Origin of the sequence: Pseudoalteromonas sp. Of7M-16 (genome assembly GCF_022347805.1) — a bacterium.
In the GTDB taxonomy this organism is placed as follows: domain Bacteria; phylum Pseudomonadota; class Gammaproteobacteria; order Enterobacterales; family Alteromonadaceae; genus Pseudoalteromonas; species Pseudoalteromonas luteoviolacea_F.
Map to the genome: position 1 here is coordinate 173,015 of NZ_JAKRFY010000003.1, position 115,343 is coordinate 288,357.

At 41.8% G+C, this 115,343-nt stretch carries 105 protein-coding genes, 1 tRNA gene and 1 other RNA gene (2 of these 107 running past the window's edge); 23 read left to right on the forward strand and 84 right to left on the reverse strand.

Annotation, left to right across the window (positions count from 1 at the left end):
• The 42 genes from MHN81_RS04505 to MHN81_RS04710 form a co-directional block, all read right to left on the reverse strand.
• Positions 1-703, reverse strand: the 5' portion of a protein-coding gene (locus MHN81_RS04505; RefSeq protein WP_023397375.1) for a mannose-1-phosphate guanylyltransferase/mannose-6-phosphate isomerase. The gene continues 704 nt to the left of window position 1, outside the view; 703 of the gene's 1,407 nt are visible here — the first part of the coding sequence; the start codon lies at positions 701-703; its stop codon lies beyond the left edge, outside the window.
• Positions 704-706: 3 nt separating this feature from the next.
• Positions 707-1,180 (reverse strand): GDP-mannose mannosyl hydrolase, encoded by a 474-nt coding sequence (locus tag MHN81_RS04510; RefSeq protein ID WP_023397374.1) that lies wholly within the window; start codon positions 1,178-1,180, stop codon positions 707-709.
• Between the two features lie 11 nt (positions 1,181-1,191).
• Positions 1,192-2,157 carry a GDP-L-fucose synthase gene (locus MHN81_RS04515; protein WP_023397373.1) on the reverse strand — a complete coding sequence of 322 codons (966 nt, stop codon included), beginning with the start codon at positions 2,155-2,157 and terminating at the stop codon, positions 1,192-1,194.
• A 65-nt stretch (positions 2,158-2,222) separates the two neighbouring features.
• Positions 2,223-3,344 carry a GDP-mannose 4,6-dehydratase gene (gmd, locus tag MHN81_RS04520; RefSeq protein ID WP_023397372.1) on the reverse strand — a complete coding sequence of 374 codons (1,122 nt, stop codon included), beginning with the start codon at positions 3,342-3,344 and terminating at the stop codon, positions 2,223-2,225.
• An 8-nt stretch (positions 3,345-3,352) separates the two neighbouring features.
• Positions 3,353-4,585, reverse strand: coding sequence for a glycosyltransferase (locus tag MHN81_RS04525; protein WP_172642395.1), 1,233 nt, complete (start codon positions 4,583-4,585; stop codon positions 3,353-3,355).
• A gap of 1 nt (position 4,586) precedes the next feature.
• On the reverse strand, positions 4,587-5,714 hold the full coding sequence (locus MHN81_RS04530) for a glycosyltransferase family 4 protein (RefSeq protein WP_023397370.1): 1,128 nt from the start codon (positions 5,712-5,714) through the stop codon (positions 4,587-4,589).
• Positions 5,714-6,877: a hypothetical protein gene (locus MHN81_RS04535; protein ID WP_023397369.1), complete on the reverse strand. Its 1,164-nt coding sequence runs from the start codon at positions 6,875-6,877 to the stop codon at positions 5,714-5,716. Before MHN81_RS04535 ends, MHN81_RS04530 begins: the two co-directional genes overlap by 1 nt.
• Positions 6,874-7,977 (reverse strand): glycosyltransferase, encoded by a 1,104-nt coding sequence (locus tag MHN81_RS04540; RefSeq protein WP_239425109.1) that lies wholly within the window; start codon positions 7,975-7,977, stop codon positions 6,874-6,876. Before MHN81_RS04540 ends, MHN81_RS04535 begins: the two co-directional genes overlap by 4 nt.
• Entirely contained in the window at positions 7,978-9,306 is a 1,329-nt protein-coding gene (locus tag MHN81_RS04545; RefSeq protein ID WP_239425111.1) for a hypothetical protein, read from the reverse strand. It lies immediately after the preceding gene.
• Complete coding sequence (locus tag MHN81_RS04550) at positions 9,296-10,552, reverse strand: glycosyltransferase (protein WP_023397366.1); 1,257 nt, start codon at positions 10,550-10,552, stop codon at positions 9,296-9,298. Before MHN81_RS04550 ends, MHN81_RS04545 begins: the two co-directional genes overlap by 11 nt.
• Complete coding sequence (gene rffA / locus MHN81_RS04555) at positions 10,552-11,679, reverse strand: dTDP-4-amino-4,6-dideoxygalactose transaminase (protein ID WP_239425112.1); 1,128 nt, start codon at positions 11,677-11,679, stop codon at positions 10,552-10,554. The genes MHN81_RS04550 and rffA overlap by 1 nt, the downstream gene beginning before the upstream one ends.
• A complete protein-coding gene (locus MHN81_RS04560; protein WP_023397364.1) occupies positions 11,679-12,542 on the reverse strand; it encodes a formyltransferase family protein in 864 nt (287 codons plus the stop codon). Before MHN81_RS04560 ends, rffA begins: the two co-directional genes overlap by 1 nt.
• Positions 12,543-12,548: 6 nt before the next feature.
• Positions 12,549-13,604, reverse strand: a complete 1,056-nt coding sequence (locus MHN81_RS04565) for a TDP-N-acetylfucosamine:lipid II N-acetylfucosaminyltransferase (protein WP_239425114.1) — start codon at positions 13,602-13,604, stop codon at positions 12,549-12,551.
• A 6-nt stretch (positions 13,605-13,610) separates the two neighbouring features.
• Entirely contained in the window at positions 13,611-14,480 is an 870-nt protein-coding gene (rfbA, locus tag MHN81_RS04570) for a glucose-1-phosphate thymidylyltransferase RfbA (RefSeq protein ID WP_023397362.1), read from the reverse strand.
• Positions 14,481-14,492: 12 nt separating this feature from the next.
• Entirely contained in the window at positions 14,493-15,560 is a 1,068-nt protein-coding gene (gene rfbB / locus MHN81_RS04575; RefSeq protein WP_239425116.1) for a dTDP-glucose 4,6-dehydratase, read from the reverse strand.
• Entirely contained in the window at positions 15,561-16,820 is a 1,260-nt protein-coding gene (gene wecC, locus MHN81_RS04580; RefSeq protein ID WP_239425117.1) for a UDP-N-acetyl-D-mannosamine dehydrogenase, read from the reverse strand. It abuts the gene before it with no gap.
• A 71-nt stretch (positions 16,821-16,891) separates the two neighbouring features.
• Complete coding sequence (wecB, locus tag MHN81_RS04585) at positions 16,892-18,010, reverse strand: UDP-N-acetylglucosamine 2-epimerase (non-hydrolyzing) (protein ID WP_023397359.1); 1,119 nt, start codon at positions 18,008-18,010, stop codon at positions 16,892-16,894.
• A 79-nt stretch (positions 18,011-18,089) separates the two neighbouring features.
• Positions 18,090-20,327: a polysaccharide biosynthesis tyrosine autokinase gene (locus tag MHN81_RS04590; RefSeq protein ID WP_023397358.1), complete on the reverse strand. Its 2,238-nt coding sequence runs from the start codon at positions 20,325-20,327 to the stop codon at positions 18,090-18,092.
• A 14-nt stretch (positions 20,328-20,341) separates the two neighbouring features.
• Positions 20,342-20,776, reverse strand: a complete 435-nt coding sequence (locus tag MHN81_RS04595) for a low molecular weight protein-tyrosine-phosphatase (protein WP_023397357.1) — start codon at positions 20,774-20,776, stop codon at positions 20,342-20,344.
• A 15-nt stretch (positions 20,777-20,791) separates the two neighbouring features.
• The gene (locus MHN81_RS04600; RefSeq protein WP_239425119.1) at positions 20,792-21,916 is read right to left on the reverse strand and encodes a polysaccharide export protein; all 1,125 of its coding nucleotides are present in this window, start codon (positions 21,914-21,916) and stop codon (positions 20,792-20,794) included.
• 772 nt (positions 21,917-22,688) lie between these two features.
• Positions 22,689-23,855, reverse strand: a complete 1,167-nt coding sequence (locus MHN81_RS04605) for a nucleotide sugar dehydrogenase (RefSeq protein ID WP_239425125.1) — start codon at positions 23,853-23,855, stop codon at positions 22,689-22,691.
• Between the two features lie 656 nt (positions 23,856-24,511).
• Positions 24,512-25,951, reverse strand: a complete 1,440-nt coding sequence (locus MHN81_RS04610; RefSeq protein WP_239425127.1) for a phosphomannomutase — start codon at positions 25,949-25,951, stop codon at positions 24,512-24,514.
• A complete protein-coding gene (locus tag MHN81_RS04615; protein WP_239425131.1) occupies positions 25,951-27,357 on the reverse strand; it encodes a mannose-1-phosphate guanylyltransferase/mannose-6-phosphate isomerase in 1,407 nt (468 codons plus the stop codon). The genes MHN81_RS04610 and MHN81_RS04615 overlap by 1 nt, the downstream gene beginning before the upstream one ends.
• 312 nt (positions 27,358-27,669) lie before the next feature.
• A complete protein-coding gene (locus MHN81_RS04620; RefSeq protein WP_023397352.1) occupies positions 27,670-28,383 on the reverse strand; it encodes a WecB/TagA/CpsF family glycosyltransferase in 714 nt (237 codons plus the stop codon).
• 21 nt (positions 28,384-28,404) lie between these two features.
• The gene (locus tag MHN81_RS04625; protein ID WP_239425132.1) at positions 28,405-29,571 is read right to left on the reverse strand and encodes a glycosyltransferase family 4 protein; all 1,167 of its coding nucleotides are present in this window, start codon (positions 29,569-29,571) and stop codon (positions 28,405-28,407) included.
• A gap of 95 nt (positions 29,572-29,666) precedes the next feature.
• Positions 29,667-30,905, reverse strand: a complete 1,239-nt coding sequence (locus tag MHN81_RS04630) for an oligosaccharide flippase family protein (RefSeq protein WP_239425133.1) — start codon at positions 30,903-30,905, stop codon at positions 29,667-29,669.
• Positions 30,902-32,212 (reverse strand): glycosyltransferase, encoded by a 1,311-nt coding sequence (locus tag MHN81_RS04635; protein ID WP_239425134.1) that lies wholly within the window; start codon positions 32,210-32,212, stop codon positions 30,902-30,904. The genes MHN81_RS04630 and MHN81_RS04635 overlap by 4 nt, the downstream gene beginning before the upstream one ends.
• Positions 32,205-33,512 (reverse strand): hypothetical protein, encoded by a 1,308-nt coding sequence (locus tag MHN81_RS04640; protein ID WP_239425135.1) that lies wholly within the window; start codon positions 33,510-33,512, stop codon positions 32,205-32,207. Before MHN81_RS04640 ends, MHN81_RS04635 begins: the two co-directional genes overlap by 8 nt.
• A 113-nt stretch (positions 33,513-33,625) precedes the next feature.
• A complete protein-coding gene (locus MHN81_RS04645) occupies positions 33,626-34,318 on the reverse strand; it encodes an acylneuraminate cytidylyltransferase family protein (protein ID WP_239425136.1) in 693 nt (230 codons plus the stop codon).
• 1 nt (position 34,319) lies between these two features.
• Complete coding sequence (locus tag MHN81_RS04650) at positions 34,320-35,381, reverse strand: nucleotidyltransferase family protein (RefSeq protein ID WP_239425137.1); 1,062 nt, start codon at positions 35,379-35,381, stop codon at positions 34,320-34,322.
• Complete coding sequence (locus MHN81_RS04655; RefSeq protein ID WP_239425138.1) at positions 35,378-36,031, reverse strand: NeuD/PglB/VioB family sugar acetyltransferase; 654 nt, start codon at positions 36,029-36,031, stop codon at positions 35,378-35,380. Before MHN81_RS04655 ends, MHN81_RS04650 begins: the two co-directional genes overlap by 4 nt.
• Complete coding sequence (neuB, locus tag MHN81_RS04660) at positions 36,021-37,091, reverse strand: N-acetylneuraminate synthase (protein WP_239425139.1); 1,071 nt, start codon at positions 37,089-37,091, stop codon at positions 36,021-36,023. The genes MHN81_RS04655 and neuB overlap by 11 nt, the downstream gene beginning before the upstream one ends.
• Positions 37,088-37,756 (reverse strand): PIG-L family deacetylase, encoded by a 669-nt coding sequence (locus tag MHN81_RS04665; RefSeq protein WP_239425140.1) that lies wholly within the window; start codon positions 37,754-37,756, stop codon positions 37,088-37,090. Before MHN81_RS04665 ends, neuB begins: the two co-directional genes overlap by 4 nt.
• Positions 37,753-38,640, reverse strand: coding sequence for a formyltransferase family protein (locus MHN81_RS04670; RefSeq protein WP_239425142.1), 888 nt, complete (start codon positions 38,638-38,640; stop codon positions 37,753-37,755). Before MHN81_RS04670 ends, MHN81_RS04665 begins: the two co-directional genes overlap by 4 nt.
• A gap of 7 nt (positions 38,641-38,647) precedes the next feature.
• Positions 38,648-39,808: a UDP-N-acetylglucosamine 2-epimerase gene (gene neuC, locus MHN81_RS04675; protein ID WP_239425144.1), complete on the reverse strand. Its 1,161-nt coding sequence runs from the start codon at positions 39,806-39,808 to the stop codon at positions 38,648-38,650.
• Positions 39,805-40,959 carry a LegC family aminotransferase gene (locus MHN81_RS04680; protein ID WP_239425146.1) on the reverse strand — a complete coding sequence of 385 codons (1,155 nt, stop codon included), beginning with the start codon at positions 40,957-40,959 and terminating at the stop codon, positions 39,805-39,807. The genes neuC and MHN81_RS04680 overlap by 4 nt, the downstream gene beginning before the upstream one ends.
• A gap of 12 nt (positions 40,960-40,971) precedes the next feature.
• A complete protein-coding gene (locus MHN81_RS04685; RefSeq protein ID WP_239425148.1) occupies positions 40,972-42,162 on the reverse strand; it encodes a UDP-N-acetylglucosamine 4,6-dehydratase in 1,191 nt (396 codons plus the stop codon).
• Between the two features lie 25 nt (positions 42,163-42,187).
• Positions 42,188-43,264, reverse strand: coding sequence for a UDP-N-acetylglucosamine--undecaprenyl-phosphate N-acetylglucosaminephosphotransferase (gene wecA, locus MHN81_RS04690; protein ID WP_239425149.1), 1,077 nt, complete (start codon positions 43,262-43,264; stop codon positions 42,188-42,190).
• A 46-nt stretch (positions 43,265-43,310) separates the two neighbouring features.
• Entirely contained in the window at positions 43,311-44,264 is a 954-nt protein-coding gene (locus MHN81_RS04695) for a Wzz/FepE/Etk N-terminal domain-containing protein (RefSeq protein ID WP_239425150.1), read from the reverse strand.
• Positions 44,265-44,333: 69 nt separating this feature from the next.
• On the reverse strand, positions 44,334-46,955 hold the full coding sequence (locus MHN81_RS04700) for an SLBB domain-containing protein (protein ID WP_239425151.1): 2,622 nt from the start codon (positions 46,953-46,955) through the stop codon (positions 44,334-44,336).
• 126 nt (positions 46,956-47,081) lie between these two features.
• A complete protein-coding gene (locus MHN81_RS04705; RefSeq protein WP_239425152.1) occupies positions 47,082-47,882 on the reverse strand; it encodes a DUF481 domain-containing protein in 801 nt (266 codons plus the stop codon).
• 19 nt (positions 47,883-47,901) lie between these two features.
• Positions 47,902-48,717, reverse strand: a complete 816-nt coding sequence (locus MHN81_RS04710; RefSeq protein WP_239425153.1) for a mechanosensitive ion channel domain-containing protein — start codon at positions 48,715-48,717, stop codon at positions 47,902-47,904.
• A gap of 182 nt (positions 48,718-48,899) precedes the next feature.
• Here MHN81_RS04710 and MHN81_RS04715 point away from each other — a divergent pair.
• Positions 48,900-48,975: transfer RNA gene (locus MHN81_RS04715), tRNA-His, on the forward strand.
• Positions 48,976-49,400: 425 nt separating this feature from the next.
• Here the strand turns inward: MHN81_RS04715 and MHN81_RS04720 are convergent.
• From MHN81_RS04720 to secA, 5 genes are all read right to left on the reverse strand, one after another.
• Positions 49,401-50,702 (reverse strand): MFS transporter, encoded by a 1,302-nt coding sequence (locus tag MHN81_RS04720; RefSeq protein ID WP_211011916.1) that lies wholly within the window; start codon positions 50,700-50,702, stop codon positions 49,401-49,403.
• A gap of 278 nt (positions 50,703-50,980) precedes the next feature.
• Positions 50,981-53,548: a family 20 glycosylhydrolase gene (locus MHN81_RS04725; protein WP_239425192.1), complete on the reverse strand. Its 2,568-nt coding sequence runs from the start codon at positions 53,546-53,548 to the stop codon at positions 50,981-50,983.
• A 302-nt stretch (positions 53,549-53,850) separates the two neighbouring features.
• Positions 53,851-55,914: a M13-type metalloendopeptidase gene (locus MHN81_RS04730; RefSeq protein WP_023397331.1), complete on the reverse strand. Its 2,064-nt coding sequence runs from the start codon at positions 55,912-55,914 to the stop codon at positions 53,851-53,853.
• An 88-nt stretch (positions 55,915-56,002) separates the two neighbouring features.
• Positions 56,003-56,398, reverse strand: a complete 396-nt coding sequence (mutT, locus tag MHN81_RS04735; protein ID WP_239425154.1) for an 8-oxo-dGTP diphosphatase MutT — start codon at positions 56,396-56,398, stop codon at positions 56,003-56,005.
• A 60-nt stretch (positions 56,399-56,458) separates the two neighbouring features.
• Entirely contained in the window at positions 56,459-59,167 is a 2,709-nt protein-coding gene (gene secA, locus MHN81_RS04740; protein WP_023397329.1) for a preprotein translocase subunit SecA, read from the reverse strand.
• A 482-nt stretch (positions 59,168-59,649) separates the two neighbouring features.
• Here secA and MHN81_RS04745 point away from each other — a divergent pair, with 482 nt between their 5' ends.
• A complete protein-coding gene (locus tag MHN81_RS04745; RefSeq protein WP_239425155.1) occupies positions 59,650-60,123 on the forward strand; it encodes a DUF721 domain-containing protein in 474 nt (157 codons plus the stop codon).
• Positions 60,124-60,167: 44 nt separating this feature from the next.
• On the opposite strand, the gene lpxC is transcribed toward MHN81_RS04745, so the two are convergent.
• The 16 genes from lpxC to mraZ form a co-directional block, all read right to left on the reverse strand.
• Complete coding sequence (gene lpxC, locus MHN81_RS04750; RefSeq protein WP_023397195.1) at positions 60,168-61,091, reverse strand: UDP-3-O-acyl-N-acetylglucosamine deacetylase; 924 nt, start codon at positions 61,089-61,091, stop codon at positions 60,168-60,170.
• A 78-nt stretch (positions 61,092-61,169) separates the two neighbouring features.
• Positions 61,170-62,426 carry a cell division protein FtsZ gene (gene ftsZ, locus MHN81_RS04755; RefSeq protein ID WP_023397196.1) on the reverse strand — a complete coding sequence of 419 codons (1,257 nt, stop codon included), beginning with the start codon at positions 62,424-62,426 and terminating at the stop codon, positions 61,170-61,172.
• Positions 62,427-62,447: 21 nt separating this feature from the next.
• The gene (ftsA, locus tag MHN81_RS04760) at positions 62,448-63,680 is read right to left on the reverse strand and encodes a cell division protein FtsA (protein ID WP_239425156.1); all 1,233 of its coding nucleotides are present in this window, start codon (positions 63,678-63,680) and stop codon (positions 62,448-62,450) included.
• Positions 63,677-64,456, reverse strand: a complete 780-nt coding sequence (locus tag MHN81_RS04765) for a cell division protein FtsQ/DivIB (RefSeq protein WP_239425157.1) — start codon at positions 64,454-64,456, stop codon at positions 63,677-63,679. Before MHN81_RS04765 ends, ftsA begins: the two co-directional genes overlap by 4 nt.
• A gap of 1 nt (position 64,457) precedes the next feature.
• A complete protein-coding gene (locus MHN81_RS04770) occupies positions 64,458-65,366 on the reverse strand; it encodes a D-alanine--D-alanine ligase (RefSeq protein ID WP_023397199.1) in 909 nt (302 codons plus the stop codon).
• Positions 65,366-66,772, reverse strand: a complete 1,407-nt coding sequence (gene murC / locus MHN81_RS04775; protein WP_239425193.1) for a UDP-N-acetylmuramate--L-alanine ligase — start codon at positions 66,770-66,772, stop codon at positions 65,366-65,368. The genes MHN81_RS04770 and murC overlap by 1 nt, the downstream gene beginning before the upstream one ends.
• 13 nt (positions 66,773-66,785) lie before the next feature.
• The gene (gene murG / locus MHN81_RS04780) at positions 66,786-67,874 is read right to left on the reverse strand and encodes an undecaprenyldiphospho-muramoylpentapeptide beta-N-acetylglucosaminyltransferase (RefSeq protein ID WP_239425158.1); all 1,089 of its coding nucleotides are present in this window, start codon (positions 67,872-67,874) and stop codon (positions 66,786-66,788) included.
• A complete protein-coding gene (ftsW, locus tag MHN81_RS04785; protein ID WP_023397202.1) occupies positions 67,871-69,046 on the reverse strand; it encodes a cell division protein FtsW in 1,176 nt (391 codons plus the stop codon). Before ftsW ends, murG begins: the two co-directional genes overlap by 4 nt.
• Positions 69,047-70,366 carry a UDP-N-acetylmuramoyl-L-alanine--D-glutamate ligase gene (gene murD / locus MHN81_RS04790; RefSeq protein ID WP_023397203.1) on the reverse strand — a complete coding sequence of 440 codons (1,320 nt, stop codon included), beginning with the start codon at positions 70,364-70,366 and terminating at the stop codon, positions 69,047-69,049.
• Complete coding sequence (gene mraY, locus MHN81_RS04795) at positions 70,366-71,448, reverse strand: phospho-N-acetylmuramoyl-pentapeptide-transferase (protein WP_023397204.1); 1,083 nt, start codon at positions 71,446-71,448, stop codon at positions 70,366-70,368. Before mraY ends, murD begins: the two co-directional genes overlap by 1 nt.
• Positions 71,442-72,830 carry a UDP-N-acetylmuramoyl-tripeptide--D-alanyl-D-alanine ligase gene (gene murF / locus MHN81_RS04800; RefSeq protein WP_239425159.1) on the reverse strand — a complete coding sequence of 463 codons (1,389 nt, stop codon included), beginning with the start codon at positions 72,828-72,830 and terminating at the stop codon, positions 71,442-71,444. Before murF ends, mraY begins: the two co-directional genes overlap by 7 nt.
• Positions 72,827-74,290, reverse strand: a complete 1,464-nt coding sequence (murE, locus tag MHN81_RS04805; RefSeq protein ID WP_239425160.1) for a UDP-N-acetylmuramoyl-L-alanyl-D-glutamate--2,6-diaminopimelate ligase — start codon at positions 74,288-74,290, stop codon at positions 72,827-72,829. Before murE ends, murF begins: the two co-directional genes overlap by 4 nt.
• A complete protein-coding gene (locus MHN81_RS04810) occupies positions 74,283-76,097 on the reverse strand; it encodes a penicillin-binding transpeptidase domain-containing protein (RefSeq protein ID WP_023397207.1) in 1,815 nt (604 codons plus the stop codon). Before MHN81_RS04810 ends, murE begins: the two co-directional genes overlap by 8 nt.
• A complete protein-coding gene (gene ftsL / locus MHN81_RS04815) occupies positions 76,094-76,417 on the reverse strand; it encodes a cell division protein FtsL (RefSeq protein ID WP_023397208.1) in 324 nt (107 codons plus the stop codon). The genes MHN81_RS04810 and ftsL overlap by 4 nt, the downstream gene beginning before the upstream one ends.
• On the reverse strand, positions 76,418-77,353 hold the full coding sequence (gene rsmH / locus MHN81_RS04820; RefSeq protein ID WP_023397209.1) for a 16S rRNA (cytosine(1402)-N(4))-methyltransferase RsmH: 936 nt from the start codon (positions 77,351-77,353) through the stop codon (positions 76,418-76,420). It abuts the gene before it with no gap.
• Positions 77,354-77,375: 22 nt separating this feature from the next.
• Positions 77,376-77,834, reverse strand: a complete 459-nt coding sequence (gene mraZ / locus MHN81_RS04825) for a division/cell wall cluster transcriptional repressor MraZ (protein WP_023397210.1) — start codon at positions 77,832-77,834, stop codon at positions 77,376-77,378.
• A 440-nt stretch (positions 77,835-78,274) separates the two neighbouring features.
• Between mraZ and MHN81_RS04830 the strand changes: the two genes are divergently transcribed.
• Positions 78,275-81,277 carry an EAL domain-containing protein gene (locus tag MHN81_RS04830; protein WP_239425161.1) on the forward strand — a complete coding sequence of 1,001 codons (3,003 nt, stop codon included), beginning with the start codon at positions 78,275-78,277 and terminating at the stop codon, positions 81,275-81,277.
• Between the two features lie 45 nt (positions 81,278-81,322).
• Here MHN81_RS04830 and MHN81_RS04835 read toward each other — a convergent pair whose 3' ends face one another.
• The 3 genes from MHN81_RS04835 to rsmI form a co-directional block, all read right to left on the reverse strand.
• Positions 81,323-83,050 (reverse strand): alkaline phosphatase, encoded by a 1,728-nt coding sequence (locus MHN81_RS04835; RefSeq protein WP_023397212.1) that lies wholly within the window; start codon positions 83,048-83,050, stop codon positions 81,323-81,325.
• Between the two features lie 305 nt (positions 83,051-83,355).
• An RNA gene (gene rnpB, locus MHN81_RS04840) (RNase P RNA component class A) lies at positions 83,356-83,716 on the reverse strand.
• Positions 83,717-83,759: 43 nt separating this feature from the next.
• A complete protein-coding gene (gene rsmI / locus MHN81_RS04845) occupies positions 83,760-84,623 on the reverse strand; it encodes a 16S rRNA (cytidine(1402)-2'-O)-methyltransferase (RefSeq protein ID WP_023397213.1) in 864 nt (287 codons plus the stop codon).
• A 62-nt stretch (positions 84,624-84,685) separates the two neighbouring features.
• Here rsmI and MHN81_RS04850 point away from each other — a divergent pair, with 62 nt between their 5' ends.
• The 4 genes from MHN81_RS04850 to dolP are packed head-to-tail and all read left to right on the forward strand — an operon-like array spanning position 84,686 to position 88,134.
• On the forward strand, positions 84,686-86,557 hold the full coding sequence (locus tag MHN81_RS04850) for a penicillin-binding protein activator (protein WP_239425162.1): 1,872 nt from the start codon (positions 84,686-84,688) through the stop codon (positions 86,555-86,557).
• Between the two features lie 56 nt (positions 86,558-86,613).
• Positions 86,614-86,979 carry a YraN family protein gene (locus MHN81_RS04855; protein ID WP_023397215.1) on the forward strand — a complete coding sequence of 122 codons (366 nt, stop codon included), beginning with the start codon at positions 86,614-86,616 and terminating at the stop codon, positions 86,977-86,979.
• A gap of 1 nt (position 86,980) precedes the next feature.
• Complete coding sequence (locus tag MHN81_RS04860) at positions 86,981-87,565, forward strand: SIS domain-containing protein (protein WP_239425163.1); 585 nt, start codon at positions 86,981-86,983, stop codon at positions 87,563-87,565.
• A gap of 2 nt (positions 87,566-87,567) precedes the next feature.
• Positions 87,568-88,134, forward strand: coding sequence for a division/outer membrane stress-associated lipid-binding lipoprotein (gene dolP, locus MHN81_RS04865; protein WP_023397217.1), 567 nt, complete (start codon positions 87,568-87,570; stop codon positions 88,132-88,134).
• A gap of 40 nt (positions 88,135-88,174) precedes the next feature.
• Here the strand turns inward: dolP and MHN81_RS04870 are convergent, their stop codons facing one another.
• From MHN81_RS04870 to zapE, 9 genes are all read right to left on the reverse strand, one after another.
• Positions 88,175-88,627 carry a ClpXP protease specificity-enhancing factor gene (locus MHN81_RS04870; RefSeq protein ID WP_239425164.1) on the reverse strand — a complete coding sequence of 151 codons (453 nt, stop codon included), beginning with the start codon at positions 88,625-88,627 and terminating at the stop codon, positions 88,175-88,177.
• Positions 88,627-89,250 carry a stringent starvation protein SspA gene (gene sspA / locus MHN81_RS04875; protein WP_023397219.1) on the reverse strand — a complete coding sequence of 208 codons (624 nt, stop codon included), beginning with the start codon at positions 89,248-89,250 and terminating at the stop codon, positions 88,627-88,629. The genes MHN81_RS04870 and sspA overlap by 1 nt, the downstream gene beginning before the upstream one ends.
• A gap of 98 nt (positions 89,251-89,348) precedes the next feature.
• Complete coding sequence (locus MHN81_RS04880) at positions 89,349-90,086, reverse strand: cytochrome c1 (RefSeq protein WP_023397220.1); 738 nt, start codon at positions 90,084-90,086, stop codon at positions 89,349-89,351.
• Positions 90,083-91,306, reverse strand: coding sequence for a cytochrome b N-terminal domain-containing protein (locus MHN81_RS04885; protein ID WP_052027326.1), 1,224 nt, complete (start codon positions 91,304-91,306; stop codon positions 90,083-90,085). Before MHN81_RS04885 ends, MHN81_RS04880 begins: the two co-directional genes overlap by 4 nt.
• A 107-nt stretch (positions 91,307-91,413) precedes the next feature.
• Complete coding sequence (petA, locus tag MHN81_RS04890) at positions 91,414-92,004, reverse strand: ubiquinol-cytochrome c reductase iron-sulfur subunit (RefSeq protein ID WP_023397222.1); 591 nt, start codon at positions 92,002-92,004, stop codon at positions 91,414-91,416.
• A 442-nt stretch (positions 92,005-92,446) separates the two neighbouring features.
• On the reverse strand, positions 92,447-92,752 hold the full coding sequence (locus MHN81_RS04895) for a hypothetical protein (RefSeq protein WP_023397223.1): 306 nt from the start codon (positions 92,750-92,752) through the stop codon (positions 92,447-92,449).
• 254 nt (positions 92,753-93,006) lie between these two features.
• Positions 93,007-93,399: a 30S ribosomal protein S9 gene (rpsI, locus tag MHN81_RS04900; protein WP_145925054.1), complete on the reverse strand. Its 393-nt coding sequence runs from the start codon at positions 93,397-93,399 to the stop codon at positions 93,007-93,009.
• Positions 93,400-93,407: 8 nt separating this feature from the next.
• Positions 93,408-93,836, reverse strand: coding sequence for a 50S ribosomal protein L13 (rplM, locus tag MHN81_RS04905; protein ID WP_023397225.1), 429 nt, complete (start codon positions 93,834-93,836; stop codon positions 93,408-93,410).
• Positions 93,837-94,058: 222 nt separating this feature from the next.
• A complete protein-coding gene (gene zapE, locus MHN81_RS04910) occupies positions 94,059-95,147 on the reverse strand; it encodes a cell division protein ZapE (RefSeq protein ID WP_036974892.1) in 1,089 nt (362 codons plus the stop codon).
• 138 nt (positions 95,148-95,285) lie between these two features.
• Here zapE and MHN81_RS04915 point away from each other — a divergent pair, with 138 nt between their 5' ends.
• The 3 genes from MHN81_RS04915 to MHN81_RS04925 all read left to right on the forward strand — a co-directional run bounded on the left by MHN81_RS04915 (position 95,286) and on the right by MHN81_RS04925 (position 98,446).
• Positions 95,286-95,741 carry a DUF1043 family protein gene (locus MHN81_RS04915; protein ID WP_023397227.1) on the forward strand — a complete coding sequence of 152 codons (456 nt, stop codon included), beginning with the start codon at positions 95,286-95,288 and terminating at the stop codon, positions 95,739-95,741.
• A gap of 175 nt (positions 95,742-95,916) precedes the next feature.
• The gene (locus MHN81_RS04920; RefSeq protein ID WP_023397228.1) at positions 95,917-97,269 is read left to right on the forward strand and encodes a DegQ family serine endoprotease; all 1,353 of its coding nucleotides are present in this window, start codon (positions 95,917-95,919) and stop codon (positions 97,267-97,269) included.
• 103 nt (positions 97,270-97,372) lie between these two features.
• The gene (locus MHN81_RS04925) at positions 97,373-98,446 is read left to right on the forward strand and encodes a trypsin-like peptidase domain-containing protein (RefSeq protein WP_023397229.1); all 1,074 of its coding nucleotides are present in this window, start codon (positions 97,373-97,375) and stop codon (positions 98,444-98,446) included.
• Positions 98,447-98,533: 87 nt separating this feature from the next.
• Here the strand turns inward: MHN81_RS04925 and murA are convergent, their stop codons facing one another.
• The 7 genes from murA to MHN81_RS04960 are packed head-to-tail and all read right to left on the reverse strand — an operon-like array spanning position 98,534 to position 103,203.
• Positions 98,534-99,799, reverse strand: coding sequence for a UDP-N-acetylglucosamine 1-carboxyvinyltransferase (murA, locus tag MHN81_RS04930; protein WP_023397230.1), 1,266 nt, complete (start codon positions 99,797-99,799; stop codon positions 98,534-98,536).
• Positions 99,800-99,811: 12 nt separating this feature from the next.
• Positions 99,812-100,069 (reverse strand): BolA family protein, encoded by a 258-nt coding sequence (locus MHN81_RS04935; RefSeq protein ID WP_023397231.1) that lies wholly within the window; start codon positions 100,067-100,069, stop codon positions 99,812-99,814.
• Between the two features lie 5 nt (positions 100,070-100,074).
• A complete protein-coding gene (locus MHN81_RS04940; protein WP_036974894.1) occupies positions 100,075-100,368 on the reverse strand; it encodes an STAS domain-containing protein in 294 nt (97 codons plus the stop codon).
• On the reverse strand, positions 100,361-101,044 hold the full coding sequence (locus tag MHN81_RS04945; protein WP_023397233.1) for an ABC transporter substrate-binding protein: 684 nt from the start codon (positions 101,042-101,044) through the stop codon (positions 100,361-100,363). The genes MHN81_RS04940 and MHN81_RS04945 overlap by 8 nt, the downstream gene beginning before the upstream one ends.
• 6 nt (positions 101,045-101,050) lie before the next feature.
• Positions 101,051-101,596, reverse strand: coding sequence for an outer membrane lipid asymmetry maintenance protein MlaD (gene mlaD, locus MHN81_RS04950; RefSeq protein WP_023397234.1), 546 nt, complete (start codon positions 101,594-101,596; stop codon positions 101,051-101,053).
• Between the two features lie 12 nt (positions 101,597-101,608).
• On the reverse strand, positions 101,609-102,385 hold the full coding sequence (gene mlaE / locus MHN81_RS04955) for a lipid asymmetry maintenance ABC transporter permease subunit MlaE (RefSeq protein ID WP_023397235.1): 777 nt from the start codon (positions 102,383-102,385) through the stop codon (positions 101,609-101,611).
• A gap of 2 nt (positions 102,386-102,387) precedes the next feature.
• Positions 102,388-103,203 (reverse strand): ATP-binding cassette domain-containing protein, encoded by an 816-nt coding sequence (locus MHN81_RS04960; RefSeq protein ID WP_036974877.1) that lies wholly within the window; start codon positions 103,201-103,203, stop codon positions 102,388-102,390.
• 234 nt (positions 103,204-103,437) lie between these two features.
• Here MHN81_RS04960 and MHN81_RS04965 point away from each other — a divergent pair, with 234 nt between their 5' ends.
• The 12 genes from MHN81_RS04965 (at position 103,438) to mgtE (ending at position 112,861) form a co-directional block, all read left to right on the forward strand.
• Entirely contained in the window at positions 103,438-104,400 is a 963-nt protein-coding gene (locus MHN81_RS04965) for a calcium/sodium antiporter (protein WP_023397237.1), read from the forward strand.
• Between the two features lie 8 nt (positions 104,401-104,408).
• Positions 104,409-105,380, forward strand: coding sequence for a KpsF/GutQ family sugar-phosphate isomerase (locus MHN81_RS04970; protein ID WP_239425165.1), 972 nt, complete (start codon positions 104,409-104,411; stop codon positions 105,378-105,380).
• 1 nt (position 105,381) lies between these two features.
• Positions 105,382-105,933, forward strand: coding sequence for a 3-deoxy-manno-octulosonate-8-phosphatase KdsC (gene kdsC, locus MHN81_RS04975; protein WP_239425166.1), 552 nt, complete (start codon positions 105,382-105,384; stop codon positions 105,931-105,933).
• Positions 105,930-106,484, forward strand: coding sequence for an LPS export ABC transporter periplasmic protein LptC (gene lptC, locus MHN81_RS04980; RefSeq protein WP_023397240.1), 555 nt, complete (start codon positions 105,930-105,932; stop codon positions 106,482-106,484). Before kdsC ends, lptC begins: the two co-directional genes overlap by 4 nt.
• Positions 106,474-107,004, forward strand: a complete 531-nt coding sequence (gene lptA / locus MHN81_RS04985; protein WP_036974896.1) for a lipopolysaccharide transport periplasmic protein LptA — start codon at positions 106,474-106,476, stop codon at positions 107,002-107,004. Before lptC ends, lptA begins: the two co-directional genes overlap by 11 nt.
• Positions 107,001-107,726, forward strand: a complete 726-nt coding sequence (lptB, locus tag MHN81_RS04990; protein ID WP_023397242.1) for an LPS export ABC transporter ATP-binding protein — start codon at positions 107,001-107,003, stop codon at positions 107,724-107,726. The genes lptA and lptB overlap by 4 nt, the downstream gene beginning before the upstream one ends.
• A 41-nt stretch (positions 107,727-107,767) precedes the next feature.
• A complete protein-coding gene (locus tag MHN81_RS04995; RefSeq protein WP_023397243.1) occupies positions 107,768-109,279 on the forward strand; it encodes an RNA polymerase factor sigma-54 in 1,512 nt (503 codons plus the stop codon).
• 26 nt (positions 109,280-109,305) lie between these two features.
• Positions 109,306-109,593 (forward strand): ribosome hibernation promoting factor, encoded by a 288-nt coding sequence (hpf, locus tag MHN81_RS05000; RefSeq protein ID WP_023397244.1) that lies wholly within the window; start codon positions 109,306-109,308, stop codon positions 109,591-109,593.
• A 3-nt stretch (positions 109,594-109,596) separates the two neighbouring features.
• Positions 109,597-110,052, forward strand: a complete 456-nt coding sequence (gene ptsN, locus MHN81_RS05005) for a PTS IIA-like nitrogen regulatory protein PtsN (protein ID WP_023397245.1) — start codon at positions 109,597-109,599, stop codon at positions 110,050-110,052.
• Between the two features lie 12 nt (positions 110,053-110,064).
• Positions 110,065-110,907 (forward strand): RNase adapter RapZ, encoded by an 843-nt coding sequence (gene rapZ / locus MHN81_RS05010; protein ID WP_023397246.1) that lies wholly within the window; start codon positions 110,065-110,067, stop codon positions 110,905-110,907.
• Positions 110,907-111,185, forward strand: coding sequence for an HPr family phosphocarrier protein (locus MHN81_RS05015; protein ID WP_023397247.1), 279 nt, complete (start codon positions 110,907-110,909; stop codon positions 111,183-111,185). The genes rapZ and MHN81_RS05015 overlap by 1 nt, the downstream gene beginning before the upstream one ends.
• Positions 111,186-111,502: 317 nt before the next feature.
• Complete coding sequence (mgtE, locus tag MHN81_RS05020) at positions 111,503-112,861, forward strand: magnesium transporter (protein ID WP_023397248.1); 1,359 nt, start codon at positions 111,503-111,505, stop codon at positions 112,859-112,861.
• Positions 112,862-112,899: 38 nt separating this feature from the next.
• Here mgtE and pmbA read toward each other — a convergent pair whose 3' ends face one another.
• Complete coding sequence (pmbA, locus tag MHN81_RS05025) at positions 112,900-114,249, reverse strand: metalloprotease PmbA (RefSeq protein WP_036974897.1); 1,350 nt, start codon at positions 114,247-114,249, stop codon at positions 112,900-112,902.
• Between the two features lie 151 nt (positions 114,250-114,400).
• On the opposite strand from pmbA, the gene yjgA reads away from it, so the two are divergent.
• Entirely contained in the window at positions 114,401-114,925 is a 525-nt protein-coding gene (gene yjgA, locus MHN81_RS05030; protein ID WP_023397250.1) for a ribosome biogenesis factor YjgA, read from the forward strand.
• Positions 114,926-114,964: 39 nt separating this feature from the next.
• On the opposite strand, the gene tldD is transcribed toward yjgA, so the two are convergent.
• Positions 114,965-115,343, reverse strand: partial view of a metalloprotease TldD gene (gene tldD / locus MHN81_RS05035; RefSeq protein ID WP_023397251.1) — the end only. It continues 1,061 nt past the right edge of the window; 379 of the gene's 1,440 nt are visible here — the last part of the coding sequence; its start codon lies off the right edge, out of view — the gene reads right to left on this strand; it ends in the stop codon at positions 114,965-114,967.

The window sequence follows — 115,343 nt, forward strand, 5'->3', positions numbered from 1 at the left end:
TATCAACACGTACAAAGTCCATATCATTATTTTGCACCTGTACAGCTTGCTCACAGGCTGCATATATATCCGGGCGATACGTCTTCAGCTCATTTAAATAACGGCTCGCTTTAAATAAAAACATACCGCTATTCCAGTAATAATTGCCACTTTCTACGTATTGTTTAGCAGTAGCCAAATCTGGCTTTTCGACAAACTTATCCACCACGAAGCCACTGTCAAACGCATCACCGCGTTTGATATAGCCATAACCCGTCTCAGGTGTGTTACCAACAATGCCAAAGGTTACTAATTTACCTTTTTCAGCTAGTAACTTAGCTTGATTTACACTGTCTTGAAATGCAGCTTGATCTTCTATGACATGGTCGGCGGCTAGAACCAGTAACATCGGATCTTCACCGTTTTCTACAGCTTTGAACGCGGCCAAAGCAATAGCGGGAGCCGTGTTACGGCCAACAGGCTCCAAGAATATGCCACTGTGCTCGGCATTGAGCTGCCTAACTTGCTCTGCTGCAATGAAGCGATGCTCCTCGTTACAAATTAACATCACAGGAGAGTGCTCTAGTCCGTTCAGTCGAGCAACGGTCTCTTGCAACATAGTATTATCACCATGAAGCTTTAAAAACTGTTTTGGGTAATTCCCACGAGAAAGAGGCCAAAGACGAGTACCAGAGCCTCCTGCCATAATTACTGGAAGTATCATTTTTTATTCCTGTGTGTTCTGTAACTTTTCAAAGTACCATTTGGTATGTTTATGTACTTTAGGGTCCATCAAAAGCTGTTCTACATTAAACCATTGATATTTACCGTGTTGAACATCCACTGGCAGCTTTTCAAGCTGTTTGTTCAATCTAAGTACATATGCAATCGCAACGTAATGCGTGCTGAAGTCTTGGCCAAAAACGTTGTCATGATAGAAGTGGTCATAGGGACCTAGCAGTTCCGACTCGGTGATAGAAAACTGCTCACCCAACTCTTCTAACGTTAGCCTTTCAAAGGCATTGGCCAACGACTCATCCTTTTGGATACGTCCTCCTGGAACAAACCAGTTGCCTTGAGCAGGGCGATTTAGCCTCTGCCCCAACAAAGCTTCTCCATGCTGATTTAAAATCACTAAATCAATAGAAACTAAAGGCGTACTCTCAATAACAGTTGAAAATGTATTTTTATCAAGAAACATGGCAAAACCAATTACTTTCTGAAGTTATCTTGATTTGCCAAAAACCATTCGTAAGTTGCTTTGAGACCTTCTTCCAACGAAATCGAATACTCCCAACCTAAAGACTTAAGGCGAGAAACATCCATTAATTTACGAGGTGTTCCGTCAGGTTTCGAAGTATCAAACTCAACCGCGCCTTCAAAGCCAACAACTTTTGCAACTGTTTCAACTAGCTCTCTGATCGTACAGTCGACACCTGTACCAACGTTAATATGACTTAACATTTCTTGCGTGTTTGCGTGGTAAGTTTCTGAGTCTAGGTTCATCACATGAATTGACGCGGCAGCCATATCATCAACGTGTAAAAACTCACGCATTGGTTTGCCACTACCCCAAGCCGTTACCTTGTCGTCACCCGCCAACTTGGCTTCGTGAAAACGACGGATCAGCGCAGGGATAACGTGCGAATTTTCAGGGTGGAAATTGTCATTCTCACCATATAAATTTGTTGGCATAACAGAACGGTAGTTACGACCATATTGGCGGTTGTATGACTCACATAACTTGATACCCGCAATCTTAGCGATGGCATATGGTTCGTTTGTCGGTTCCAATGTACCAGTGAGCAGAGCACTTTCTGCCATAGGTTGCTCAGCAAACTTCGGATAGATGCAGCTCGAGCCTAAAAATAGTAGGTCATTGACACCTGATAAATGCGCACCATGAATAATATTATTCTGGATAGTCAGGTTTTCATAGATAAATTCTGCAGGGTAAGTGTTATTTGCAACAATTCCACCCACTTTAGCCGCGGCTAAATATACTTGATCAATATCATTTTCTTGGAAAAAGCTAAAAACCGCTTCTTTGTCCAACAAATTCAATTCGGCGCGACTGCGGGTGATCACCTCTATATTTTGGGCTTCCTTTAGCTTCCTAACAATAGCACTACCAACCATGCCATTATGCCCTGCGACAAAAACAGTTTTATTTTTCATCTTCTTTCCATTATAAAACCCAGCAGGTGCTGGGTTATTAAACACTCAATGATAAAAATGAGGTGTTATTCCACCGATACACTTACATCATAACCATGTGATTTCAATATTGCATGCTGCTTAGCTTTCGCTAAGTCGTGCTGCACCATTTCAGCACACATTTCTTCAACAGTGATCTCTGGTACCCAACCTAGTTTTTCTTTCGCTTTTGTTGGATCACCTAATAGTGTTTCAACTTCAGCTGGGCGGAAGTAACGCGGGTCAACACGTACGATAACATCGCCAACTTTCAATGCTGATGCATTGTCACCTTCAATCGCTACAATTGTTGCGATTTCATCAACGCCTTTACCGCTAAATTCAAGTCTAATACCTAGCTCTTTTGCAGATAAGGTGACAAACTCACGTACAGAAATTTGCTTACCTGTTGCGATAACAAAATCTTCAGGTTGATCTTGCTGTAACATCATCCATTGCATGCGTACATAGTCTTTTGCGTGACCCCAGTCACGTAAAGCATCCATGTTACCTAGATATAGACACTTTTCTAAACCTTGAGAGATATTGGCTAGGCCACGTGTAATTTTACGTGTTACAAACGTTTCGCCACGGCGAGGTGATTCATGGTTAAATAAAATACCGTTACAAGCATACATACCATAAGATTCACGGTAGTTTACCGCAATCCAATATGCGTACATTTTAGCTACTGCATAAGGTGAACGAGGGTGGAAAGGAGTAGTCTCTTTCTGTGGTATTTCTCGTACTTCACCGTATAACTCTGAAGTTGATGCTTGATAGAATTTTGTTTTCTTTTCTAATCCAAGGAAGCGGATCGCTTCAAGCAAACGCAGAGTACCTATTGCATCTACATCAGCAGTATATTCTGGCGCTTCAAATGAAACAGCTACGTGGCTTTGTGCACCTAAATTGTATACTTCATCTGGCTCTACCTCTTTTAGAATACGAGTCAAGTTAGAAGTATCTGTTAGGTCACCATAGTGCAAGAAAAAATTAGGGCTTTCTTCATGTCTGTCTTGGTAAATGTGGTCTACGCGTTCAGTATTGAAGCTCGAAGCACGGCGCTTTATTCCATGTACTTCATAACCTTTTTCTAATAAAAATTCAGCTAAGTAAGAGCCATCCTGACCCGTCACACCAGTGATTAAAGCTACTTTTTTACTCATTATTCACCCTAAATTATATTCAATATTTTTAAAAAGCTCTCGCTGTGCTTTTTAACGTCCATTTTTTCTATTACAGAATTTCGAGCACACAGGCTCATATCCCTCTTCTCTTGAGGTGTCAAGTTTAAGTAGGTTATTAAGTTTTCTGCAACACTTTTAGAATCACCAATGGGAGAGCAATAGCCATTGTCTCCCTCTGATATAACATCCTTCGCGATACCTGTTGAAAATGACAAAACAGGTAAACCACTCATCAATGCCTCTACAACCATCATCGGCCCACTGTCTTCAAGCGATGTGCTTACAAAGATATGGGCCTGAGAATAAATATTACTGAGCTCTTCGTCAGAATTAGCATACTCTATAAATTCACAATCGAACTTAAAAAGGCGTCTAATCTCTTCACTTACGCCAGGTATGAGAACTTTAACATGTTCAGCCATGGATTCAAACGGCACTTGTTCGCTTAAATAATCAATGGCTTTAATAAATTCCTGCAATCCTTTTCGCTTATTTTTAAAATTAGCAGCACCAAAAAGTATTACAATCTCTTTATCAAATTCTCTCGTTTGATTAACAGAAAACACATTAGAATCAATTGGTAAATAACAAGTATGTATATCTGAAAAACCCAGTGCGCTCAGCTTTGCTTGCGACTCAACAAACCTGTTGGGCACAATTAAATCAATATCACATTTTTGAATAATTTGTGCTTTTTCTGCAAAATAGTTTGATACAAGCTTCGATGCCAGAATATTTGTCGTTGCAGGGCACTGTTTGCAGCTACTGCCATATCCCTCGCAACCCCAAGAATAGTGGCAACCACCTGTAAACGGCGCCATATCCATGGAAAACCAAAATATCTTTTTAGCAGTGCTATGATTACTCAGCCATTCAATGTGTTTGTGCGAAATAAATCCTGATACCCAGTGCAGCACTATTATGTCAGGTTCAAAATCCAAGGAGTTGTAAAACTCGTAGAAGTTGTCCACAGCAGGATCACTGACTTCATAAGCACAGTATTTATCCTTAAAGTGCAGTTTACGCTTAACAACGCTTAAACCTTTACTCAAAAAACTATATGAATCCGACATTGCAAATACGTCACTGCCCTCGCTCGGAGCTCCGTATCTGACCAGCATTTTTGACTCTATGCCACTCTTTCTCATTAAGTCGTGTATCCTGAATGTCGCTTTACCTGCACCGCCATTCAGATTGGTACTAATATGAAGTATCTTCATTTTATTTGTTGCTGACATTACTATGGCTGCGTAAAAACTTTTCCATTGCCTCTACCATCAGGTTAATATTTACTTTGTTTTTTATAACCGAACGCGAAGCTGCACCCATTTCTTCAAATGAGTCTTTTTTCAGAGCTTTGAGCAGTACCTGTCTTAAATCATCAAAATTCTCAGACTCAAATATGTAGCCATTTACATCATCTGTCACCAGATCACGCTCTGTACCATCACCTTGAGACACGATACAAGGAAGCTCGAAGCTCATCGCATGATTAATTGCCAGCCCGCCTAAAGAAGGCAGCACAAACATCTCCGCCAAATGCATCACTTCAGCTAACTCGACCCCTGATTTATGGCCTACGAAAAGAATATCAACATTATTGTTTTGCGCTAGGCGACGAATACTCTCGACGTAATCCTCAGCTCCGCCTCCCACAACAATCAACTGTACATTCTCAACATTAGCAAGCGATTCAACCAACTTGTCTAACCGCTTTGAAGGGATGATCCGACCAAGATACACCAGCCTGCGCTTTGACATATCGACGCCTAGTGCCTCTGTAATTTCAGATAGCTTGTCTTCATCGTAGCTTTTTACAACGTCCAAATCCTCAATAGCCTTGTTGGTATCAATTGAGTTGTGCGCCACTGTAAGGGAATTAACACCAAGAGATTGGTAGTAAGACTTAGCGGTTGACGAGTAACACGCTACACCATCAAGTTGAGCGACTAATGTACGCTGGATCTTGGCATGAAGATCTCGCTTAAAACCAGCTCGATTTGGCATCTCCCCCATCCCCCAACCAATCACAGGGATCCCTTTCTTTTTACAATGCTTAATCAGCAAATAATTACTCAGCATTCTTGGCGTAGGTGTGATCACAACCACATCAGGTTCGATGTCTTCAACAAATTTCTTCCAATTGCTGTCGTAACTGACCCGATCACCTAAGTGGTAATTTATTTCTGATTTGAGGTGCTTCTTTATCGATACTTCCTCAAAACACTTCATGTTTTCATTTTCGCTGGGCGTACCTGTCGCCAAGAAAACATCTATTTTGGTATTTAGTTGCTCAAAGAATTCCTTGCGAAAAAGGGCAGGAACACGTTGAAAGAAAAGCACCTTCATCACTGACTCTCAATATTTTTATTTGTCTCAATATTCATTGATGCTCTTACTATAAGAACAACAAACATGCTATATGACACTACATATATAAAATCACGCTGCAGCAGTAACATACCAAAGCCGACGACTGCCAGATATTTAGCGCCTTTTCTGACAGTGCTAAACAAAATAAGCAACACGGTGTAGTACACACATGAAAGAAGTAAACCCATTCTCACTAGCTGACTCAAAGGGTTTGAACCTATTTCTGGCAAGCCACTCGATCTCATATATTCTACAGAATTAAGATAAGAATCTGGTGACAAGCCCCAAATAATGACTTTACTATTGTTCATAAGTATTTCTATTGCAGCAAAAATAGACTCACTTCGGTTGTCTCCCTTCATCATGCCGTCATCCCCTATTTGGAATCGATTTAAGAAGACCTGCTGAAAGAGTTCAAACGAACTACTATTTTTAATCAATAAAAATGACAAAAACAGTATTAAAAACATCACGAGTATGCGCCGAGTATCAGGGCGTTCACTCAAAAAGTAAAAGATGACAAATACAACATGAGCTATGCTCAATGTACACATCCCCAGTACAAGTAAAGCCCAGCTAATATTATTACTTTTGTTATATATCTTTCTCAGTGTCACAACAGCGCAAATGAAAAAGCTAAATGCGCCTGGCTCATCAAAAATACCACTTGGCCGTATCAAGCCACTCCAATAGCTATTCGTCATCGTGCCAAAAAACACATAGTTTAAGCGTCCATCCGGGTTCGGGAAGGTGAATATCGGACCACCACCTAAAACCACATAAAACATGGACAAAACAGCCCCTATACAGAGAAAGAGCATGAAATAGCTGGCTAGATCAACAAAATCACTGACATCATCCCTAGTACAGACAGATCCCAGCAGCAGTGCTACGTAAAAATAAATTGGTACACTGACTACTCGCATATCCTGCCAGTAAAGAGCTGATACACTAAATAGTAGAAAAACAGCTAGCATAGGATAAAAGCCAGCATAAATATTTATCTTTCTCAGTCCAAAAACTAAGTAAACAATCGTGACCAATGCAATAAAGAGCGTAGGCAGCTTTGCTCCCCCTAAGTAGTATGCACAAATAGGGGAGATAAATATTAATGAGTTAAAAAAGAGTGCATACTTCATTTAACCCCCAAAGCTGCAAATGCTTTTAAAAACCTCTTTTGCCAACTGTGCTCTGAGGCAGCTCTCTCTCTGGCCGCATGTTTAATTTGTTCGCGCAATGCCGCGTTGTCATCTCGCAGGTAAAAACGACTCTTCTCTACAAACTCATCCATTGAATCATATAAAACAATTTCTTTATCTTCTTCAAAATAATCTTGGATCTCATCGGTACGAGAAGCGATTTGCAATCCACCACTCATTGGAATTTCAAACGTACGCAAATGCAGCTTATGAATAGGTTTAGCCAATAAATAAGTGTTCCAAAGCTCTGTAATATTCAGAGACATCTTACTGCGGCTGTATGTTTTCGCGACCTCTTCAAATGACAGGCTAGAGCGGTTCTTTATCAATACTTGTAACGAGTCAGAGATCTCAAATTTCTTAGTCGACTTGATCGCGGCCGCTTTAAGCGCCTGTCTACCAATTGGAAATGAAGACAGTCGATAAACATTGTCTAAACTAGAAGAAAGGTTCGCGAGTAAATTCTTTGCAGGATTTTCCCCCTCTGCTGAAGGAGAGTTGCCACCATACAACCTAACGTCAATATCGCGCTTTAGAATTTCTTCGACTTTATTTATGCGACCCCCGTAAACTGTGCCCACAAACGCCATCCCAGATAACTCTTCACCGCTCGTAGGCTGATAAGTGAATGGGTTAGCCGCATACGGCATAAACATGGTGTTTGCGCCCCACTTATCAAACAAATATTTAGTCTCATGTGAAGTGAGCCAGACAAGATCAAAGTAGGTGCTGCATTTTTTATGTTTAAACGGGACTGATAAGTTATCAAAACAAATGAGCAGGCTCGGTACACCTTTTTTCTTCATGGCATCGCGAACGTCACTTGTCATAACTTGGTCGTCACAAGCTGAAATAAAGATATCAAAATCACTACCAAGTAATGTAGATGAAATTAGCTCGGCTGACCCCTCTTTGTCGGAGTAGTTAACTTCTAGGTATTCTATTTCATAACCAGCACGCTGCCATTCGTCAATGTAATTGACGGCCTGCCACTGAGTCATGTTTCCTGAGCCTTTATAGCGATTATATAATATTTTCATTTACTTAGCCCAAACTCCTTTAGCTTGAGTGTTCAGGAGCTTTGATACCTGCACACTAAAAACAATTACTGACGGTACGTTTACAATTATTGATATCATTAGCGCGTGCTCAACGGTTCCGTTCATGACTTTTAGAACCCACACAGTGGCTACTATATTTACGACAGCTGCAAAACTGGCAAATATAAGCTGGACAAAGACCGCGCCATATCCATTGAGAAAAGATGATAACAATTGCAAATAAATTAAAATCCCGGTGTACACGGCCATAAGCAGGATACTATTACTTTGAAAGGAAACCGTATCGCCTAGCCATATGGGAGCTACATATTGGAAGCTGAAATACAGCACCAGTAGCATCAGAAATATGCCCGAGAATAACTTTAACAGTTTTTGATAAAAGCGCCTCAACTCACTCAAGTCACCACTATTTTTTAGGGATGTGATCGCCGACCAAACTGGCGCGACTAGAATACTCGAGGCAAATACGGCAATTCCAAAATACTTTTGTAAAACCGCATACTGCGTCGCAGAAATTGCCGCATCATATTTATTAAGCAGAAATATATCAGTCGAATACAAACATACAGCGCAAATTTGTATTAAGAAAATTTTTCCACCTAGGTTGAATACAGACTTAAGCTTGTCAAAATGGAAGCACTTTAAACTTGGCTTCAACTCCGGAGCCAATGAAATAAAAACATACAAGTTAAAGAGCACTAGCACTAAAAAGTTAGCTGCATTTATCACAAAACCATATACGATAAAGGCTTCGAAACCGCTTTCTCCGTGATAGTTGAATGTAAACACAACTATCAATCCCAATAACTGCTGGGCAAGGAAAACATAAGTTGAGTGTTGAGACTTGTGATAGCTAAACGATACGTTAACGCAAAGTTTGAAAAACAACGTAGTTAAAAACGTCACTATCGTTAATTGGATAATTGCCACAGAATCATCAACACTGACCAAATTTGGATCCAGCGAAAACACACTTTCCCAATTTATAAACTGAGAAAAAACAACAAAAGCAACAATGAGCCCCGAGCAAATAGCCGCTAAAGAAATATACGCAGTTGAGACATATTCTTTTGCTTTTTGATAATCCTTTTCGGCAAGGGACTCGGAAAGCTTATTTCGCAACCCACCGCCAATACCAAAATCCAGCATCGAAAACCAGGTTACGAATGTGTACAAACTCATCCATAACCCATATTTTTCACCACCTAAAAACCGGATGGACACAGACACCAACAAAAAGCCAACCAGTGCTGAAAAGACTTTTGCGACACCGCCACTGATTATCTGCTGAAGAAAGTTAATTTTCATTTGCTGTCTCAGAAGCGCCGATTTTTCTTAAGTTTTCAACGTTACCATTGAAAAGATTGTAATATTCCCTCACATTCACCGATATTGCGCTTCTTTGGGCGCAACTTTTTTGCGACTTAATCGCGGCAAAAATCTTTTCTGCCATTTTGCCTGCATCACTCGGCGCAACAACTTCACCATTGTCTGGAAACATTTGTGCGATTTCACTGGCGACACCAACTTCTGTGGCGACAAATGGCACACCACACATCTGCGACTCCAAAACCATCATTGGACCTGAATCATCCAAAGAGGTATTAAACAGCAGATCTGCGCTGTTGTATAAAGCAATTAATTGCTCATCGTTTTTTGCAAAGCTAAAAATCTTAAGCGTAATATTCTTAAAGCTTTGAAAATCAGCTTCAAAGTCAGCGCTCGGGACCAGCACCTCGACTTTTTGATCTATTTCATTCAAAAATGAATCTAGTATTGCCAATGCTCTTAGAGCATCTCGATACCCTTTGCGCTCATCAGAACGCTTATAGGCCCCCATTAGAACCTTAAAACTCCCAGAGCTCTGCGCCTTGGGACGATATTCAAATTTTTTACTAATTGGTGGACGTGTCATGAGGTAGTCTGCAAATTGAAGCGCAGAATCCTTAGCTTGATCTAGTAAAAACTTGCTTGATGCCATGGCATAAGGCGCCAATCGAATGCTATACCTGACTTGTTTAAAGTGGTGTTCCGCTATTTTAACCCGATACTGCTCATTGCTTGTCTCGGGACAGTTTGCACAAATTTTTTTGTATTGTTCACAACCGTGACTAAAATGACAACCGCCAGTCAACATGGCCATATCCATAAGATAGTAAACTATCTTTACATCCATTTCTCTACACACATTCTCAATCAGTGAGATATCAATGAAGCCAGCTATCCAATGCAGCACAACAATATTGGTGTCTTGTGTAATGACCTCTCTGAGCGCGGTTTCATCCAGTACATTGCCGTTGCCAACTAAAGAATAAAAAGAGTTTCTGTTCTTCAGAAATAAAGACTTCTTAAAGTTGTCATACCGGTTTATTGGCGCATTAAAAATTCGCTTAATTTTGGATGACTTTGAATAGACATGGCTTGACGTACTTCTTTTATTTAAAACATACAGCTTTGAATTAAAGTCAGCAGAAAGGCATTCTTCATGGACTCTGAGGGCAGCGAGTCCTGCGCCCCCAAAGTCATTCGTAGAAAAGTGAATAATATTTAACATTACAAACTCTTTAAATAAAATTCCTTAATCGTAGCAATTACTTTTTCCACTTCTGAGTTATCTAGATCTGGATATAACGGGAGTCTGACTAACACATCCGTATAGCGATCGGAGTTTGGTAATTCGCGCCCATCATGTTTCGCACTAAAGTAATCACTTTTATGTAAAGAAGAATAGTGGAATACGATTTTAACCCCGTTTGATTTACAAAACGCAATCAAGTTATCACGCTCTTCCAACGAGTTACATAATAGATAAAACATGTGCGCATTATTGGTCGCATAACTCGGCAAGTATGGCAGCCCAACAACACCCTGTTCACCTAGACTGTTAAAGCCTTCTTGGTACTTTTCCCAAATTTCAATTCTGCGCGCCTGAATCGTGTCCAACTCTTCCAGCTGAGAAAATAGCAATGCCGCATTCAATTCAGACGGTAAAAATGATGAGCCGATATCAACCCAACCATATTTATCTACTTCGCCTTTAAAGAACTGCTTTCTATTGGTTCCTTTCTCGCGGATGATTTCAGAGCGGTCTGAATACTCATCATCATTTACCAGTAACAGTCCACCTTCGCCACTAATAATATTTTTAGTTTCGTGGAACGAATAGGTACCGAATACACCAAGAGTACCTAGCAGTTTACCATTGTGATATGAGTCAATTGCTTGAGCCGCATCTTCTACAACCGGAATGCCATCGGCCACAGATAAGATCTCATCCATATCACAGGCGATACCCGCATAGTGTACGATCACGATAGCCTTGGTTTTTTCAGTAATTGCAGACGCAATGCTCTTAGGGCAAATGTTTGGGTTTTCCGCGCTACTATCGGCAAAAACCAGTTTTGCACCACGTAATGCAAATGCATTCGCTGTGGAAACAAAAGTATATGAAGGCACAATAACTTCATCACCAGGCTGAATATTCAGAAGTATAGCCGCCATCTCTAATGAGTCGGTGCATGACGTTGTCAATAGGCTTTTATTAATACCATAATGGTTTTCAAAAAATGATGAACAGGCGTGTGTGTAATAACCGTCACCGCTTAACTTTTTTCTTTTTAATGTATCTAACTGATACTCGCCCGCTTTAGGGCCGACGTAAGGGATATTAAATTCAATCACTATTTAAACCTACTTCTAAATTTATTTACTCTAATCGCTTGGCCCTGACTATCGCGCATCGATAGAATTTTTATTAAGCCTTTACCACAAACTATTGTCGCAATTTGATCTTTCAAAAAGATAACCTTGCCGATAGCTCTGTTTTCTATATGCACGTCTTCAACAACTTCTACTTCATCAATAAAGACATGTTCGTCGTTTAGATACGCTTGCGCTCCCATATACGGCGCACCAACAGAGTTGACATGTCTCTGTATCTGTTCTGCACTCAAAGAGAAATCGATAAAGTAATCTTCATTGTCGCGCCACAGGCTGTAGGTTGCTTTTGATTCATCCTGTACCGAAGTAGTCAATTTACCATCGGCAATTGCATTTGCGACTTTAACCGACAGGCTTTTATATAAGCCAGAAACCAGCTCAATGGCGTTAGATATTTTAATCGGGTAAGAAACATCCGCAATTTCCTGAGCCACGATGGGCCCGGTATCATAAGTTTCCTCTGCAATTATCGCCGTTACTCCAACTTGTTCATCACCGTTTAGTAGCGCAGATACAAGTGGGTTAAATCCACGATATCTCGGTAAGATTGAGTCGTGCATTACAATGATACTGTCCATTGGCACATCATTTATGATCCTTTGCCAACCAACTGCTACAGTGTAAGAAATAGCTTCTAACCCCATACTTTTATCAAACGTTTTTATCTCATTTGACTCACAATATGTTTGAATTTCAGAGCTAAAGTCATTCACTACATTGGCATCTTTCCCTATCGAGACAATAATCCCTTCATTCCCCAAAACAGAGTGGAATCCCTTTAGAGACTCCAGCCCTTTTTGACCCTGAACACAAAGCCTAAACATTATCATCTACTCCGAATAAATTGTCTGTAGTTGTTGGAGGTAAACGTCTTTATGGTGAATTTGATGTAATTTTTCGATATTCATCGAAGCTTGATCCGCACTGAGCATCAAGTTATTTTCGTCGACTTTGTTGATATCTTTAACCGTTATACCAACAGAATCGAAATATGCCCATTGGGTTACATCTCCACGCAAATATACCGTTTTTCCCTTGCTCAATAATTGCAGTGTATTGCCCATAGCTTGTTGCCTACGATGGCCATATACTGCAATATCTGCTTCAGCAATCATGGCTAAATATTCTTGCAGCGGTAAGTAATCCAAAATCGGAGTGATTACATCTTCTCCAAATTCTTTTTTATATTGTTCGATTACCTGACCAGCATACTTATTGTCACCATAAGACAAAGGTAAATACAGCTTGCCAATGGCCCCCTTCCACTCCCTGAGAACTTGCAATAGTTCTAAGTGATTGTTTTGAGGATCAGCTGAATTACCGACAACCAACACCTTCTTTTCACTATCAGCTGGCTTGCTTATAGAATGCACATTTGGATCACCAACTATGATGTTGCTTGGATATAGTAAGCAGGGCATATATTCAGCTTCAGTCTGGTACCATTGCTGAGCTAATTGATAGTCACCTTTAACGTAAGTTGCTATATTACCGAGCTTTTTTATTACTCTTTTACGAAAAAATTCGTTGAATGCATTTTGCTTACGCTCTTTGTAAACGTACAAATCACCGCCCCAAAGAAACCACGTGCACTTTTTTAAAAGCCATGGCATAGCGCTCAGCAACATCAAAAGCCGATTATCAAACAGTCCATGCAGCATGATTTTATCTGCAGTAAACAAACGTTTTAGCAGCGCTGCATAGCCACACAAGTAGCTTTTTGCACTCTTATTGACGATATGTACGTTGCTATTATTTATTACTGACTCTTTCGCAGAACCACCAAATAAAAAATAGCTATGCTCATGCAAGCCATCGAAATGCGAATTTAAATCAATAAAATCTTCGTAAAATCGGCTTGCATGACTGACATGAAGTATCTTCATACCTAACTAGATAGCTCTCTTCAGGTATGCACCGTAACCATTTTTAGAGTACAGCTTGATAGCTTCTTCGTATTTTTCTTGCGAGATCCAGCCTTGGTTATATGCAATCTCTTCTAGACATGCGATTTTATAACCTTGCCTTTTCTCTACTGTATGTACGAATTGAGAGGCTTCCATTAGCGACTCGTGTGTGCCCGTGTCTAACCAAGCAAAACCTCGCCCTAGTAGCTCAACACTCAAAGCTTGTTCTTCTAGATAGAGATTATTCAAACAGGTGATCTCTAACTCTCCACGTGCTGATGGAGTCAACGACTTAGCTTTTTCTACCACTGAGCTGTCATAGAAATAGAGTCCTGTTGCGGCAAAGTTAGATTTAGGTGCCTGTGGTTTTTCTTCAATAGAAATCACTTTGTTGGAGTCATCAAACTCTATAACACCAAAGCGCTCAGGATCGTTCACCTCATAGCCAAATAGCACTGCACCTCGCTCTTCTTGTACTGACTGCGCAGCTGCTAAAAGCTTAGGTGTGAATGTTGCGCCATAGAAAATATTGTCACCTAGCACCATACAAACGTCATCATCACCAATGAACTCTTCACCGATAATAAACGCTTGAGCTAAGCCTTCTGGTTTCTCTTGAATAGCAAACTCTAAATTCAATCCGAAATCTTCACCATTTCCCAACAAACGCTTAAAGCTTGCTTGATCTTCTTCTGTAGTAATGATCAAGATATCTTTAATATTGGCCAACATTAATACCGATAACGGATAGTAAATCATTGGTTTATCATAAATTGGCAAAAGCTGCTTAGAGACACCTTTTGTGATTGGGTAAAGCCGAGTACCTGAGCCACCAGCGAGTACAATACCTTTCATCGTATTTCCTTTTTAAGAGTTTTCATTTCCAAGTCGTTGGCGTGCATATGAACCATCTAATACAGATGTCCACCAGCTTTCATTGGCTAAATACCATTCAACTGTTTTTCTCAGGCCGGTCTCAAAAGTCTCTTTTGGCGTCCAGCCTAAATCTTTTTCTATTTTTGCAGCATCGATCGCATAACGAACGTCATGCCCAGGTCTATCTGTTACAAACTCGATTAAATCGGCATAGTTTTCAACGCCTGCCGGTTTTTCAGGTCTGATTTCCTCAAGTAGGCCACATATAGTTCTAACCACTTGAATATTTGCAACTTCATTGTGTCCGCCGATGTTATATGTTTCACCAATTTTGCCGTTGGTCGCGACCAGGAATAGCGCTTCGGCGTGATCTTCAACATACAACCAATCTCTAATTTGCTCACCGTTACCATAAACTGGCAGCGCTTTGCCCTCTAGTGCGTTGAGGATCATCAGTGGGATTAGTTTTTCAGGGAAGTGATATGGTCCATAGTTATTTGAGCAGTTTGTCACTACAACAGGTAAACCATACGTTCTGTTCCAAGCTCTAACCAAGTGGTCGCTAGAAGCTTTCGATGCTGAATAAGGGCTGCTTGGAGAATACGATGTTTCTTCGGTAAACAAATCATCCGTCCCATCCAGATCACCATAGACCTCATCAGTAGAAATATGATGAAATCTAAATGCGCGCTTTTGTGCTTCTTCTAAGCCATTAAAGTACTTACGTGCAACGTCTAACATTACGTATGTACCAAAAATATTTGTTTGAATGAACTCTGCTGGTCCATCAATAGATCTATCTACATGTGACTCAGCGGCTAGGTGCATCACAATGTCAGGCTTATGTTCTGAAAAGACTTGTGTTATATGTTCTTGGTCACATATATCAGCTTTAACAAAAGCAAAACGTTCACTCTCAGACACATCAGCTAACGAATTTAAATTACCTGCATAAGTTAGCTTGTCTACAACAACTACTGAATGTTCAGTGCTATTAATAATATGTCGAACCACAGCTGAACCAATAAAGCCAGCGCCTCCAGTTACAAGGTATTTCATTTACCAAGCCCCTTTTGTATCTATTACACGTCCCTTGACGCTTCTATTCTTAAACTCTTTATGATCAACTAATAAAACGTATATATCAGCTTCATCAATGGCCTGTTCAAACTCTAACATCTCTATTCCCTTACAGCTTGTAGGCAATGTATCTATATTAGGCTCAACAGCAACAACTCTACCGCTATGAATGTCAGCAACCCGTTTCGTAATTTCTAACGCTGGGCTTTCCCTTAAATCATCAATGTCAGGTTTAAATGTCAGGCCAAAACATGCGATTGTAATATCTCGAGAAGCTTTGTCTGGTTCATTTAACAATAGATCTGCAATTTCCATTTTTACTTTATCGATGACCCACTCAGGTTTTGCATCATTCACCTGGCGAGCTGTTTGAATCAGCTTCGCTTCATCAGGTGTTTTTGAAACGATGAACCATGGATCAACTGCGATACAGTGACCACCAACACCCGGTCCTGGATTAAGGATGTTTATTCGCGGGTGGCGGTTTGCAAGTGAGATTAACTCCCAAACGTCGATATCTAGCTTGTCACAAATCACTGATAATTCATTGGCAAATGCGATCTGAACATCACGACACGAGTTTTCCGTGAGTTTTGCCATTTCCGCAGTGCGTGCATTTGTTGTTACACACTCACCTTCAACAAAAGTCTCATATAACTCAATTGCTAAGGCCGAACACTTCGGCGTCATGCCGCCAATTACGCGGTCATTTTTAACTAACTCGCGAACAACATGTCCTGGCAATACTCTTTCAGGACAGTGGGCGACACGAATATCAGACGCTTCGCCAACGTGTTGTGGGAAGCTCAAATCTGGGCGATGTTCCGCTAACCAATCTGCCATTTGCTCAGTGGCACCTACAGGCGCAGTCGACTCTAATATGACCAAGTCGCCTTTTTTCAAAACTGGTGCAATAGCTTCACTTGCAGCTTGGATATATGACAAGTCAGGCTCAGGTATTTCTGAGTTGCTATTTGTAAAAGGCGTAGGCACTGCAATTAAAAATGCGTCTGCGGCTTGAGCCGACGTCGTCGCAGTCAAATAACCTTCTGTAACCGCTGCATGAACAATCATATCGAGCTCTGGCTCTACAATATGAATCTCCCCTCGGTTTATCGTGTCAACTGCGTGCTGATTTACATCAACACCTATGACTTTCTTTTTTCGCGAAGCAAACATCGCAGCCGTTGGCAAACCTATATAACCAAGACCAATTACAGAGATTGTGTTCAAAGACATGAGATCCCTTTTACAAGTTTAATGTTCAATTTTAAATATTTAGATCTAATAAAGGCAAAAACGAAACTGTACTAAGCTTTTGCTAAAGCATCGCAAATTCGCTGGCATGCTTTTCCATCACCATACGGGTTATGCGCTCTAGCCATCTTTTCGTAGCTTAGCTCGTTTGTTAGTAGCTCATTGATTGATGACGTGATCAGTTCCACATCAGTCCCAACTAGCTTAACCGTACCAGCCTCTACAGCTTCCGGACGCTCAGTCGTTTCCCGCATAACAAGTACGGGCTTTCCAAGACTAGGTGCTTCTTCTTGAATGCCGCCCGAGTCAGTTAGAATGACATGAGCGCGATTCATCAAATAAACAAATGGCAAATACTGTTGAGGTTCAATTAGATGGATATTGTCCAAATTTTTCAAAATGCGGTTTACTGGTTCCTGAACATTTGGGTTTAGATGAACTGGATATAAAATTTGCGCATCAGGGTGAGCTTTAGCGGTACGTGCCAACGCCTCACAAATACGCTCAAATCCACCACCAAAACTTTCACGGCGATGTCCTGTAACTAGGATTAACTTTTTATCTTCATCTAAAAACGGAAACTGTGCCGACAATGTATCTGACAGGTCTGCATTTTGCTCTATTTGCTCTTTAACCATCAATAGCGCATCGATAACAGTATTTCCTGTCGTGTAAATATTTTCTTCGCTAAAGTTTTCCGCCAACAAATTTTGTTTTGATGTCGCCGTCGGCGTAAAGTGAAATTGAGTAAGTGCGCCTGTCAGCTTTCTATTTGCTTCCTCAGGCCAAGGCGAATATATGTTGCCAGTACGCAGTCCAGCTTCAACATGGCCAACCGCGATTTGCTCATAGTAGGCAGCTAAACTCGCTGCAAACGTAGTTGCCGTATCACCATGTACCAATACCACATCAGGCTTAAACTCTTTCAAGATCGGCGTGATATTCAGTAGGATTCTACTAGTTACTTCTGGCAGTGTTTGCCCTGCTTGCATGATATCCAAATCATAATCAGGGTTTATTTTGAATAACTCCAATACCTGATCTAGCATTTCTCTATGCTGCGCAGTCACACATACTTTAGCTTCAAAGCGCTCATCGCTCGCTAATGCATGAACTAGAGGCGCCATTTTAATTGCTTCCGGTCTAGTACCAAAAACGGTTAACACTTTCATAAAAACTTCCCATGTAAGCTACAAACTTAAACATCTTTCTTCTATTCAGAGCAAAGTAATTGACTTGCTGACTTACTAATTACTTATCCGATTTATATTCGTAGTTGTAGTATCCATAATAACCATAAGCATTACTTGCTTTTTTGACTACGCCATTAAATACAACACCTTTTACATCAATACCATTTTGTTCGAACCTATTTCGAGTTAACTCAAGCTCTTTAGCATGGTTTTGACCAAAACGCGTTACAAGTAAGGTGCTTCCAGCATGAGCACTTACTATTGCAGGGTCGGTTACAGCCAAAATTGGTGGCGTATCAATAATTACTAAGTCATATTTTGCGCTGACACTTTCAATTAATTTCACGAAATTTTCGTGCATTAACAGCTCTGACGGGTTTGGTGGGATCTGGCCGCGAGTCATGATATCAAGTCCTTCAACTTGAGTTTTCTTAGTTGCAGCCTCCAAGTCAATGCGGCCTGACAAAAAGTCACTCAGTCCATTGTCCCATTTGATGCCAAATTGAGTTTGCAAATAGCCCTTACGCATATCAGCATCAATGATCAACACCTTTTTATCACTTTGTGCTAAAACCGTCGCCAAATTTACGGATATAAATGACTTACCTACGCCCGGACTTGGTCCCGAAATAGCAATTACATTATTCTTGGCTTCCATCATTGCAAAGTGCAAACTTGTTCTCAAACTTCTCAATGCTTCGATTGACAGATCCGCTGGGTTATCTACTGCCAAAATTGATTTCGCTTTGGCAGCCTTACCTTTTCGAGCCTTTGCAAAGCCAGTCAATTTAACTTGATATTCTGAATAAGGAACACTTGCATAAACAGGTAGCCCTAGTGCTTCAATTTCACTTGGGTCTTCAATACCTCTGTGCATCGCTTTTTGAATTAATACGATAGCTACAGCAAGCATACCACCAAGCATTGTCGCCATTATTACAATAAATACTTTTTGTGGCTTAACAGGTCTTGATACATTAACCTCGGCCATGTCTATCACTCTGACATTACCAACGGTACCCGCACGTACAATATCCAGCTCTTGCGTCTTAGCAAGCAGCAAAGTGTAGATTTCGTTGTTAACTTCAACATCTCGAGTTAAACGCAGTAGTTCTTGTTGCGTTTCAGGCAACACTTGAACTTCGTCTGCCAAACGTCGTTTTTGATTCTCAACAGCCTCAATTTGCTCTACTGCAGCCTGATAGCTTGGGTGGCTGCGTTTAAATTTACGGCTTAGCTCTAGTTTTTTCAGTTCTAATTCTTGTAACTGAGTTTCAAGTTTAACAAGCTGAGTTAACACTCCCTTTGTCTCTAGAGAAATATCAACCGATTGCTGTTTAACTTGATAGTCATTAAAACGCTGCTCAGAAGCCTCGAGCTGCTTCTTCACTTGTGGAAGTTGGTACTCTAAAAACTCTAAAGATTTTTGCGCTTCGGCACTATTACGCTCAACGTTGCGACGCACGTAGATTGCAGCCACTTTATTTAAAACAGTTTCCGCATATGTTGCGTCTGAGTCTTGTAAGCTGAGGTTGATAATGCCTGAGTCTTTTCCTTTTTCACTAGCACTAATCGCAGCTTGTAAGTTCAAAATCGTATTGAGACGATCTCGTTTTACTAGCGTAAACTCTGTACCAGGTCGTGCAATCATGGTTTCTAACGTCAAAGAAAAATCGCCATTGGTAACTTCTTCACCTACACGACCTTTTAACACGCTCTGCTCACTACCATTTAGCAGTTCGAATTGTTGTTGCTCAAGTGCAACAAGCGTAAAACCTACACCAATTGCATTTTTAGGTACTTCAAATCTGAATACATCAACTTGTTCTCCACCCCATGCGTAGCTGTCTGCACCAAAGCTTGGTTCAGCTAAAGCACCTTGTTGCATTGGCGTAAACTTACGAAATGAACGCCCGCCGATCACTGGGAATAATTTTGGCGTTACGACAACGTCAAGGTTTAGGCTATCAACAGCCTCACCAATAATGCTGCGAGACTTTAATAGTTCAATTTCAGTGACAGCAGCTGAGGTACTTTCAAACATACCGCCTAATTCATCAAATCCAGGGACTGCACCGCCTTTTTCTTCCACTTGGATCATCGCAGTCGCCTGATAAACAGGAGTACTGAAAACAGCAACAGCTACGCCAATGATCATGAAAAGCGTTGTGACACAAATAATAAATAGCTTACGGTCTAACAAGGCACCTAAAAGCGCCATTAAGTCGATTTCCTGCGCTTGCTGTTTGACTTGCTTCTGTTGTCCATCGTTTAATAGGTTTGATTGAGCATTCATTGACTCTTTCATCCTTATAAATACTTCTGCCACGCACTACATGCGCTATCGATTAAATCATACACGTGTTCAAATGCTTCTCGACTTTGACGGTATGGATCTGGGATCTCTTTGTCGTCTAACCATTTACCTAATAGGAAGGTTTTGCCGCGTGCTTGTGGGTATCTATTACATAAATCAGTTAGATGTTGCTTTTCCATAACAAGAATAACTGAGTTTTTTGCAACAAGTTGTGAGTTGAGTTGGCGCCCTCTATGCGCAGACATGTCAATGCCTTGAGTATCAGCGATATCACAAGCCATAGGATCCGCAGGCTTATCTTCCAATGCGGTTAAGCCTGCTGAAGAAACATGAATGCTACTTTGTGACAGCTTTTTTTTCAAAACATACTCTGCAGTTGGGCTTCTGCAGATATTACCGGCACAAACGACCAATATACTATCAAACATTATTTTGATACCCACCTATTGATTATCAATATCTTGAATTGCATCTACAGTAGACAATGATGGTAATAACAGACTTATTACTTTGTTCCAGCGAGCAATTGGTGCACTAGTAACATATACAATATCTTGAGGTTGCAATGAGAATTGCTCTGCATATACCAACGCAGCAATATTATTTGCTCTCAACTGGTAAACATCAGCAATAACGCCATCCTTCTCTAGGTCCCTTTTTCTCAAGACAAAAATACCGTTCGCATTAGCACTGCGCTCATTGATGCCGCCAACTTCTGAAAGCGCTTCGGCTAGGCTCAGGCCATATCGTTTAACTTCAACTGTGCCAACTCTACTTACATCACCCATCACATAAACATTGCGTTTGTCATTGCGCGCGATGTGGATGACATCACCATGCTTAAGCAATCTATTTTGAGAAATGTCACCCTCAGAATAAAAATCGTCTAACTGGATGTGCTCAACAATATCCCCTCGAGTAAAAGTGACCGTCTGCCAATCAGCTCTTTCATTTAGTCCGCCGGCAGTATTAATGGCATCGATTAGGGTTAAAGGTGTTTCAGTGATCGGGTAAACACCCGGTCTGTCAACTTCGCCGGTGACATACACTTTTTGACTTTTGAAGCCAACGACTTTGACATCAATTTGCGGGTCTTCTATAACGCGGCTGAGACGATTAACAAGCTCCTCTCTAAGCTCTACAACAGTTTTTCCTGCTGCCGGCACCTTAGGAGCATACGCATATGTCACTGTACCATCAGCTTGTACTCTAAAACCGTCAAATTCTGCTGTTCTTTGCACAGCAGCAGGAATTGTTAATTCAGGATGGTCCCAAACACCAACCGTGATTACATCGCCAATTCCTAAATGGTATTCATAATTAGATACATCTAGACCCTGAAGGCCTGTTTTTTGCACTACTTGAGATTTAAGCTTTTGCTGCTTTATTGTTTCGGAGTCGATAAGTTGAATGTTAACTTTTGAGAGTTCTTGCTCCAAACCAGTAGTTTTATCACCTGACGTAATTCCTTCAAAATGCCCACCTGGGATCAAGGTGCAGCCACTCATTGCCAATGTACTTGCAACTGCAAGGGAAGTGGCAATGATATTTTTACAGCATCGGGCCATTTGTTATTCCTAATATATTTTAATACTTATTCTTTGTTACTAAGTTCTCAGTCACTTAAGAGCATTAGTCCTGCTTACGCGATGGCTAATTAAAGCATGCACGGATTCCAATCGCAAGTTTACATTGCGTTAATGTTACATGAGCTTTACTAAAGATTTATTGCAATAGCCATCTAAGTAGAATCTTGCCAAGATAAAAGGTGCTCAAACATAAAAAGGCTGATCTTGTGCCGATTTTCACGCCTTTTCGAGAGGTTTCAATTTTATAAGATTCACACTACGAGTTTGGATAAACCCAAATAGATAATTGCAAAAATAAGTCCAATGAGAAATTGAAATTTTAACATTTTAATGCAATTTTAACCTTACAAAGCCCTATCTATCTTTGCTCTCAATCTTAAAGGCTAGGCTCAGTGACAATCACATACGAATATAACGGAACAAAAATTGGGATTGATATCATACTACTCCTTGTATTTGATTGGACGAACTCCCTAAACGCGATGCATTATACAGAATAATTTTTCGACCGCCAATTATAAAACATAGCGAAACGCATAAAAAAAGCGACATTACGGCTTCACAAGACTAACCTCAATACGGCCATTCACAGCAAGGCAAAAAGATTCTATACAGCACCCCTTCTATTTTGGCACTAATAAATATCTTATATACATAGCCTTACCAAAAAAATAGGATTGCTAGCCAAACTCCATTCGACCTATGTCTAACCATTTCGAAGGGGTTAGCACAGTCAGTTCAACTTCAATGTTTAATCTTTTCCAAACAAATCGCGCGTATACACCTTATCCCTGACGTCCATTAACTCAGGAGACATCCTGTTAGCAATAATAATATCCGCATCACGCTTTAGTAGCTCAAGACTATTGGTGACTTTTGAATTAAAGAATCTATCTTCATGATACGTGGGCTCATATACAATAACTTCAATACCTTTAGCTTTAATTCGTTTCATCACTCCCTGTACGGCAGATGCCCTAAAGTTATCCGAGCCAGATTTCATCACCAACCGGTATATACCTACAACTTTGGGTAATTTGCTCACTATAGATTCTGCAATAAAATCTTTTCTTGTTCGGTTAGCATCTACGATCGCGCCAATAATGTTACTTGGCACGTCTTGATAATTGGCAACAAGCTGCTTGGTATCCTTAGGAAGGCAGTAGCCCCCATAGCCAAACGAAGGGTTATTGTAATAATCACCAATTCTGGGGTCTAAGCACACTCCTTGTATTATTTCTCGTGTGTTTAATTTGTGCGCTTCCGAATAACTATCCAATTCATTGAAATACGCGATACGCATAGCGAGATACGTATTCGAAAACAGCTTCACTGCTTCTGCTTCTGTTGAGCCTGTAAACACTGTTTCAATAGCGTTTTTCTTTGCACCAAGACTCATAAGTTCTGCAAAATGATGTGCTTTTTGACACTTACTTCCAACGATAATGCGTGATGGATATAAATTGTCATACAGTGCTCGCCCCTCACGCAAAAACTCCGGAGAAAAAATTAATCTGTCAGTTTGATACTTCTCTCTCAAACTAGCTGTATAACCTACCGGAACCGTTGACTTTATGATGATGGAGGCATCTGAGTTAATAGCGAGAATATCTTCAACCACATTTTCAACGGACACTGTATTAAAGCAGTTACTGTCAGGATCATAATTCGTAGGTGTAGCAACGATAATAAACTCGGCCTCTGAAAAAGCCGCTACTTTGTCTGTCGTCGCCGCTAGCATCAGCTTGCCTTCAGTTAGATAATTGCTGATGTCTGGATCAAGAATTGGGGAAACCCTGTTATTGACAGCTTCTACTTTAGTCGGGTCAATATCGTAAGCAATAACATCATTGTGTTGCGCTAAAAGCACCGCGTTTGAGAGTCCAACATAACCTATACCTGCCACAGCTATCTTCATTCCACCTTCCCTGCCAACCAAATGGTTAACTAACTTTCATTAGCCAGTGCTTAAAATGGGCTTGATCACAATATCAAGGATTAAGCTTCATAATGCATGGCAAAAGTGTCAAGAATGTTAATGCGCTAGAGGTTAACGCTCTTTTTGATATGAACATGGATATCATGCTTCATTAAATGCGGTTGAAACAAAGCCCAACTCAAGGGGTAACTGGCGGTCAGTTTGGCGCGGCTAAAGACAACTCGACGGCGCTTTACGAGTGAACACCACTGGCAAGTAACTTCCTAAAAGCTTAAGAAAGAGTAGCGCCTGACGAACAACTCCTGCAAGTAAGAGAAATAACTCTCGGTTGGTTAGATTATTATCATTTGGTGTGAGCTTACTAAAAGTTCAGCGGTAAAACACTGAAGTTGTCGTCTAAAAGCTTAGTAATTTTGGCCAAGACACCTCAAAACAAAGCTTTTCACAGAGAGGGCTGATTGTCTTGGCTGTCGTTATGGCTATTAACTCAGCAGGTTATGCAGTACAAATTTATACGTTGTTTGCGAACATGTCACATCAGTGCCAAGTTCGCAAATAGGCGCTTGAGTCAAACCAATCTCAAGTAAAGATAAAGTGAACTCTATAAAGATAAGTTCACCTTACATTGCTTCGCATTAGATAGCTGAGATTTGATTTATATAACCCAAAGCAAGCACTACTAATTCCTCGGCTCGACTCTGCGTATCAGCCTCAGCGTAACACCTTAACTCTGGTGCATTTCCAGATGGCCTAAAGTGAACGATTTCACCGCTGGTAAAAAACATTCTAAAACCATCTATGGCATTGGTTAATTCCAAAGTCCCCTCTAAGACAAGTGCTTGTCTAAGCTCATTTCTAACGTCTTCGGAGTTTGCTAGTTTATCGATCAAAGAAAGACTGGTTTCACGCGGAATTTCTTTTATTCGATCACTGGCAGTAAATCGCTTTGGCAGGTCACTAATGATAGTGCTGATAGCTTTTTGTTTTGACCATGATTCATTAAAGAGAACCAGAGCTGGAAGTACCGCATCCCTTGTCGGCAACGCGTGGTACAGCCCATCAGCATAATAACAATCACTACCTAAAAGAAAGCCGCCGTTTGCTTCGAAACCAGCATATGGTTTAAAGCTTTCCTCTTGGTTGCAAAATGCTTCAATCACATAAGGTGAGCCAATTTTTGTTCTCACAACTTGCTTGAAAGCGCCTGAAGACTCAATTGCACTATTACAACTCACAGGGGTTGCCAACAACTTAGCACCTAGATACTTTGCCGTCACAAGACCTAATATATCACCTCGTAACCACTGCCCTAACTCGTCAGCAATTAAGGGTCTATCACCATCGCCATCAGTTGAAAAAATAGCGTCTAATTTTAATTCTTTAGACCAATTAAGCGCTTTAGTCTTATCCTCTTCAGAAACTGCCTCTGTGTCTATTGGTACAAACTGATCACTCCTGCCTAATGAGATAACTTCAGCACCCAGTGATTCAAAAATCTGTTTATAGATATCGCGTCCAGCACTTGAGTGTTCATACACACCAAGCTTCTTACCTGAAAAAGGTTTATTCGGGAAGTGCTGTGTATATCTTTCAATATACAAGTCCTTCGCAGCGCTCAGCGTCTCAAGTTCAGGTTCACTCTCAGGCGCCACAACTTCTGCATCACTCTTAATAATATTAAGCTCATCTGCCTTTGTGATTTCGCCATCAGGTCGATAAAACTTTAAACCATTGCGATCGAAAGGAATGTGGCTACCTGTAACCATGATACATGGTATGCGGTTTTGCACAGAATACAGCGCCAAAGCTGGGGTAGGTACTACACCAAAAAACTCCGCGTCATAGCCTAGTGCATTGACCATTGCTGAAATAGATTTCGCCATAGCAGCACTACTAGGGCGGTTATCAATTGCAATAGCAACCTTTTCAAACGAGAAGTCTGTTTCTATCGCTTTGATAAATGCGACAGTGAATGCATAACACGCGGCTGGTGTAAATTGTTCAACCAGCCCACGCGCACCGCTTGTACCAAATGCAATGCCGCTTTGCTTAATTAAATGGCTCGCGTTTGTCATTATTTAACTCTTCCATATCGATCTTCAAAGCGGACAATGTCATCCTCACCTAGGTAAGATCCGGACTGAACTTCAATTAACTCTAAATCAACTTTGCCAGGGTTTTCTAATGCATGAACAGATGTAATTGGGATATAGACTGACTCATTCTCAGTAACAAATCTTTCTTCACCATCCAAGTGTACTCTAGCTGTACCAGATACAACAATCCAATGCTCCGCACGGTGGTGGTGCATTTGTACTGACAGCTTAGCGCCAGGCTTAACTGTGATTCTTTTAACTTGGAAGCGCTCGCCATTATCTACTGAGTCATATTTACCCCAAGGGCGATATACTTCTCTATGGAAGGTAACTTCAGAGCGTTGATCACGTTTGAGCTGATTAACTATCTCTTTTACTTTTTGCGACTCGTTTTTATGGGCAACCAGTACTGCATCTTTAGTGTTAACAATAACAAGATCTTCAACGCCTACTGTTGAGACAAGCTTGTCCTCGCCAAATACTAGAGTATTTTTTGTATCAACAGACTTAACATCACCAATAAACGCGTTGCCATTTTCATCTTTTTCGGAAACTTCCCACAACGCAGCAAATCCACCAACGTCATTCCAGCCCGCATCCATAGGAACAACCACAGCATCTTGAGTGTGCTCCATTACCGCGTAGTCAATAGATTCATCTGGGCAGGCTTCAAAGGCGTCTTTATCAACGCGAACAAATTCCATATCACTATTTTGCACTTCAACCGCCTTTTCACAGGCTGAGTAAATATCAGGTCGAAATGCCTTTAACTCTTCTAGATAACGACTTGCTTTGAATAAGAACATGCCGCTATTCCAGTAATAATCACCACTTGCAATATATTGCTTTGCTGTACTTAAGTCTGGCTTTTCCACAAAGCTATTTACAACAAAGCCATTTTCGACCGCTTCACCTCTTTTGATATAGCCATAGCCAGTTTCAGGCGTGGTTCCAACAATACCAAAAGTCACTAATTTACCTTGCTGTGCCAAAGATCTAGCTTTTTCAACACTTTCTAAGAATGCAGCTTGATGTTCGATCACATGGTCAGCTGCTAGTACCAACAGCAATGGGTCTTCATTATTTTCAATCGCTTTGAAAGCCGCCAACGCGATAGCAGGTGCAGTATTACGGCCTACCGGCTCTAAAAAAATCCCACTGTGTTTCACATCAAGCTGACGCACTTGCTCTGCCGCGATAAAGCGATGTTCTTCATTACAGATCAACATAACAGGGCTATGCTCAAGACCATTCAAACGAGAAATAGTCTCTTGCAACATGGTGTTTTCACCATGTAGTTTTAAAAATTGCTTAGGATAATTGCCGCGTGATAAAGGCCATAGGCGTGTACCTGAACCACCCGCCATTATAATTGGTAAAATCATATGTCACCTAACTTCTTAAATATAATATGGGCCAACCCTTACAACTAAATTGCAGACTTACCCTAAAAACTACTTGTCTATTTATTGGTAACTAGACACCAAATAAACAATAATATTGTAAACCTTTGCAAGCAGTGTCTGTTTGCACGCTATGGCAAAGGAGTATCACATTGAATGATTGAAAATACCTGCCGATTAATAGGCACAAAATCGGGCATAAGGCCCAATTAAGCTATTTCAAACTCTAAATTTTAAGGTTATCTCTACTTTATCTAGTATTTGCAGAGTGACCTTATAACCAATTGCAAAAGGTTACTTCCAGACGTAAAAGAAAACCCTCAGGCTCTTAACTAGTCTGACTAAGCGAAATAATTTAGGCTCTTGGACTAGTCTATATACCCCTTCAAGGCCAGCCTTCTGAACCCACAGCGGCGCCCTCTTAATCTCTCCTGAGAAAAATGAAATGCTTCCGCCACACCCGACTACCCACTTTACGCCAATATTTTGCAACGCTTCTAAGTTGTCATAAATCCATTGCTCTTGTTTTTTAGCACCAAATGCAACAAACAAGTATGTGGGTTTAGCATTAGAAATTTTTTCTAGCATGGCATTATTAGATTGCTCAGAAAACCCATTAGCTTCATATGGCGGTGAAAAGCCCGAACAGCGAGCACCATATTCATTTATTGCTTTATCTACAGCGCGCTGATTAACGTCTTCCCTATCGCCAAGCAGGAACACATGTTCTTGGCTATCTTTTGATTTTTTTATGACATCGTAAATCAGATCTGAGCCACTGATTTTGTCAAATTTTTTACCTGACTTTAGCTTGGCAATTATATATGGAATTTGCCCATCGAACGTTGCAACACTGTTGTTTAGGATTCTAAGAAAGTCTTTATTTTTATTGGCCTCAACGATGAACTCTGCATTCACCGTTGTTACGAACTTCAACTCGTCGTCGACGTTCATTACTTCTTTTTTAGACAACCCTTTAAAATCGATTCCAAAAACTTTTAAAGACATGAATTTAACTCTACAAACCTTTTATTTAATTATCTCAAGATACATGCTGTTTAGCATTTCTTCCCAAGAATACTGTTTCTCTGACATTGCCCTAGCATTGGCGCCGATCTCAGCACATAATTCATTGCTGTCTAGCAAAGAACGAATAGCATCAACAAACTCTCTTGGCTGATCCGCAATTAGACAATTCTCACCATCCACAAACTCAATGCTTTCAGCTCCGATAGAGGTCGTTACAACAGGCAGCCCTTTATAACAAGCGGTTATATTTTTAACTTTCATTCCACTGCCAAACTGCAATGGGCATATAAACACCTTAGCTTGAGACAATGCATCATTGAGATCATCAACAAAGCCTAAACACACTACACCTGAATACTCTGACAATTGAACTTTTTGCTGCTCACTAATTTTACCAATTAAATGTAGCTTAACTTCACCATTCGTTTCACTACGTAGAGTATCCCAGCAATTTTCTAAGAACCACAACACACCATTAAAGTTTGGCTCCCAATCTAACCCGCCGAGAAACACCAAGTTATTCTCAAGACCATGGAAGTTGTTTAACGCTGTATTCAATAGGCTATCTTCACCTAAGTGATAAGTTGTCGCAAAACGAGCTGTATCACAGCCAGCATCCTTCAAGCAGGCAATATCATTTGGCGCAGCGAATACTAGATCAGATGCCAATGCACTTTTTTTCTCATATTGGAAAACACGTTTGGCTTCACGCTTTAGTAATAAAGACTTGAGAATATTGCCCTCAATTGAAGCGCGCCTTTCCCAAATATTAAATTCCGCATTATGCTCATGAAATATGATTTTACCAGCAAAAGAGTCTGGTACGAACTGATACATGAAGAAGTGATCAACAAAAATGATATCGGCCCAGCTCGCCAGTTCGTTAAATCGCTTACTATCAAAATCTTCAGGTGTGTTTCTATACACAGATAACGGGACACCCGCTATATAGCTTCCCATCAAGTTTGCCAGCGTCGGCTGGTATTTCTTATCATTGATTTTAACTTGATATATGTTTTCTTGACTAACAGAGCTTGATTCAGTTAGATAAAACTCTTTGACGTGAAACTTTTCGCGAAAATAAGCCAGTAGCCTTTTAGTCTTATATAACCCGCCGCCTGCTACATTGACCGGTTCACGCGGGCTGATAAACAACATTTTTTTCATTAGGAAACCATAGGTTTGTAGCTACCTTCAATGCAAACACCTAAAGTAGCCACGCAAATATTTATTTAACAAAACTATCGAATTCGCAGACGAGCTTATTTACCTAAAGTGAGTAGCTCAGCCTTGCGCTGTTTTAAATAGAAATATGCACATGACAACGTTATTGCCACCTGAGCTGATAGCGTTGCGACAGCAGCACCAATAAGCCCAAATTTTGAGATTAACAATGGATTAAGCAATAAGTTCACCGTACCAAACAAAAGCGTAATTTTAGCACACAATTTTGCTCTGCTTGACATAGAAAGGTACGTCGACGTTGCGCTCAGTGCAAATTGCAAGAGAATTCCTACCAATAACAGCATAAACAGATCATTATACTGTATAAATTCCTCTCCCCATAAGCCTAATGCAAATTTAGATAGTGCAATGGCTACAAAAAAGCCCAAAATTGCAGCAAGTGACGCATAACCACAAACTTTTTTAACCAAGTTGTGTACAGATCTTAGCTCTCCTGCCTTATAAAGCTGGCTAATTCTGGTAGAAATGACAGATGTGATAGAGGCATTTAAAAATAGCACCACTGCCGCCAGTTTATAACATACATCGTAATAAGCCAGCTGTTCATAACCAAGCAAGGCCGCGATAAACAATGTATCAGTGTAAATTAGTAATAATGCGGAGATCTGTGTTACTAAAAATGGTAGTGATCCGATTGCGATTGTTTTTACTTTCTCGAAATCAAAAGTAAAGTTTGTTGGTTCCAACCCCAGTTGTAACTGACCTTTGTAAATTACAAAGCAGCTAGTCAGTGCCAATATGCCTAATAGTGATATGTAAATGATATCAGCATTTAGGTAAAGCAACGACGCCACAAAACCAACAACAATGCCTAGCCTGAATACACCCCACTCAAGCAATTCTGAGACAACAAATTTACTTTGAGACTTGAGTAAGTAAGCAGCAAAATTAAGAAACTGAAAGAAAAATAAAATAGCAAAGAATACGGCAAACTGACCCCATTCAAAAGAGGCTGTTACGGCATTAAATATACCTGCCAAAATAATTAAAATACCGGTGTTAAGCACCCGAAATAAGCAAGCCTGCACCAGCAAGTTCTTACTCTGCTCTAAAGATTCCCCCGAAAGCTCTCGTTGCATATAAACATTACTTCCGAGAGAAGAAACTATACAAAACACCATAGCCAGTGTCGTAAACAAAGCAAATTGACCTAGCTGGTACTCACCGTAAAACCGTGCTATTCCGATAGATACCAAAAAAGCACATAACTGATTTAATACCTTTATGCCAAGGACACCACTTATTGCTTTTTTCAAGAATCTATCCTATTTTCACATAGGTGTACGATGAGGTCTTCTACGGCTTTGAGATTTTGACTCTCAAACAACTCCGGAAACAGCATTGGATCATGCACAAAGCCTGTTACCCCAAATCCCTCTACCAAGCCATTGGCATTGTCACTAAACTCTGTATGCCCTAGCGCGGTTTCAACAAATGATTTAAGCTTGTTTTGCTCTAAGGCTTGTCTACCATCAAATACACCCGGCAATGCTGTGTAATATATATTTGAGAAAGCGATTGCTGGTTTACGAACATTCGCAGCTTCCAAACAACTTGTACCAGCTATAGTGAGCACCAGATCGGCTTTTTCCATAATATCTTTTGCGTTCTCAGATAATGACAAGAATATAACATTCTTAATTCTCTTAAGCCGTTCAAACCCTTTAACAGATCTCGGAGAAAACTTATTTGGATGCTCTTTTACAAGTATCACAAACTCATCACCAAGCTGTTCACTCACTTTTGCAATTAACTCAAACTGTTCACTGTAATAAGGTGATACGTAGTCCGGCGTAGATTCAGGCTGAACATGAAGAGGAAAATAAAGCACTTTTTTATCAGGCTCATTCAACGCTTCTTGCAATGTCACTGCGCTCTTTTTATATAAAGGTGCATAGGTATGTTTGTTAACGTGGTAAGAGAAAGCACTCAGCCACCAAAGAGGCTTCCACTCTCTATAATCACTTGAAATCAACGCCTTGTAGCTTGCGGGGATATTACCTTTTTCAAAACACTCTTTGACACGCAGACAAATATCACTGTAGCTAATTTTAAACTCAGCTTCAGTATGGCAATTAGCACATTCAGCTAAGCTAGCCATACTGTGCTCAGCATCAAAGGTTACTGCACGCACTGTATTGAGTGGTAAATAAAGTAAATGGCGATATTTTATCCCCTTTCTCTCACACAACAGAAATACCAAGTATTCTAAAGCCCAAGAAATCTCTCCCAGAACGAGATCATAGTTATTTGACTCGATAATTTTTTCAATCTGATCTATATAGTTGCGCATCAGACTCATACTCAAACCAGTGGGCAATAACTTGAGAAGTCGATCATTCTTAATCGCAATACGATACTCTTCTTCAGTAATGAGCTCAGTCATTGATGTTGAGATAAAACTAGCCTTGAGCTTATAACTTCTAAAAGATGAATTTTTAACTATATTCTCTTTCTCGCTGTTAAAAACTATAAAGTCCATATCAATATAACTAGAAGACCTTGAAACTTCGAGAAAAAAATCGAAGTTATTAAAGTTATCTAAATATAAAACTTTAGCCATTTACTCCCCCTTTTTTTGAATCTGTAGAGCCTAAAGAAAAATACTTATAAACAATCACGACAAGCAAATAAATTAGGAAGTTACCAGAGTAACCAGTTGAAGAATTACTCGTTGAATATACAAACACATATAGGATCACACCAAAGTAGACATATACAGTTTCTTTTCTGGTGATAACCCTATTTAAGAAAAACACGAACAAACCGTAAACAGAAATAAAACCCATTAAGCCAAGTTGAGATATCAAATTCGCCAATGAAGATTCAACACCAACGCGATGGAATACCCCACCCCACATAGAGTCGAACCTGAAACTCCCCACGTTCCCAATACCGTAACCAAGAATATTGAAGTGTATGAAAAATTCATACAGCCCTTCCAAATGCGCAAACAACCCAAACTGGACTATTTGCGGGTACGCAAGAAAGATGAAAAAACCAGCAAACAACATACCAAAGAGTAAAAAGGCAATTGTATTACAGTAAAACTTGAGTAAACGAAGAGATGCATATTTATACAAAATCAGCATAGGTGTTAATAGGATAAAGAATATAATAAATCCTTTGGAGTATGTTAGAAAACCAGCAATTGTCGCCAGCCACACAATGGCTTTTCTCTTAAAAACCAAACCAAAGATAACTGATGCCTGAGCTAATGCTGCCGTCGTTGTAGGTTCTATATAAAAAGATATCAATCGCCTCGACTTCTGACCTATCAAATAATAAGTATCAAATGTAAATAATCGAGGGTATCCCTGCAATTGGTTGTGAGTGCCACCAGTTGATGATACTGAATTGGAGTATTCATTCCAGTACTCTAAGAGTCCCATTTTTTCCCAGAACATAAGTGGCATAAGCCATTCAAAAAGGCCAAAAAGCCAAAAAGCCAAAATGAACTTAGCTAGGAGATCAATATCTCTGTATTTAAAGTAAAATAGGAAAAAATAGAAAATCAAAAATGGAAATATAAATCGCCTAATGTTGTTTGCTATAACACTCACAAACTCGTCGAAACCTACAACACCTAAATTTACCGATAGAATTGATATAGAAATAGATGCAAGTAATAAGCAAAAAAGTAATAGCGTAAAGTGAATCCTTTTATCTAAAAAGAACTTGTAAATCACTCCAAACACAACAAAAAGCAATACCAGCATATCTCTGAGCAACGCAGGCACAGCCGCAAGCACTTTTACACCCAAGGCATTGTAAACTAACAATGAAAGAAATGGCGTAAAGAAAAAGAGAAACAATACCAGCCTTGAAATTGCACTTTGGTAATATATACCACTTAACTGCATATATTTTTCATCCGAATATTAATCTACGACTTAAGTTTAATTACTTATAGAGGTCTACGAGGAGGTTAACTGGCACATGCATAGTGGACTTATATAAATACACCAATGCAAGGTTAAACTACTTTTTTAACCAGCTGCTCAGCAAGTAAAAAATCAATTTCTGTGTCAATATCAACCGAGTTTTCAGTAGACATTATGAAAGGGTAAAAATCCTGTTCAAAAAACAATTTCCCTTGTTGTTGAAACTCAGCTTTATCAATGAGGTAAATTGCACCATTCAATTGATAATATTTTGGTAAATCTTGTGAGCGAGCTCCGGTCAAAGAATCCACAAACAGTTTAAACTGCTCTTCTGTATCTAACTGAGTAGTCCATAAAGGTGAATGGCTACATTCTGTCATTGAGACTACACCCTTTGCATTCTTAGCCATATAAAGCTCAATCGCTTTATCTATGTCATCCGCACTTCTCAGGGGGGATGTTGGCTGTAATAAACAAATGGTATCAAAAACAATCCCTTCCTGCTGAGCATACTCAACAGCATGTTTTATCACGTCGATAGAGGAAGCCGTATCACTGGCCAATTCAGCTGGTCTCAGCAATGCTGTCGTATTCTCATATTGCTTTGCTATCGTTAATACTTCTTGGCAATCCGAAGTCGCGATTGTGTGACTTATATACTTTGAAGCTGTGGCTGCATCAAATGAATAGCCAACCAGTGGAATGCCGTTAAGTTTTCTAACATTTTTATGGGGAAGCCTTTTGCTTCCAGCTCTTGCCGGTACAATAGCTAATACTTTCAACATTTTAAACTAGACCTAAATTATGAATGTCAACTTGTGCTTTTTGAAAGTCATCATGGCGACCTATATCAAGCCAATATTCATGGATTGGAAACTTGAGGACTTTTTGGCCGGACTGGTGTTTTTGTTCAAAAAGTGTCGGCATATCCAAATACTCATCCTTGCCTTTTAAAGACCGTACAACCTGATTTGAGATAACATAAATACCCGCATTGACAAAGTATCGATATGTAGGCTTTTCAACAATTGCAGAGATTAAATTGCCCTCTCCTTCAATTACACCAAAAGGCACCTTGATTTCATAGTCCCTAACGCACATGGTTGCATCTGCGTTATGTTCTTGATGAAAGTCTAGAACCTTTGAGAAATCAACATTAGTCAATATATCTCCATTAATCATAATTAATGGCTCTTCCGGTAAGTCATTCGGCAATAAAGACAATGCTCCTGCGGTGCCCAGCGGCTTATCCTCGTGAACGTATGTTATGTTGATGCCAAACTCTTTGCCATCTTTGAAGTAATTGGTTATTACCTCAGGTAAATAATGTGTAGAGATATAAAAATTGTAAAAGCCAAAAGACTTAAAATGCTTGATCAAAGTTTCAAGCATTGGTTTGTCACCTACTTTTAGCATTGGTTTTGGGCAGTTATCAGTAAGGGGTCTGAGCCTTGTACCAAACCCACCTGCCATGATAAAGATTGGGTTTTCACGCTTTTCAACTTCTAATGTTTCATAAAGCGTTTTTAGCCCTATAAGCTTGCCTGAACTATCAACCAGTGGGAGCGAAAGGATTTTTCGTTCTTGCATAATCGATTGATGTTCTGCAGAACTGAGAGAGTCTAATGCATAAATAGGCGTAGAGTTCATTACAACGCTAACAGGCTCAGACAACTCAACACCCGAAAGTATCCCACGACGAATATCGCCGTCTGTAACAACACCAGCTAACTTATCACACTCTAAAACAACAACTGCAACCCTGAGAGCTTCTTTGTCAATTACTTGCAGAGCCTCTCTGATAGTCGTATCTGGAGATATTACTACTTTTTTCCAATCTATTGTCATAATTTCCGCTGTTCTTTAATTGCTAGCCTTGACCCGAAAGCAACCACACCTTCTTGCAAGTCCGCTGTTACCGATGCGCCAACACCGACGATCGTGTTTTTACCTACCGTAATGTTATTGATTATATTAGCTCCGGTAGCTATGTGCACACCATCTTCTATATTAACTTGACCGCTCATTGTTACGCCGGGCGCAATATGACAATTAGCCCCAATTAGGCAATCATGATCAATAGATGCCGATGTATTGATTATAGTATTTTCTCTAACTGTCGAACCTATACAGATCACAGCATTTTGCATGACCTGAACACCTTCTTCTAACAGAGTATTTGGCGAGACTATTGCTGAATCAGCTACTACTGTAGCAAACTGATAACCTTGCTCTTTAAATCGTGTAAATATCGCTTTTCTCAGCACTTGATATGGCATAGCACCAATTGCATTCACCAGTTCAACCTGATCCGAGCTAAACTTATACACATCGTCATCAGAGGTATAATGCGTAAAGCCCCCTAAAGATTGAAGGCTTTGTGAAAGCTCAGGTGCTACTACAGCTAATATCTCCCGGCCTTGTTGTTGTATAATTTCAGCAAGGCCAGCAGCGTGCCCACCACCACCGATCAGAATAACAGGTTTATTACTCTTCAAATAACTCACCAACTTCATAATCTCGCGATGCGATTTTACCGAGCACATCCCAGTACTTTAGTGGAGACATACCATCGCCTGGACGCTTAACACTTACGTGCTCACTGGTAATTTCTTCTCCTTGCTTTAGAGAAGTCGCTACAACCAAGCTCTTGCGCACAACAGCTTTATTTTTTACCTCAGAAGGCCTTGGACCTTTTATCCCATCACCTAATACTTTTTCTGCGATTCTAATTCCATCAACCATCGCCTTAAGCTCTTGCGGGTCAAGTGATGCATTATGATCTGGACCAGGAAGCGATTTATCAGTTGTAAAGTGCTTTTCTATCAATACAGCACCTTTAGCCACTGCAGAAATTGGAACGACAATACCTTCGCTGTGATCTGAATAGCCTACGGCTAACTTGAATGCATCTCTCATCGTATCCATCGCGTTGAGATTGATATCTGCAAAAGGCGCTGGATACTCAGTTGTGCAATGCAGTAGCGTTACCTTTTCCTTTAATATAGCTTTACCGGCTTCAGAGTAGTATGCTTCAATCAAGCTATCAGGGGTTGGGTTTCCCTCTTTATTTAAGTAGCCGAAAGCAATCACAGATAGAACCTGTTCTATATCCGTTAACGTTGCCATTCCTGTAGAAACAATTAAGTCACAACCTGTTCGCGCATGCTCAAGTACGAGTGGGGCATTTGTGATCTCGCCTGACGGCAATTTCAAACGTGTAACACCTAAATCATTTACCAGAAAGTCTAAACTTTCTGAGTCAAATGCAGTAGAGAGGAATTCAATACCTAAACTATTGCAATATTTAACTAATTTATGATGTGTTTCATAGCTCAATTCTAAACGCTTTAGCATATTATACTGGGATTCTTGCTGCCCAGTATTTGCAACTTGGTAATCAGCTTGCTTCGCTGACTCTGTTACTAAATTTTTTGCTTTAAACGTTTGAAACTTGACAATATCCGCCCCGGCTTTATGAGCAGCATCTACGAGTTGGAATGCCAAATCATCGTTGCCATTATGGTTAACACCGGCCTCAGCTATAATGAGTGTCATAGTATCTCCTTTATTAAAACAAAGGCTTCTGCTGCTTCTGAGTTACACTGAACTCCCCTTACGTGCGCCAACGCTTCAAGGGCTTTTCTTGAACGAGGAAATGGAAAGTCATGAACTTCAGACTCAAACATCTCAAGTATATCCAGTTTGTCGCTTAATTGATTAGCAATATCGACATACACAGTTGGTTTAAAACCACCATCTTCCGGCTTCATACCAAAGTCTGTTTCTGACATCGTCTCGTATGCCAAAACTTTTTTGACAAATGGGTAACGGAACGATTTTGTTGCAGACATAACAGCATCAAAAACGATCTCATGATCACTATGTGCATCGTTTCTATAAACTGTAAAGACAATTTCTGGTTTTATCTCATTAACTACTTTACAAATAGGCCCTATGACCTCACCCTTAGGAAGTGTTTCCAGCATTGCTGCAGGAAGATTTAGCTCAAGAGTGGATTCAAAACCGTACTTTTCAGAAACGTCCTTAATTACCTTGCTTCTAGTTTGTATTTGCTCTTGAGAAAACCCAACTTCTTTAGTCATGCATGTAACAAGTAACCAGTGTACTTTATAACCCTGACTTATTAATTTGAGAATTGTTCCACCACAACCCAGCGTTTCATCATCCGCATGGGGAGCTACAACTAAAACTGTCTTCATAAAAAGTCTCCAACAGCAATATTATTCAATGCTAACCCACAGATAAAAATAGCTTCATCACCTGCGGTCTTAACCAACAGGCTAGTTTCAGTCTTGCCTAAGACTTTTCCAGGCTCAATATTTGTGGGGTACTTTTCTTCTGATACAGCACTGCTTTGAACTGTAAAATGCTGACCTTCATAAATAAATTCGGCACCTGGGTATGGTGATGCTAAAGCCCTTACTAAATTGTGAATAGATACTGCACTCATTCGAAAATCAATCAGGCCATCAACACGGCTTCTTTTTCTCCAATAAGTCGCTTTATCGTGATCTTGTTCGACGAATTGAGCTACTCCATTAACTAAGTCAGCACCCAATTTTGATAACTGTATTTGTGTCACATCTAGTATTTTTTTATACAAGCTCGTAGCGTTATCAATTGCCTCGATCGGCACGGGCACCTGGCTAACAATCGGCCCAGAGTCTGCACCTGCATCCATTTTAAAAAATGTCGACGCGGTTTCATCCAAACCTAATGCCAAGGCCCAAATAATAGGATGTCTACCTCTGTTGCTAGGCAGCTTAGCAGGGTGGAAGCCTATTACACCTTGTTTTGGTAATGACAACATACGTTCATTTAGTAAGTAGCTCCATCCTATACAAAATACGATATCAAGATCATATGCTGCTAGAAAATCAACTGACGCTTCTCTTTCTTTTGGATTTTCGAAGTGAACAGGTATACTATTTTCACTACATAAACCTGTTAGATCACAAAAGTCAGTATTTACTGCAGAGCGCTCTCTCGTAACAACTGCTGAGATATCTAAACCATCAATACCAATCAACGTTTCTAGTGCAACTCGACTTGAATCGACACATCCAATAAATCCAGCTTTCATTGAGCCTCTACTTAATATCGTAAAATGATTTGAAAACCAAATCGGTGAGATCTGCGTTCAAAATTGTGTCCAAGATCATTTCGGAGCTACCTCCGTCACCATAAGGGTTAGAAGATTTTAAGCATTTCGCTTTAAATGATTCACTCAATGCGCAATCTAATGCGGCTTTAATCGATTCTTGATCACCACCACAGTTAATTACAGTATCACCAGCGATGCGCCCCTTTTGACGATTACCAATATTGATCGTTGGCACCTTAAACGTTGGCACTTCAATCAAACCGCTTGATGAGTTTCCTACAACTAGATCGCAGTGTTTCAACGCGCTAAGGTATCTTAATTGACCTAGAGACTGCACCAGCGCTACACGCCCACTCATTTCTTTAGCAAACTTTTCTAATAGAGGTATCAGTGCACGGCCATGCGTATCTGCGTTAGGAAAGGTAATAATAAACTTGTGGCTTTGATACTGCCTCAGAGCAACTAAAAGAGCTTCTAGATCTTGGACTGCACCATCGCTGCTCAATGTAACTGGGTGGTATGTAACCACCATATAAGGAGAATTAGACACATCAAAATCAAGAGAGCTAGATAGCTCTTCACGAGAAAGTAAGTCTAAAGCTTTTATGTTATCAATTCCTGGGGCACCAACATTGTAAACACTACTTGGTTGTTCACCCAGCTGGATAACCCTCTGTTTATATTCTTCAGTAGCAGTAAAGTGTAAATGGGACATTTTAGTAATAGAGTGACGAACGGCCTCATCAATCAAACCTTCGGTCGTTTCACCACCATGAATATGTGCTATTGGGATCTGAGCAACCATAGCGGCTTGACATATCGCCATCGACTCAAATCGGTCTCCTAAAACCACCAATAGATCAGGCTTTGTTCTTTCCAGCGCATCTGCGGCACCTATTAAAGCCAGTCCCATAGACTTAGCTATCCCAACAGGAGTATCTGATGACAATAAAAACTCTAACTTTTCGCAAACCTGAAAATCATCTGCTTCTATTTGGTCGATTGTTTTTCCAAATTCAGGGGATAAGTGCATACCACCGACATAAAGTTGTAACTCTGCTTTAGGTGACAACTCTAAACCTTTGATAACCCAATATAGGAGACCATATTCGGCACGTGTCCCCGTAAAAACAGCTACTTTTCTCATAATGATTGAATCCCCAAAGGCGAGCTAGGTAAGTTAATTAAGCGAGACTCTATTTGCTCCGATATTGCCAGCTCACCTCTCAACGCATTTTTGAACATAGGTAATCTATGCATTAACTGCCAAATAGGCCTAGTCATTACGCCTGCCGCATTAGTCTCTTGCAACACAAGATCTCTTGATTCTTTATCAGGGCAAATAATCGCATTTAGCCAGTAGTTTGACTTGGCATATTCAGGTTCAGTAACAAATTCGAAGTCAGAGCTCTTGAAAAAGGATTGATACTGGCTGGCAAGCAGTCGCTTTTGGTCAATAAACATTTCCAGCTGCTCAAGTTGCGCACAACCTAAGGCTGCGTTTAAATTTGGCATCCGGTAGTTGAAGCCCGCTTCATCATGATAAAACTCGAAGGGATGTGGTACTTTTGCAGTTGTCGTAATATGTTTCGTTTTAGCACCTGAATCAGCTGATTTACACAAAACAACACCGCCGCCTCCAGTGGTAATTATTTTATTACCGTTGAAGCTAATCGCACCATAATCACCAAAAGTACCTGTATGGACCCCTTTATAATAGGACCCTAAACTTTCTGCTGCATCTTCTACAAGGGCAATATTCCACTTGCTGCATACAGCTTGCAACTCATCTAGCTCAACTGGGTGGCCAAATGTATGCATGGGTACAACTGCTTGAAAGCGCTGTTTTGTTTTCTTGTGCACAGCACCATTTTCAGATAAAACAGCGTGCTCTTGCAAGAACAGCTCAAGCGCTTTAGGACATAGCCCTAAACTCTTTTCAGAAACGTCTACGAACGCAGGCTCAGCTCCCATATGAAAGAGCGCATTGCACGTCGCTACGAATGTAAGCGCTTGAGTTATCACCAAATCACCAGCTCGTACACCCGCCATATGTAAGGCTGTATGCAGTGCAGCTGTGCCATTGACCGTTGCAACAGCTTTACCAGTACCTGTTATTTGTTCTATTTGGGTTTCGAACTGATCAACAAACTTCCCTACACTAGACACAAACGTACTGTCTATTGTTTGCGTAACATATCCTTTTTCGTTACCACAAAATGTTGGAGCATGCAGAGGTATAAACTCATTAGTTGCGTAAAGGTCACGCACAAAGTCATTGATATTTAATGGCGTCATGATGGCTCCAAATCACATTTTGCTGTCGAGGTATTTACCCGTTTCTTTATGTCCAAAATCAGGGATCATAGTAAAGAATAGCTTTACGATTTCCTCTTTGCTCCACTGCTTATCTGATTTATATTTGGCAATGGTATTTTCGAACAATTCTAAAAGCTCATTCTCGTAGAGTGCTTCGTTTTTGATAATACCTAGGTTTTCGAATCGTGCCATGTCCAGCACTTCTTTATCAGTGAAAAACTCTTCAAAGTCTTTCTCACCGGTTGTATCACTAGAAGTAAATAAACAAGGCCACTTGCCTTCTGCTGGGAGTGTTTTAGCAAGCTCCCGCGCTTCATTTTCGTCTTTACACAGATAAGGTTCATAGCCACGTTCATTGAGGTATTTAACGGCAATATCTGCAAAAGTGATCAGGTGCAACGACTCACTCAATTTAGGGAAGAAAATATCTCTATTTTCACCAAATATACAAGACATTAAACATAATTCACCGGACTCTTGAGGTACAACGAAATAACGTTTGATATCGCTCGGAGCCACGATGGGCTGTTTCTTTTCGATACGCTGATTAAATCCGTGTAATAAAGAGCCATCAGAAAATGCAACATTAGCAAAACGCGCAGTAGAAATGTCAATCTGTTCACTGCGACGCATCAGGAACATTTCCATAATACGTTTTGATGCACCCATCATATTAACTGGATTCGCTGCTTTATCTGTCGATACACAGAAGTATTTCTTTACACCTTTATCAATTGACTGTTGAATTGTCTTCTCTGTATTGAAAACATTTACGTCAATCATACGCATCAGAGTGAATGGGTCTTTCTCACTGCGTACATGCTTCAATGCAGATAGATTTAAAACGTAATCATATTCACCATCCGCTTTGATAAAGGCGTCATATTCAATTGAACCAATGTCTAGCGCAAAGGTTTGAAAGTCACCATCTATATAGCCAAATGAGCTACGGATATCACGGACTAGCTCCACCATGTTATTTTCACTAATATCAACAACATGGAGTTTCTTTGGATTTCTTTTAAATATTTCTTTGGTAACGGCTTGGCCAATTGAACCTGCACCACCTAACACCAAAAACCTAGATGTAGATACGGCTTCTTTTAGTTCTTTTTCAGCAGATAAGATATCTTGAGTAAATAGTGCATCTTTTCTGCCAATCAAATTGAGAATTTGTTTCATGCTGAGTCTCTTAAATTAACTTTTACTAACGTTTGGAAAGTCGTTTATCACGATGCTTTCTCACCCAAGTCGTGATTTTCCATACATGCATCAAAGCAAAGTTGTAAATTAAAAACAGCGACAAAAATATTGAAAACATTATCCACTCAGGTACACCTAAGACCTGCATCAAACATCCGGCAATGGCGATGACAATTGCTATTAGGGAAATATAGAGTAACGACCTTTTACGGCTGAATCCGATACGTTCAAATATATGATGCAGATGCTCTCTGTCTGGCTTAAATGGAGATTTACCCTTTTTCACCCGTCTGTACATAATTGCAACCATATCCATAAAAGGAACAGCTATTAGATACAAAGCTGTGACAGGTTTTAGAATTGCCTCTGCATCTCCTTTTGTATCAACACCAACAATAAGCAACCAAACAACAGTGAAGCCAATAAGCATACTGCCTGCGTCGCCCATAAATATTTTATGTACTGAGCGAGAGGGCCAACGCAAATTGTACATGAGGAATGCCAAAATTGCGGCCATAAATACGGTTGGTAAAATAGCCCATTGGCTACCGGTGTAGTAATACAGGAAACCTAAGCAAGTAAATGAAACCAAGCTCAACATACCAGCAAGGCCGTCTATGCCATCTACCATATTAAATGCGTTGATCGCCCCAACAACAGCGATCACAGTAACAACCACACCAAACTTACCAAGGTATAGCTCAAATTCGTTACCTAGAATATAGCCGAAGCTATCAATGTACAGGCCCGATTGAGAGATCAAGAACAGTGCTGCGATAATTTGGATAAGGATGCGTGACTTTACCGATAACTCAAATCTATCATCTAACACCCCTACAATGAGTATTGCAGTACTTGATATAACATACACGATTAAGAGATCATCTCTAAAAAACAGTAATGAAGAGAGCAATATGGCTATATAGATTGCGATCCCTCCAACTAAAGGGATTTCTCCTTTATGTTGCTTACGCGCACAAGGCGAATCCACTAGTCCATATTTAATAGACAATGGATACACCAAGTAAACGGCTAAAACGCAAGCAACGAAAGATGTTATAAAAGGTAAAAAATAAACCATCTAAGACTTCACTCAGTTTAATTAGTAAGGGCCAGTAACCCTTTACCTAACCCTTTTGACCATTTCTAAATAAGCCAATTAGAATTATTACAATGCCAACAATAAATCCAAATACAGTACCAGCGACACAGATTACAGCGCGCTTAGGAGAGTGTTTCAACTCAGGTACAATCGCAGGATCTATTGTTTTAAACACATATTCGGCGCGAGATTCGGAGAACATAATAGTCTTAACCTGCTCTTCAATTAAGCCAAATAAAACCGTTTTAAGCTCAGCGATATCGTTCTTTGAAAGCTGCTCTTCTAAGAACTTTATACTTTTCTCAGCTTCAACAACATCCATAGTTTTAATAGTTTGATTAATTTCCATTACAAGAAGCTCGACCCAACGCTGTGCTATTTCTGGCGACTGATGGTCAATACTGATTGTTACATAACCAGTATCTTTAGCTTCATTAACTTCAAAGACCTTCTTAAATTCTATATATGCTTCTTGACGAGAAGGCTTAGCTGTCTTTGGTGGTTCGACATCCCTTACCCAAGTTTTACTATCAACATCGTATAACTCTTCGTCATAAACAATTTCATTTTTCCCCTGATTCCACTCTTTTACAGCCATTAGATCTGGCAGTAAATCGTGTTTTTCAATAAAACTTTTAATGAATTGTCTCGACTTTAAAACTTCTAATGCAAGCGTTGTTTTATCATCGCCGCCACCTAAAGAAATCCCGGTCAGGCCAGCTATCCCACCTAGTTGACCCGCTAACCCACCAAGATTCGAGCTTTTTGACTCATGTGCAGGAGAAAGCAGCACTTCTGATTTATATATATTTGGCAAAGACAAAGACAACGCGATAGACAAAATTGCAAAAATCGATGTTATGCCAAACAAAAACCACTTTCTAGAGGCTACGACCGTAAACAGCTCAGAAACATCAACTTCATCTTTTTCGAGTCTAGATTGATAACCGTCTTCAGTATTTAATTTAGATGTTTCCATTGAATCTCTTAATCCTACTCTCTAACCACTGCACATTTAAAAAACTATAAAATGAATACACTTTAATGCCTATATTCTCGCAATAGCAGCGACACCAACACCTAACTGATAAAAGATCTGTGTTGCTGTGCTCCACAGCGTTAGGTTATCCATATGAGAGGCATCCATTGGAACAACAATCGTATCTCCAGGACCTAATTCATGTTCATTACTGACTGCAAACCAACTTGACGAATTAGGAATAAATACAGCCCCATTTGCTTTAATGACATAAATTTGGTCTTCTTTCGCTCTGTCTTTTACACCACCGCTCAGCTCAAGGTATTGATCAATCGTTACACCTGATTTAAATAAGTGAGATGAAGCATAGTTAACTTCGCCAATAATAGAAATAGAATCTTGCTTTCCTGGAACATATAAAGCGTCACCGTCTTGTAAAACAACAGAATCTTTATTGTCCAGTATATTTGGTAAATCAATTACTAAGCGGCCAACAGCTTTTACACTTGCTAGATCTTTCAAAAGCATATTCATTTCGTCATAGCTGATACTATTGTTCATACCAATTGAATTCTGGAAGCTTTTAGAAGCAATATCTTTTCTTAGCTCATCGGACAGTTTTGCCAATTGAAGCTGCTCTTGTTCTTTGATTGATTCTCGTGTGAACACGGCCGCTTTTGGCTCTGCATATTCAGACAGTCCACCTGCGCGCTTGATAACATCTTGCAACGTCTCACCACGACTCACTGTATAAGTTCCAGGGAAACGAACTTCACCCTCTACTGTTACCTTATAACCATTTAGCCAGTTTGGTTGCATGAGAATGTTTAGCGTGTCTCTGCTTTGCAGTTTCATATCAAGCGCTTCCAATTCATCAATATTGACTTGAATATGTTTAAACTGCTGATCGTTTTGGTTGATAAAACGAGTAAGTTCAGCTCGCTGAGCATAAGCTGACTCTAATACACCACCTGCAGCATCAATGGCTTTACCAACAGTAGCGTTCTTTGCAAGTGGGTATACACCAGGAAAACGTACCTGACCTATTACTTCTATTGTTGCAGACTTATCAGACGACGAAGCTTGAAACTCAAGTCGTTTTAACAGCGGTTTTAGTAATTCTGTACGACTGAAAGTAGCATATTGTCCATCTTGAGGTTCTAAATCAACCTCTAGTAATTCGGCTTTTTCTAACTCAATTTGTACAACATCATCAAATGTTTGCACTTTGTTTTTGAACTCTTGATACTCAAATAAATGCCACAACTTAACTTTCTGCTGCTGAATTTTTTGCTCTTCAGTTAACGCTAAATTTGCCAGTGCTTGTTCTTCTGTCTCTCTCAATTCAAAGCGACTAAAGATATAAATCTCATCATTTTTTTGTAATGGCATATTTTTGCTTTTTAGAGCTTCAGCTAAAGAGAATTGAATAACTTCTACATCACCTAAAATTGATTTTTCACGAACCACAAGCGCATAGCTATAATCAGCTTGAGGTAATAAGTCTGATTTTAAGTTGCTTAACAGCTGGTCTACAGTCATTCCTGACTGCCACTCATATAAACCAGGCCTTACTACTGCACCGATTAAAGTGACAGAGTCAACCACTTCATCGTTAACACTTTGTACCACATAGTGGTCACCACCTTGCGGGGCGAATTCACTATCTTCTGACGAAAAATCTGCAGATACAGCAAGGTTTTTAGTGCCATTAAAAACGCGGCGAACTTGAACACGTTTAGTAAAGGCATTCTCTTTAAATCCACCAAACATTTTAACCAGTGAATCTTTGTCATCCTTTGCTGTCAGCTCAAAAATACCTTCACGTTTTACTGCACCTTCTACTGAAACTTGAGGTCCTACAGAAGGAATAAATACAACATCACCAGAACGTAAACTTACATCACCGCTAGTATCACCATTCAAAAGTAAGTCGTATAGATCTAAGGTCGCTACAGTCTTTCCTGCACGTTTGACTTGAATATTACGCAAGCTTGCGATTTCTGTCAGTCCGCCGCTAACATATAAAGCATGAGTAACCGTAGATAAAGGAGATACAGTATAGCTTCCCGGTTTGTACGCTTCACCGACCACCATGACACGCATTGAACGTAATTCAGCCATCGAAACAAACACATTTAAGCCAATCGCTTCTTTTGCAATTTTATTTGCAATTAACTTTTTTAATTCATCATATGTAAGACCAGCAACTTGCACTGGTGAAAAGTCAGGAATAGTCAATCGACCTTCGTTGTCTACAAATAAAGTGTGCGTGGTGCTTTCTTTACCATACAAGTTTACGCTTACAGAATCACCATGGCCAATGATGTAGTCAGATGGTACAGATGCGATTTCAGTAGGTGCAAAAGAAGTGGGCTCGCCTGAGAATAGTTCATAACCAAAAGGTGTCAAAGGCTCTTCAGTTGGGTCAAATTCATCTTTTTGCTTTTCGGCGTCACCCTCTTCACCATTACGAGGTCTAATACTAGATTTGAAACTGTCTGAATCTTTGTTCTTATCTGTTGAATTACTGAGGCTAGACATATCAAAGCCATACTGACGTGCAAGTGCTTCTTGTTGCGCTTTAGGTAACTTTGAAAATTGTTCGATTTGCTCTGGTGTAGGCGTAAAAGCCACAGAAATAGCACTAAAACTTAGCAAAACAAAAACTAATATTCGTTTAAGAATCATCTGATTTATACACCTTGAAGCACATCAAAAATTTAAGACTGCGCATTTTACACGAGATCAAACCAATAAAAAAAGGGCCAAAGCCCTTTTTTTTGTCATATCTTTGTTACTAAACGTACCACCACGTTAAAAACTGTAAACCAGAGTCAACGATGTTTCTGTATCAGTTTTCTCTTTATCATCGTCAACCTCTGAATTATTGGTGATTTTATAGGCTACTTTCATTTGTAAAGAACCATTAACTTTTGCTAGCAATGCAGTTTCTGACTCTGTCTTCGTATTCGTATCACCATATTCTATTGCCACCACTTGGGTAAACTTTGCGTTGTCAGACAGTGTCCACTCGTAGTCAAGTTTAGCAACACCAATCGCTTCACTCTCAGTTTCTCCTGCCAAAGATTTCCCATCTTTCATTTCTGTACTGTCTTCTTGATATTCAAAACGCTTTATACCTGGCCCAATTTCAAAATCGAGGTACATATCGCTGCGCTTTACAAGCCTTAACCCGTAACCGACCGAAAATACTGTTTCGCTACGATAGGCGCCAAAATAATCAGAGTCATACGCACCGTAGATAAACAAATGACTGTGATCTTCAACTAGCTTGTAATTTCCTTGCACTGATAAAGAGTACTTTTCGTTGGTGCGCTCTTTTATTCTTTCGCCATCTTCATTTTCTATTTCATCTTCTTTGAAAATGCCGTCGACCTTATATTCGTTGCGCCAATTGTCTAAGTGGTGTTTCGCTTTGATTTCACCCTTTAGTGTCGTTGTTTCCGTATTACCGCTAGTTACGATAGCACCTACTTCACTCGTTATATCCCACTCTTTCTCTTCAATAGGCGTACTATCAGAGCTTGTTTCTTTGGCAGCTAACTGTGACGACATAGCGACTAATGCACACAGAGAGATCAGTTTTAATTTCATTCTAAAATCAACCTTATTTTCAGTTTTTTTGTAAGTGCACATCCATTTGCGGATACGGAATATTAATTTGCGCATCATCTAACGCATTTTTAATGTTTTCAAGCAAATCGAAATACGTTGGCCAGTAATCACTGGTGTTCACCCATGGTCGAACTGCAAAGTTTACGCTAGAGTCTCCCAACTCTAACACAGCCACGGTATAGCTTGGGTCATTTAAGATTCGAGATTCACTCGTCAAGATCCCCTCCAACACAGCTTTAACCTGCTTAAGGTCGGCATCATAACTAACCCCAATGACCAAATCGATACGCCTGGTCGACTCTCTGGAATAGTTTACTATCGCGCCAGACATGACAGAAGAATTGGGTATTATAATGACTTTATTGTCTGGCGTAACCAATTCTGTAGAAAAGATTTCAATCTTCCTAACACTGCCAGATTGCCCACCCGCATCAATATAGTCACCCGATTTAAAGGGTCTAAGAATAATGATGAGCACCCCAGAGGCAAAATTAGACAATGATCCCTGTAACGCCAAACCAACAGCCAACCCTGCCGCACCTAGAATAGCAATGAAAGAGGTGGTTTCCACCCCGACCTGTGACAATGCCATTAGTAATGTAGCGACAAAACCTAATGCGTAGACAATGTTAGACAAAAACACGCCAACCGCTTTATCTACTTTTCGATTGCAAATTGCCTTTTCAGTTAAGCTCGATAAAAAGCGTGTGACTCTGAGCCCTATAAAGAAAATGAGTAAGGCGAGCAGACCTTGGAGTATATAATGCGTAACCAAGTCTGAATTGTTATTGAACCAATCGAGTAATATATCCATAAAGTTTCCTGTTACTGAAATTTTTGTACAACCATTAACAACAGGTATAAATATTAGTCACAATGTGGAATTTTTCCCCAAACCGACTAAAATCTTCAAAAAAATTAAAAAAGGCTTTGCATTAAAAGAAAAGTTCTGTAATATGCGCGCCACACCCAAGAGGTGTTACACGAAACATTGTGGCGGCTGTAGCTCAGTTGGTAGAGCCCTGGATTGTGATTCCGGTTGTCGTGGGTTCGAGCCCCATCAGTCGCCCCATCTCCCTCTCTTTTATCGTGTAGTCTCAAAGAATTCAAAAACATACCTTAAACATACCTTAAACATACCTTAAACATACACACAAAATATCTTTTACACTCTACGACTTCGCATTGACATAGATACTGTGTTTGAGACCTGTATTTCTACTGTTGCCTCATGTAAACCCGCTCGCTTCTTTAATAAATCTCTACAACAAAGCTTCTCACAGCGTTTTTAGTACATGCTTTAGATTATTTGGTCCTTAAAGAAATCGTCTCATTAGCGAGCTTGCGGACAGTCCTAGCACCTCCACTGCGAATATGAAATATGATTGTACCCGCTTCCTAAGCTTCGATGGGGAATCTAAAACAAAAAATGCCACCTAAAGTTAGGTGGCATTACACACGGGATTATTTCTACTTATAAATAGAAATTCTGTTTACTTATTTCCAGCTTCTCATCTTATGACCTTTCAAAGCATAGAATAGTATAAATATATAACTTGGGATCATCAGGCTATATGCACCTTGTGCACCTAAACCTGCCACATTCCCTAAACCAATCAATAGTGGACCTAAAGCACCACCGGCAATACCCATGATCAATAAGCCTGAGGCTGTACCAGTTAATCGCCCAAGGCCATCTAAAGCCAAAGGCCAAATTGCTGGCCATACCATGGCGTTAGCAAAACCAAGTAATGCGATACACAATAGCGGATCTGGCAGCTGAGGTCCACCAAAAGGCACTAACAATAGGTTAGAAATTGCAAAAGAGTTGTTGTCGCCCATTACAACAGCCAATACGGTAATAATACCTGCTATGCCAGACATGACTAACGCACTTTGCTGAGACATAAAACGCGGTATCAATACAATACCGATAGCATAGCCTAGCAACATACAACCCATCGTATAGGATGTCATAATTGAATAATCAGCAATTCCTAAATGTAACGCGTAAGAGCCTATTGTATCTGCTGCAATCACTTCAACAGCAACATAAAGGGCAATACCTACAACACCCAGTACAAGATGAGGATGCTGAAGCGCTTCTCTTAATTCACCTTTAGATGTTTTACTCTCTTCTTCGAAAACCAAATCTGGTAATGGCGCAAATTTCGCGAATAGCGCAAACAAGAATATCAAGCCTGCAATCGCCAAGTATGGTGCAATCAGGCTGTTTGCCATCGCGTCTTTCTGTTCTTGAGATAAACTTTCACCACCATTTACTACACCGCTAACCACAACAGCTGCGAATACAATTGGGACAATCACACCAGCTGACTTATTTAATAAGCCCATAATACATACGCGCACAGCTGCTGATTTTTCAGATCCCATTTTTACCACATATGGATTCACTGCAGTTTGTAGCACAGTTTGACCAACACCGATCAATAACTGCGCTAAAAGGAATACTTCAATCGCCTGCATTTTTGCAGCAGGAATATAAAGAAGCGCTGATAGGGCCATTATCACACAACCTACTGCCATGCCATTTTTATAACCCACCTTTTTAATCACCATTGCAGAAGGGATACCTGCAATTGTTACCGCAATATAAAATGACGATATAATAAATGACGCTTGTAAAGGTGATAACTCAAGCATTTGCTGTAAAAACGGTGTGATTGCACCATTTAGCCAGGTTATGCACCCCAATATAAAAAACATAGAACCAGCCAGCGTCATCGGCAACCAGACACTCTGCTTCGCTTTTTCATTCATATCCACTGTTGCTTCCATAATACTCTTCTTGTTGCAATAAAATCTTATGACAAGTTGTACTCACGACCCTTTAGCCACAAGCACACGATATGTGTTTTTGTTATACCCATGATTCATGGTTTATAGCCGCGCTGCTCAGCTGATGTTGAATACAAAAAACAACTAATGCAACAAAATGACAGCGCTGACATTTAACTTTACGTTAATTTTACACGTATTTCTAGTTAGAAATTATACTATTCTGGATTTAAAAAAGGGGCAAACGCCCCTACTTAATTCCAAAAGACCCAATTAAATTACTCTAAACCTGTAATTCGGCTGTATTTTTTACCAGCTAATGCTGTTCTCAAACGAATGTCAGATGGCTTTGAAACCGTCATCGGACCTGTATAAGTTTGCCACGTTTGTCCTGCATCTTGGCTCACTTCTATGGTCAAGAACGAAAACGCGCTATTTGCTAGTAACTTACCACCTTCAATCACCGCTCCTGGGACTGGTAAATTCACATTGACACCTGACGCAACGAGTTTATCTAACTCTTTAAGTGCCAGTGTCGCTGAAAACTCTTGCCAATCTGCTGCACGCAATTTTTCATTTGGCAGCTCACCTTCCCAGCTAGCTTTATGCCAAGCTCGTTCAGCTACGGTAAGTAAGCGCGGAAATATCATCGCCATCACCTGCTCTTCCGTGCGGATTGTTTCTGTCCATACCTGCCCTTGCATACCTAAAATATTGTGCGGCTTTTCTAATTTAGGTAAAGGTCGGCCAACTAGCGCTTCAAGGTTGTCAATTGCTTCACCATTACGTGTGAAATCAGCATTGGCATATACATCATCAGGCATATAGCCGAATGCTTTCTTAGTATCGGTGTATCTTGCAGCCCAATAGTACCCACGCTCTTCAGGATGTGCCTCATACGGGTGATCGAAGTAAAGATGCGTACCATGAGATAGTACAACTTGATATCCATCATTGGCTAAACGATATGCCCTATCTGCCACACCCCATTCCCAGATGTTATCCCACACATTGGCAGTAAACACTTGATTTGGAAACTCATCACGCTTAAATGGATTCACTCTGTCATACATTAAGCCATCTTCCCACGCACCTGGTGCGATACCACGCTTGGCAAAGATCTTTGCGATGCGTTGCGTAAAATAGGGCTTTAAATCCGCAGGGCCAGCAATGCCGTTGTTAGCGTCTTTGAACAGTACATCACAAGCAGGTGACTGGGTCCAAGAGCCCGCGCCAACTTCATCACCACCAAAGTGTAAATTCTCCAGTCGGGTGCCTGCTTCACGATACATACCTTGCAATTCATAAGTCACTTTTTCTATGAATGCGTAAGTAGAATCCATACAGACATTGAATGAATTATCTGTGTAATTTTGAACAGTTAAGTACTCAGACTTATCGTCAGGATCGCTTAATAAGAAAGCACGCGCTTCAGCTTCTTTACCCTGCTCCATTAACGTGTGATATCTCGCTTCCATCGCAATAATAGCTGCTCGAGCGTGACCTGGTCCCTCTATCTCTGGAATTATGTCGATATGCCTCGCTTTAGCAAATTTGAGGAGTTCGACGAAATCTTCTCGCGATAAATAGCCGTTGCCTGATCCTGACTTAAATGGACCTGTGCCTAGTTGGGTTAGCAAACATTGACGCTCTTCTAAGTCAAAACAGCGATATCCGCCTATTTCTGACAACTCAGGTAAACCCGGGATCTCTAATCGCCAGCCTTCATCATCAGAAAAGTGCCAATGAAACTTATTGAGTTTATAACGTGCCATTTGCTCAACAAGTTTAAATAATGCGTCTTTGCCGTGGTAGTTTCGCGCATTATCATAATGCATACCTCGCCAGTCATATCTCGGCGTGTCTTCAATTTCAACGTTTGGTGCAGTTACCCCGCCGTTCGACTCTTTTGAGAGCAATGCCAACAGACTTTGTATGCCATAAAATACACCAGCATTATCAACACCGACAATCTCAATTTTATCGTCATCAATTTCTAGTTTGTAGCTCCCAGAACGACTTTCATAACGTCCCTGCTCTGATTCGACTTTCAAATAGATAGTTGGAGATTCACCAGCTGGAATGTGATCTGCTTTGGCATCTAATTTTAATCCAAATTCAGAAAGATCCTCTTGGAAAACATTCACTTCTGACTTCAGTCGGCCCGCAAACCTAATTTGCCACTGCCCGTTCAATTCAGCAACACCACGATTAAAGTCGACATTCTGAGGTTTAGGGATAATTCGCTTTAGTGCCGCTTCTCTATTTACTTTGACACTATGCTGATTGTGCTCATAACGCCAAGCTGCGTTAGCTATCGGAGAATAATCAAGCGGCTCATTATGTCTTTTTAGCTGATTATCACGCTCGATGGGGGCTACAAAAGCCTGCATGTCTTCAGTATCAGTATTAGCAAACACGACTGGTAGTGATTGACCCGAAACAATAAATGATCGAGGCATAAAATCCGTATAAGCGGCAATCCACGCGCCAGCCTCAAATTCGATCTTCAGCGAGCCATTTGCAGCTAACCCCGCAAATTCCGGTGTAGGGACAAAGCGGTGTAAGTCTCCATTGACATGTTCAATACGCAAACCTGCTGACGCCAAGGTCTTAATTTTTCTCACCGAATGCACATAAATCTGCCAATCGCTTTCACCTTTAGGTAGTGCGATTTTCGAGTTGTTTTTTAAAGAGATGGAGCCAATAAAACTGCCTGCACCACCATGAAAGTTATTTTCAACCGCGAAAGTGAGTTGCGTGTCTTTAGCAAAGGCATCAAGCTGTGATTGAGAAAGCATTGCGCTCGCCCCCCACGAGGACGTGATCAGGGTCGTCGCAAACATATGCGCCAGCATGTTTTTTCGTAGATTCATATTCGCTCCTAAAGGCTATTCCTTGAAACCACATTCTAGCAAAAGCTACTCGTCGCTGCCGCGCATACTGAATTATACGACTTTATGGTATAGCGTTACTGCAGACGATTGACGCGACTCAAGGGAATAATACTAACCAACTTATTGTTAGCTTTTCATCATATCGAAGAAAAAATGACAGCGCTATCAAATTTTATAAAAGCCCGTTTATTCCACAAAAAAACCCGCTCAAGATTTACTAGGAGCGGGCTTTTATTAACGTGTACTTAGTATTACCAGATCTTTACTCGTTCCTCTGGCTTTATGTACATACCGTCACCTTCTTTCACATCAAAGGCTTCATGAAACTGCGGCATATTAGATAAAATACCGATAACACGATATTCACTTGGCGAGTGAGAGTCTGTCATTAAGCGGTTTCTGAGCTCTTCGTCACGGTATTCTCTGCGCCAAATCTGCCCCCAGCCCATAAAGAATCGTTGTGAGCCGGTATACCCATCAATTTCAGGGGCCTCTTTGCCTTGCAAAGACAATTTATAGGCTTTATAGGCAACGGTTAAACCACCTAAATCACCAATGTTTTCACCGAGAGTCAGTTCACCATTAACATGGGCATCGTCGAAAGGCTTATAACCATTGAACTGATCAATGAGTTGTTTTCCGCGGGCCTCAAACTGAGATAAATCACTATCACTCCACCAGTTTCTTAAATTTCCATCGCCATCATACTTAGCGCCTTGGTCATCAAAGCCATGGCCTATTTCGTGTCCAATTACTGCGCCAATCGCACCATAATTTACGGCATCATCCGCTTCTAAGTTGAAAAATGGCGGTTGTAAAATAGCTGCAGGAAAAACGATTTCATTATTTACTGGGTTGTAATATGCATTCACTGTTTGCGGCGTCATGTACCACCTTGAACGATCTACAGGCTTGCCAACTTCATCGATCATTGCTTGATATGACCACTGGTTGTAACGAACATAGTTACCAACCAAGTCATCGGCATTAATTTCCAGTTTAGAGTAGTCACGCCACTTGTCTGGATAACCGATTTTCGGAGTAAATTTTTTGAGCTTCGCTTTTGCAGCAACTTTTGTCTCTGCACTCATCCAATCTAAGTCATCAATCGATTTATCAAAACCAAGGATCAAATTGTCAACCATTTCACGCATTCGAGCTTTGGCCTCTGGCGGAAAGTGCTCTTTGACATAAATTTTGCCGAGTAGCTCACCTAGCACATCATTGCTGGCATCTGCTGCTTTTTTCCACATCGGCGATTGTGCTTCCAAACCGCGTAAAGTCTTTCCATAAAAGTCAAAGTGTAAATCCACCAACTTGCGTTCAAGTAAATCTGCAAAATTACTTACAAAATGGAAAGTCAAATATGCGCGCCATACTTCAACGTCAGTGTTTTGAATGATGTTTGATAATTGGCTAAAATAGGAAGGTTGAGAGACAACCAACTCCTCAATTTTAATACCCAGTGCATCGAAATAATCCGCGACATCAAACCCAGCCATTTGTTGGTTTAGTTCACCGACTTTAAGTTTATTATATGTTTTTGATGCATCACGACTATCAACACGACTCCATTGCGCCTGTGCTATTTTCGTCTCAAGCTCTAATATCTGCTTAGCGGCTTGTTCAGACTGCTGCTCATTGTATCCAAACTCAAATAAAATATTGGTAATATAATTTTGATATGCCGCTTTTGTTTTACTGAATTTCTCAGATTCTGTCAGGTAAAAATCCCTATCAGGTAACCCTAAGCCAGCTTGGTACAGATACAAAGTGTTAATGGTAGAGTTTTTTGCATCGTTGTGAACATACCAAGAAAAAGGAGTCGTGCCACCTTGCAATTGCAATTTGGCAATCAGTGCGGGTAACTGAGACTTATTTTTTAAGGCTTTTATCGGTTCTAAGTATTCATCAAGCGCCGAAACACCTATTTCTTCTCGCGCGAGCTCATCTATATAACTTTTATAAAATGCGCCCAATTTGTATTCGTCGCTTCCCGGAGCAGCCGAAGGGTTGTTGGCAGCACTTTCTAAGATCACCTTGAGTGCAGCCTTTGATTTCTCATTTAGCTCAGTAAAAGATCCGTAATTTGATTTATCAGCAGGGATTTCAGTTCTTTCAAACCACTTACCATTCACATGCCTATAAAAATCATCTTGAGGACGAACGGATGAGTCTATATTTTCGAGCTCAATGCCCGAAATTAACGTTTGTTGCTGTACGATTTCTTGAGTTTGCTCTGTTTGTGGCTGCTCACTACAGCCAACAAGGCCCAGTGCCAAGGCCACACCAATTGCCGCGAATGTTTTACGCATATATGTCGGCTCCTTTTAAATCATATATGAATCATACCTTGCAGCAATACAGATTAAAATCCAAGGCACTTAATTCATTTGTAACTGCTTATTTTGACGTTGCCAAAGCATCAATAATGGCCACATTCGCTGATGGAAAATCAAGGGTTTTAAGCTGTTCAAAGTTGACCCATTGACTTGGTTGCCCTTCTAGCCCTGTGGCTTCACCAGAGAACGCTTTCACGACATGTACAACAAGACAGACTTGCTTATCACCATAATCATGCTCAATAGTAATTAAGTGCTCCGAGCGTTCAACTTGAATACCTATTTCCTCGGCGAGCTCTCTTGAAAGCGCCTGCTCAACACTTTCATTGTCTTCCACTTTTCCACCCGGAAACTCCCAGAGTCCACCTTGGTGTTGCTCATCACTTCGCTTACAGACAAAGTACTGTGCTTGTTTTTCAATCACACCAACTGCAACATTGACTACTTTTTTAGTCATCTTTTTACCCCATAAAAAAAGCGACCTTTAGGTCGCTTTTGTATTAATTTCAGTGTGCGCCTAGCTTAGTTTACCGCAACACTGTTTATATTTCTTACCTGAACCGCACGGACACGGCTCATTGCGGCCAACTTTAGGTTCCGCTCTCGCAGCAACCGCTGCGCCTTGCGGAGCCTCACCGCCGACTTTTTCAGCTTCTTCATGCTGATATTGTCTTGGCATTTGTTCGCTACGACGATGCTGCTCTTCAACTTTCTCAACATCTTCTTCGGCGCGCACCTGTACTTTGCTCAGTACACCAACCACATCAACTTTAAGCGTTTCAAGCATATTAGAGAACAGTTCAAATGACTCACGTTTATACTCTTGCTTAGGGTTTTTCTGTGCATAACCACGTAGGTGAATACCTTGACGCAGGTGATCCATTGCAGCCAAGTGATCCTTCCAATGTTGATCCAAGCTTTGTAGCATGACTGCTTTTTCAAAATGTCGCAGTACTTCAACACCAACTTGTTCTTCTTTTTGCTTGTATGCAGCTTCGGCCTCTTCGATGATACGCTCACGTAGTGACTCTTCATACAATTTGCTGTCTTCTTCAAGCCATTTACCAATTGGTAAGTCCAATAGTAGGTCGGCTTTTAAGCGCTCTTCTAAACCTGGGATATCCCACATTTCAGCCAAGCTTTGCGGTGGAATAAAGCGGTCAATCGTGCCATTGAGTACATCGCTACGGATAGCGTTCACTGTTTCTGAGATATCGCCTTCTTCCAGTAGCTCGTTACGCTGCTCATAAACAACTCGACGCTGATCGTTTGCTACATCATCGTACTCTAGTAACTGTTTACGAATATCAAAGTTACGCGCTTCCACTTTGCGTTGTGCGTTTTCTATTGCTCGGTTTACCCATGGGTGCTCAATTGCTTCGCCGCGTTGCATACCTAGTTTGCGCATCATTGTTGTCATACGCTCACCAGCAAAAATACGCATTAATGCATCATCCATAGACAGGTAAAAACGGCTTGAACCTGCATCCCCTTGGCGACCAGAACGACCACGTAGCTGATTATCAATACGTCGTGATTCATGGCGCTCGGTACCAATGATATGTAAACCACCGGCGTCTAGTACTTTATCGTGAAGCTCTTTCCATTTTGCTTTAGCCTCTGATATTTGCTCTTCACTTGGGTTGTCAATTTTTGCAATATCATTTTGCCAGTTACCACCTAGTACGATATCCGTACCACGGCCCGCCATGTTTGTAGCGATTGTAACATTCCCCGGTAAACCAGCATCAGCGATGATGTCAGCTTCTTGCGCATGGAACTTAGCATTAAGGACATTGTGCTCAATCTTTTCTTTACGTAAAAAGTGAGATAGATATTCAGAACTTTCAATTGAAATAGTACCAACAAGAACAGGCTGTCCTCGCTTTTGGCAGTCTCTAATATCGGCCAAAATTGCTTCAAACTTTTCTTCTTGAGTCAGGTAAACCAAGTCTGCACGATCATCACGTATCATCGGTTTATTGGTTGGGATAACTACAGTGTCTAAGCCGTAGATTGACTGAAATTCAAATGCTTCAGTATCTGCTGTACCCGTCATGCCCGATAGTTTGTCATATAGACGGAAGTAATTTTGGAATGTGATCGAAGCAAGAGTTTGGTTTTCATTTTGAATACGAACACCCTCTTTGGCTTCTACAGCTTGGTGTAGACCTTCTGACCAACGACGGCCTTCCATTGTACGGCCCGTGTGTTCATCAACAATAATAACTTCATTATCTTTAACCACATAGTCGACATCTTTTTGATATAACTTATGTGCACGTAGCGCCGCATAAATATGGCTTAATAACGTGATGTTACCTGCTGAATACAAAGAATCGTCTTCTTCAATCAAACTGTGCTTAATCAACAGTTCTTCTACTTTAACCTGACCACGCTCGGTTAAATGGGCCTGCTTTGATTTTTCATCAATAGTGTAATCACCATCGCCTTCAACGCCTTCTTCATCTTCTTTTTCTTGTTGAATAAGCTCAGGGACGATTTTGTTGATCTGGGTATAAAGTTCGGAGCTGTCTTCTGCCGGACCTGAAATGATCAGCGGTGTTCTTGCCTCATCAATTAAGATCGAGTCAACTTCATCCACAACCGCATAATGCAATGGGCGCTGTACACGTTCTTCAATGCTAAACGCCATGTTATCACGCAGATAATCGAAGCCAAACTCATTGTTTGTACCGTACGTGATATCAGCTGCATAAGCTTCTTTTTTCTGTGCAGGCATCATACCTGGAATATTACAGCCTACACTCAGGCCTAAAAACTCAAATAACGGGCGGTTATTTTCAGCATCACGCTTTGCCAGATAATCATTCACGGTGATCACGTGGACACCTTTACCTGTTAAACCATTAAGGTATGCAGGCAAGGTTGCTGTCAGTGTTTTACCTTCACCAGTACGCATCTCAGAAATACGGCCTTGATGCAAAACCATACCACCTATCATTTGCACGTCAAAGTGACGCATTTCAAAGACGCGTTTTGAGGCCTCACGAACAGTAGCGAATGCTTCAGGAAGTAATTCGTCTAAGCTGGTTCCTTGCTCAAATCTTTGTCTAAACTCTGCTGTTTTTGCTTTTAGTTGTTCATCAGATAGCTTGCTATACTGCTCTTCCAAAGCATTAACTAAAGCGACCGTTTTGCGTAAATTTTTGATCATCCGGTCGTTACGGCTACCAAAAATCTTGGTAAAAATTTTAGTTATCATGTTTAAACCATTTCAATCTTATGTTTGTAAGCCCGTGCATTCGCGTATTCCCAAAAGGCTTACTAAGTCCTGTTGGCGACAAAGTCGAATTTGTGCTGTGTGCCGAGTTAATTTTATACCCTATCATACCAGACTATGCGCATCTGCAAACCACCTAAGCGAAAACTGTTCCTATTTAATAACATGTCTATCGCAAGGGGGGTTCAGAATACACGTAATTACGCATATGGTCACTCTATAATATCCTTCGGATATGACGGTATTGTTTGTCATTTATGCAGATATGGGGATAGCTGCTCTAAACTTCAAGTCGAATATACAGAACAAGACTGCCCTATATTAGATATCGACATTTCGAATGCGACTAAGCATTACCCTAGCGTAAAATTAAGGTAAAATAGAACAGGTGGAAATATTGCAATGGCCTTTGCTAGGTGTAATGTTAAATAAGCGCAAACTATATACTATATAGAGGAGACGGTATGGCTAAAAATAGATTTGACCCTAAATCGCTCTCTGAGTTGGCACCTAAGTGGTCTAACAAATTATCCAACTATGTCGAAAAAGCGCAAGATATTGCAGCGTTACAAGCACCTTTGAATAAGGCATTGGGACCAATTCTGAGTAAAAAGTGTCGTGTTTCTAATTATAGTCAAGGTACTTTACACATCGAAGCAGCTTCCGCAACATTGGCTACTCGCCTTGGTTATCTCAAAATGGAAATCTTGTCGGAATTCAGACAATCAGGCTTTCATGATTGCAGCCAAGTGAAAATCACCGCCACCCCAGAAGCTCAACAACGGTTATCAAAACGTGTCGTCGAGTCTAAAAAGCCCGCCTCCCAACAACACCGTTTGAGTGAATCTACTGCGCAGCAACTCACAATGCTGGCCGACACAGCTCCTGCTGGGCTTAAAGAAAAACTTTTAAAATTGGCAAAACACGCCAACAAATAATTGCTGAAGCAATCTAAAAAAAATGACGCTTTCGCGTCATTTTTTTATGCTGTTGCTGTTTGTTGTCCAGCTTCCAAACCAGGTGCTGGCATGGTAACAGGCTCGTCAAAGCTAACCCACTCCCACGCTTGTTCATTTGCCATGACCTCGCGCAGTAGTTTATTGTTTAAACCGTGACCAGATTTATAACATGTCACTTTGCCTAAAATGTTGTGACCCGTCATAAACAAATCACCCACACAGTCTAATATTTTGTGCTTTACAAACTCATCTTTGTAACGCAGACCATTTGGGTTTAGCACTTTAAAGTCATCTAATACAACAGCGTTATCCATGCTCCCGCCAAGCGCTAGGTTATTGGCATGCATATACTCAATATCTTTCATAAAACCGAAAGTACGCGCTCGACTAATTTCTTGCGTGAAGCTTTGTGCAGTAATATCCAGACCAATGCGTTGACGACTTGCATTAATTGCAGGGTGATCAAATGCAATTTCAAAATCGATATGGAACCCGTCATACGGCTCGATTTCAGCCCATTTGTCACCGTCTTCAACACGTACAGTTTCTTTGATACGAATAAATCGTTTCGCTACATTTAACTCAGCAATACCGCCTTTTTGGATCAAATATATAAATGGTAATGCACTACCATCCATAATTGGTACTTCGGCACTGTCTAGTTCAACGATAAGATTATCGATACCTAAAGCTGCGACCGCCGCAATTAAATGCTCAGTCGTAGAAAGGCGAACACCATCTTTATTAGTTAAACAAGTACACAATTGCGTATCACCCACAGCTTCAGGAGTTGTCTCGAAATCGACAACAGGGTCTAGATCTACGCGACGAAATACAATACCAGTATTTGCGCTCGCAGGTCGGAGAGTGATCGTGACCTTTTCACCTTTGTGTAAACCTACACCTGTGGCTTTAACAACTTCTGCAATTGTACGTTGTTTAATCATATATTCGCCCACTTTAAGTTAGATAGACCGCGGAGTGTATCACATATAACACCCCTTGCCAATCGGTCATTTTTTATCCTAGTCTGACTGCTTTCTCAAAAACGCTGGGATATCGAAATAGTCACCTTTTTCTTTTTCACCAGTTTCTTTTGGTTGCTCAGTCGTTTTAATTGTCTCTTTGGTCTGTATTGTGTTGGGCTCTGCGCTAAACCCTGCACCTGTATCACTGCTAGGCTGTGATTCAACAGGCTTATTGCCCGCACCGCCAAAGCTTGGCACAAAGTCATCGTTAGTATGACTTGGGCCATGAGTCCCAGTTGCAGCTTGTCCAGCAAGACCTTGAATGCCTTTATCGACAATGCCAAACTGAGGTTTACGTTCGCCACCAAGGCCCGTGGCCACAACAGTAACGCGTAATTCGTCACTCATTTCAGGATCAATAACTGCACCTACCACCACTGTTGCATTTTCAGACGCCAGTGCCTTGACGTGGTTACCCACCACTTCAAACTCTTCAATGGTGATATCCATACCAGCGGTAATATTAACCAAAATACCTTTTGCACCTGTCAAATCCACATCTTCAAGCAGCGGACTTGAAATAGCAGCTTCAGCAGCTTCTTGTGCGCGATCTGGACCAGATGCTGCTGCGGTACCCATCATGGCAGTACCCATTGCCGACATTACCGTTCTTACATCAGCAAAGTCGACGTTAATCAGACCTGAACGGGTAATTAATTCTGCAATACCTTGCACCGCGCCATAAAGAACATCGTTAGCTTTTGCAAATGCGTCTAATAATGTAGTCCCTTTGCCAAGTACTTTCAGTAACTTGTTGTTAGGAATTGTAATAAGTGAATCTACAATTTCAGACAACTCTCCGATCCCATGATCGGCTGCTGCCATACGCTTTTTACCTTCCAAGTCAAAAGGACGCGTAACAACGGCAACGGTCAAAATCCCCAGCTCTTTGGCGACACGCGCAACCACAGGTGCAGCACCAGTACCTGTACCGCCACCCATACCTGCGGCGATAAAGACCATATCAGCACCTTCGAGGCTCGCTTTAATCGTTTCAACGTCTTCTTCAGCTGCACTTTTACCAACTTCTGGGTTCGCACCTGCCCCTAAGCCTTGCGTAATTTGCGTACCAAGCTGGACAGTGACATCCGCAGATGACTTTCTTAACGCTTGCGCGTCAGTGTTGGCAACAATGAAGCGTACACCTTCTATTTCTTGCTTTACCATGTGCTCAACGGCGTTGCCACCGCCGCCGCCAACACCAATTACTTTAATTACGGCTTCTTCGCCGTGTTGCTCCATAATATCAAACATCTTCACTCTCCGACTCGAGCTTTAAAACTCACCTTGAAACCATTTAGTTACTCGGCTCCACCAACCTTCTTCGGCATCTACTTTCGCCTTTTGTGCATTTTTGGCTTGCAGCGTACGGCCGTATTGTAACAAACCTACCGCTGTTGCATATGCCGGATCATCAACATAATCTGTTAATCCTGTGATCCCAACAGGCTTTCCTATCCTTACGGGCATTTGAAAGATGTCTTCTGCAACTTCCAAAGCCCCTTTCATTTTGGCGCTGCCACCGGTCATGACAACACCTGCCGCAATTTGGTCTTCAAAACCAGAGCGACGAATTTCTTCTTGAACTAACTCAAACAGCTCTCTAAATCTCGGCTCAACTACCTCAGATAAGGTATGACGAGACATGATCCGAGAGGGCCGTCCGCCTACGCTTGGCACTTCAATTGTTTCTTCAACACTGGCCATTTGACTGCTAGCAAACGCGTATTGTACCTTCAAAGACTCAGCATGTGAGAGTGGCGTTCTAAATATTTTTGCAATATCTCCGGTAACTTGGTTACCGGCAACAGGAATTACTGCCGTATGACGCAGCGCGCCATTTACATAAATGGCAATATCCATAGTACCGCCACCGATATCTACTACAGCAGCCCCCAGCTCTTTTTCATCTTCTGTCAAAACTGAGTAACAAGAAGCTAAAGCAGTAAAAGTGAGCTGATCAACTTCAAGCCCGCATCGCTCTACGCACTTTTCTATATTCTTAGCCATGTCATAGGAGCAAGTAATAATATGTGCTTTCGCTTCCATCCTTACTCCACTCATACCAAGCGGGTTTTTGATCCCCTCTTGCATATCAATACTGTACTCTTGCGGCAACGAATGCAGCATTTTGCGCTCTGCCGAAATAGGCACAGACCGAGCAATATGGATAACATTTGCAATATCATCATCTGTGACTTCTGTGTTATTAATTGCAACTACACCACTTTCGTTTTGGCATTGAATATGTTTACCCGAAATACCCAGATACACCGAGCTAATTCTGCAATCTGCCATTAATTCGGCTTCATCAATTGCACGTTTAATCGAATCAGATACCAAATTAAGATCGTTGACTCCGCCCTTATCCATACCGTGCGCAACTTGGTTACCAACGCCAACAATACTTAATTGATTATCGGATGTGATCTCACCGACGGTAGCAACTACTTTTGCAGTACCTACATCGAGTCCTATCACTAAGTTTCTTTCTGCTGACTTGGTCATGCTTTACTCTTTTCTTTTTTCTCATGTACCTGGGGGTATCTCCAACTTACCGCCAGCCCTGTATCATAACGCAAATCGATCACATCAAGCAGTGCACCTTCGGGTCTTTTTAAAAGCGGATACACGTCAATGAATCTTTGCACTCTCTTTGCTTTTTCTTCTCTGCCTAAATTTAGTTCGATGCCATTTTTTAACCATAACTGCCAAGCAAACCGCTCGGAAAGCGCCAAACTAGTCAACTCGAATGAATTGACTGCCAACATGGCCTTCAATTGCAAAAACGTTTCCCAAGCTTCACCTTCACTTCCCTCGGGGCCATACAGCTGAGGTAAGTTAGTAGATAACTTAGTGCTATCAGCTTGAAATATGACGCCATCCGCATTTAGTAGTGAATCACTATTCCAAAATGCGACGGGTTTATGCTCAACAACATAAACCTGAATTGTATCAGGCCACTGCTTACGCACAGACACAGATGCAACCCAGGGTAAATCCTTAACGGCAGCCTGAACCGCTTTCACATTTAATTGAAAAAAGCTGGTTAAGTCTGTTCGTTTTATCGCTTCAACAATGTCGTGTTCCTCAGTGTAAAAAGGATCTCCCAACACGGTTAACGTTTTAATCTGCGCATCTCGGTGCTCGACCAACCAGTCGCTGACCCAAAACACACTGCGCACTAAAAAAAACAACACACCTAGAAAAAAGCCAACACCAAGTATCGCAGACCAATTCAATCTGCCGACTTTCGTAAACGCTTTTTTCATATTTGGGCGCATATTATAACGTTTGCTCTAAAATGCGAACGACTAACTGTTCAAAGCTAATATCTTGTGCTTTTGCCGCCTTAGGTACCAAAGAAGTCTCCGTCATGCCTGGTACAGTATTTACTTCAAGTAAATAAAACTGTCCATTTGCATCTTGCATTGCATCAACACGCCCCCAACCGCTAGCACCAACCAACTCGAATGCATGTAACGACATCACTTGCAATTGCTCAGTATAAGCGGGTGTTAACTCTGCTGGGCATATGTATTCTGTTGTCGTTTCTTTATACTTTGCTTGATAATCGTAAAACCCACGTGGAGTACGCATCTCAATAACAGGCAACGGTTGCCCATCTAAGATAGCAACTGTAAATTCTCGCCCTTCTATCCACTGTTCTACTAGCACTTGATTATCAAACTTAAACGCTGCATTCAAAGCTTCTATTAATGATGTTTCATCGTGTGCCTTCGCCATACCAACGCTCGACCCTTCGTGGCTCGGCTTTACCATGACTTGACCTAATTCTTTAATAATAGCTTTGGCATCATAGCCACTATGTTTATCAACAACCGCATATTTTGCCGTGCTCAACTTAGCCGATTCAAATAGATGCTTGCAACGAATTTTATCCATTGCCAATGCACTTCCCAGTACACCGCTACCAGTGTAAGGGATGCCCATAAACTCAAGAGCACCTTGCACTGTACCATCCTCACCACCTCTGCCGTGCAAAGCGATAAAAACACGCTTTACATTGAGCGCGGTTAGTTCCGAGATATTGCGCTGTGCAGGATCAAAGGCGATCACATCAACCCCTTGGCTTTTTAGTGCTGCGACAATCGCATTACCTGAGGCCAAAGAGACTTCTCGTTCAGCTGAACTACCGCCTAGTAAAACAGCAACCTTTCCAAATTTACTCATTAACTCTCCGCTCTTAACTTTTGCTTGGATAGTTCTGTCGCGGCTAATTGCTTCACGATCTGACCTATGTTACCTGCACCTTGAGTGATCACTAAATCATTGTCTTCTATCACATCCGCCAACACAGTCATCAATTCTTCGTGCTGGGCCACATGGATAGGTTCAACTCCTCGCTGACGTAAACTCCTGCACAAAGCTTTACTATCTGCACCAACAATGGTCGATTCACCAGCAGCATAGACATCTAATAAGATCAATTGATCAACTTCCGCGAGCACTTTAACAAACTCTTCATAAAGATCACGAGTACGCGTATATCTATGTGGTTGATACAGCATTACTAACCGCTTATCAGGCCAACCGGCACGCGCAGCTTCAATTGTCACAGCCACCTCAGATGGATGATGACCATAATCATCGACTAACATCACTTCACCAGAATCATTTGTAAACGTACCGTAGTGCTGGAAGCGTCGCCCGATACCTGCAAACTCTTTTAAAGCAACTTGGATAGCACTGCTATCAATATCGTGATCTTTTGCTATTGCGATGGCAGCCGTCGCATTAAGTGCATTGTGTTTACCTGGCATATTTAGCGTGATCTCAACGCTTGAACCAGATTTATGCAATACCGTGAAGCTGCAACTCTCCACGTTTTGCACATAGTCGGTCATTCGATAATCCGCATCTTCGCTCTCACCATAAGTAATTGTTGGCCTTGCAAATCGTGGCAACAGCTCTCTAACCACTGGCGAATCAATACACACAACTGCCAATCCGTAAAACGGTAAGTTATGAATAAAATCAACGTAGGTATCTTTGAGCTTTTCAAAATCACCACCATACGTATCCATATGATCTGCTTCAATATTGGTGATCACGGAAGCCATTGGTTGTAAATGCAAAAAAGAAGCATCACTCTCATCAGCTTCGGCAATGAGTACGTCGCTACTGCCCACTTTAGCGTTACTTCCTGCGCTATTTAGCAACCCACCAATAATAAATGTTGGATCTAACTTAGCTTCAGCAAAAATACTTGCGACTAGGCTAGTTGTTGTTGTTTTTCCGTGAGTACCTGCCACCGCAATTCCGTGCCTAAAACGCATTAACTCAGCGAGCATTTCAGCACGCCTTACAACCGGAATACGTGCCTGCTGAGCGGCCATGATCTCAGGGTTGCTTGTATCAATTGCACTGGAGACCACCACCACATCAGCATCAGTTACATTAGCCGCATCGTGACCTATAAAAATCTCAGCACCAATTTTTAACAGCCTTTCTGTCATCGCATTTTGTGCAATGTCTGAACCTGTGATCCGGTACCCTTCATACGCCAACACTTCTGCTATACCGCCCATACCAGCACCACCTATTCCAATAAAGTGAATGGTGTTGATTCGTCTCATAGCACGGCGATATTTATTTTCTTTCACAACTTTCTCTTCGATTAGTAACTTCTTTAATTATTTCAACCACTGAACTTGTGGCATCAAGTTGCGCGCACGCTTTGGCGCGCAATGCTTTTTCTTCAATTAAGTGTGGCTCGGCAAAAAATGGCTCTAACAGTGAAACCATATTTGACATATTCAGCTCAGACTGAGGAACCATTAGGGCAGCTTGTTCATCCACTAAAGCGCGAGCGTTTAATGTCTGGTGATCATCTACAGCGTGAGGCAGTGGCACAAAAACGGCCATTTTTCCTGCCGCCGCAACTTCACTAACAGTCAATGCGCCCGCGCGGCAAATTATAATATCAGCCCACTCATAAGCCTGATCCATATTTTCGATAAACTCAGTGACTTTACAGTCAAACGATTGACCTTCATAGCGCTTGGCTACGCCGCCACCATGCCCTTTACCTGACTGATGCCAAACAGCTAACGATGCTTGGTTATTCTCATTGAGAGATGAAAAGACGTCAGGTAATGTGTCGTTTAATGCTTTTGCCCCCAAAGAACCACCAACCACTAGGCAATTCACTTGCTGTGTAATCGGTTTAGACTGAATCTGGGTCACCGAATCTCTTATTGGATTACCTACAATATCACACGCCCTATCCGCAAACGCACCATGAAAGGCGCACAATACACGCGTAGCCAACTTGGCTAATAGTTTATTGCTAAAGCCAGCCACCGCATTTTGCTCGTGGATGATAAGTGGTACCCCTAACATTTTTGCTGCGATCCCAACAGGCCCAGTTACATAACCCCCCATCGTAAGCACAGCATCTGGTTTATGGGTTTTGAGTATATTTCTCGCTGCAATGATGGCTTTAAGGATCATAAAAGGGGCCTTTAACAGGCGTTTTAAACCATTGCCTCTCAACCCTTTTACCTTAATAAAGTCAATATCAAAGCCATGACTAGGTACAACCTGAGCTTCCATTCTATCCTCAGTACCAACCCAAGAAACTTCCCAGCCAAGTTGTTTCAATTTTTCTGCGACAGCGATACCCGGGAAAATGTGCCCACCTGTACCACCAGCAGCAACCAATAATCGCCTACTCATCGCTTACCACCTCTTGAAGTTGCCTGCCTCGTAGACATTTTGGTTTCGAAATCTATTCGTTGCAGCAATCCTGCAGCAATTGTCATGACCAATAAACTTGAGCCACCATAAGATACAAATGGCAAAGTGAGTCCTTTCGTTGGCAACATGCCTGCACTCGCTCCGACATTGACTAATGTCTGAAACGCAAACCAAATTCCTATTCCGAGGGCTAAATATCCTTCATATTCTTTTTGCGACTTGAGTGCTTGTTGGCCGATGACCAAAGCACGAAAGACCAACATGCCCAACATAAATAACACACAAACAACACCCAAAAAGCCCAGTTCTTCCGCTATTACTGCAAAAATAAAGTCGTTATGCGCTTCGGGTAAATACTGTAGTTTTTGCACGCTGTTACCAAGCCCTTGACCAAACCAGCCGCCTTGTCCATAAGCCATCAAAGACTGAACAAGCTGATACCCCTTACCAAATGGATCTTTCCAGGGCTCTAAGAATCCTACTACCCTTGCCATTCGATAAGGTTCAAAAATGATCAGCATAATCACCAAGAAAATGCCGGTGAGCATGAGCACAAAAAATTGCCAGAGCTTTGCACCAGCTAAAAACAGTAAACCCACTGTGGTGACGAAGATCACAACAACCGTGCCTAAGTCTGGCTGCATCAGTATTAAAAAGGCATAAACCGCAAACACCACAATAGGTTTTGCAAACCCTTTTATGTTTTCTTGCACCTCATCTCGTTTACGAACCAAATAGCCCGCGATATAACTTATAAAATAAAGCTTTGCTACTTCCGCTGCTTGCACACCAACGGGTCCAATTGGGATCCAACGTTTAGCTCCGTTCACCTCTCGACCAACGATTAAAACCAAGATCAACAGCACCACCCCAAAGAGCAACAAATAAGGATTAAAGCGTTTCCACCAAGCCATGGATACAGACGTACTTAACCAAAAAAGCACCATTCCCATAATCAAAAACATGCCGTGACGCACAATGATATGATAAGGGTTATCGTACAGCCTTTCCGCAACAGGCATAGAGGCACTGGTGACCATCACAAACCCGACCCCGATTAAACACAACATTGCATATAACAATGGTAAATCAAACAAGGTATCTGCTTTGCTCGATTTAAATATGCCTTTTAGGTTGATGGTCGCAATCATTTACAACTCCCCAACCCATTTGCAAAACTCATCACCACGAGCCATATAATTTGGATACATATCAATGCTTGCACACGCCGGGGCTAGTAATACGATATCGCCAGCTTGCGCTTGCTGACTTGCCCCAATAACTGCATCTTTTAATGAACCAACCAAGTGACTATGAGTATGCATCGAAGAAAACAGAGCCGCATCTTTGCCAAAACAGTAAATTGCCCTGCAATAGCTTTGAATTGGTGCAGCCAATGGAGAGACATCAGCCCCTTTTGCATCTCCACCTAAAATTAGAATTATTTTCTGAGCTTCGGCTTGCAAGCTTTCAAGTGCCGTGACCGTTGCGCCGACATTCGTCGCTTTAGAGTCGTTAAAATATTTTACCCCGGCTACTTCTGCAATCAGCTGGCAGCGATGTGAAAGCCCACCAAAGCGCGAAAAAGCGTCTTGATAAGCCTGTTTAGTAATTGTAAAAGGTGACAATAATGCCATGACAGCCAAAGCATTAAACTGGTTATGCTTGCCTGATAGCTTTAAGCTATCCACTGTGAAAACGTGTTTGCCATTTATACTAAAAAAGTCGCCCTGCTCAGTCGTTGCAATACAGTAGTCCGCTTTGTGCAAACCAACGCCAACTGAGTGTCTGTGTGCTTGATGGGTTTTTTCATCATCAGCATTGAAAACAAGTAAGTCTGTTTTTTGATAGATGCGCTTTTTCGCCGCGCAATAAGCTTCAAAGTCAGGGTATCGGTCCATGTGATCTTCAGTAATGTTGAGGATCATGGCACTGCGACACTTTAAGTTTTGTGTGGTCTCGAGCTGAAAGCTCGACAATTCCAAAATGACAATATCTAAATCTTGATCAAGTAAGTCCAGCACTGAAGTACCGATATTACCACCCAAACCCACTTTCAATCCCGCTGACTGACAAACCGTTTCTGCTAGGCTTACCACAGTAGATTTTCCATTTGATCCAGTGACGGCAACGACTGGAGCCGTGTTTAGTCGCGCAAAAACCTCGATATCACCGACCACTTCAGCACCGTGCGCTATCGCTTCTACAACATATCTGTCATACAGCGGGATCCCTGGACTAATAATAATTATATCGGTATCAATCAACGCGCCTTCAGCAAGTGGGCCAAACACAGCCTCACATTCTGGAGCATTGTGCGCGAGCCAATCCGCACCTGGTGGAACAGGTCGCGTATCAACTACTTTAGGAAAGATCCCTTGTTGTAACAAAAAGCGCACGGTACCAAGCCCGGATATACCGAGCCCTAGCACTGTGACCTTTTTCTGCTTCAACGTCTCTAAATAATTCATTATCTTATCTTTAAGGTTGCCAAACCAGCCAATACTAAGATGAAGGAGATGATCCAAAAACGCACAATAACACGTGGTTCAGGCCAACCTTTTAGTTCATAGTGATGGTGTATAGGTGCCATTCTAAAAATACGCTGGCCACGTAACTTATATGAACCTACCTGTAAAATGACAGATAAGGCTTCCATTACAAACACCCCTCCCATGATCACTAGTACCAATTCTTGTCTGACTAAAATAGCGATTATTCCAAGAGCTCCACCCAGCGCTAAAGAGCCAACATCACCCATAAATACTTGGGCCGGATAGGTGTTGAACCACAAAAATCCAAGTCCAGCTCCGACGATAGCAGTACAGACAACCACCAGCTCACTGGCCAATGGTATATGAGGAATGTGGAGATAATTTGAGAAGTTTACGTTACCAGTTAAATAAGCAATGATCGCTAAAGCTGCTGCTACCAAAATAGTAGGTACTATTGCCAAACCATCTAAACCATCGGTTAGATTCACCGCATTAGATGTTCCCACAATCACAAAATAGCTCATTACAAGATAAAACAGTCCCAGCTGTGGCAATACATCTTTGAAAAACGGCACAACAAGAGACGTTTCAGCAGCTGAGGTAGTCGTTGAATATAAAAATGCCGCGACGGATATTGCAATAACGGATTGCCAAAAATACTTCCACCTTGCAATCAATCCCTTACTATCTTTACGGATCACTTTTCTGTAATCATCAACAAAACCAACGATACCTAGTGAACCAATCACAAACAATGTGACCCACACGTATTTATTACTCAAATCCCCCCACATTAAGGAGCTGACAAAGATTGCTCCTAGGATCAGCAAACCACCCATTGTGGGTGTGCCTGATTTGGATAGGTGAGACTCAGGACCATCATCTCTTACCGTTTGACCTATCTGCATGCGCTGTAATGCACGGATCAGTTTAGGACCAAAATACAGCGATATAAGTAAGGCGGTTAAAATCCCTAAAATAGCTCGTACTGTCAAATAAGAAAATACGTTAAAACCGCTGTAGTATTGCGTTAAATACTCTGCTAACCAAACTAACATTGTCGGTCCCCACTTTCTGAGTTTGTATGCGCTGAAATCAGATCAGCGACCAATAGCTCCATGCGGGCACTACGCGATCCTTTGACAAGCAGTGTGCACTGCTCTGTCTCGTGTTTAATGAATTGTGAAAGCTCTTCGAGCATATGTTCACGGGTAGAAAAGTGACGATTTGGCGTGTCAAATACTTCGCTTGCATAGCGACTCAACACACCCAGCGTATACACTGCGTCAATACCTTGCTGCTTCGCATATTCACCGACTTCTTTGTGGTAAGCCCGTGCATCTTCACCTAACTCTGCCATGTCTCCCAGTGCCAATACTCGTGTACCAGGCATGTCTTTCAATAACTCTATGGCTGCTTTGACTGAACGTACGTTGGCATTGTATGTGTCATCTACAACACGCAATGAACTGGACACATCAATGACATTGACTCGGCCTTTTACAATTGGCATATCTTTAAGTGCAACGGCGATATCCTCTAACGACGTACCAAAAGGAAGCGTTAAAGAGGCTGCGATCACGGCATTCATCACATTGTGCTTGCCTGGCAGTGCTAACTTTACATTTTGTGACGCATGCGGCGTACAAAGCACAAACTCGGCACATCCAGACTCATCCAGTTGAATGTCTTGAGCCCACACATCCAGTCTACTGTTCATAGAAAAGCGTTGAACTGATTGAGAGCTCAAGCTCTCCTCCCACATGGGGGCGAACTCACTGTCACAGTTTATAATTGCTACACCATCAGACTTTAACCCGCCAAATATTTCTCCTTTGGCTTGACCTATACCTTCAATAGAGCCAAAACCTTCTAAATGAGAAGGAGCAACATTGCACACAACAGCAACATCTGGGTTGGTTAACCCGCTTGTATAGGCTATTTCCCCAATATGATTGGCGCCCAGTTCAATGACAGCATATTCGTCATCTTCCGATAAACGCAGTAACGTCAAAGGGACACCAATATCATTGTTGAAATTCCCTTTGGTCGCGAGCACTTTGCCACGGCGTGATAATATTGCCGCAGTCATCTCTTTTACCGTGGTTTTTCCCACACTGCCCGTTATTGCGACGGTTTTTGGCGCAACCTGTTTTATAACCGCTTGCCCAAGCTTGCCTAACGCAACACGTGTGTCAGATACCACAAACTGAACAATATCAGCGTCGACACGCTCTGATACAATGACCGCTATGGCACCTTTATTTTTTGCTTCTTCAACAAACTTATGACCATCAAAATTTGCACCTTTGAGCGCTAAAAAGACTTCGTTATCGGTTATTGTTCTTGTATCTGTATTGATATTGGCAACCGCCAAATTCTGCCCACTAAAAGGGGCCCCAAGTACTTCTGCAAGCCAAGAAAAATCCATCTTGATCATGCACTTTCCCCCTGTAAAATTAATTTCACTAAACTTCTATCACAGAAGCTTAATGTCTGGTTTCCTATAATTTGATAGTCTTCATGGCCTTTACCTGCAATCAATACCACGCTGTTTTCATCAGCATGTTCAATTGCATATCTAATGGCTTTTTCTCTATCTGGTTGTGACACAGCATACTGAGGTTCTCTGAGCCCAGCCTTAATGTCACTAATAATTGTGTTAGGGTCTTCACTTCGAGGGTTATCACTGGTAATGATCACCGTATCAGCAAATTGCTCTGCTGCGCGGGCCATCAATGGCCTTTTTCCTTTGTCACGATCACCGCCACATCCAAACACACAGCTAACCTTGCCCGGCACATGTTGCTGCAAAGCCCGCAGTGTTAATTCCAGCGCTTCAGGGGTGTGCGCATAATCGACAATACAGGTTGGGAATCCGGGTTGATAAAACGCTTGCATGCGACCATCAACAGGTAACAGTTTGGTTGCTGCGGCCTGAAGCTGTTCAAGCGCGTAGCCTTGAATTAATAAAGAAGCGATCGCGGCCGACAAATTATAAATATTAAACTGTCCAAACAAGCCTGTTGTGATCTCAGTATTGCCCCACGAAGTATTAAGGTTTAGAGAAATTCCATTTTGGTGGCACTGTACGTTATCAAAAAACACATAGTGCTCGTACACATTATCCTGTGGTTGCTTGCCATAAACTACACACTGCTGTGTGTCAAACTCGCCAAGCCACTGCTGCGCATATGCGTCATCGATATTAAGCACTTTAATTTTGGCATTACTCTCGCTAAACAGACGCTTTTTAGCTCGCGCATAATTTTCCATATCACCATGATAATCTAAGTGATCACGACTTAAATTGGTGAAAACAGCAATGTCAAAGTCAACATGTTCAACTCGCCCTTGCACAATACCGTGTGACGACACCTCCATCGCCACCTGCTGGTATTGAGTCTGTAGCTCACTAAATATTTGCTGCAACAATACAGCCGAAGGGGTCGTGTTAGTTAAAGGTGTTAGTCGCTCAGGCTCGCCATAGCCCAACGTTCCTATCACGGCACTCGGTGTACCACACTGCTGTGCTAGGTTCGCAATCATAGCCGTTGTTGTTGACTTTCCATTAGTGCCTGTGACACCAATAACAGTCATTTTTGTACTTGGCTCTTGATAAAATTGAGCTGCAATTTGCGATAAATTTTGCTTTAAATTTGTAACGCGTATGACAGGCACCTCGAAACTACCTAGGTGTGTACTGTCGTCAACCAAAATACATGTTGCGCCTTGTTTAATTGCTGCGGATATAAATTGTGTACCATCCAGTTGGTGTCCAGCAACAGCGATAAAGCAATCGCCCACACATATTTCGCGACTGTCTAAACGCAGTGCATTCACGCTGATTTGGGGACTTACTACGCCAAAGTTTTTGAGCACTTTAGTTAAGTCACGCATCGTCATTTTTTCCTGATAAATATGCTACGCTTTCTTTGTCTGGAGCTACGTTCAACATACGTAATGAATTAGAAACAATCTCGGCAAAAACAGGGCCTGCGGTCTGACCTCCATAATACACATCACCACCAGGTTCATTAACCATCACCACGACCGCTAAACGAGGGTCACTAACAGGAGCAACACCGGCAAAGTAGCCAACATATTCATCACCATAACCACCGGCAATGGCTTTTTCCGATGTTCCTGTTTTGCCAGCAGCCCGATAGCCGTCCACTTTGATCATGGATGCCGTCCCGCCTTTCTCAAAAATTGATTCCATCATTGAGATCACCGCTTTGGTGTCCTCTTCTTTAAAGATGCGTTCGCCAGGTTGAGGTTGCTCCTGCTTTAGTATTGTTAGAGGTCTAGAAATACCACCAGCACCTATCATCGCATAAAGTCTTGCTATCTGCGCCGTACTGGCAGAAACAGCATAACCATATGATAATGTAGCAATTTCAAAATCTGACCACCTTCTATTTGGATAGAATAATCCTGAGCTTTCTCCAATCATCATGGTGCCAGTATCTTCTCCAAACCCCGCTTTTTGATACGTGCCAACAAAATAATCTTTGGGCAATTTTTGGCTGATTTTGGCCACGCCCATATTGCTGGACACTTTTAATATTTCTCGCAGCGACATTTCACCATGATTACGCGTATCTTTTACTAAGCTACCACCTAAACGCATCCAACCGGGGTAAGTATCGATGATTTCATCCGCTGTGATCGCACCGTATTCTAGACCCGCTAATATTGCCAAGGGCTTAAGAGTAGAACCGGGTTCAAATAAATCTGTAATAGCGCGATTACGGCGTTTATATGGTGCTGCCGTGCTCATATCATTTGGATTGAAGCTCGGACTATTCACCATTGCGAGGATTTCACCGGTATGCACATCGACAACCATGGCTGATCCTGAAGTCGCCTGATATGTCAAAACTGCTGACTTTAACGCTACATAAGCAATGGTTTGAATACGATGATCAATACTGAGATGAATGTCTTCAGGTTCGACACGCTCTTCCTCTGACAATACTTGTACTTCTCGACCTTGTGCATCTTTACGAATAGTCCTTAGCCCTTCGGTTCCCGTCAGTGCCGTATCGAAACGTTTTTCAATTCCTTCAATACCAATGCCATCAATATTAGTCACACCTAAAACGTGTGCAGCAATTTCACCACTTGGATAGAAGCGCTTTGATTCATCAAGCAAATGGATTCCGGGCAACCGCATTTGTCTAATATATTTAGCCACCGCAGGCGTTACTTGACGTTTCAAATAGACAAAACGACGCTTTGCGTTACCACGCAATTTAGTATTTACTTGATCAGCTGGAAGCTGTAGGACATCGGACAACTCACGCCAACGAGCCTGACCTTGGTACAATTGCTGTGTACGAGCTTTGAGCTGGGTTTCATTTTCGGCCAGCGCAACATGGTCTTCGCGGTTTTTTCTCGCCTGACGTAACACCTTTTTCTTCAATGCTTTTTCCAGTGCATAAGGATCTGCATATACACTGACAACCGGTACGCTCACTGCGAGTTCTTTGCCGTTGCGGTCATAGATCATACCACGCTGAACATGCAGTTTTTCTTTTCTCACAGTACGCTTGGCATTTTCTTCTCGCGCTTTGTCTGGCTCTATAACTTGCAGATATGCAGCTCTAGCTATCAAGGCTAAAAACACAGAGCCCAACATCACACAAACAAGGATGAACCGCCATGCGATTAAGTTTTGTGGTGACGTATTCTTCGTTTTCATGGTAGCTCTATCACCTGTTCTTCTTTACTTGTAGGACGCAACATTTTTAATTGTGTTTTTGCGATTTCTTCTATTCTTGCATGCTGAGAATAAAACTCTTCTTCTACAAGTAAGTAGCGCCACTCTAGGTCCAACTCATCTCTTTGCTGGAGTAGCTGATCTTGCAATATCAACTGTTGCCGAGTCGAATGTGTTATTTGCACCACCACCAAAGATGATATAAATACACTGACGAGCAGCAAAAAAGTCAGCTTGTTCGCCAACAAAACTTGGCAAATCTCCAAAAAAAGCTGAGGTTGACGTTGCACAGGTTTAGCCATTTACAATTTCTCAGCAATACGCAGTACAGAGCTTCTTGCTCGGGGGTTATTATTAATTTCCGTCTTGCTTGGCTTGATCGCTTTACCTATCGCTTTTAGTGTCAAATTTTTATTGATTTGGTCATCTGTCAGCGGTAGCCCTCTCGGAATTGCTTCCCCCTTGCTCTGCTTTTTAATAAATTGTTTAACGATTCTGTCTTCTAGTGAATGAAAAGAAATAACAACCAATCGGCCACCTGGTTTCAATACATCAAGTGACGCCGACAGTGCCGTTTGAATTTCTTCTAGTTCACTATTGATGTAAATACGAATAGCTTGAAATGTGCGTGTTGCAGGGTGTTTGTGTTTATCTTTAACTGGCACAGCTTCATCAATTAGATCTGCTAATTGTTTTGTTGTTGTGATCTCAGTTTCTTCACGGGTTTCAATAATTTTGTGCGCAATACGTCTGGCAAACTTTTCCTCACCATACTTTTTAATTACATACACCATGTCTTCCAGTTCGGCTTCGGCAAGCCACTGAGCTGCGCTACGTCCAGCTTCTGGATTCATGCGCATATCCAATGGTCCCTCTTTCATAAAGCTAAAACCACGATCGGCATCATCCAGCTGCGGAGATGACACACCAATATCTAACAAAATACCATCCACTTTGCCGGTAAGTCCTGCTTCACTGGCAACTTGCGCAATATTTGAAAAACGATTGTGTGCAATAGAAAAGCGTGTATCTTGAGCAAACTTCTGTGCCGCTTGGATCGCCTGAGGATCCTGATCTATTGCCTGTAAACGCCCTGACTCACCCAAACGTTTCAGAATTTGTCCCGAGTGACCGCCACGTCCAAAAGTGCCGTCAATATATGTACCACTGGGTTTGATATCTAGTGCATCGAGTGTTTCATCCATTAACACCGATATATGTTCTAATTCTGAACTCATAATTGTGAGCTACACCTGTACTCTATAAAGAAAAACCATCAAGATCTGAACTTTCTTCCACGTCACCACTGCGCTCGATCTCTGTATCGAGACGCATTTGTTCGTTCCAACGTGCTTCATCCCAGATCTCAAACTTATTTAACAAGCCGACAAGCATTAACTTCTTCCCTAAGTTGGCATAACTGCGCAGGGCTGGAGCTAATAAAATGCGGCCATTTTTATCCAATTGATACTCAGTGGCATGCCCCAACAGCATTCTTTGCCACCGTCTGACCCTTGGATTTGTATTCGATAACTTTTGTAAACGCGCTTCAATATCCTGCCACTCAGATAAGGGATACACCCACAGGCAGGGTTCATTAATCGCAATGGTACAAATGACAGTGCCCATTTCTTCAGACAACAAAGTATCGCGATACTTGGTCGGTATCGAGAATCGCCCTTTATCATCAAGGCTAATTAAGTTCGCGCCGCGAAACATCTTGCTGTTGCCCTGTTCACTAAGAAATGTACATTTTGATCCAAATTGATCCACTTTAACCCACATTCTACCACAGTTGACAAGTCTAGGGCTTGACAAGCCATTTTGTCAAGCTATCAGGGCGTCATAAAGCAAGCCAAAATCCAGAAAAAATCAGGCTTTCAACGAAGTTTATGATAAGTGTGGTAAAAAGTGGGAATAGAAGAAAACAAAGCGCAAATTAATAATAAATTTTGCGGAAAATCGCTTTTGATGAATGAAAAATATCACCACCAATTAAGCCTTTCTCACTCAACTCTTTGATAAAAATCATATCTTAAATTAGATAAATTGTGCTTGTGTTTGGCGATTTACAAACTCGCGGTTATCATATACATGTATTTACAAATTGAGATCTCACTATTCTTTATTCATCAATAAAACACCGCTTTTTTAGACTAATGTTGCTGCTCTCCATACCTGGCTTTTTAGCGGTTTTTGCACTTTTGGTTGAACAGCGTTCGGATATTTTGCATGGCAAAGAGCAAGATGCGCTATTTTTTGCCAACCAGATCGCGACCTTGCAACGTGTAGACATTACTGACACGCAGCATTTGCTCTATAATTTAGCCAAAGATGCGACACTGTTAGATACGCAACAACAAGGCTGTCCAAAGTTACTAAAACATGCGTTGATTATTAATAAAGAGTTTGCAAATTTTGGCTTAGCGACCCCCACAGGCCATGTTTTTTGTTCGTTACATCCACTCAAAGCCCCAATTAGTATTGCCGACAGAGCCTACTTTTTGCAGGCTATCAGAACTGGTACATTTAGCATCGGTGAGTACCAAAACGATCGCAGTGTATATAGCGAAACCCTCAATTTTGCACAGCCTGTCTATCAACAAAGTCAGTTAAAAATGGTAATTTTTGCCGTACGCAGACTAACAAATTGGAGTGAGTCACTCTCTCACCTGCCCTTGCCAATAGGCACACGTGTTATGGTTGCAGACAACTATGCCCAGATAGTAGCCGAATACCCTTATTCGAAAAAAACACTCGGGCGCTCGGTAAGCGACGATTGGCCTAGTGACCTTCAACCTTATGTGACCAAGACAGTCAAAGATAAAAAAGGGCTTCATCACGTTTACTTTAGGCTGCCGTTGCAAGCCCCCCAATCTGAGCTCAGTATCTATTTTGATTTTCCATTCGATGACGCACTGCATGAAGTAAACAGTCAATTTATACTCGTAACCGCGTTGTTTTTACTTACAATACTGGTGCTTTTTTGGACTGGCCGTGCTCAGCTCAATCGCTCATTATTGACGCCTCTAAATAACTTTAGTAAGGCAATAGGTGCATTGGCGCACGGAAAAGAACATAAACTTGGGCACGCCGATATGCCCAAAGAGCTGGCAGAGCTTGCGGCACACTTTGAACGAATGGCAGCAGTGCGACTGCATGCTGAAACCATCGCACACAATAAAAATGCCGAACTCAATACCTTGATAAAAGCCCTTCCCGATAACTATCTAAGGCTAAACAAAGCGGCTAAAATCCTCGATAAACATGGTGATCGAGTCAACAATAAGCAGTACATTCAAGAAATCTTTCCCACTCATATCAATATTCGCATCAAAGCCGCGATGGCAATGCTTGAAAACCAAGCAAGTACTTATTTTGAATATGCACACAAAGAAAATGGCCAGAATACTGTTTTTGAGATCCGTATACAGCGTATCGATCACAAGGATGAAGCGATACTCATTATGCGCGACATTAGTCAGAAAAAGCAGCAAGAAGAGGCTCTTAACTTAGCTGCGTTAACATACAATAACAGCAGTGAGTGCATGGTGATCACAGATGCCCAAGGGTATATTTTAGATATTAACCCTGCTTTTACTCGAGTAACTGGGTTTGAGCAGCGTGAAGTCGTTGGTAAAACAACTTCGATCCTTAGTTCAGGTCGCCACGATGCCAGCTTTTATGAGCAACTCTGGCAATCAATTATCAAGACAGGAAAGTGGCAAGGTGAAATCATCAATAAACGTAAAAATGGTGAGCTCTATACAGAGTGGTTGACCATAGATACGGTTTACGATGAACATGATGAACCCTACCGCCGGGTTGGTATTTTTGCAGATATCACGGATAAAAAGTTAAAAGATGAACAGCTTTGGCGACGAAGCCACTTTGACGAGCTCACTGATCTCCCCAACCGCACCAGCCTTAAAAAACAGCTGAATACTCTGTTTGGACTGCCGGAACACACCTTTGCAATACTGCTACTCGATATTGATCATTTTAAAGACATTAATGATACGCTGGGGCACTATTACGGAGATATCCTGCTAAAACAAATTGCCAAACGCCTCAAAAAATTATCCGAGTCTTCAGCAAGGCTAACGCGGATAGGTGGTGACGAATTCGTGTTGATCTACGATCGTTGTACAGACCGTAAAAATGCAATTGAATTAGCCGAGCAGATCTTAGACGCACTAAAAGTCCCTTTTACATTGGAAAACGACACCTACCCCATCGCGGCAAGTATTGGTATCGCCTTCGCCCCAGAGGACGGTAAGAACACCGAGCAATTACTAAAAGCAGCCGATCAAGCCATGTATAAAGCCAAACAGATTGGCAGAAATGGTTTTGCCCTATTTAGCTCAGAATTGAGAGAAAAAGCAGAGCAACGCATTTTACTACTAAAAGATATGCGCTTTGCGCTGGCACAAAACCAGTTTGAAATGCACTTTCAACCTATTGTTTCAATGCATACGCGCCAGATCACTAAAGCAGAAGCATTGATCCGCTGGCAACACCCTAATAAAGGGATGATAAGTCCAGCTCAGTTTATTCCGTTAGCGGAAGAAACTCAGTTGATCCATCAGTTGGGCGAGTTTGCTTTTGACCAAGCTGTTGAAGTGCTGCAAAAGACCCGCAACTTGCATAGCCAGTTACAATTAAGCATTAACGTTTCACCGATCCAATTTAGCGCTAAACACACAACGCTGCTAGCTTGGCAACATCAACTCTCTAAACATCAACTCACACCAGATATGTTAGTGCTTGAGATAACTGAAGGTTTAATGATGCAAGGTGAAGGGCGCAGTCAAAAACGCCTTACAAAATTAATCCAGCAAGGGTTTGTCATTGCTTTAGATGACTTTGGCACAGGCTATTCATCACTAGCGTACCTCAAACAAATGGATACCGAGTTTATCAAAATTGATAAACGCTTTGTTGACGGTATCGAAATCAATGAAGACGATTTAGTACTGTGTGAAACTATGATTTTGATGGCGCACCAGCTGGGGCTCAAAGTGATAGCTGAAGGCATTGAAACAGCAACACAGCATGAACTTCTCAAACAAGCCGGTTGTGACTTTGGACAAGGATATTTTTATAGTAAACCATTACCAAAAGAGGCGTTTATCTCGTACCTAGAGCGTGGTAAAGCATAAAAAAAGCCATCATTAAGATGGCTTTGGTCGTTTGGATTGAATCAATTATTCATTTACACCCAACGCATTCATCATCTTGGTCGCGATATCAACATGATGCTGTAGTGTTGAGAATTGCTTTGTCACGCCTTCAGGGCCAAATGCATAGACAGGTACAGGCGCTGCTGTATGGGTACCAGTACCCCAAACCACATTTTGCTGAGTTGCAACAACACGTGCGATCTTTCCAGTAAAGTCTTCCGTGCCGTAGACGTAAAAGTCAGAGAAATCTTCAAAATGAGGCAGTGGGTGGCCATCGCCATTGACCTCATGAGATTCATGAATGGTTGCCGCTTGCTCTAGTGTAACGGTGTAAGGTGTGTGTTTAGTAATGGCAGTTTGCCATTGCTCAGCGCTACTATTTGCAAAATTATAGTTACCATCTACGTCACCCATAATGTCGTAAAATGTTCCTTCTTGATTGTACAAAGTATCAAGTAAAGACAGTGCGCCAAAGTTAAACTTAGGTTTATAAAGAGCATCACCCATACCATCACCAGGCAAAGCCACAGCTGTAGGCGTGTTGTGATCAGAATAACTAAAGCCGAAACTACCCGTTTCGTGGTCCGCCGTCACAACGACAAGCGTATCGTCACGATCTTTGACCCACTCATAGACAGCTTCCACAGCTTCATCAAACTTCAGCAATTCGTTGAGCATCCAGCCCGCGTCGTTTGCATGACCAGCCCAATCAATTTGACCACCTTCAATCATCAAGAAAAAGCCATCTTCATCTTTGGCCAATATATCAAGCGCTTTAACTGTCATTTCTTTCAGTGATGGCTGAGTACAGTCATTGGCTTGCTGACACTTTCTGTAAGCAATACCATCGTCCATGCCAGAATTTGCAAATAAGCCAAGCAATTTATCGCCTTCGACTTTACTCAATTGCGTCTTATCGAACGCTAGCGTATAGCCGTATTCATTTTTCGCATCTAAAACAAGGTTCTTCAAATCATCGCGTTTTGACTTCTTATACACACTTGCAGGCATGCCTAGCTTAGCTAATTGATCCTGCGTTTTTGTATCTGTTGCCACATTTTTAGGAAGGAAAACTCGCGCACCGCCAGAAAGCATGACATCCACATTGCCTGATGAAATAAGTTCTTGCGCAATTTTATCTTCATAGGAGCGATGTGGTTGGTGTGACGCAAATGCCGCTGGAGTAGCATGAGTAATACGCGTATCAGAAACTAAACCCGTTGCCTTACCCATGGCCTTGGCTTTTTCAAGGATAGTCGCAACTTTGTTGCCTTGTGTATCTAGGCCTATCATCTCTGATCCAGCCGCAATGCCGGTTGCAAGCTGAGTTGCAGAGCACGCAGAGTCAGTTACCAGACTACCGGAAGGACCATGAGGTGCATTAAGCGAAAGTCCTAGGTGCCCAGCATTGGCAAATTTGGATAGTGCAGTTTGATTATTTTTATCTTTATAAATGGAGTTCGGTGCGCGTTGAGCATATTCTTCCAATAAACCAACTTGCTGAGGTCCCATACCATCACCAATCATTAAGATGACATTTTTAACTGAGGTAACTGGTGTTGGTGGCGCAGGTGGTTCAGGTTGTTTTGTTGGTACTTCTTTAATTACTTCAACTTCCTTGATCACTTCAACTTCTTTTGGGACTTCTTTGACGACTTCAACTTCTTTGAGGACTTCAACTGTCGAAGTATCATCATTACACCCGGAAAGCACAGCTGCGGACACCGCAAGCGCAATAAGCTTCATTTTCATTTTTATGTTCCTAAAACGTAATCGATTGTGAGCAGCGGCAAGTCTACGATTTAAAAATGACTTTTTTATTTCAGGAACATGTCAACTAAGTTACGCTTTTATTCCTATATTATTGTATTTATGGAAATTATATAAAACATAGGCAATTATTAACTCTGCTTGCCTGTGTAATATGAAAAGGGGAGCTTATTTAAAAGTGCGTAAAATTGCATGCCGAGGTATACGTGAGCTTTGATAGCTAGATAGAGTATAGTAAGTTCGTAAGGTAAGTTCTGATCGCCCAAAACAATGGGCGATCAGTTAAAAATGTGAGTTGGCCTATAAGCCGGGTTCTGTCCCTCTTGCGAGGTGATAATCATTCGTCTAGGCCTAAAATCGCTCTTAGGCTCAAGCAACCTACCCGGTTCCGATGTGGGCCACACCATAAGGAACCCTATTTGGTCTTGCTCCGGGTGGAGTTTACCTTGCAACCAACTGTTACCAGTGGTCCGGTGCGCTCTTACCGCACCCTTTCACCCTTACCAACCGAAGTTGGCGGTCTTCTCTCTGCTGCACTTGTCGTGGGCTTTCACCCCCCAGCCGTTAGCTGGCACCCTGCCCTGTGGAGCCCGGACTTTCCTCCCCTTGATCATTTTCGTCACAAGCAGCGATTATCCGGCCAACTCGGCGCGTATTATACCCTTTTCTAGGCTAAATCACAGCGATTTTTCTAGGATTCTTCTCTTTGAGCAATGATGGCTTTATACAGTGCATTTTTCTTTAATCCGAAGTACTCTGCTGCAACTCCACATGCCTTCTTAAGCGGCATCTCGCTCTCTAAAAGTGTGATTAATTTCTGTGCTTCAGGTGTGATTGCTGCCGTTTCTTTCCCTTTTCCAGGCAAAATTAACACCAGCTCACCTCGTTGGCGCTCCGGCTCATCAGTCAAAAACTCTATCAACTCACACACAGGACCACTAAAAAACGTCTCGTACGTTTTAGTCAACTCCTTCGCAAACACCACCTGCTGTTGTTCCCCCAGCGCGGTAGCTAAATCTCCTAAACTGGCCATAATGCGATGAGTGCTTTCGTACATAATGCTGGTGATCCCCGAATCAAACGCATCTTTAAAAAACTGTTGTCTTGCCTGACTTTTTGCTGGGGTAAAACCGACAAATTGAAATTTGTCGGTCGGCAACCCGGAACAACTGACAGCGGCAATCGCAGCACACGCGCCAGGCACGGGTGTAACTTTTGCGCCGACATCTCTACACAGATTGACCACAGCATAGCCAGGATCACTGATTAAAGGAGTGCCTGCATCAGACACCAAAGCGATATCTTTTCCTTCGTTCAACCAGTCTACGATTTGTTGCGCTTTTTGTTTTTCATTATGATCATGCAAAGCAAAGGTTTTTGCTTTAATATTAAAGTGGCTCAATAGTTTGCCAGTGTGGCGCGTATCTTCTGCTGCGATCAGATCTACTTCAGCCAAGGTTTTCAGCGCGCGTTCACTAATATCGTCTAAATTGCCAATAGGTGTTGCGACGATGTAAAGGGTGCCTATTTTGTCTAAGGTTTCGGCTTTTGTCATTGAGCTCTCCAAGATCAGTCAGTAAGATATTCACATACAAGGTGATGAGTGAAGGTATACGCGTGCAACTGAAAAAATTAAGTCTAATAGTGGCTATATTGTCCGGGTTATCAGCGTGTGGTACAACCCCCAAAAACCAACAACCTGTAAGTAACCCGCAATCTCAGGTCCAAAAAGCCCAGCCACAGGAAAATCTAAATGCAAATGCATTGTATACCCTTGCTCTATCCAAACAAGGCGCTAGCAGAATACAGTTACTCTACAGTGCTAGAGAAGCAGCTATCAGCGAACAAAACTGGCCGGTGCTAGAGCAGGTATGTTTTGAACTAGAGACTAAAGCAAGTGTCGATCATGTGCAAAACAAGCTATACATCGCCTTTGCGCAAAAAGAACAAGGAAAATATGAGAGTGCCCACACCATATTACAAACCGTCAATGCACAGCTAAAGCTTGCAGAGCATAGAGGATGGCACCAGTATCTGACAGGCAGTATTTTTGCCTCCCAAAAATTACCCAAAAAGGCGCTCGTTCACTACTTTAAGAGCGCAGATATCGCGCAACAAAATAAACTCACCATCGCAGGACTAGACAAAGATATTTGGTCCGCTTTACAACAGCTATCTTCCTATGCGCTCGAGCGCTTTGACCGCGGTTCAGTCATTCAACAGGGGTGGGTCAAACTTGCAAAGTATCACCAAGTCTATTTAGGCTCAACCGTGCAACTGCACCAAGCCATGAATAATTGGCAAAGGCGCTATAAAAATCACCCGGGCAGTTTCATTATTCCCAATGAAGTCAAATCGACCATCAACTTGGCGCCCTACCAAGCAACTAAGCTAGCAATTTTATTACCACAATCAGGTAGTAGCGAGCGTTTAGGTGCCGCGTTGAAAAATGGTTTCTTAGCTGCGATGGATAAAAGCCAAGTAAATGAAATTTACTTTATTGATGAAATGGACAGCGCAGAGCTGATTGAGAGAGAACTACAAAAAGTTCAAGCAGATTTCATCATAGGGCCACTTTTAAAATCCAATATAGTCAAAGTTAAATCCAGCAGTTTTGTCGCTCAATCTGCTGCTATTTTTTTGAATGAAATAGACCCAGAAGATGCCGAGCGCATCCATACTGAACACTATTATTTTGCTCTTAACCCTGAGCATGAAGTAGAACAAGCAATGGTACACTTTTTAGCAAAAGGTTTTCAAAAGCCTATGCTGCTCGCACCGAATACACCATCTGGCCAACGTCTCATTGCTCACTTTAATTCACAGTGGCAAAACTTCAGTAAAACAGAGCCTGAGGCTGGGTTTTACAACAACAGTGAAGACATGGTCGAGGTGATCACTGGGTTGCTTGAGGTGGATAGCTCAAAAGCTAGGATCAAAGAAGTTAAAAGCTTATTTCGTAGTGAAGTGGAAAGTGAAACACGCTCTAGGCGAGACATAGACGCGATTTATATTTTAGGCGACGCAATTGAAACCCGTTTAATCAAACCGTACCTGGATGTCAATGTCAGTACCTTTGCGGAGCGGATCCCGCTCTACGCCAGTTCTCGAAGTTACAGCAAACAAATCGACAAAACAGACAAAGGTGATTTAGAAGGGTTATATTTTACCGAGCTTCCTTGGATGCTTCCCGATGCCATCAACGAACGAAATTTACGTGATACCTATGCCCGCTTGTGGCCTGAACAAGCAGATATTGAGCAGCGGCTGTTTGCGATGGCACATGATGCACTCAATCTCATTCCGGAACTTAAGCAGTTAAGTAAAATTCCAGGCAAAGAATTCGATGGTTTAACGGGCTCTTTGAGCATAAAAGAAGCCAATCAAATACACAGAAAATTAAGTTGGGGACAATACCATAAAAATAGTATTCGCCTCGTGAGTTTAGATGAACGCCTGCCGACTCCTCTTTTTATGCAAAAAGAATAAAGTATGGTTCTGGGACACCCTAAGCTGCTAGGAGCAATCAATTAAGGAGAGATGAAATGCTAAAAGGAATTTTTACTAATACACGAGAGAAAGGTCTTTACTTTGAAACTATTGCAGAGCGTTACTTAAAAAAACACGGCCTAACACCAGTTTCACGTAATTACTTGTGTAGACATGGAGAAATTGATTTAATCATGAAAGATGCCCAAACTTGGGTATTTGTGGAAGTTAAATACCGCAAAAGTCTCAAATATGGCGGTGCACTCAATACACTTTCACAACAAAAACAACAGCGTCTAAGGCGCAGTATCTACCAATATATGCAAGATTTTACCTTGCATAATGTTGCGCTGCGCGTAGACTTTGTTGCAATACAGGGGAACACCCCACATGCGATACAATGGATAAAGAACGTTTTTTAATATGCAAGAATCTATCAAAGCCATCTTTACCGAAAGCATTCAAGCGCAAATAGCGGCGGGAGAGGCACTTCCAGAACAACTAGAAACGGCTGCATACGTCATTTCTCAGACCTTAATTAATGGCAATAAATTGATCTGCTGTGGTGAGCCTAGCAGCCACATGCTTGCTGAGCATTTTGCCAGCTTATTGATTAACTTTTATGAAACTGAGCGCCCATGTTTACCTGCATTGACATTGAGTCAATCCAACATCAATTTGAGTAGCCAACACACTAATACTCTCACGGAGCTGTATGCTCGTCAGATCAGGGCTGTAGCTCAGGAAGGAGATTTACTTTTCGCTATTGCGCTCAATGGTAATGAAAAAGAAGTTATCAGTGCAGTCGAATCTGCTTTGACCAAAGACTTAAAGGTCATTGCATTGACGGGCAATGACGGTGGCGAACTAACAGGATTATTGGGACCTAATGACGTAGAAATTAGAGTCCCTAGTAAACGACCTAGTCGAATTTTAGAGTCTCACATGTTTACAGTACATTGCCTAAGCCAGCTCATCGACAACATTTTATTCCCACAGGATGCCTAATTATGATGTTAAGAACCATCTTGTTAATCTCGATACTGTCTTTGCTTCAAGGGTGTGCAGCCGCTGTTGTTGCAGGAACAGCCAGCGCCGTATCGGCAGCCAATGACAGGCGCACAATTGGCTCCCAAATCGACGACAATAGCATTGAAATTAAAGCGACCATCGCACTCAAGAAAATTCAAAGGCTAGCAAAACATGCCAACATTAATGTAGTAAGTGTAAACGGAACTGTATTGCTAACGGGGCAAGTTGCCAATGTAGAAATGCGTACCGAAGCAAACAAGGCAGTACAGTCTGTTATTGGTGTAAAGAAATTATTCAATCAGATCCGTATTGGCAGCAATATCGGCCTTGCTACAAAAGGACACGATACTTGGCTGACGTCAAAAGTAAAAACACAACTCCTTGCTGATGACAATGTCAATGGGAGTAATATCAAAGTTGTTACTGAAAATGCTGAAGTCTTTCTAATGGGAATGGTCGCTCCCGCAGAAGCCGAAAAGGCCGTTGAGATTGCACGGAATATCCACGGAGTTGAAAAGGTTATTAAAGCATTCGAATATTTATAAGTGATCAGATATAAAAAAACCTGCTATTGCAGGTTTTTTTCTATTTAATAACGCGCAAATGCGCGCCTTTTTTAGGCTTGTCTGTGCCTGAAGGTTTCTCTTCAGTGTCCTCAGACTGTATTTCAACTTCCTGCTCTACGTCATCAGCAGAGTCATACGCTTGTTCTTCGTACTCCTCTTCAATACTTGCCTCAGAGAAAATAGTCCCTTCACCATTTTCTCTCGCGTAGATAGCCAGAACCGCCTCAACAGGTACATATACCTGCATAGGCTGGCCAGAAAAACGCGCACTGAAGCTCAGTGCGTCGTTATCCATTGAGAAGTTGTTTGCCGCGCTAGGGCTCACGTTAAGTACAATTTGTCCATCTTGTACAAATTGGACTGGCACTTGAACATGAGGATAGTTGGCATTGACTACTATATGTGGAGTGCACTGATTGTCCACTATCCACTCATAGAACGCCCTTAGTAAATAAGGTCGATTTGATGTCATTAGCTGCGGATCTCGCGCTCAATATCAGTCAGAGACGCCTGGAAAGACTCACGTTCGAATAAACGAAGCATGTAATCTTTCAATTCACTTGCGCCACTGCCGTTAAGTTCAATACCCAATTGAGGCAAACGCCATAGTAATGGTGCCATAAAGCAGTCTACCAAGCTAAACTCTTCACTCATAAAGTAAGGTGCTTCGCCAAAGATAGGTGCCACAGCAAGCAGAGCTTCAGTTAACTCTTTACGCGCGTTATCAGCATCGTTTCCTGATAGAATTTTATCAGCAAGGCTGTACCAATCATTTTCGATACGGTGCATCATTAAGCGGCTGCGACCACGCATAACTGGATATACTGGCATCAACGGTGGATGCGGGAAACGCTCATCCAAATATTCCATAATGATATTTGCTTGATACAAGCCAAGTTCACGATCGATCAGCGTCGGAACAGTACCATATGGGTTAATTTCGTGTAGCGCTTCTGGCAAGTTATCCTTTTCAGCCAGATGAATATCAACACTTACACCTTTTTCTGCTAAAACGATACGAACCTGATGGCTATACATACAGTTTGCACCAGAAAAAAGAGTCATAACTGGGCGCTTATTGGCAGCTACGGCCATGCCTACCTCCATAAATTAATCACAAAGTAATCAAATCACTTTAAACAGCAATAGGGGCATATGCCCCTATTACCTATAATCACCATTGAGTGTTCAAATTAATGAACGTCTCTCCAGTACTCTTTCTTCAATAAGAAAGCTAAGATGAAGAAGATTACCAAGAATCCAAGCACTTTGATACCTATTGCTTCTGATTCTAATCGAGAAGGCTCACCCACATACGCTAAAAAGTTAGTGAGATCCCTTGCTGCTTGATCGTATTCATCATCACTCATCTCACCGGAGCCGTCAGTTTCGACACCCACAATTTTGGTTACAGTCTCACCATTTTCAACGACATCTTCTGTAATTGCCGTTGGTAAGCCCTGTAGTTCTTGTAGAACGTGAGGCATTCCCACCAGTGGAAATACAACATTATTCACACCAAAAGGACGAGACTCATCTTTATAAAACGACTTTAAGTAGGTATAAATGTAATTTGGTGATTTAACTCGAGATATCAAGGTTAAATCTGGCGGTGCCGCACCAAACCATTTGGCAGCATCATCCTGAGACATTGAGTTAAGGATGTGCGAACCTACTTTAGAGTCATCAAAAATTAATGTCTCTTTACCTATTTCAACAGGGATACCAATATCACGAAAGGTGCGTTCATAACGTTGATATTGCATCTGGTGACAACCTAAACAGTAATTCATAAATAGTTTAGCGCCACGCTGCAAAGATGCATTGTCCCTCAAATCAATATTAGCGTCCATAAGCGGAACTGATGGACCTGCTGCCATTGCGAAGGTTGGCAACAATGCGAACAAACCGATTAATAGCTTTTTCATCATTTCGTCAACCTCGTCGGTAGTGGCTTTGTCGCTTCATTCTTTGAATAGAAATATAACAATACAAAGAACATGAAATACGTCACAGTACAAATTTGCGACAAGATTGTAGAAAATACCGTCTGTGGTGTAGCACCAGCCCAACCTAAAATTAAGAAGGTCACTACAAACTGTGCGATATTTAACTTATGCCAAATACTGCGATAACGAATGGAGCGCACCTTACCTCTATCTAGCCATGGCAATAATGCCAGCATAACAATTGAGGCGCCCATCGCCACTACGCCAAATAGTTTATCAGGAATAGCACGTAAAATCGCATAGAAAGGCGTAAAATACCAAACAGGGAAGATATGTTCTGGTGTTTTAAGTGGGTTTGCCGCTTCAAAGTTTGGCGCTTCTAAGAAGAAACCATTCATTTCAGGCATGAAAAACACGACCCAACAGAACAAAATAAGGAAACCAGCAACGCCCAAGACGTCCTTTACAGTGTAATAAGGATGGAATGGAATGGCATCTACAATGTCTTTTTTACTCGTGTAGTATTCATGGAATTCAAACTTAGGCTTGTCCTCTTCAGCCACTGAGCCTTTTTTACGTTTGATCTCAATACCGTCAGGGTTGTTAGAGCCCACTTCATGTAGCGCTACAATATGTAGGAACACAAGAATAACTAATACTAAAGGTAAGGCAATTACATGCAATGCAAAGAAACGGTTTAGGGTCGCGCCGGAGATAACATAATCACCTCGGATCCAAAGAGTTAGATCTTCGCCGACAAACGGGATCGCACCAAATAACGAAATAATTACCTGTGCCCCCCAAAATGACATCTGACCCCAAGGCAATAAATAACCCATGAAGGCTTCAGCCATTAGCGCGAGAAATATCAGCATGCCAAAGAGCCATAACAATTCTCTTGGCTTCTGATAAGAGCCGTAGATCATGCCACGGAACATATGCAAGTATACGACGACAAAAAATGCAGAAGCACCAGTGGAGTGGAGGTACCTCAACAACCAACCGTATTCAACATCTCGCATGATGTATTCAACTGAAGCAAATGCGCCCTCTGCAGAAGGCACAAAGTTCATTGTTAACCAAATTCCTGTCACAATTTGATTAACCAAAACCAAAATCGCTAAGGAACCAAATAAATACCAAAAATTGAAGTTTTTCGGAGCTGGGTATTGCGCAATGTGCATATTCCACACACGCGTCATAGGAATGCGATCGTTGATCCAGCCTACTACAGAGCTGACAACACCATCGCTAGATTGCTTGCTCGGCGCATCTGTAGCCGGGCTTTGTTCTTCATATTTAGTTGCCATTATGCCACCTCCTCTTCTTCGCCCACAAGAATTGTGGTGTCATCAAGGAAGGTGTACGGTGGTACTTCCAAGTTCAATGGTGCGGGAACATTTTGGAAAACACGTCCAGCCATATCGAATTTAGAACCATGGCATGGGCAGAAAAAGCCATCAGCCGTACCTTCCACTTTCTCGCCGAACCCACCATTCATAAACGTTGGAGAACAACCCAAGTGGGTACAGATCCCAACCGCAACAAAAATTTCCTCTCGCTTTGAGCGGTAGCTGTTTTTTGCCGAGTCCAACTGTTGTGCCTCGTTGGAGTTGGGGTCACGAAGTTGATCTTCGTGTTGTTTCATTTGTTCTAGCATTTTTGGTGTACGATAAATAACCCATACAGGTTTCCCTCGCCACTCAACACGAATTAGTTGTCCAGGCTCAAGTTTGCTTATGTCCACTTCTACAGGAGCCCCTGCAGATTTAGCACGCTCACTTGGATTCCAAGACGCAATAAAAGGAACAGCAGCTCCAACCGCACCAACACCACCTACGACAGAGGTAGCGATAGTTAAAAAACGGCGTCGGCTGTTGTCAACAGGCGCATTGCTCATCCACTTATCTCCACTATGATCCTCAACACTTGCTATATTGAGAACATCAGTTACAGCAGGTTAATTTTAAGATATTTCAAAATAGACGCGATCATTAGTAAAAACCATTTATTTAACAAGGTTATTACTATTCTAATGATGACCATATAAAGTGCTAAACGCTTCAATAAACAGCCAAGACTAGAAACGACAGGTTATGATATGACGTCTTTCGCAATGATTCCCTGACCAAGATCAACCTCTTTTCAAATGAATGAAAAATTAATCAGATGATATCGCGATATAATTTACTTGCCCTGCAAGTGTAGCAGAGAAATGGCGATAAATTGGTCAGCCGAAAAATAACATTTAGGCTTTTTAGAAAGTTTAAAATAGTACGGAAGGTATTTTTAGAGGACATACAAAGCGGCATAAACCGCTTTGCTTTTATGTTTAAATATCACTATTGAATTAAAAAATAGCCATTCAATTTACGATAGTGCTCCCAGCCAGCTGAACAGCTCGTTACATCACGATCTCGCCAATATAATGCAACCTCTTTTCCCGATGCATATGCAGTCAATGCCATGGATAATGAAGTTTGATCGTCGGGTAATAAGATCCAGCGAGTGTTTGTGTTGTCTAAATAAATCGCCGCTTGATTCTTATCTGTCCACTTCACTAGTTTAATAATTTTACCCTTACAGGTCACCTCTGCTTGAACTGCAAATGTGGAAATGAGAATAAAGATACTAATAAGGTATTTCATGACTAATCCTTTCATTTTTATTGTTGTTTTTAAAATATAAAACCACAATATTCGCCTGTAGTTTGCTTCAATGAAACTTTTCAAATCGAAGGAACCCAACAAATTGTGGCTGTTCACCTGTCGTTTCAATCACCCCCTCGGTGAATGAAAAGCGGCTAATCGCAATTGTACCAATAGTTTAAACATCACAATAGTACTTAAAACAAAAAACCCAGCACAAGGCTGGGTTTTTGCAAATTCTGAAACGTAATAAATTAACGTTTTGAGAACTGTGTCTTCTTACGTGCTTTCTTAAGACCAACTTTCTTACGTTCAACGCGACGAGCGTCACGAGTAACGAAGCCAGCTTTACGTAGAGTAGGACGTAGTGACTCGTCAAACTCCATAAGTGCACGAGTGATACCGTGGCGGATTGCGCCAGCTTGACCAGTCATACCACCACCTGCAACAGTGATGTAAAGGTCAAACTTCTCAGTTAGTTCAACTAGCTCTAGTGGCTGACGAACAACCATGCGAGAAGTTTCACGACCGAAGTATTCTTCGATAGAACGTTGATTAATTACGATGTTGCCAGTGCCTGGGCGTAAGAATACGCGAGCACTTGAACTTTTACGACGACCTGTACCGTAGTATTGATTTGCCATGATAGTGCTCCTTAAATGTCTAGAACCTGAGGCTGTTGTGCCGCATGGTTGTGCTCGTTACCAGCGTAAACTTTAAGTTTACGGAACATTTCACGACCTAGAGGACCGCGAGGTAACATGCCTTTAACTGCTTTTTCGATGATCATTTCAGGCTTTTTAGCTTGAAGTTTTTCGAAGTTAACAGACTTAAGACCACCTGGGTAACCAGAGTGAGCGTAGTACATTTTCTGCTGTGCTTTGTTACCAGTTACAGTAACTTTCTCAGCGTTGATAACGATGATGTAATCACCAGTGTCAACATGTGGAGTGTACTCAGCCTTGTGCTTACCGCGAAGGCGAGCAGCGATTTCAGTAGCAATACGACCTAAAGTTTTACCTTCAGCGTCAACTACGTACCAGTCACGTTTTACAGTTTCTGGTTTAGCAACAAACGTTTTCATTTATAAAATCCAAAGTTTTCAGTTAAAACCACTGGTAGTCAAAGGACTACCGCTCTACTAATGGTGCTTCAACCCCTTCGAGTTTAAGACTTTTTTGCCGCTCAAGTCGGTGGCTAAGCCGACGAGGGCTATAGAACGCAACGTGGCAGGCCGCGGATTATAGCAAGGGTAACTTGGAAAAACCAGCGTGTGGCTGATTTTTCCACTAGAAATGTTATTTAATTAAGCTAAGTGTTCTCGTGACAGGTATTCGAGGGATTGCATTTCTTGTAAGCGACTGATACAACGCCTGAATTCAAAGTTTAATGTACCTTGCGTATAAATGTCATCAATGGGTGCCTCTGAAGAAATGATCAGGGTCACATTGCGCTCGTAAAACTCATCTACCAAGGCAATAAAACGCCGTGCAGCATCATCATTAGACTGCCCCATTTGCTTTACATTCGATAAGATAACTGTGTTATACAAACGGCTAATCTCCATATAATCCACCTGCGAACGAGCCGTTTCACATAACTGCGTAAAATCAAACATAGCGATGCAATCTGATACCTTACGCGTTTTAATCATACGCCCTTCAATTTCGATTTCAGAATCAAACACGCCAGGTTCTGGTGACAACTTATCAAAGTACTCAAATAAATTGTCATCGGCCTGTGCATCAAGCGGACTATGAAAAATTTCTGCGGACTCCAATGTACGTAATCGATAGTCTATACCAGAATCCACATTCACAATTTCTGTATTGGCTTTAACAAGTGCTATAGCAGGTAAAAATCGCGCTCGCTGCAAACCGTTACGATACAGCTCATCAGGTACAATATTGGACGTCGCAACAAGGACAATTCCGCGTTCAAACAACGCCTCCATCAAGCCACCTAATAACATCGCATCGGTAATATCTTGGACAAAGAACTCATCGAAGCAAATGATGTCCGTCTCTGACTTAAATATGTCGGCAACAACGTTGAGTGGGTTTTTTACCTCTTTGAGCTTTTTTAATTCATCGTGAACACGATGCATAAAACGGTGAAAATGCACGCGCATTTTTCTGTCACCGGGTAAAGCTTCATAGAATGTGTCAACCAAATACGTTTTACCTCGGCCTACCCCTCCCCAAAAATAGAGTCCTTTTACGGGCTCCATTTGTTTTTTACCAAAAAGCTTAGCAAAGAAGCCTTTTGGCTCAGGCGGTTGAGATATCAAATCGTCATATAAACGCTGCAAATGCTTTACCGCATTCTCTTGCGCACTGTCGTACTGAAAGTCATCTCTTGTAAGATCTTGTTGATACTTTTCCCACGGCGTCATCATATTTTTTATTAAACAGAGCAGTTTTATTTGCCCAATATATTAACACGCATCCAATCTCAGCGTATATTTAACCTATCGATAGATAGCATTTTAGTAAAAGTAATTAGGTGATACTCACCTTACACAGGAGTAAATATGACAACAATTGCATGGTTGGGCTTATTGATCATCGTGGCGATCAGTGCATTTTTCTTAGGTTCACTCTTTACCAAAAAGCAGTTCAAACATGAAGAATTAGAACAGCAAGCGCAGCAAGCTGAGCAAAACTTGGAACAATATAGGCAGGACGTCGCAGACCACTTAGCAAATACTAAAAAGCTAGTTGGCAAAATGCAGGACAATTACAGCCAACTGCTTCAGCACGTAGAAGACACCAACCAGCTTTTACTTGAAGAAAAACGCAGTCACTCAAGTGAGCCGTTTTTCTCTAAAGAGACCACTGAACAACTTCAAGCATCATTGCGCGCAAGACCTGAAAAAAGGCGTAATAGTGAGTCAACTCATCATCAACAACCGGTTGATTATGCCGAAGGAGAAAGCGGTTTATTTAACGATGATCGCGCAAAAAGCGAGCAATTAAAAACTTCTTGATGAACTTTTTTTCAGCCTCATAGTCTTTAGAAATAACCACCGAATAACAGAGCGGGTATTATCCGCTCTTTAATTCTGACTCACATCATACCGCTTAAAGGGCATTCTAAGCGGCTGTTTAATAAGCAGTAAAAGTGATGTGTTTAACGCTGTTATTTAGGAGAATTTCCAGACTATGAAATTAAAATTAACTTTATTATCCGCAGCGCTTTTCTCTTCCAGCTTACTTTTGCTTCCACATAGCGCAGAAGCTAGGCTACCTGTTGCGGTCGATGGCCAACAACTGCCGACGCTAGCGCCGATGTTAGAGCGTGTAACACCAGGCGTCGTGAGTATCCAAGTTTCAGGCGCTAAAGAAGTACGCCGCCGTGTTGACCCATTTGATTTCTTCTTCGGCAACCCAGCTCCACGAACACAAAAACGTCCTTTTAGCGGTTTAGGCTCAGGGGTGATCATAGATGCCGGAGAAGGCTATGTTGTCACCAATAACCATGTGATAGACGAAGCCGACAATATCATTGTTACACTCAAAGATGGCCGCGAATTTAAGGCCAAATTAATTGGTGCTGACAAAGAATCTGACATTGCACTGCTTCAGATTGATAACGAAGATCTTACAGAAGTAAAGCTCGCTGATTCAGATAAACTCCGTGTTGGTGATTTTTCAGTTGCCATCGGTAACCCATTTGGCTTGAGCCACACAGTGACATCAGGTATCGTCAGTGCACTTGGCCGCAGTGGCCTGAATATCGAAGGTTATGAAGACTTTATTCAAACTGATGCAGCAATCAATCAAGGGAATTCAGGCGGCGCATTAGTCAACTTAAAAGGTGAGCTAATTGGTATTAACACCGCAATTCTGGGCGCTTCAGGCGGTAATGTTGGAATAGGCTTTGCAATCCCGTCCAACATGATGAAAAACTTAGTCGACCAAATCATCGAGTATGGCCAAGTCCGACGTGGCTCCCTTGGTATTGTCGGCCGCACACTCAATGCTGGTCTTGCTGAAGCCCAAGGGTTTGATGTCAAACAAGGTGTTTATATTCAAGAAGTCACCCCTGATTCAGCAGCCGCTGAAGCTGGAGTTAAAGCAAATGATGTGATTACCAGTATCGACGGCGATAAAGTAGAAAGTATTGAAGAGCTGCGCGGAAAAATCGCCACCCTTGGAGAAGGCCGTGAAATTGAAGTCGGCATTTACCGTGATGGTAAAAAACGTACCTTAGATGTTAAATTACAAGGCCAAAATGAACGACAAGCTCAGGCTGACCGGATCCATCCAAGCTTACGAGGTGCGGTCCTTGAAAGTAATGAGCGCAATGGCAATCAAGGTATTGTAGTTGTCAGTATTGATGAGCGTTCGCCAGCAGCTCGAGTCGGACTGCAAGAAGGCGATGTAATAATGCAGGTTAACCGCCAACGAGTAACTACTGTCAGAGAAATGAAGAGTCTGATTGACGATATTCAAGGCAACATTGTACTTGGCATTAAACGAGGAAGAGATTCTGTTTTCTACCTAATTCAGTAAAGAGTTACAAAAAACAGCTAGAATTGCGCAGTGGCTCTTGCCGCTGCGTTGTTTTGTGTCATGATAGCTTTATCACAAAATAAAATACGTATAACAATAAACCGTGCTTCAATTTATTAGATTTATTCTCGCCCCCGCTTTGATAGGGCTCGGTATTGCTCTTTTGATCCTCTGGTTAAAACCTGAGTTAAGAGAAAAAGCAGCCAATCTAAACGTGCCATACACTGTTCAGCAAATGAGTTTTGCCAATGGTGTTAGCAGAGCAGCACCTGCTGTTGTCACCATATTTTCAGAAAGTTTTAGTTCTGTACCTCGATTTAAGCGCCAAAATCGCATCCAAGAATTGGGCTCTGGGGTGATCATGAGTTCGGATGGCTATATCTTAACTAACTATCACGTTATCAATAGTGCAGATCAAATCATTGTTTTATTGCCCGATGGTAGACAATATTATGGTGTGCTGATCGGATTCGACACCATTACAGACCTCGCGGTCATCAAAGTCAATGAAGATCATCTGCCAGTTATTCCAATGAATGACAATTTAATCCCGCGTATTGGGGACGTAGTACTGGCCATCGGCAACCCGCTCAACCTTGGACAAACCATCACGCAAGGGATCATTAGTGCCACAGGTAAACAAACTTTAACAGAGAGCCAATATAATAGCCTGCTGCAAACCGATGCTGCGGTCAACGTGGGTAACTCAGGCGGCGCTCTGGTCAACTCAAATGGTACTTTAGTTGGTATTACATCTGCTCAATTCACCACTCGATACAACATTGATATTGAAGGTATCTCCTTTGCAGTACCCTATCGGCTTGCCAAGGATGTTATGACTAAAATTATTGAAGACGGCCGCGTTATTCGGGGCTATTTGGGTTTCAAAGGCACCGCAGTGGATAACAAGGGGCAGGTTATTACCGATGTTTACACCCCGATCATGGGTCTACGGATCAGCGAGCTTGACCCCCTAGGTCCTGTTTGGCAAGCGGGCATGAAAGATGGAGACATTGTCACCAAAGTTGCGGGAAATGCCATTACCAACCCGCAAAAAACACTGCGTACCATTGGCAACACAGAACCCGGTACCGAGCTTGAGTTTGAAGTGAATCGCAATGGAGAGCGCCTCGTATTTATGGTCGAGGTAGTCGAGCTTGAAACCCCGATTTACTAGTGCTTCCATCTAGAAGAAGCGAGCGGTGAAGCGACACCATAATTGGTTCATCCAGCTATGGTGAGCTTCTTCACTTAGCGCGCGATCTTAGTTGTGCTTACGGCGAATATTTGCCCCAAGACGACTGAGCTTATCTTCTATTTTTTGATAACCTCTATCAACATGGTAAATGCGGTCAACGACAGTTTCACCTTGTGCGACAATGCCCGTTAAAATCAAGCTAGCTGAAGCACGCAAATCCGTTGCCATCACTTGTGCACCCGATAAACGCGTGGTTTCATCACAAATTGCAGTGTTGCCTTCAAGACGAATATTGGCGCCCATTCGCTGAAGCTCTGGCACATGCATAAAGCGATTTTCAAAAATCGTTTCGGTAATCGTTGCACTGCCATTTGCAACCACATTGAGTGCCGTAAATTGCGCTTGCATATCTGTTGGGAAACCAGGATGTGGCATGGTCTTGATATTTACCGCTTTAAGATCTCGATTTTTCATACTGACAAATATGCTATCGCCATTGACCTCAACTGCGGCATTGGCTTGACGTAGCTTTTCAAGTACAGGTTCGAGACTCGCGTGATCCGTATTGCGACACAATACTTCACCTTTGCTCATTGCTGCGGCGACTAAAAATGTGCCTGTTTCAATGCGATCAGGTAGAATTTTATGCTCACAGCCATCTAACTTTTCAACACCTTGTATTTCAATGCGGCTTGAGCCCGCCCCTTGAATTTTGGCACCCATGGCAGTTAGACACAGTGCTAAATTGATGATCTCAGGCTCACGAGCTGCGTTTTCTAACACAGTGGTCCCCTCAGCCAAAGTTGCGGCCATTAGGAGGTTTTCTGTCGCACCGACCGACACGGTTTCCATGAAAATTTCCGCGCCTTGCAAGCGCTTTCCCTGTGGCGTTTGAGCATTGATATAACCATTTTCAACACTAATTTGAGCGCCCATCTTTTCAAGGCCTGAGATATGTAAATCAACCGGACGAGCACCAATGGCACAGCCGCCTGGCAAAGAGACCTGTGCTTTGCCAAAACGCGCTAACAATGGTCCTAGCGCTAAAACAGACGCACGCATCTGCTTTACAAGCTCATAAGGGGCCAGTACTTTGTCAACACAGCGCCCATCTACTTCCAGTAATTCTCCACGCCAATTTACTTCAGCACCTAGTGTTCGCAGTAGCGCTTCTGTCGTAACAATATCGCGCAGCTGAGGTACGTTACTAAATGTACTTTTGCCATCTGCAAGTAATGCAGCAAATAAGATGGGTAGAGCCGCATTCTTGGCTCCAGATATAGTGACTTCACCGTTTAAAGTGGTGCCACCTTGGATTACAAATTGATCCATTGTGGCTCCTAATTATTGTGGCAAAATAAACTTCTGCTCGCGCTGCCACTCGGTAGGTGTGAATGCTTTTATGCTTACTGCATGGATCGTCCCATCTTTGATTACTTCCATCAATGGGGCGTATACCATTTGTTCTCTTTTAACGCGTCTTAGTCCATCAAAACACTCACCAACGGCAATCACTTCATAGTGACTGCCATTCGCTTTTACTTTTACTTCGTCTAAGGTCAAAGATTGTTGTAAAACAGTTTCGACTTGATTCGTTTCCATTGGACTCACTCAAATAAGGTTGTGACCTGCCCCAATTCCATTAAATTTTGCAATTGCTCAGGTCTATTCTTTAACTCAAGGCGTGTGCCTTGTTGTTTCAATTTTCCTAAAGAGTGAATTAACCAAGCTAAACCCGCGGTGTCAACCCTTGAGACCTCACAAAGGTCAAAATACAGCTCTGACTGCGCATTTTCTAACAATTGATTAAGAAGTGATTCATTTATCAGCGTGTCACGAGTCAATTCACCTTTAACCGCGACCGTATCATCAGCAACCTTAGTGAAGTGCAAATTAGGCATTTCCATCGTCCCCTCTAAACTGGACCGGCAGCTGACTTTTCTTTTCTAACAGCGTGATCACATGCTCAATCCCCTGCTGACGCAAAATACCATGTAACTCACTTTGTTTCGCATCAAGTAGGCTGATCCCTTCTGCCATCATATCAAATGCACGCCACTCGCCTTGTTTGTTTTTACGTACCTTAAAGTCAATTTTGATATCAGGTTTACCCGCTTCAATAATCCTAGTTTTTACAGTAGCCACATTCGCGTCGCCTATAGCACGTGGTGTTTCAAACTCTACTTTTTGATCTGTGTACTGAGTGAATACGCCCGCATACGTTGCAACTAAATACGATTTAAACACCTCAATGAACACCTTGATGTTCTGTACCGCCTGCTTTTTCTCTTCCTTATCTTTAATCGTACGCACTTTTTGAATATAGCTGCCCAATACTCTATAGGCCGCATATTTATAGTCGATATAAGGTAAAAGCTCCTGCTCAACGATCACTCTCAAGTGCTCTTTATCTTTGGCAATAATATTTTGATCTTTGGCTACTCGCTGAAAGGTATTTTCTGCAACCTGTTGAACCATTTTATACGGGTCTTTCAAGTCAACCTGCATCGCATTGGCAAACGATACCAACAACGAGAAAATAAAAATGCTCACAACAAAAAAATGATTCTTCGACATATCTGCTTACTCGCTGCTTTGATTAAACAAGAATTGACCTATCAGTTCTTCTAATACGAGCGCTGACTTAGTATCCGTTATCGCATCGCCGTCTTTCAGCGCTAGACTTTCAACACCAAAGAGATCGTCTAGATCTACTTCATCCTGTGCTGAAACTTCATTCCCTAAACACGTTTGTTTTGCAGATTCTGAAGCGATAACAGGTGAAATACCTAAGTATTGCTCCCCAAGTATACCCGAGGTCAAAATGGATACAGAAGTGGTATCAGAGAACTGACATTCATACGTTTTATCAATGCTCATACTCACAACTGGGACAAACTCTTCAGGATGAATTTGAATGCCCTCAACACGACCAATGACAACACCACCTACCTTAATTGGAGCACGAGTTTTTAACGAGCCGATATTGTCAAACTTGGCTTCCAGTCTATATGTTTCACCATTGCCACTGATCCCAGCATTAGCCACTTTCATAGCAAGCATAACAAACGCAGCGACACCTAAGGCTACAAATAAGCCAACTAAAATTTCTATTTTCCGTGTATTCATTTTTCCTAACCCTTAACTCGAAAACATCACTGCTGTTAATACAAAATCAAAGCCTAAAACAGCCAGTGAAGAATGCACAACGGTTTCCGTTGTCGCCTTGCTTATCCCTTCTGAAGTAGGGATACAATCATAGCCTTTATACAATGCGATCCACGTAACGATTAACGCAAATACAAAACTTTTTATAAGACCATTCATTATATCTTGTTGTAGCGAAACCTGAGACTGCATGATTGACCAAAAGCTTCCAGAGTCCACGCCTAGCCAATCAACACCGACTAAGTGCGCGCCAATAATTGCCACAGCGGAAAATATCAATGCCAATAAAGGCATACTGATAAAGCCGGCCCAAAAACGAGGTGCTACAACGCGTTTTAAAGGGTCCACAGCCATCATTTCTAAACTAGATAGCTGCTCTGTTGCTTTCATCAAACCAATTTCTGCGGTTAAAGCACTGCCTGCACGACCGGCAAATAATAAGGCTGTCACAACAGGGCCAAGCTCTCGTAACAAGCTCAGTGCTACCAATGGCCCCAAGCTGTCTTCAGCACCATAACCTACTAACACCGTATAGCCTTGCAGCGCTAACACCATGCCTATAAATAAACCTGATACCATGATGATCAAAAGAGACTGGTGACCAACCATGTAAAGCTGCTTTATCAGTAAAGGTGTTCCTTGTCGGAGGTTGGGCACATTCAACAAAGCCCCTAGTAACATTTGTGTCGCTCGACCGATAGATGCAAAGCGGCTGAGCGTTTTATGTCCTAACTTTTGTAAAAAATCCACGCTTATAGGCCTCCATCCAATAATTCCTGTTCATACGGCGCAGCTTTAAAATGAAACGGGACTGGACCATCCGACAATCCTTGCAAAAATTGCTGCACAAGCGGAGAACTATGTGCCAACATCTGTTCTGGTGAGCCACTGCCTATAACACCCTGCTCTGCGATGATAACAACATGATCAGCAATACTGAGTACTTCAGTGACATCATGGGTCACAATGAGCGATGACAGTCCCAACACTTCATTCAGAGATTTAATCATTCTGACCAGCACACCCATTGAAATCGGATCTTGCCCCGCAAAGGGTTCATCGTACATGATTAGTTCAGGGTCAAGTGCTATTGCTCTTGCTAATGCAGCTCGCCTAGCCATACCACCTGACAGCTCTGCAGGCATAAGCGATCGCGCACCGCGTAAGCCAACCGCTTGTAGTTTCATTAATACGATAAGGCGAATTAAGTCTTCACTTAGCTGAGTATGTTCACGTAGTGGAAAAGCAACATTGTCAAAAACGGACATGTCGGTAAAAAGTGCGCCACTTTGGAATAGCATGCTCATTTGTTTTCGTGCTTGATATAACTCAGAACGAGACATAGCTGGCACACTTGAGCCCATAAACGTAATATCGCCACTATCTGGGCGAAGTTGACCACCTATCAAGCGCAACATGGTTGTTTTACCAATACCACTAGGCCCCATGATGGCTGTAATTTTACCTCTAGGCACTGAGAAGCTCATATTTTTATATATGACCCTATCACCGCGAGAAAAGGTTACATCCTTGACTTCAACGATTGACTGCGACAAGTCGCTCTCCATATATCGATTTCACCAATTGGTGAATAATACGTTTTTTTACACCAAGATGGAAAATGCAAATTGGTAAAATTTTGTAATGGACACGGTTACAAAACGTGGATTATCACCCGTTCTCGTAAATTTATCGGTTTACCCGTCTACAGTAATACGCTATCAAGAACAGATTATTTATACATTTGACAACGCATTTGATAATATTTACCGCACTGTATTTAGTTGCTCGGCATAGGTTTCATGGTTTTATCTTTTGTCATTCTTATCTTAGGTTTTGTTGCACTGGTTTGGAGCGCAGATAGATTTGTTTTTGGTGCGGCTGCTTTAGCAAAAAACCTTGGCGTCCCCACTTTAATTGTTGGCCTAACAATTGTTGCCATGGGTTCTTCCGCACCCGAAATGATGGTTGCAGCACAAGCCGCTTTATCTGATAAAACCGACACAGCTGTCGGTAATGCCATTGGTTCCAATATTGCCAATATACTGTTGGTTTTAGGTATTACAGCTTTACTCAGACCTTTGGCCGTCGGCTCAGGAATACTACGACGCGAGATGCCACTTTTAATTATTGTTTCGCTGGGTGCTTGGTACATTGTGAGCGATAATTATTTCAGTGCAACAGAGGGCTATGTCTTACTTGTCGGGTTCGCAACGTTTATTCTAGGCCTAATTTATATCACTAAAAACAGTAATCACGCTCAAGAAGACGACCCGTTAGTTTCTGAGGCATGTGATGAAGTCCCGGACAATGTACCTACTGGCAAGGCTGTTTTTTGGTTGATTGTTGGCATGATAATACTGCCAATCAGTGCTGACGTGCTCGTTGACTCCGCTGTTGATATTGCTAAATTCTTTGGTATGAGTGATTTATTGATCGGCTTGACCATTATCGCTATTGGTACGAGTTTACCTGAACTAGCTGCATGTGTAGCGGGTGTGCTTAAGAATGAAGATGATTTGGCACTTGGCAACATCATTGGCTCGAATATTTTCAATATCCTCGCAGTATTGTCTATTGCTGGTATTTTAAACCCAGCATCACTCGATATGAACATCGCACAGCGAGATATCTACGTAATGCTGGGTGCGACGGTCGCGCTCATTGTAATGAGCGTAAACCTCAGAGGTAAACGACAAATTAATCGTCTGGAAGGTGGCGTGTTACTCGCTGCGTTTATTGGCTATATGTACGCCATTATTTAGGAGTTGGCATGAAGCACCTGTCATTTATTGAATCTGCAAAGCGTGTTTTGGAAATTGAACAACAAGCAATTACTGAATTAAACCAGTTTATCGATACTAGCTTTGCTAACGCCTGCGAGCTTATGCTGAACTGTAAAGGGCGTGTCATCGTTATCGGTATGGGCAAATCCGGTCACATCGGCAATAAAGTTGCTGCTACATTAGCGAGCACTGGGACGCCATCATTCTTTGTTCACCCCGGAGAAGCGAGCCACGGCGATTTAGGCATGATCACCTCCGATGATGTCGTTTTGCTGATTTCAAATTCTGGCGAAACTGGTGAAGTGATCGGTATCATCCCTGTTATTAAGCGAATTGGGGCGCATATCATAAGCATGACTGGCAATGAGCAATCGACCATGGCACAGCAAGCAGATGTCCATCTTTGCATCAAGGTATCTAAAGAAGCTTGTCCGTTGGGATTAGCCCCCACCGCAAGCACCACGGCAACACTGGTAATGGGGGATGCACTTGCTGTAGCCCTACTAGAATCCAGAGGCTTTACCGCTGATGATTTTGCACTCTCTCATCCCGGCGGCAGTCTCGGAAAACGACTTCTCCTTACTTTAGAAGAGATTATGCACAAAGGTGACGGGGTGCCTAAAACACCGACTGGTAGCTTAATAAAAGATGCGTTGTTTGAAATGTCAGCCAAAGGGCTAGGCATGACCGCTATTGTCGATCAACAAGGTCAACTGTGTGGTCTGTTTACCGACGGTGACTTACGCCGGGTTATTGAGCAAAAAATTGATCTGCATAATGATACTATTGAGTCGGTTATGACGATTTGCTGTACTACGGCTTCACCAGATATGCTCGCAGCTGAAGCACTCAATATTATGGAAAAGAAACGAATTAATGGCCTCATTGTGATCGATGAAAACCAGCACCCTATTGGGGCATTAAATACCCAAGACTTATTGCGCGCAGGAGTATTATAACATGCAGTTTAGTGAGCTTTATCAACCCATCACATCTCAAATAGGTGACAGAGCCAAAGCAGTTAAACTGCTAATTTGTGATATTGACGGTGTATTTTCTGACGGCCGCATTTACTTGGGAAATCAAGGTGAAGAACTAAAAGCATTTAATACCAAAGACGGTTTTGGGATTAAAGCACTCATTGAAACAGGTGTTGAAGTTGCCGTGATCACAGGCCGCCATTCAGAAATTGTTAAGCATCGAATGACTAGCCTAAACGTTAATCATATTTACCAAGGCCAAGAAAACAAGCTGCAAGCTTATGACAAATTAAAGGCCGAACTTAATTTAACTGACGAGCAAATCGCCTATATTGGTGACGACGGACCTGATATCCCTGTCATGCAACAAGTTGGCTTTGCAGTGGCTGTTGCTGACGCGCATCCGCTGGTGAAAAACTTGGCTCACTATACGACTATGATGCCTGGAGGCTTTGGCGCCGTCAGGGAACTCACCGACTTATTAATGTTAAGTCAGGGCAACGAGCTACTCTCTAATGGGAGCAGTACATGACTAATTTACGAGTCATACTACTCGTAGTTTTCGGCGCTACCATGCTGTGGCTTTGGTATCCTTTTTTAATACAAACAGAGCAGCAAACTCAACAACAAGAAGAAACAATTGCCAAGCCTGATTATGTAGCAGTCGATTTGAAACAGACTTCTTTTGCAGAAAATGGGCAGCTCAGTTATCAAATTACAGCAAAAAGAATGGAGCTCTATCAGGAGTTGGGATTTAGCCATTTTGAAGCACCTATTTTTGTATTACACAATGGGCAGCACAATTGGCAACTCGCTGCAAACGAAGCCACTTTATATGAAAACGATACCTTGATTTTAGAAGGCAACGTTAAAGCAACCAACTTGAACGAAACAGCAATGATCACGCACATTGACGCAGACAACCTCCGGCTCGAGATCACCAACCGGATGATGCGCTCAGAACAGCCCGTGGTCATTACAGGCCCGAGTGTAACCATTACTGGAAAGGGCCTTATCGCCGATCTCAATATTGAGGTCATTGAACTCATCAACCACACCGAAACGATTTATGATAAGCAATAAACTAAGTGCAACCCTACTATTCACTTGTGCTATTGGACTACTGCCACACTGCGTATTGGCTAATAGTAACCCAGAGCAAGTCATTATCAGTTCAGGCAAGCAGCAAGCACAATTACAGACTAACATCGGCGTATTTGAAGAAAATGTCGAAATTATTCATGGCCAGAGAAAAATCTTTGCCGATCGACTTGAAGTGCACAGACGAGAGGAGCTAGGCGAAAATAAACAATTATTAGTTGCAACTGGTTCCCCAGCAATCTTTCAGGAACGACAAACTGATGGCTCACTACTAAAAGCCAGCGCCAACGAAGTGCGTTACGATGTAGCAAATCGTCTTCTGACAATCAAAGGCAACGCAGAGATCAGTCAAGCTGGTCAAAAGATTTCCGCTCAAGAAATTCTCTACGATATGGAGAAACAGCTGATCAGCGCACAAAAAGCCAATGACGAAGGTAAGCGTGTAAGAACTGTCTTACTCCCTGTTGATAAAAAACAAGATGGTAACAAGGAGCAACAGTGAGCACACTAAAAGCCACAGCACTCGCCAAAAGCTACAAAGGCAGACAAGTTGTAAAAAACGTCGAACTCAGTGTTGAAGCTGGAAGCATTGTGGGATTGCTAGGGCCTAATGGCGCAGGTAAAACCACCACTTTTTATATGATTGTGGGTTTAGTGCCAAGTGACAAAGGCAGCATTCATATTGATCAGCAGGATATCACCTTGCTGCCAATGCATAGCCGCGCACGTATGGGGATCGGCTATTTACCACAAGAGTCATCGATATTCAGAAAGTTGACGGTTTATCAAAATTTAATGGCTATTTTGGAAACACGTAAAGACCTAAATAAAGCTCAGCGTGAAACGATACTAAACGAATTATTGGACGAATTTAATATTCAACATATTCGCTCTAGTTTAGGAATGGCGCTTTCCGGTGGAGAGCGTCGTCGAGTAGAAATTGCTCGCGCTTTAGCCGCAGATCCAAAATTTATTCTATTAGATGAGCCTTTTGCTGGCGTTGATCCCATTTCAGTGTTAGATATAAAGAAAATTATTGAGCATTTAAAAAATCGTGGAATCGGTGTGTTGATCACAGATCACAATGTACGTGAAACATTGGATGTATGTGAAAAAGCCTATATTGTTTCCCATGGTGAATTAATTGCTTCAGGTAGCCCTGAACATGTTTTAGCGGATCAAACAGTCCGAGATGTCTACTTAGGCGAACAATTCAGGCTATAGTTAAGAATAAGCGTAACAACAGAAAGGATTGTTAGAGATACATGAGGCAATCGCTACAGCTGCGCATGGGGCAGCAATTAACAATGACACCACAACTACAGCAAGCGATACGCCTGCTGCAGTTGAGCACATTAGACCTCCAGCAAGAAATTCAAGAAGCGCTGGACAGCAATCCTTTATTGGAAGTAGAAGAAAACGAACAAGAATCTTTTGACAACGGTCTAGACAAAACGCAAGAGCAATCACAGGCAAGCGAAAAAGCAGAGTCCAGCTCTGAGGAGATCCCTGAGCCACAGATCAGCGATTATGAACAAGACACTGATACAGCTCTAAATAAAGAGACCCTCAGCGATGAGATGGCGATGGATGTGACTTGGGATGAATACATCAGTGCGGCGCCGGTAAGTTCATCAGGGCCTATGCCTGAAGATGAAAGCGTCTACCAAGGACAGACAACTGAAAGCTTGCAAGAATACTTGATGTGGCAGCTTGAGCTCACACCATTTAGCGCGACGGACAGGTTGATCGCACTGTCAATTGTTGAGGGTGTAGATGACTCTGGCATTTTAACAGTATCGTGCGAAGACATTTTAGAAAGCTTGAATCTCGACAATGATCAAGACCCCGTCGAGCTCGATGAAGTTGAAGCTGTCCTAAAACGCATCCAACTCTTTGACCCAGTAGGGATCGCCGCTCGAAGCCTTCAGGAATGCTTAATTGTGCAACTCAATCAATTTGCGGCAGGCACGCCTTGGCTTGAACAAACCAAGCTAGTTATCGATGAACATATCGATCTATTAGCGAATCGTGATTATCGTACTATCATGAAGAAAACAAAGCTCAAAGAAGGTGAGCTAAAAGAAGTGATGACGTTGATCCACAGCTTAAACCCTAAGCCTGCTGCAAGTATAGTGCAAGAAGAGGCCGATTACGTAATCCCCGATGTCTCCGTTAAAAAGGTCAAGGGACGTTGGGTTGTTGAGCTAAACCCTGATTCTATGCCTAAAATAAGAGTTAACGATCATTATGCTGCTATGTCTCGCTCTGTAAAATCAAGCAGTGACAGTCAATTCATTCGCTCTCATTTACAAGAAGCAAAATGGTTTATTAAAAGCCTTGAAAGCAGAAATGAAACTTTATTGAAAGTTACTAATTGCATTGTGCAGCAACAACAGGCATTCTTTGAACATGGCCCTGAGGCAATGAGACCTATGGTACTCAATGATGTTGCTGAAATGGTTGACATGCACGAGTCGACAATATCTCGAGTAACAACGCAAAAATACATGCACACGCCTCGTGGCATTTATGAATTGAAATACTTCTTCTCGAGCCACGTTAGTACCGAGAATGGTGGTGAATGTTCTTCCACAGCGATCCGAGCACTCATCAAAAAGCTAATTGCTGCTGAAAACGCTGCTAAGCCTTTAAGTGATAGCAAAATTGCAGATGTATTAGCTGATCAAGGTATTAAGGTGGCAAGACGTACTATTGCCAAATACCGAGAGTCTTTGGCTATTCCACCGTCTAATCAACGTAAGAGCTTGATTTAGGCGTAACAAAAGAAGGAAAAATGCTTATGCAACTAAATTTAACTGGTCGCCATGTAGAAATTACCGATTCATTAAGAGACTACGTAACGAGTAAGTTTGCGAAGCTAGAAAGGCATTTTGATCACATCAACAACGTACATGTAATCTTAGATGTCGAAAAACTCATACAAAAAGCAGAAGCCACATTGCATGTCAACGGAGGTGAATTGTTTGCTTCTACAGAGCATAAAGATATGTATGCAGCAATTGATGGTTTGATTGATAAGCTAGATCGACAAGTGATTAAACATAAAGAGAAGCTAACTCGACACTAAATCATGAAACTTAGCACACTCATTTCCGAGGACTGTAGCAAAGCTGCGGTCCTTTTTAATAGTAAAAAAAGAATACTTCAATATATTAGTGAGCTGGCGCAGTCAAAAATTCCAAGTGCCAATCAACATGAGATTCTAGAAGCACTTTTAAACCGCGAAAAGCTAGGCAGTACAGGGATAGGTAAAGGGATAGCGATCCCGCATGGCAGGTTGCCAGGTTTAAATAACATTATTGCCATCATACTTGTAAACCAACAAGCCATTCCTTTTGATGCCTATGACGATCGCAATGTGGACATTTTTGTTGCACTCATCGTACCAGACGGTGAAAATAAACAACATTTAGAGACCTTAGCCAGTATCGCTGGTAAACTAAATAACAAAGCTTTTTGTAAACGACTTAGGCAAGCAAGTAATGATAGCGAGCTTCATCAAGTCCTTGTTGAGTTTGATAAATAATAGGAATTAAACGTGGAACTCATAATTATCAGTGGCCGCTCTGGCTCAGGTAAATCTGTTGCATTAAGAGTTTTAGAAGACTTGGGTTATTACTGCGCTGATAATATTCCAGTTAACCTGCTGCCTGCTCTAGTTCGCAGTGTCTCTGATAGCTACAATAAAATTGCGGTAAGCATCGATGTTAGAAACTTACCTAAAGAGCAACAAGAATTTCATGATATCTTAGAGTATTTACCTGGTTTTGCGAAACCACGTGTTTTTTATTTAGATTGTGACGATCAAACTCTGGTTAAACGCTTTTCTGAAACGCGACGCTTACACCCGCTGTCTTTAAACGACTTACCTCTAGACTTGGCCATAAAACAAGAGCGCAACTTACTTGATGTGTTAATCCGCCGTGCTGATGTCACCATAGATACCACAGATCTCAGTGTTCATCAGTTAGCAGAAAGTGTACGTGAAAAAATCCTCGGGCAAAAAGACAAACAGCTTATTATCACGTTCGAGTCATTCGGGTTTAAGCACGGGATCCCTAAAGAGGCTGATTATGTCTTTGATGCACGTTTTTTACCAAACCCGCATTGGGAGCCTGAATTGAAGCCCTTAACAGGCTTAGATCAGCCCGTAGTGGATTATTTATCAAGCCATAGCATAGTTCAAAAGTTTGTTTGGCAAATTCAGACTTTTATGCAAACTTGGCTACCACACTTAGAGCGTAATAATCGAAGCTACTTAACAATCGCCATAGGTTGTACTGGTGGTCAACACCGCTCTGTATACTTGGCTCAAACACTTGGAGAGCGCTTTCAAAGGACTCACTCCAATGTCAAGATTCGTCACCGAGAACAAGAGTAATGACGCGAGAATACGAAGGCGTTTTTCTAATAAAAAATAAGTTGGGTTTACATGCTCGAGCAGCAACAGTACTAGCACAGTTGTCTACTCAATTTAACGCTCAAGTTACTCTATATCAAGGTGATAAAAGTGCGCCAGGAGACAGCGTATTGGCTCTGTTGCTGCTGGAAAGCAGTCAGGGTAAAGAAGTTAAAGTAACCTGCACAGGTCCCGATGCACAAGACGCTTTGCTCGCAATTGGAAATCTCATTGAAGATAAGTTCCATGAATCAGAATGACGTCTAACTTCGAATGAGCTGTGAGGGTTCTACTTTTTGTCCCAACAGATCTGTTACTGCAAATAAACTGTAATACAATACTTTTAATTTAAGCAGCTATAATCATTATATTATTTTCACTTTTACAGTAATTTGGCACGGCGCGGATAGGATCTCCCAGATCTATTTATTTTGAACGCCATAACTTTAGAATGCTAAGGCAGTAATGGCCGCAAGGTTGATCACTGTCAACATATCTAGTGGGATACATATTAGCCGTCCTGGATGGCTAATCAAAAAACACTATCACTAATTCTTAAATTGAAATTTGGAAGCCTATGCCTGACGTTTTTGAACAAGACTATACACTGGAACAATTACAGCAAGTAACTAAAGCAATAAACAGTGGACAGTTCGTTCAAGTCAGACAGACATTGGCAGAGATCCCACCATGTGATACAGCACTACTACTCGAATCATCGCCTCATAAAATTAGAACAGCCTTATGGCAATTAGTTGATCCCGATATCCAGGGGGATGTACTTGAAGAGCTATCTGAAGACGTCCGACTAAGTATAATTGCCAAAATGGAGCCTGAGTTAATCGCGGCAGCCACGGAAGATATGGACGATGATGACTTAGGTGAAGTTCTGCGTAGCTTGCCCGTCCCTGTCTATCAAGATGTTATCAGTGCAATGGATAGCCAAGATAGAGCACGTGCCACACTCGCACTGTCATACAATGAAGACTCTGCTGGAGCATTGATGAATGGTGATACCATCACCATTCGACCTGATGTAAGTTTAGATGTGGTACTGCGCTATTTGCGATTAAAAGAAGAATTACCACAAGGTACCGACGACCTTTATGTCGTCGACAAAGAAAACCGCTTTTTGGGCTCTTTACCCATAGGTATATTGCTGACTAATCCTCCAGACAAGCTCGTACAAGAGCTGATGAACGAGGAAAGAGAAACGATCCCAGTGACAATGCCCGAAAGCGAAGTAGCCCAGCTATTTGAGCGCCACAATTGGATTTCGGCACCGGTAGTCGATGATCAAACGCAGCTATTAGGCAGGATCACCATTGATGATATCGTTGATGTAATTAGAGAGGATGCCGAACATAGCTTAATGAGTATGGCAGGTCTAGAGGATGAGGAAGATACCTTTGCACCTGTTATGAAAAGTAGCCAAAGACGCTCAATTTGGCTTGGGATCAATTTACTAACAGCACTACTTGCAGCCTTTGTCGCCAGCTTTTTTGAAAGTACGCTCGATATTTTACCCATTCTAGCGGTACTCAATGGCATAGTACCCAGCATGGGTGGAGTTGCAGGTAGCCAGACCTTAACACTGGTGATCCGTGGTATTGCTTTAGGCCATGTCAATCAAACTAACCAAAGGTTTTTACTTGGTAAAGAGCTTGCTATCGGCGCGCTCAATGGCGTGCTGTGGTCTTTGTTAATCGCGGGTGTAGTAGCCCTTTGGCAGTGGGACTTTAAGCTTGGTGCAGTGATAGCCTTTGCCATGTTTATGAATTTGGTTGCTGCCGGGATCGCTGGAGCGAGTATCCCCTTGCTTTTAAAGCGTATGAAGATAGATCCTGCGTTAGCAGGAAGCGTAGTCCTGACTACAGTCACGGATATTGTCGGAATATTTGCGTTTCTAGGCACCGCAACCTGGTTCTTGCTCTAAGCTTGGCTTAGAGCAATAAATCATAGAGTTTTGTCTATTTACGCTCCGGCGATTTGCATACTTTCTATCAATACTGAGCCTGTTTGTACGGCCCCTCTCAACTCGACATCCCCACCAATTGCTTGAATATTTTGGAACATGTCTTTGAGATTTCCCGCTATGGTAATTTCGCTTACAGGATACTGAATCTCGCCATTTTCTACCCAAAAACCCGCAGCGCCACGAGAGTAATCACCAGTTACCGTATTCACTCCTTGCCCCATTAACTCTGTGACTAACAAACCAGTGCCCATCTCTTTAAGCACAGCACTCAGGTCATCATGTGTCTTTTGAATCAACCAATTGTGAATACCACCCGCGTGCCCTGTCGCCTTCATACCCAGCTTTCTTGCTGCATAACTTGCCATTAAATAAGTTTGCAATGTACCGTCGACGACTATCTCTCTGTCCTGCGTATACACCCCTTCACTGTCAAACGAGCTCGACGCCAAACCTTGCAATAAATGCGGTCGTTCAGCAATAGAAACACATGGATTAAAAATTTGCTTACCAAGTGTATCAAGTAAAAAGCTCGACTTACGATACAGCGCACCACCGCCAATCGCAGAAACCAAGTGACCAAATAGACTGTTTGCTATATCAGCACGAAACACCACTGGCACTTTCATCGTTGATAGCTTTTGGCTATTTAGTTTGGCAATTGTAGACTGCGCGGCTTCAATCCCTACTGTATTGGGTGCTTTTAACAGTTCGTGTTTTCTCGCAATACTGAACGCTGAATCCCTTTGCATCACATCGCCTTCTTGGCCAATAACCATAGTGCTCAATGTGTGGCGTGTGCGAGGGAAACCGGCAAGAAATCCATGACTATTTCCATACACTCGTAACCCTTGATGAGAGGCTATGCTCGCACCATCAGAGTTTACAATGCGACTATCAAATTCAAGCGCTGATTTTTCTGCTTCTATACAGTGTTGAATGGCTTCTTGCGGGGATAATGACCAAGGGTGATAGAGATCCAGTTCAGGCATAGAACACGCCATTAGGTCCTTATCAGCCAAACCATTGCAATCATCATCGGCTGTATACTTAGCTATTTCTATGGCTTTTTTCACAACTGAGCGCAATGCTTGCTCACTTAGATCTGCAGTGGAAGCTGAACCCTTATGATTACCAACATATACACTGATCCCCAAGCTACCATCTTGATTAAACTCAATCGTATCGACTTCGCCCATTCGCGTACTAACCGATAGCCCTGAAGTACGGCTCATAGCCGCTTCAGCAGAAGTTGCACCCAACTGGGATGCAAGATCCAGTACTTCGGAGACAGCGTCTTTTACTTCATCGATTTGCTGGTATATAGATCCAGCTTGGTTATCGTTCATGTTGATTTTCCAAATACTTGTAAACATTACAATCCTAACACAGGAGTGGCATTTTCGCTGGGATAGATCACTAAAGGCCGCACGATGAGCGATATTTTTTGTCGCTTCTTGGTATAATCAATATAATTGTAATATTTTATGGCCTTAGATTATGGCAAAAAAACCAGATCACAACATCGAAGATGAAGAAATCATCTATGTATCCAAAAGCGAGCTAAAAAGAGATGCTCAACAATATCAACAGCTTGGTATTGATATAGCCGAGTTGGGGAAAAAGCAACGCGATAAACTACCACTGAGCAATGAGCTCATTGAAGCCATGGCGCTCGCTGACAAAATTCGTGGTAAACACGACGCCTACCGCCGTCACATGAATTACATCGCGAAAGTGCTTCGAACGACTGATAATGTAGAGCAACTTCAGTCTGCATTAGATATGTTATTAAATAAAAACAACCAAGCGGAAGTATTACTGGGTCAGGTGGAGCGCGTTCGTGATGAAGTGTTGGCGCAAGGTGATAGCAAAATAAATGAATTACTTGAGCAACACCCAGACATGGAGCGACAAAAACTGCGTCAACTCGTCCGTCAAGCGAACAAAGAATTGAAAGCAGAAAAACCAGCAAAAGGGTACAAAGAGCTGTTTCAATATTTGAAAGAAGCCATCTTGCCTTAGTTGATAGTATGAGGGGACACGCTTCCCCTCATACTGATATTACGCAGTACCACCTACTGTTAGCTGATCAATTTTAAGGCTTGGCTGGCCGACACCAACCGGGACACTTTGACCGTCTTTACCACAAACACCCACGCCTCTGTCGAGCTCTAAATCGTTTCCAACCATAGAGATCTGCTGCATTGCTTCTGGGCCATTGCCGATCAACGTTGCGCCTTTAATTGGCTGCGTTACTTTACCATCTTCAATCAAGTACGCCTCTGAAGCAGAAAATACGAATTTCCCAGAAGTGATATCAACCTGGCCACCACCAAAGTTTCTCGCAAATATTCCCTTCTTCACAGAGCTGATGATTTCTTGCTGGCTAGTCTCTCCTGGCAACATATAGGTGTTTGTCATTCGAGGCATAGGTAAATGG

What these genes read in the sequence shown, in the direction of transcription:
- MHN81_RS04860 (WP_239425163.1), top strand. Translation starts at nt 86,981, where the DNA reads ATGCAAGAATCTATCAAAGCCATCTTTACCGAAAGCATTCAAGCGCAA.
- MHN81_RS05015 (WP_023397247.1), top strand. Translation starts at nt 110,907, where the DNA reads ATGACGCGAGAATACGAAGGCGTTTTTCTAATAAAAAATAAGTTGGGT.
- zapE (WP_036974892.1), bottom strand. Translation starts at nt 95,147, where the DNA reads ATGACGCCGTGGGAAAAGTATCAACAAGATCTTACAAGAGATGACTTT.
- MHN81_RS04640 (WP_239425135.1), bottom strand. Translation starts at nt 33,512, where the DNA reads ATGCAGTTAAGTGGTATATATTACCAAAGTGCAATTTCAAGGCTGGTA.
- MHN81_RS04515 (WP_023397373.1), bottom strand. Translation starts at nt 2,157, where the DNA reads ATGAAAAATAAAACTGTTTTTGTCGCAGGGCATAATGGCATGGTTGGT.
- ftsZ (WP_023397196.1), bottom strand. Translation starts at nt 62,426, where the DNA reads ATGTTTGATATTATGGAGCAACACGGCGAAGAAGCCGTAATTAAAGTA.
- murE (WP_239425160.1), bottom strand. Translation starts at nt 74,290, where the DNA reads ATGCGTGACTTAACTAAAGTGCTCAAAAACTTTGGCGTAGTAAGTCCC.
- MHN81_RS04680 (WP_239425146.1), bottom strand. Translation starts at nt 40,959, where the DNA reads ATGACGCCATTAAATATCAATGACTTTGTGCGTGACCTTTACGCAACT.
- rplM (WP_023397225.1), bottom strand. Translation starts at nt 93,836, where the DNA reads ATGAAAACGTTTGTTGCTAAACCAGAAACTGTAAAACGTGACTGGTAC.
- rsmH (WP_023397209.1), bottom strand. Translation starts at nt 77,353, where the DNA reads ATGAGTTCAGAATTAGAACATATATCGGTGTTAATGGATGAAACACTC.
- mgtE (WP_023397248.1), top strand. Translation starts at nt 111,503, where the DNA reads ATGCCTGACGTTTTTGAACAAGACTATACACTGGAACAATTACAGCAA.
- MHN81_RS04710 (WP_239425153.1), bottom strand. Translation starts at nt 48,717, where the DNA reads ATGGATATATTACTCGATTGGTTCAATAACAATTCAGACTTGGTTACG.
- murD (WP_023397203.1), bottom strand. Translation starts at nt 70,366, where the DNA reads ATGAATTATTTAGAGACGTTGAAGCAGAAAAAGGTCACAGTGCTAGGG.
- MHN81_RS04945 (WP_023397233.1), bottom strand. Translation starts at nt 101,044, where the DNA reads ATGTCGAAGAATCATTTTTTTGTTGTGAGCATTTTTATTTTCTCGTTG.
- MHN81_RS04545 (WP_239425111.1), bottom strand. Translation starts at nt 9,306, where the DNA reads ATGAAAATTAACTTTCTTCAGCAGATAATCAGTGGCGGTGTCGCAAAA.
- MHN81_RS04550 (WP_023397366.1), bottom strand. Translation starts at nt 10,552, where the DNA reads ATGTTAAATATTATTCACTTTTCTACGAATGACTTTGGGGGCGCAGGA.
- MHN81_RS04510 (WP_023397374.1), bottom strand. Translation starts at nt 1,180, where the DNA reads ATGTTTCTTGATAAAAATACATTTTCAACTGTTATTGAGAGTACGCCT.
- MHN81_RS04935 (WP_023397231.1), bottom strand. Translation starts at nt 100,069, where the DNA reads ATGGAAACGAATCAAGTCGAAACTGTTTTACAACAATCTTTGACCTTA.
- mlaD (WP_023397234.1), bottom strand. Translation starts at nt 101,596, where the DNA reads ATGAATACACGGAAAATAGAAATTTTAGTTGGCTTATTTGTAGCCTTA.
- MHN81_RS04665 (WP_239425140.1), bottom strand. Translation starts at nt 37,756, where the DNA reads ATGAAGACAGTTTTAGTTGTAGCTCCCCATGCGGATGATGAAACGCTG.
- murC (WP_239425193.1), bottom strand. Translation starts at nt 66,772, where the DNA reads ATGAGACGAATCAACACCATTCACTTTATTGGAATAGGTGGTGCTGGT.
- MHN81_RS04540 (WP_239425109.1), bottom strand. Translation starts at nt 7,977, where the DNA reads ATGAAAATATTATATAATCGCTATAAAGGCTCAGGAAACATGACTCAG.
- mraZ (WP_023397210.1), bottom strand. Translation starts at nt 77,834, where the DNA reads ATGTTTCGCGGCGCGAACTTAATTAGCCTTGATGATAAAGGGCGATTC.
- MHN81_RS04620 (WP_023397352.1), bottom strand. Translation starts at nt 28,383, where the DNA reads ATGTCTTTAAAAGTTTTTGGAATCGATTTTAAAGGGTTGTCTAAAAAA.
- MHN81_RS04765 (WP_239425157.1), bottom strand. Translation starts at nt 64,456, where the DNA reads ATGCGCCCAAATATGAAAAAAGCGTTTACGAAAGTCGGCAGATTGAAT.
- MHN81_RS04970 (WP_239425165.1), top strand. Translation starts at nt 104,409, where the DNA reads ATGAAGCACCTGTCATTTATTGAATCTGCAAAGCGTGTTTTGGAAATT.
- secA (WP_023397329.1), bottom strand. Translation starts at nt 59,167, where the DNA reads ATGATAACTAAAATTTTTACCAAGATTTTTGGTAGCCGTAACGACCGG.
- MHN81_RS04650 (WP_239425137.1), bottom strand. Translation starts at nt 35,381, where the DNA reads ATGACAATAGATTGGAAAAAAGTAGTAATATCTCCAGATACGACTATC.
- MHN81_RS04745 (WP_239425155.1), top strand. Translation starts at nt 59,650, where the DNA reads ATGGCTAAAAATAGATTTGACCCTAAATCGCTCTCTGAGTTGGCACCT.
- lptC (WP_023397240.1), top strand. Translation starts at nt 105,930, where the DNA reads ATGACTAATTTACGAGTCATACTACTCGTAGTTTTCGGCGCTACCATG.
- MHN81_RS04560 (WP_023397364.1), bottom strand. Translation starts at nt 12,542, where the DNA reads ATGTTTAGGCTTTGTGTTCAGGGTCAAAAAGGGCTGGAGTCTCTAAAG.
- MHN81_RS04590 (WP_023397358.1), bottom strand. Translation starts at nt 20,327, where the DNA reads ATGAATGCTCAATCAAACCTATTAAACGATGGACAACAGAAGCAAGTC.
- MHN81_RS04605 (WP_239425125.1), bottom strand. Translation starts at nt 23,855, where the DNA reads ATGAAGATAGCTGTGGCAGGTATAGGTTATGTTGGACTCTCAAACGCG.
- mutT (WP_239425154.1), bottom strand. Translation starts at nt 56,398, where the DNA reads ATGACTAAAAAAGTAGTCAATGTTGCAGTTGGTGTGATTGAAAAACAA.
- MHN81_RS04725 (WP_239425192.1), bottom strand. Translation starts at nt 53,548, where the DNA reads ATGTTTGCGACGACCCTGATCACGTCCTCGTGGGGGGCGAGCGCAATG.
- rsmI (WP_023397213.1), bottom strand. Translation starts at nt 84,623, where the DNA reads ATGACAAAAGCCGAAACCTTAGACAAAATAGGCACCCTTTACATCGTC.
- rfbB (WP_239425116.1), bottom strand. Translation starts at nt 15,560, where the DNA reads ATGAAATACCTTGTAACTGGAGGCGCTGGCTTTATTGGTTCAGCTGTG.
- MHN81_RS04870 (WP_239425164.1), bottom strand. Translation starts at nt 88,627, where the DNA reads ATGACATCAAATCGACCTTATTTACTAAGGGCGTTCTATGAGTGGATA.
- MHN81_RS04610 (WP_239425127.1), bottom strand. Translation starts at nt 25,951, where the DNA reads ATGACAAACGCGAGCCATTTAATTAAGCAAAGCGGCATTGCATTTGGT.
- MHN81_RS04855 (WP_023397215.1), top strand. Translation starts at nt 86,614, where the DNA reads ATGCTAAAAGGAATTTTTACTAATACACGAGAGAAAGGTCTTTACTTT.
- MHN81_RS04645 (WP_239425136.1), bottom strand. Translation starts at nt 34,318, where the DNA reads ATGTTGAAAGTATTAGCTATTGTACCGGCAAGAGCTGGAAGCAAAAGG.
- MHN81_RS04635 (WP_239425134.1), bottom strand. Translation starts at nt 32,212, where the DNA reads ATGGCTAAAGTTTTATATTTAGATAACTTTAATAACTTCGATTTTTTT.
- murG (WP_239425158.1), bottom strand. Translation starts at nt 67,874, where the DNA reads ATGAGTAGGCGATTATTGGTTGCTGCTGGTGGTACAGGTGGGCACATT.
- MHN81_RS04720 (WP_211011916.1), bottom strand. Translation starts at nt 50,702, where the DNA reads ATGGAAGCAACAGTGGATATGAATGAAAAAGCGAAGCAGAGTGTCTGG.
- MHN81_RS04615 (WP_239425131.1), bottom strand. Translation starts at nt 27,357, where the DNA reads ATGATTTTACCAATTATAATGGCGGGTGGTTCAGGTACACGCCTATGG.
- MHN81_RS04770 (WP_023397199.1), bottom strand. Translation starts at nt 65,366, where the DNA reads ATGAGTAAATTTGGAAAGGTTGCTGTTTTACTAGGCGGTAGTTCAGCT.
- MHN81_RS04670 (WP_239425142.1), bottom strand. Translation starts at nt 38,640, where the DNA reads ATGAAAGCTGGATTTATTGGATGTGTCGATTCAAGTCGAGTTGCACTA.
- MHN81_RS04625 (WP_239425132.1), bottom strand. Translation starts at nt 29,571, where the DNA reads ATGAAAAAAATGTTGTTTATCAGCCCGCGTGAACCGGTCAATGTAGCA.
- MHN81_RS04565 (WP_239425114.1), bottom strand. Translation starts at nt 13,604, where the DNA reads ATGAAGATACTTCATGTCAGTCATGCAAGCCGATTTTACGAAGATTTT.
- MHN81_RS04535 (WP_023397369.1), bottom strand. Translation starts at nt 6,877, where the DNA reads ATGAAGTATGCACTCTTTTTTAACTCATTAATATTTATCTCCCCTATT.
- gmd (WP_023397372.1), bottom strand. Translation starts at nt 3,344, where the DNA reads ATGAGTAAAAAAGTAGCTTTAATCACTGGTGTGACGGGTCAGGATGGC.
- dolP (WP_023397217.1), top strand. Translation starts at nt 87,568, where the DNA reads ATGATGTTAAGAACCATCTTGTTAATCTCGATACTGTCTTTGCTTCAA.
- neuB (WP_239425139.1), bottom strand. Translation starts at nt 37,091, where the DNA reads ATGACACTCATTATAGCTGAGGCCGGTGTTAACCATAATGGCAACGAT.
- yjgA (WP_023397250.1), top strand. Translation starts at nt 114,401, where the DNA reads ATGGCAAAAAAACCAGATCACAACATCGAAGATGAAGAAATCATCTAT.
- MHN81_RS04530 (WP_023397370.1), bottom strand. Translation starts at nt 5,714, where the DNA reads ATGAAGGTGCTTTTCTTTCAACGTGTTCCTGCCCTTTTTCGCAAGGAA.
- rfbA (WP_023397362.1), bottom strand. Translation starts at nt 14,480, where the DNA reads ATGAAAGGTATTGTACTCGCTGGTGGCTCAGGTACTCGGCTTTACCCA.
- MHN81_RS04730 (WP_023397331.1), bottom strand. Translation starts at nt 55,914, where the DNA reads ATGCGTAAAACATTCGCGGCAATTGGTGTGGCCTTGGCACTGGGCCTT.
- ptsN (WP_023397245.1), top strand. Translation starts at nt 109,597, where the DNA reads ATGAAACTTAGCACACTCATTTCCGAGGACTGTAGCAAAGCTGCGGTC.
- MHN81_RS04705 (WP_239425152.1), bottom strand. Translation starts at nt 47,882, where the DNA reads ATGAAATTAAAACTGATCTCTCTGTGTGCATTAGTCGCTATGTCGTCA.
- MHN81_RS04960 (WP_036974877.1), bottom strand. Translation starts at nt 103,203, where the DNA reads ATGGAGAGCGACTTGTCGCAGTCAATCGTTGAAGTCAAGGATGTAACC.
- wecB (WP_023397359.1), bottom strand. Translation starts at nt 18,010, where the DNA reads ATGAAAGTGTTAACCGTTTTTGGTACTAGACCGGAAGCAATTAAAATG.
- sspA (WP_023397219.1), bottom strand. Translation starts at nt 89,250, where the DNA reads ATGGCCGTAGCTGCCAATAAGCGCCCAGTTATGACTCTTTTTTCTGGT.
- petA (WP_023397222.1), bottom strand. Translation starts at nt 92,004, where the DNA reads ATGAGCAATGCGCCTGTTGACAACAGCCGACGCCGTTTTTTAACTATC.
- MHN81_RS04830 (WP_239425161.1), top strand. Translation starts at nt 78,275, where the DNA reads ATGTTGCTGCTCTCCATACCTGGCTTTTTAGCGGTTTTTGCACTTTTG.
- mraY (WP_023397204.1), bottom strand. Translation starts at nt 71,448, where the DNA reads ATGTTAGTTTGGTTAGCAGAGTATTTAACGCAATACTACAGCGGTTTT.
- lpxC (WP_023397195.1), bottom strand. Translation starts at nt 61,091, where the DNA reads ATGATTAAACAACGTACAATTGCAGAAGTTGTTAAAGCCACAGGTGTA.
- murF (WP_239425159.1), bottom strand. Translation starts at nt 72,830, where the DNA reads ATGATCAAGATGGATTTTTCTTGGCTTGCAGAAGTACTTGGGGCCCCT.
- hpf (WP_023397244.1), top strand. Translation starts at nt 109,306, where the DNA reads ATGCAACTAAATTTAACTGGTCGCCATGTAGAAATTACCGATTCATTA.
- ftsA (WP_239425156.1), bottom strand. Translation starts at nt 63,680, where the DNA reads ATGACCAAGTCAGCAGAAAGAAACTTAGTGATAGGACTCGATGTAGGT.
- MHN81_RS04880 (WP_023397220.1), bottom strand. Translation starts at nt 90,086, where the DNA reads ATGATGAAAAAGCTATTAATCGGTTTGTTCGCATTGTTGCCAACCTTC.
- wecC (WP_239425117.1), bottom strand. Translation starts at nt 16,820, where the DNA reads ATGTCTTTGAACACAATCTCTGTAATTGGTCTTGGTTATATAGGTTTG.
- MHN81_RS04885 (WP_052027326.1), bottom strand. Translation starts at nt 91,306, where the DNA reads ATGACGCGTGTGTGGAATATGCACATTGCGCAATACCCAGCTCCGAAA.
- MHN81_RS04920 (WP_023397228.1), top strand. Translation starts at nt 95,917, where the DNA reads ATGAAATTAAAATTAACTTTATTATCCGCAGCGCTTTTCTCTTCCAGC.
- ftsL (WP_023397208.1), bottom strand. Translation starts at nt 76,417, where the DNA reads ATGGCTAAACCTGTGCAACGTCAACCTCAGCTTTTTTTGGAGATTTGC.
- MHN81_RS04685 (WP_239425148.1), bottom strand. Translation starts at nt 42,162, where the DNA reads ATGAAACAAATTCTCAATTTGATTGGCAGAAAAGATGCACTATTTACT.
- MHN81_RS04810 (WP_023397207.1), bottom strand. Translation starts at nt 76,097, where the DNA reads ATGAAAACGAAGAATACGTCACCACAAAACTTAATCGCATGGCGGTTC.
- murA (WP_023397230.1), bottom strand. Translation starts at nt 99,799, where the DNA reads ATGGATCAATTTGTAATCCAAGGTGGCACCACTTTAAACGGTGAAGTC.
- MHN81_RS04895 (WP_023397223.1), bottom strand. Translation starts at nt 92,752, where the DNA reads ATGAAATACCTTATTAGTATCTTTATTCTCATTTCCACATTTGCAGTT.
- pmbA (WP_036974897.1), bottom strand. Translation starts at nt 114,249, where the DNA reads ATGAACGATAACCAAGCTGGATCTATATACCAGCAAATCGATGAAGTA.
- MHN81_RS04700 (WP_239425151.1), bottom strand. Translation starts at nt 46,955, where the DNA reads ATGATTCTTAAACGAATATTAGTTTTTGTTTTGCTAAGTTTTAGTGCT.
- MHN81_RS04995 (WP_023397243.1), top strand. Translation starts at nt 107,768, where the DNA reads ATGAGGCAATCGCTACAGCTGCGCATGGGGCAGCAATTAACAATGACA.
- MHN81_RS04915 (WP_023397227.1), top strand. Translation starts at nt 95,286, where the DNA reads ATGACAACAATTGCATGGTTGGGCTTATTGATCATCGTGGCGATCAGT.
- MHN81_RS04965 (WP_023397237.1), top strand. Translation starts at nt 103,438, where the DNA reads ATGGTTTTATCTTTTGTCATTCTTATCTTAGGTTTTGTTGCACTGGTT.
- neuC (WP_239425144.1), bottom strand. Translation starts at nt 39,808, where the DNA reads ATGAGAAAAGTAGCTGTTTTTACGGGGACACGTGCCGAATATGGTCTC.
- MHN81_RS04595 (WP_023397357.1), bottom strand. Translation starts at nt 20,776, where the DNA reads ATGTTTGATAGTATATTGGTCGTTTGTGCCGGTAATATCTGCAGAAGC.
- kdsC (WP_239425166.1), top strand. Translation starts at nt 105,382, where the DNA reads ATGCAGTTTAGTGAGCTTTATCAACCCATCACATCTCAAATAGGTGAC.
- MHN81_RS04525 (WP_172642395.1), bottom strand. Translation starts at nt 4,585, where the DNA reads ATGAAGATACTTCATATTAGTACCAATCTGAATGGCGGTGCAGGTAAA.
- ftsW (WP_023397202.1), bottom strand. Translation starts at nt 69,046, where the DNA reads ATGATTGCGACCATCAACCTAAAAGGCATATTTAAATCGAGCAAAGCA.
- MHN81_RS04835 (WP_023397212.1), bottom strand. Translation starts at nt 83,050, where the DNA reads ATGAAAATGAAGCTTATTGCGCTTGCGGTGTCCGCAGCTGTGCTTTCC.
- wecA (WP_239425149.1), bottom strand. Translation starts at nt 43,264, where the DNA reads ATGGTTTATTTTTTACCTTTTATAACATCTTTCGTTGCTTGCGTTTTA.
- MHN81_RS04695 (WP_239425150.1), bottom strand. Translation starts at nt 44,264, where the DNA reads ATGGAAACATCTAAATTAAATACTGAAGACGGTTATCAATCTAGACTC.
- MHN81_RS04600 (WP_239425119.1), bottom strand. Translation starts at nt 21,916, where the DNA reads ATGGCCCGATGCTGTAAAAATATCATTGCCACTTCCCTTGCAGTTGCA.
- MHN81_RS04940 (WP_036974894.1), bottom strand. Translation starts at nt 100,368, where the DNA reads ATGCCTAATTTGCACTTCACTAAGGTTGCTGATGATACGGTCGCGGTT.